The sequence below is a fragment of the Streptomyces sp. NPDC003300 genome (genome assembly GCF_040610915.1).
Lineage (GTDB): Bacteria > Actinomycetota > Actinomycetes > Streptomycetales > Streptomycetaceae > Actinacidiphila.
Map to the genome: position 1 here is coordinate 113294 of NZ_JBEXNE010000011.1, position 114402 is coordinate 227695.

Annotated in this window: 103 protein-coding genes and 1 pseudogene (2 of these 104 only partly in view); 38 read left to right on the forward strand and 66 right to left on the reverse strand. The window is 71.3% G+C overall.

All coding sequences use genetic code 11. The features are described from left to right. Positions 1 to 185: the beginning of a DUF2092 domain-containing protein gene (locus ABZX65_RS18345; protein WP_355340414.1), read on the reverse strand. The gene continues 1057 nt to the left of window position 1, outside the view; only the first 185 of its 1242 coding nucleotides appear in the window; the start codon lies at positions 183 to 185; its stop codon lies off the left edge, out of view. Positions 186 to 559: 374 nt separating this feature from the next. Then, positions 560 to 1579, reverse strand: coding sequence for a polyprenyl synthetase family protein (locus tag ABZX65_RS18350; protein ID WP_355340417.1), 1020 nt, complete (start codon positions 1577 to 1579; stop codon positions 560 to 562). A gap of 546 nt (positions 1580 to 2125) precedes the next feature. Here ABZX65_RS18350 and egtA point away from each other — a divergent pair. The 4 genes and pseudogenes from egtA (at position 2126) to egtD (ending at position 7053) form a co-directional block, all read left to right on the forward strand. After that, positions 2126 to 3400 (forward strand): ergothioneine biosynthesis glutamate--cysteine ligase EgtA, encoded by a 1275-nt coding sequence (gene egtA / locus ABZX65_RS18355; RefSeq protein ID WP_355340420.1) that lies wholly within the window; start codon positions 2126 to 2128, stop codon positions 3398 to 3400. A 336-nt stretch (positions 3401 to 3736) separates the two neighbouring features. Next, a complete protein-coding gene (gene egtB, locus ABZX65_RS18360; protein ID WP_355340719.1) occupies positions 3737 to 5125 on the forward strand; it encodes an ergothioneine biosynthesis protein EgtB in 1389 nt (462 codons plus the stop codon). Beyond that, a pseudogene (egtC, locus tag ABZX65_RS18365) lies at positions 5125 to 5952 on the forward strand (ergothioneine biosynthesis protein EgtC); the annotation flags it as partial. The gene egtB and the pseudogene egtC, both read left to right, overlap by 1 nt. 108 nt (positions 5953 to 6060) lie before the next feature. Further along, positions 6061 to 7053, forward strand: a complete 993-nt coding sequence (egtD, locus tag ABZX65_RS18370; RefSeq protein ID WP_355340722.1) for an L-histidine N(alpha)-methyltransferase — start codon at positions 6061 to 6063, stop codon at positions 7051 to 7053. A 118-nt stretch (positions 7054 to 7171) separates the two neighbouring features. Here the strand turns inward: egtD and nuoN are convergent, their stop codons facing one another. The 14 genes from nuoN to ABZX65_RS18440 are packed head-to-tail and all read right to left on the reverse strand — an operon-like array spanning position 7172 to position 23479. Beyond that, entirely contained in the window at positions 7172 to 8842 is a 1671-nt protein-coding gene (nuoN, locus tag ABZX65_RS18375) for an NADH-quinone oxidoreductase subunit NuoN (protein WP_355340423.1), read from the reverse strand. After that, a complete protein-coding gene (locus ABZX65_RS18380) occupies positions 8839 to 10458 on the reverse strand; it encodes an NADH-quinone oxidoreductase subunit M (RefSeq protein WP_355340426.1) in 1620 nt (539 codons plus the stop codon). Before ABZX65_RS18380 ends, nuoN begins: the two co-directional genes overlap by 4 nt. A 6-nt stretch (positions 10459 to 10464) precedes the next feature. Then, complete coding sequence (gene nuoL / locus ABZX65_RS18385; RefSeq protein WP_355340429.1) at positions 10465 to 12369, reverse strand: NADH-quinone oxidoreductase subunit L; 1905 nt, start codon at positions 12367 to 12369, stop codon at positions 10465 to 10467. A 13-nt stretch (positions 12370 to 12382) separates the two neighbouring features. After that, on the reverse strand, positions 12383 to 12682 hold the full coding sequence (nuoK, locus tag ABZX65_RS18390; RefSeq protein ID WP_355340432.1) for an NADH-quinone oxidoreductase subunit NuoK: 300 nt from the start codon (positions 12680 to 12682) through the stop codon (positions 12383 to 12385). After that, positions 12679 to 13629: an NADH-quinone oxidoreductase subunit J gene (locus tag ABZX65_RS18395; RefSeq protein ID WP_355340435.1), complete on the reverse strand. Its 951-nt coding sequence runs from the start codon at positions 13627 to 13629 to the stop codon at positions 12679 to 12681. Before ABZX65_RS18395 ends, nuoK begins: the two co-directional genes overlap by 4 nt. After that, positions 13626 to 14327, reverse strand: a complete 702-nt coding sequence (gene nuoI / locus ABZX65_RS18400; RefSeq protein ID WP_355340438.1) for an NADH-quinone oxidoreductase subunit NuoI — start codon at positions 14325 to 14327, stop codon at positions 13626 to 13628. Before nuoI ends, ABZX65_RS18395 begins: the two co-directional genes overlap by 4 nt. Beyond that, positions 14320 to 15744 carry an NADH-quinone oxidoreductase subunit NuoH gene (gene nuoH, locus ABZX65_RS18405; protein ID WP_355340441.1) on the reverse strand — a complete coding sequence of 475 codons (1425 nt, stop codon included), beginning with the start codon at positions 15742 to 15744 and terminating at the stop codon, positions 14320 to 14322. Before nuoH ends, nuoI begins: the two co-directional genes overlap by 8 nt. Continuing rightward, positions 15741 to 18239 carry an NADH-quinone oxidoreductase subunit G gene (locus ABZX65_RS18410; RefSeq protein ID WP_355340444.1) on the reverse strand — a complete coding sequence of 833 codons (2499 nt, stop codon included), beginning with the start codon at positions 18237 to 18239 and terminating at the stop codon, positions 15741 to 15743. Before ABZX65_RS18410 ends, nuoH begins: the two co-directional genes overlap by 4 nt. Beyond that, positions 18236 to 19570 (reverse strand): NADH-quinone oxidoreductase subunit NuoF, encoded by a 1335-nt coding sequence (nuoF, locus tag ABZX65_RS18415; protein ID WP_355340447.1) that lies wholly within the window; start codon positions 19568 to 19570, stop codon positions 18236 to 18238. Before nuoF ends, ABZX65_RS18410 begins: the two co-directional genes overlap by 4 nt. After that, positions 19570 to 20457, reverse strand: coding sequence for an NADH-quinone oxidoreductase subunit NuoE (nuoE, locus tag ABZX65_RS18420; protein WP_355340450.1), 888 nt, complete (start codon positions 20455 to 20457; stop codon positions 19570 to 19572). The genes nuoF and nuoE overlap by 1 nt, the downstream gene beginning before the upstream one ends. After that, a complete protein-coding gene (locus tag ABZX65_RS18425) occupies positions 20454 to 21788 on the reverse strand; it encodes an NADH-quinone oxidoreductase subunit D (RefSeq protein WP_355340453.1) in 1335 nt (444 codons plus the stop codon). The genes nuoE and ABZX65_RS18425 overlap by 4 nt, the downstream gene beginning before the upstream one ends. Further along, entirely contained in the window at positions 21788 to 22513 is a 726-nt protein-coding gene (locus ABZX65_RS18430) for an NADH-quinone oxidoreductase subunit C (protein ID WP_355340456.1), read from the reverse strand. Before ABZX65_RS18430 ends, ABZX65_RS18425 begins: the two co-directional genes overlap by 1 nt. Then, a complete protein-coding gene (locus tag ABZX65_RS18435; protein ID WP_355340459.1) occupies positions 22510 to 23064 on the reverse strand; it encodes an NADH-quinone oxidoreductase subunit B family protein in 555 nt (184 codons plus the stop codon). The genes ABZX65_RS18430 and ABZX65_RS18435 overlap by 4 nt, the downstream gene beginning before the upstream one ends. Before the next feature lie 55 nt (positions 23065 to 23119). After that, positions 23120 to 23479 carry an NADH-quinone oxidoreductase subunit A gene (locus tag ABZX65_RS18440; RefSeq protein WP_355340462.1) on the reverse strand — a complete coding sequence of 120 codons (360 nt, stop codon included), beginning with the start codon at positions 23477 to 23479 and terminating at the stop codon, positions 23120 to 23122. Positions 23480 to 24086: 607 nt separating this feature from the next. On the opposite strand from ABZX65_RS18440, the gene ABZX65_RS18445 reads away from it, so the two are divergent. Next, the gene (locus ABZX65_RS18445; protein WP_355340465.1) at positions 24087 to 25091 is read left to right on the forward strand and encodes a C40 family peptidase; all 1005 of its coding nucleotides are present in this window, start codon (positions 24087 to 24089) and stop codon (positions 25089 to 25091) included. A 189-nt stretch (positions 25092 to 25280) separates the two neighbouring features. Here ABZX65_RS18445 and ABZX65_RS18450 read toward each other — a convergent pair whose 3' ends face one another. From ABZX65_RS18450 to ABZX65_RS18500, 11 genes are all read right to left on the reverse strand, one after another. Then, positions 25281 to 26567, reverse strand: a complete 1287-nt coding sequence (locus ABZX65_RS18450; RefSeq protein WP_355340468.1) for a geranylgeranyl reductase family protein — start codon at positions 26565 to 26567, stop codon at positions 25281 to 25283. 179 nt (positions 26568 to 26746) lie between these two features. Continuing rightward, on the reverse strand, positions 26747 to 27457 hold the full coding sequence (locus ABZX65_RS18455) for a demethylmenaquinone methyltransferase (protein ID WP_355340471.1): 711 nt from the start codon (positions 27455 to 27457) through the stop codon (positions 26747 to 26749). Between the two features lie 54 nt (positions 27458 to 27511). Further along, positions 27512 to 28012, reverse strand: coding sequence for a hypothetical protein (locus ABZX65_RS18460; protein WP_355340474.1), 501 nt, complete (start codon positions 28010 to 28012; stop codon positions 27512 to 27514). 53 nt (positions 28013 to 28065) lie between these two features. Beyond that, a complete protein-coding gene (mqnC, locus tag ABZX65_RS18465; RefSeq protein WP_355340477.1) occupies positions 28066 to 29259 on the reverse strand; it encodes a cyclic dehypoxanthinyl futalosine synthase in 1194 nt (397 codons plus the stop codon). A 256-nt stretch (positions 29260 to 29515) separates the two neighbouring features. Beyond that, a complete protein-coding gene (locus tag ABZX65_RS18470; RefSeq protein ID WP_188281644.1) occupies positions 29516 to 29812 on the reverse strand; it encodes a WXG100 family type VII secretion target in 297 nt (98 codons plus the stop codon). Positions 29813 to 29896: 84 nt separating this feature from the next. Then, a complete protein-coding gene (locus tag ABZX65_RS18475; protein WP_355340725.1) occupies positions 29897 to 30550 on the reverse strand; it encodes a hypothetical protein in 654 nt (217 codons plus the stop codon). Positions 30551 to 30603: 53 nt separating this feature from the next. Beyond that, positions 30604 to 30918: a hypothetical protein gene (locus ABZX65_RS18480; RefSeq protein ID WP_355340480.1), complete on the reverse strand. Its 315-nt coding sequence runs from the start codon at positions 30916 to 30918 to the stop codon at positions 30604 to 30606. Between the two features lie 18 nt (positions 30919 to 30936). Beyond that, entirely contained in the window at positions 30937 to 31344 is a 408-nt protein-coding gene (locus ABZX65_RS18485) for a hypothetical protein (protein ID WP_355340483.1), read from the reverse strand. Positions 31345 to 31357: 13 nt separating this feature from the next. Next, positions 31358 to 31672, reverse strand: a complete 315-nt coding sequence (locus tag ABZX65_RS18490) for a hypothetical protein (RefSeq protein WP_355340486.1) — start codon at positions 31670 to 31672, stop codon at positions 31358 to 31360. Positions 31673 to 31682: 10 nt separating this feature from the next. Continuing rightward, positions 31683 to 36284 (reverse strand): RHS repeat-associated core domain-containing protein, encoded by a 4602-nt coding sequence (locus ABZX65_RS18495; RefSeq protein WP_355340489.1) that lies wholly within the window; start codon positions 36282 to 36284, stop codon positions 31683 to 31685. Between the two features lie 104 nt (positions 36285 to 36388). After that, positions 36389 to 37240: a menaquinone biosynthesis protein gene (locus tag ABZX65_RS18500; RefSeq protein WP_355340492.1), complete on the reverse strand. Its 852-nt coding sequence runs from the start codon at positions 37238 to 37240 to the stop codon at positions 36389 to 36391. 409 nt (positions 37241 to 37649) lie between these two features. On the opposite strand from ABZX65_RS18500, the gene ABZX65_RS18505 reads away from it, so the two are divergent. Beyond that, positions 37650 to 37853, forward strand: a complete 204-nt coding sequence (locus ABZX65_RS18505) for a cold-shock protein (protein ID WP_330793863.1) — start codon at positions 37650 to 37652, stop codon at positions 37851 to 37853. A gap of 94 nt (positions 37854 to 37947) precedes the next feature. Here ABZX65_RS18505 and ABZX65_RS18510 read toward each other — a convergent pair whose 3' ends face one another. Together ABZX65_RS18510 and ABZX65_RS18515 are read right to left on the reverse strand one after the other, a co-directional pair. Further along, positions 37948 to 39858, reverse strand: a complete 1911-nt coding sequence (locus ABZX65_RS18510) for an AMP-binding protein (protein ID WP_355340497.1) — start codon at positions 39856 to 39858, stop codon at positions 37948 to 37950. A 94-nt stretch (positions 39859 to 39952) separates the two neighbouring features. Beyond that, complete coding sequence (locus tag ABZX65_RS18515) at positions 39953 to 41233, reverse strand: acetyl-CoA C-acetyltransferase (RefSeq protein WP_355340500.1); 1281 nt, start codon at positions 41231 to 41233, stop codon at positions 39953 to 39955. A gap of 187 nt (positions 41234 to 41420) precedes the next feature. Here ABZX65_RS18515 and ABZX65_RS18520 point away from each other — a divergent pair, with 187 nt between their 5' ends. Together ABZX65_RS18520 and ABZX65_RS18525 are read left to right on the forward strand one after the other, a co-directional pair. Then, positions 41421 to 42695, forward strand: a complete 1275-nt coding sequence (locus tag ABZX65_RS18520) for a 3-oxoacyl-ACP reductase (RefSeq protein WP_355340503.1) — start codon at positions 41421 to 41423, stop codon at positions 42693 to 42695. 11 nt (positions 42696 to 42706) lie between these two features. Then, complete coding sequence (locus ABZX65_RS18525) at positions 42707 to 43525, forward strand: MaoC/PaaZ C-terminal domain-containing protein (protein WP_355340506.1); 819 nt, start codon at positions 42707 to 42709, stop codon at positions 43523 to 43525. A gap of 54 nt (positions 43526 to 43579) precedes the next feature. Here ABZX65_RS18525 and ABZX65_RS18530 read toward each other — a convergent pair whose 3' ends face one another. From ABZX65_RS18530 to ABZX65_RS18555, 6 genes are all read right to left on the reverse strand, one after another. Beyond that, positions 43580 to 44179 carry a TetR/AcrR family transcriptional regulator gene (locus tag ABZX65_RS18530; RefSeq protein ID WP_355340728.1) on the reverse strand — a complete coding sequence of 200 codons (600 nt, stop codon included), beginning with the start codon at positions 44177 to 44179 and terminating at the stop codon, positions 43580 to 43582. 127 nt (positions 44180 to 44306) lie between these two features. After that, positions 44307 to 44633: a DUF4229 domain-containing protein gene (locus tag ABZX65_RS18535; RefSeq protein WP_355340509.1), complete on the reverse strand. Its 327-nt coding sequence runs from the start codon at positions 44631 to 44633 to the stop codon at positions 44307 to 44309. Positions 44634 to 44721: 88 nt separating this feature from the next. Beyond that, on the reverse strand, positions 44722 to 45243 hold the full coding sequence (locus tag ABZX65_RS18540) for a GNAT family N-acetyltransferase (RefSeq protein WP_355340512.1): 522 nt from the start codon (positions 45241 to 45243) through the stop codon (positions 44722 to 44724). A gap of 44 nt (positions 45244 to 45287) precedes the next feature. Further along, positions 45288 to 46451 carry an aminofutalosine synthase MqnE gene (mqnE, locus tag ABZX65_RS18545; RefSeq protein ID WP_355340515.1) on the reverse strand — a complete coding sequence of 388 codons (1164 nt, stop codon included), beginning with the start codon at positions 46449 to 46451 and terminating at the stop codon, positions 45288 to 45290. Between the two features lie 68 nt (positions 46452 to 46519). Continuing rightward, positions 46520 to 46975 carry an Lrp/AsnC family transcriptional regulator gene (locus tag ABZX65_RS18550; RefSeq protein ID WP_188281655.1) on the reverse strand — a complete coding sequence of 152 codons (456 nt, stop codon included), beginning with the start codon at positions 46973 to 46975 and terminating at the stop codon, positions 46520 to 46522. A gap of 151 nt (positions 46976 to 47126) precedes the next feature. Further along, positions 47127 to 47816, reverse strand: coding sequence for a UbiX family flavin prenyltransferase (locus ABZX65_RS18555; RefSeq protein WP_355340518.1), 690 nt, complete (start codon positions 47814 to 47816; stop codon positions 47127 to 47129). Positions 47817 to 48030: 214 nt separating this feature from the next. Between ABZX65_RS18555 and ABZX65_RS18560 the strand changes: the two genes are divergently transcribed. Continuing rightward, entirely contained in the window at positions 48031 to 48564 is a 534-nt protein-coding gene (locus tag ABZX65_RS18560; protein ID WP_355340731.1) for a rhomboid family intramembrane serine protease, read from the forward strand. A gap of 248 nt (positions 48565 to 48812) precedes the next feature. Next, complete coding sequence (locus ABZX65_RS18565) at positions 48813 to 49898, forward strand: hypothetical protein (protein WP_355340521.1); 1086 nt, start codon at positions 48813 to 48815, stop codon at positions 49896 to 49898. 117 nt (positions 49899 to 50015) lie between these two features. Here the strand turns inward: ABZX65_RS18565 and mqnP are convergent, their stop codons facing one another. Both mqnP and ABZX65_RS18575 read right to left on the reverse strand, forming a co-directional pair. After that, positions 50016 to 50933 (reverse strand): menaquinone biosynthesis prenyltransferase MqnP, encoded by a 918-nt coding sequence (gene mqnP, locus ABZX65_RS18570; RefSeq protein ID WP_355340734.1) that lies wholly within the window; start codon positions 50931 to 50933, stop codon positions 50016 to 50018. A gap of 14 nt (positions 50934 to 50947) precedes the next feature. Beyond that, complete coding sequence (locus ABZX65_RS18575; protein WP_355340524.1) at positions 50948 to 52399, reverse strand: menaquinone biosynthesis decarboxylase; 1452 nt, start codon at positions 52397 to 52399, stop codon at positions 50948 to 50950. Between the two features lie 87 nt (positions 52400 to 52486). Here ABZX65_RS18575 and ABZX65_RS18580 point away from each other — a divergent pair, with 87 nt between their 5' ends. Then, the gene (locus tag ABZX65_RS18580; RefSeq protein WP_355340526.1) at positions 52487 to 52930 is read left to right on the forward strand and encodes a PLD nuclease N-terminal domain-containing protein; all 444 of its coding nucleotides are present in this window, start codon (positions 52487 to 52489) and stop codon (positions 52928 to 52930) included. 19 nt (positions 52931 to 52949) lie between these two features. Here ABZX65_RS18580 and ccsB read toward each other — a convergent pair whose 3' ends face one another. From ccsB to hemL, 7 genes are all read right to left on the reverse strand, one after another. Then, on the reverse strand, positions 52950 to 54071 hold the full coding sequence (ccsB, locus tag ABZX65_RS18585; protein ID WP_355340528.1) for a c-type cytochrome biogenesis protein CcsB: 1122 nt from the start codon (positions 54069 to 54071) through the stop codon (positions 52950 to 52952). After that, a complete protein-coding gene (locus ABZX65_RS18590) occupies positions 54068 to 55987 on the reverse strand; it encodes a cytochrome c biogenesis protein ResB (RefSeq protein WP_355340531.1) in 1920 nt (639 codons plus the stop codon). Before ABZX65_RS18590 ends, ccsB begins: the two co-directional genes overlap by 4 nt. 3 nt (positions 55988 to 55990) lie before the next feature. Then, positions 55991 to 56779, reverse strand: coding sequence for a cytochrome c biogenesis protein CcdA (locus ABZX65_RS18595; protein ID WP_355340534.1), 789 nt, complete (start codon positions 56777 to 56779; stop codon positions 55991 to 55993). Between the two features lies 1 nt (position 56780). After that, positions 56781 to 57389, reverse strand: a complete 609-nt coding sequence (locus ABZX65_RS18600) for a TlpA disulfide reductase family protein (protein WP_355340537.1) — start codon at positions 57387 to 57389, stop codon at positions 56781 to 56783. Between the two features lie 83 nt (positions 57390 to 57472). Continuing rightward, positions 57473 to 58810, reverse strand: coding sequence for a hypothetical protein (locus tag ABZX65_RS18605; protein WP_355340540.1), 1338 nt, complete (start codon positions 58808 to 58810; stop codon positions 57473 to 57475). A 198-nt stretch (positions 58811 to 59008) separates the two neighbouring features. Continuing rightward, complete coding sequence (locus ABZX65_RS18610; protein ID WP_355340543.1) at positions 59009 to 59638, reverse strand: histidine phosphatase family protein; 630 nt, start codon at positions 59636 to 59638, stop codon at positions 59009 to 59011. Continuing rightward, positions 59635 to 60942: a glutamate-1-semialdehyde 2,1-aminomutase gene (gene hemL, locus ABZX65_RS18615; RefSeq protein WP_355340546.1), complete on the reverse strand. Its 1308-nt coding sequence runs from the start codon at positions 60940 to 60942 to the stop codon at positions 59635 to 59637. The genes ABZX65_RS18610 and hemL overlap by 4 nt, the downstream gene beginning before the upstream one ends. Before the next feature lie 106 nt (positions 60943 to 61048). On the opposite strand from hemL, the gene ABZX65_RS18620 reads away from it, so the two are divergent. Next, positions 61049 to 61639: a hypothetical protein gene (locus tag ABZX65_RS18620; protein WP_223186742.1), complete on the forward strand. Its 591-nt coding sequence runs from the start codon at positions 61049 to 61051 to the stop codon at positions 61637 to 61639. 209 nt (positions 61640 to 61848) lie between these two features. On the opposite strand, the gene ABZX65_RS18625 is transcribed toward ABZX65_RS18620, so the two are convergent. From ABZX65_RS18625 to ABZX65_RS18640, 4 genes are all read right to left on the reverse strand, one after another. Then, positions 61849 to 62325, reverse strand: a complete 477-nt coding sequence (locus ABZX65_RS18625) for a cupin domain-containing protein (RefSeq protein ID WP_355340549.1) — start codon at positions 62323 to 62325, stop codon at positions 61849 to 61851. Between the two features lie 160 nt (positions 62326 to 62485). Beyond that, positions 62486 to 62839, reverse strand: a complete 354-nt coding sequence (locus tag ABZX65_RS18630) for a DoxX family protein (RefSeq protein ID WP_355340552.1) — start codon at positions 62837 to 62839, stop codon at positions 62486 to 62488. A gap of 46 nt (positions 62840 to 62885) precedes the next feature. Next, a complete protein-coding gene (locus ABZX65_RS18635) occupies positions 62886 to 63419 on the reverse strand; it encodes a hemerythrin domain-containing protein (RefSeq protein WP_355340555.1) in 534 nt (177 codons plus the stop codon). After that, positions 63416 to 64351, reverse strand: a complete 936-nt coding sequence (locus ABZX65_RS18640; protein WP_355340558.1) for an LLM class flavin-dependent oxidoreductase — start codon at positions 64349 to 64351, stop codon at positions 63416 to 63418. The genes ABZX65_RS18635 and ABZX65_RS18640 overlap by 4 nt, the downstream gene beginning before the upstream one ends. Before the next feature lie 142 nt (positions 64352 to 64493). Here ABZX65_RS18640 and ABZX65_RS18645 point away from each other — a divergent pair, with 142 nt between their 5' ends. Beyond that, positions 64494 to 65435, forward strand: a complete 942-nt coding sequence (locus ABZX65_RS18645) for a LysR family transcriptional regulator (protein ID WP_355340561.1) — start codon at positions 64494 to 64496, stop codon at positions 65433 to 65435. A 243-nt stretch (positions 65436 to 65678) separates the two neighbouring features. Here ABZX65_RS18645 and ABZX65_RS18650 read toward each other — a convergent pair whose 3' ends face one another. The 5 genes from ABZX65_RS18650 to ABZX65_RS18670 are packed head-to-tail and all read right to left on the reverse strand — an operon-like array spanning position 65679 to position 71992. Beyond that, positions 65679 to 66713: a methyltransferase gene (locus ABZX65_RS18650; RefSeq protein WP_355340564.1), complete on the reverse strand. Its 1035-nt coding sequence runs from the start codon at positions 66711 to 66713 to the stop codon at positions 65679 to 65681. A gap of 52 nt (positions 66714 to 66765) precedes the next feature. Further along, a complete protein-coding gene (gene pheA, locus ABZX65_RS18655; protein WP_355340566.1) occupies positions 66766 to 67725 on the reverse strand; it encodes a prephenate dehydratase in 960 nt (319 codons plus the stop codon). Between the two features lie 13 nt (positions 67726 to 67738). After that, positions 67739 to 68140, reverse strand: a complete 402-nt coding sequence (locus ABZX65_RS18660; RefSeq protein ID WP_355340569.1) for a nuclear transport factor 2 family protein — start codon at positions 68138 to 68140, stop codon at positions 67739 to 67741. Beyond that, the gene (locus tag ABZX65_RS18665) at positions 68127 to 69086 is read right to left on the reverse strand and encodes an NAD(P)-dependent oxidoreductase (RefSeq protein ID WP_355340572.1); all 960 of its coding nucleotides are present in this window, start codon (positions 69084 to 69086) and stop codon (positions 68127 to 68129) included. The genes ABZX65_RS18660 and ABZX65_RS18665 overlap by 14 nt, the downstream gene beginning before the upstream one ends. Beyond that, positions 69083 to 71992, reverse strand: a complete 2910-nt coding sequence (locus ABZX65_RS18670; protein ID WP_355340575.1) for a non-ribosomal peptide synthetase — start codon at positions 71990 to 71992, stop codon at positions 69083 to 69085. The genes ABZX65_RS18665 and ABZX65_RS18670 overlap by 4 nt, the downstream gene beginning before the upstream one ends. A 559-nt stretch (positions 71993 to 72551) precedes the next feature. On the opposite strand from ABZX65_RS18670, the gene ABZX65_RS18675 reads away from it, so the two are divergent. Beyond that, on the forward strand, positions 72552 to 73322 hold the full coding sequence (locus ABZX65_RS18675; protein WP_355340578.1) for an SDR family oxidoreductase: 771 nt from the start codon (positions 72552 to 72554) through the stop codon (positions 73320 to 73322). Further along, the gene (locus ABZX65_RS18680; RefSeq protein WP_355340581.1) at positions 73319 to 74173 is read left to right on the forward strand and encodes a hypothetical protein; all 855 of its coding nucleotides are present in this window, start codon (positions 73319 to 73321) and stop codon (positions 74171 to 74173) included. The genes ABZX65_RS18675 and ABZX65_RS18680 overlap by 4 nt, the downstream gene beginning before the upstream one ends. On the opposite strand, the gene ABZX65_RS18685 is transcribed toward ABZX65_RS18680, so the two are convergent. After that, complete coding sequence (locus tag ABZX65_RS18685) at positions 74151 to 75092, reverse strand: EamA family transporter (protein WP_355340584.1); 942 nt, start codon at positions 75090 to 75092, stop codon at positions 74151 to 74153. The genes ABZX65_RS18680 and ABZX65_RS18685 overlap by 23 nt on opposite strands. Positions 75093 to 75132: 40 nt before the next feature. On the opposite strand from ABZX65_RS18685, the gene ABZX65_RS18690 reads away from it, so the two are divergent. Further along, positions 75133 to 75663, forward strand: coding sequence for a MarR family transcriptional regulator (locus ABZX65_RS18690; RefSeq protein WP_355340587.1), 531 nt, complete (start codon positions 75133 to 75135; stop codon positions 75661 to 75663). A gap of 21 nt (positions 75664 to 75684) precedes the next feature. Here the strand turns inward: ABZX65_RS18690 and ABZX65_RS18695 are convergent, their stop codons facing one another. Continuing rightward, complete coding sequence (locus ABZX65_RS18695; protein ID WP_355340737.1) at positions 75685 to 76044, reverse strand: nitroreductase/quinone reductase family protein; 360 nt, start codon at positions 76042 to 76044, stop codon at positions 75685 to 75687. Between the two features lie 1065 nt (positions 76045 to 77109). Here ABZX65_RS18695 and ABZX65_RS18700 point away from each other — a divergent pair. Beyond that, entirely contained in the window at positions 77110 to 77904 is a 795-nt protein-coding gene (locus tag ABZX65_RS18700) for an SGNH/GDSL hydrolase family protein (protein ID WP_355340590.1), read from the forward strand. 92 nt (positions 77905 to 77996) lie between these two features. Here ABZX65_RS18700 and ABZX65_RS18705 read toward each other — a convergent pair whose 3' ends face one another. After that, positions 77997 to 78545, reverse strand: a complete 549-nt coding sequence (locus ABZX65_RS18705; protein ID WP_355340593.1) for an isochorismatase family protein — start codon at positions 78543 to 78545, stop codon at positions 77997 to 77999. 310 nt (positions 78546 to 78855) lie between these two features. Here ABZX65_RS18705 and ABZX65_RS18710 point away from each other — a divergent pair, with 310 nt between their 5' ends. Together ABZX65_RS18710 and ABZX65_RS18715 are read left to right on the forward strand one after the other, a co-directional pair. Then, positions 78856 to 80019, forward strand: coding sequence for a 4-hydroxybenzoate 3-monooxygenase (locus tag ABZX65_RS18710; RefSeq protein ID WP_355340740.1), 1164 nt, complete (start codon positions 78856 to 78858; stop codon positions 80017 to 80019). Positions 80020 to 80177: 158 nt separating this feature from the next. Then, positions 80178 to 81908, forward strand: coding sequence for a methyltransferase (locus tag ABZX65_RS18715; protein ID WP_355340596.1), 1731 nt, complete (start codon positions 80178 to 80180; stop codon positions 81906 to 81908). A gap of 113 nt (positions 81909 to 82021) precedes the next feature. Here ABZX65_RS18715 and ABZX65_RS18720 read toward each other — a convergent pair whose 3' ends face one another. Continuing rightward, positions 82022 to 83215 (reverse strand): RtcB family protein, encoded by a 1194-nt coding sequence (locus ABZX65_RS18720; RefSeq protein WP_355340599.1) that lies wholly within the window; start codon positions 83213 to 83215, stop codon positions 82022 to 82024. A 273-nt stretch (positions 83216 to 83488) separates the two neighbouring features. Here ABZX65_RS18720 and ABZX65_RS18725 point away from each other — a divergent pair, with 273 nt between their 5' ends. The 3 genes from ABZX65_RS18725 to ABZX65_RS18735 all read left to right on the forward strand — a co-directional run bounded on the left by ABZX65_RS18725 (position 83489) and on the right by ABZX65_RS18735 (position 86898). Beyond that, on the forward strand, positions 83489 to 84295 hold the full coding sequence (locus ABZX65_RS18725; protein WP_355340601.1) for a hypothetical protein: 807 nt from the start codon (positions 83489 to 83491) through the stop codon (positions 84293 to 84295). 37 nt (positions 84296 to 84332) lie between these two features. After that, entirely contained in the window at positions 84333 to 85040 is a 708-nt protein-coding gene (locus ABZX65_RS18730; protein WP_355340604.1) for a DUF3558 domain-containing protein, read from the forward strand. A 163-nt stretch (positions 85041 to 85203) separates the two neighbouring features. After that, positions 85204 to 86898, forward strand: coding sequence for a DUF2637 domain-containing protein (locus ABZX65_RS18735; RefSeq protein WP_355340607.1), 1695 nt, complete (start codon positions 85204 to 85206; stop codon positions 86896 to 86898). A gap of 97 nt (positions 86899 to 86995) precedes the next feature. Here ABZX65_RS18735 and lysS read toward each other — a convergent pair whose 3' ends face one another. Further along, positions 86996 to 88735, reverse strand: coding sequence for a lysine--tRNA ligase (gene lysS / locus ABZX65_RS18740; protein ID WP_355340610.1), 1740 nt, complete (start codon positions 88733 to 88735; stop codon positions 86996 to 86998). Between the two features lie 226 nt (positions 88736 to 88961). Here lysS and argS point away from each other — a divergent pair, with 226 nt between their 5' ends. Then, complete coding sequence (argS, locus tag ABZX65_RS18745; protein WP_355340613.1) at positions 88962 to 90746, forward strand: arginine--tRNA ligase; 1785 nt, start codon at positions 88962 to 88964, stop codon at positions 90744 to 90746. A gap of 3 nt (positions 90747 to 90749) precedes the next feature. On the opposite strand, the gene ABZX65_RS18750 is transcribed toward argS, so the two are convergent. Both ABZX65_RS18750 and ABZX65_RS18755 read right to left on the reverse strand, forming a co-directional pair. Further along, entirely contained in the window at positions 90750 to 91499 is a 750-nt protein-coding gene (locus tag ABZX65_RS18750; RefSeq protein WP_355340616.1) for a GAF and ANTAR domain-containing protein, read from the reverse strand. 5 nt (positions 91500 to 91504) lie between these two features. Further along, entirely contained in the window at positions 91505 to 92218 is a 714-nt protein-coding gene (locus ABZX65_RS18755) for a GAF and ANTAR domain-containing protein (protein ID WP_355340618.1), read from the reverse strand. A 287-nt stretch (positions 92219 to 92505) separates the two neighbouring features. Between ABZX65_RS18755 and ABZX65_RS18760 the strand changes: the two genes are divergently transcribed. From ABZX65_RS18760 to ABZX65_RS18795, 8 genes are all read left to right on the forward strand, one after another. After that, on the forward strand, positions 92506 to 93216 hold the full coding sequence (locus tag ABZX65_RS18760; RefSeq protein ID WP_355340621.1) for an SDR family oxidoreductase: 711 nt from the start codon (positions 92506 to 92508) through the stop codon (positions 93214 to 93216). After that, entirely contained in the window at positions 93210 to 93713 is a 504-nt protein-coding gene (locus ABZX65_RS18765) for a MarR family transcriptional regulator (RefSeq protein ID WP_355340624.1), read from the forward strand. Before ABZX65_RS18760 ends, ABZX65_RS18765 begins: the two co-directional genes overlap by 7 nt. Positions 93714 to 93780: 67 nt before the next feature. Further along, a complete protein-coding gene (locus tag ABZX65_RS18770) occupies positions 93781 to 94554 on the forward strand; it encodes a DUF899 family protein (RefSeq protein WP_355340627.1) in 774 nt (257 codons plus the stop codon). Positions 94555 to 94663: 109 nt separating this feature from the next. Beyond that, complete coding sequence (locus ABZX65_RS18775) at positions 94664 to 95104, forward strand: MarR family transcriptional regulator (protein ID WP_355340630.1); 441 nt, start codon at positions 94664 to 94666, stop codon at positions 95102 to 95104. A 61-nt stretch (positions 95105 to 95165) separates the two neighbouring features. Further along, entirely contained in the window at positions 95166 to 96887 is a 1722-nt protein-coding gene (locus tag ABZX65_RS18780; RefSeq protein WP_355340633.1) for an MFS transporter, read from the forward strand. Between the two features lie 34 nt (positions 96888 to 96921). Next, entirely contained in the window at positions 96922 to 97500 is a 579-nt protein-coding gene (locus ABZX65_RS18785; protein ID WP_355340636.1) for a YbhB/YbcL family Raf kinase inhibitor-like protein, read from the forward strand. A 179-nt stretch (positions 97501 to 97679) separates the two neighbouring features. Then, positions 97680 to 98420: a chitinase gene (locus ABZX65_RS18790; RefSeq protein ID WP_355340639.1), complete on the forward strand. Its 741-nt coding sequence runs from the start codon at positions 97680 to 97682 to the stop codon at positions 98418 to 98420. Positions 98421 to 99225: 805 nt separating this feature from the next. Beyond that, positions 99226 to 100035, forward strand: a complete 810-nt coding sequence (locus tag ABZX65_RS18795; protein WP_355340642.1) for a DUF4253 domain-containing protein — start codon at positions 99226 to 99228, stop codon at positions 100033 to 100035. 7 nt (positions 100036 to 100042) lie between these two features. On the opposite strand, the gene ABZX65_RS18800 is transcribed toward ABZX65_RS18795, so the two are convergent. Continuing rightward, positions 100043 to 100459 carry an ATP-binding protein gene (locus ABZX65_RS18800; RefSeq protein ID WP_355340645.1) on the reverse strand — a complete coding sequence of 139 codons (417 nt, stop codon included), beginning with the start codon at positions 100457 to 100459 and terminating at the stop codon, positions 100043 to 100045. Positions 100460 to 100573: 114 nt separating this feature from the next. Between ABZX65_RS18800 and ABZX65_RS18805 the strand changes: the two genes are divergently transcribed. The 6 genes from ABZX65_RS18805 to ABZX65_RS18830 all read left to right on the forward strand — a co-directional run bounded on the left by ABZX65_RS18805 (position 100574) and on the right by ABZX65_RS18830 (position 106627). After that, positions 100574 to 101410: a helix-turn-helix transcriptional regulator gene (locus ABZX65_RS18805; RefSeq protein WP_355340648.1), complete on the forward strand. Its 837-nt coding sequence runs from the start codon at positions 100574 to 100576 to the stop codon at positions 101408 to 101410. Then, positions 101410 to 101709 (forward strand): DUF397 domain-containing protein, encoded by a 300-nt coding sequence (locus ABZX65_RS18810; RefSeq protein WP_355340651.1) that lies wholly within the window; start codon positions 101410 to 101412, stop codon positions 101707 to 101709. Before ABZX65_RS18805 ends, ABZX65_RS18810 begins: the two co-directional genes overlap by 1 nt. A gap of 79 nt (positions 101710 to 101788) precedes the next feature. Further along, positions 101789 to 103009: an acyltransferase gene (locus tag ABZX65_RS18815; RefSeq protein ID WP_355340654.1), complete on the forward strand. Its 1221-nt coding sequence runs from the start codon at positions 101789 to 101791 to the stop codon at positions 103007 to 103009. A gap of 136 nt (positions 103010 to 103145) precedes the next feature. Then, a complete protein-coding gene (locus ABZX65_RS18820) occupies positions 103146 to 104345 on the forward strand; it encodes a fatty acid desaturase (RefSeq protein WP_355340656.1) in 1200 nt (399 codons plus the stop codon). Between the two features lie 53 nt (positions 104346 to 104398). After that, positions 104399 to 105658, forward strand: a complete 1260-nt coding sequence (locus tag ABZX65_RS18825; protein WP_355340659.1) for a hypothetical protein — start codon at positions 104399 to 104401, stop codon at positions 105656 to 105658. Positions 105659 to 105730: 72 nt separating this feature from the next. Beyond that, positions 105731 to 106627: a patatin-like phospholipase family protein gene (locus ABZX65_RS18830; protein ID WP_355340662.1), complete on the forward strand. Its 897-nt coding sequence runs from the start codon at positions 105731 to 105733 to the stop codon at positions 106625 to 106627. A 17-nt stretch (positions 106628 to 106644) separates the two neighbouring features. Here the strand turns inward: ABZX65_RS18830 and hemB are convergent, their stop codons facing one another. Together hemB and ABZX65_RS18840 are read right to left on the reverse strand one after the other, a co-directional pair. Then, complete coding sequence (hemB, locus tag ABZX65_RS18835) at positions 106645 to 107631, reverse strand: porphobilinogen synthase (protein ID WP_355340664.1); 987 nt, start codon at positions 107629 to 107631, stop codon at positions 106645 to 106647. Between the two features lie 306 nt (positions 107632 to 107937). Next, a complete protein-coding gene (locus ABZX65_RS18840) occupies positions 107938 to 108087 on the reverse strand; it encodes a hypothetical protein (RefSeq protein ID WP_355340667.1) in 150 nt (49 codons plus the stop codon). A gap of 160 nt (positions 108088 to 108247) precedes the next feature. Here ABZX65_RS18840 and ABZX65_RS18845 point away from each other — a divergent pair, with 160 nt between their 5' ends. Further along, positions 108248 to 110476, forward strand: coding sequence for an AAA family ATPase (locus ABZX65_RS18845; protein WP_355340743.1), 2229 nt, complete (start codon positions 108248 to 108250; stop codon positions 110474 to 110476). A gap of 92 nt (positions 110477 to 110568) precedes the next feature. Here the strand turns inward: ABZX65_RS18845 and ABZX65_RS18850 are convergent, their stop codons facing one another. From ABZX65_RS18850 to ABZX65_RS18860, 3 genes are all read right to left on the reverse strand, one after another. Further along, a complete protein-coding gene (locus tag ABZX65_RS18850) occupies positions 110569 to 112230 on the reverse strand; it encodes a bifunctional uroporphyrinogen-III C-methyltransferase/uroporphyrinogen-III synthase (protein WP_355340670.1) in 1662 nt (553 codons plus the stop codon). Next, entirely contained in the window at positions 112227 to 113219 is a 993-nt protein-coding gene (hemC, locus tag ABZX65_RS18855) for a hydroxymethylbilane synthase (protein WP_355340673.1), read from the reverse strand. The genes ABZX65_RS18850 and hemC overlap by 4 nt, the downstream gene beginning before the upstream one ends. A gap of 345 nt (positions 113220 to 113564) precedes the next feature. Then, positions 113565 to 114402 carry the 3' portion of a glutamyl-tRNA reductase gene (locus ABZX65_RS18860; RefSeq protein WP_355340676.1) on the reverse strand. 518 nt of this gene lie beyond the right edge of the window, so only the last 838 of its 1356 coding nucleotides appear in the window; its start codon lies beyond the right edge, outside the window; it ends in the stop codon at positions 113565 to 113567.

Below are 114402 nucleotides of genomic sequence, written 5' to 3' on the forward strand. Positions count from 1 at the left end.
CCGAGGTCCGTACTGACCTTCACCGAGCCCGACACCGTCTGGGTGTCGGACGCCGCGATCTTCGTGAGCAACTGCTCCGCCGTCAGCGTGGGCAGCGACGGGCTGCCGGTGTCCGCGAGCGCGGGTACGAGGCTGATGGTCGCCGCCGCCACCCCCGCCACCGCGACGGGCACCGCGTACCGCATGGCCTTGCGTCCCCGCCCCCTGCCGGGCTCGTCCGATTCCGGGTGCTCCGGAAACTGTGCCGGTTGGATCCGTGCCATCGCGTCTCTACCTCCGTCGTCGCGGCGGTTCACTGCCTCGCACTCGTCCGCTCCCCGGGCCATTGTCGCCCGGTCCGCCGTGAAGTGGACGTCTCCATCACACCAAAACGGCCAACCCGCCACATCAGCCGACGGATGCAACCCTGTGTACGTCCCCGGGATGACAGACCCCGACGCCGTACTCGGGTCGGCGCAGGGCGCCACCTAGGGGGCGTCGGCGATCCGACCTCACCGGCCGGTGCACGTCGCCGATGCAGCCCGACGCCGGGGCCCGACGCGGGAGCCCGACGCGGGGGCTAGCCCGCCCGGTGCACCACGATGTCGCACAGCGCCGCCAGCGCCAGCTTCGCCGTGCACTCCGGCAGCGGCGCGAGGGCGGCGCGCGCCTCGTCGGCGTACCGGAGGGTGTCGCGGCGGGCCTGTTCGAGCGCGGGGTGGCCGCGCAGGAGGCTCAGGGCCTCGCCGTGCAGGGCGTCGTCGGTGAGGTCGCCGTCGAGGAGCTGGTTGAGGCGGCGGTCGGTGGCCGAGACGCCGCCCGCGGCCTGCTGGTACAGACGGCGTACGTGCAGGATCGGCAGCGTGGCGATGCCCTCGCGCAGGTCGGTGCCCGGGGTCTTGCCGGACTCGTGGCTGTCGCTGGTGATGTCGAGGAGGTCGTCGGCGAGCTGGAAGGCCAGGCCGATCCGCTCGCCGTACTGGGTGAGGGTGTGCACGACCGTCTCGTCCGCGCCGGACATCATCGCGCCGAACCGCCCGGACACGGCCATCAGCGAACTGGTCTTGCCCGCGAGGACGTCCAGGTAGTGGTCGATCGGATCGCGGCCGTCGCGCGGTCCGACCGTCTCCAGGATCTGGCCGGTGACCAGCCGTTCGAAGGACTCCGCCTGGACGCGTACGGCCTCGGGGCCGAGGTCGGCCAGGATGTGCGAGGCGCGGGAGAAGAGGAAGTCGCCGGTCAGGATGGCGACGGAGTTGCCCCAGCGGGCGTTGGCGCTGGGCACGCCGCGGCGCACCTCGGCCTCGTCCATGATGTCGTCGTGGTAGAGCGTGGCCAGGTGGGTCAGCTCGACCACGACGGCCGCGGGGACCACCCGGGGCGCGTGCGGGTCGCCGAACTGGGCCCCGAGCATCACCAGGAGTGGCCGGAAGCGCTTGCCTCCCGCCTTGAGGAGGTGGCGCGCGGCGTCGGTGATGAACGGGACATCACTCTTGGTGGCCTCCAACAGGCCCTCTTCGACGGCCGAGAGACCGGCCTGGACGTCGGCCTCGAGGGCCTCGTCCCACACGCTCAGCCCGAAGGGCCCGACGACGGTCACGAGGGGTACTCCTGTCGCTGATCTGGCTTCTGGCGGGGTCTGAGGGGCGGCACTGTCTACACGGGCAGCGTAGCCGGTCGGCTGTGGATCACCGCCGGGGCATCGCCCTGGAAGCGGGGTCGCGGCGTACCGGAAGCGAGGTTCCGGAATTCCCCCCGGATTCGCCCCGTATTCGCCGCGGCTTCCTCACGGGTTCCCCGCTCCGGCCGCACCGATTCCTCACTCCGGCGGCGCGGCTTCCCCGCTCTGCCCCTCGGCTTTCCCCGTCCCTGCCCCTCGGCTACCCCCGCTCCGGCACTACACCAGGCCGTCTCCGACCGGGCCGGTTATGATCCGTAATGCCGGTTTTAGCGACGTAAAGACCGCCCGGAAGGGATGATGGCCGATTCGGGCGGTTGACCGAAGAACGTTCACCATTACGTAAGACGGTCCCGCAACATGGTCAACTACACTCGCGGCAGCAACAGGTGACATGTCCTCGCTTCGGGGTAGACCCCACGGGTAATCCCCGGGGAAACCCCCCAAGGAAAGAGAGGAGGTGGATCGATGGCAGCCGACCTGCGGGAAGACGAGGCGGAGGCCCACGTGCGCGGGGTCTGCTTCAAAACGGGTCCGCCCGCACGCACCGGTGTGGAATTGGAGTGGCTGGTCCACGACCGCTCCGATCCGCTGTCCCTGATATCCGTCGACCGGCTGGACGCGGCCCTCGCGCCCGTCGAACAGCCGGGCGGGCTGCCCAGCGGCAGCAGGCTCACCCGTGAGCCGGGCGGCCAGGTGGAGCTCAGCTCCCGGCCCGCCGACACCCTCGCCGCCTGCGTCGACTCCATGGCCGCCGATCTCGCGGCACTGCGACAGGCGACCGACGAGGCGGGACTCGTCCTCGTGGGACGCGGGCTCGACCCGTTCCGCGACCCTCCCCGCGTGCTCGACCATCCCCGCTACCGGGCCATGGAGAGCTTCTTCGACCGCGACGGCCCGTGGGGCCGCACGATGATGCGGCGCACCGCCGCCCTTCAGGTGAACCTCGACGCGGGCGACGACTCCGCGGGCACCTCCGGCTACCGCTTCCGCTGGGAGCTGGCGCACCGGATCGGCCCGGTCCTGGTCGCGGCCTTCGCGAATTCGCCGGTCCAGGGCGGTACGCCGACCGGCTGGGTCTCCACCCGGCAGGCGGTCTGGAGCCGGATGGACCCCAGCCGCACCCGGCAGCCGGGGCACGACGAGGACCCCCGTACCGCGTGGACGCGGTACGCCCTCGACGCGCGCCTGCTGTGCGTACGCGAGGGGCCCACCGACAGCAGCGGCGTCTGGGACGCCGCCCAGCCCGACTGGTCGGTGCCGGGCGACCTGACCTTCCGCGCATGGCTGCGGGGCGCGCCGGGCGTGCGGGCGCCGACCGTGGACGACCTCGACTACCACCTCAGCACGCTCTTCCCGCCGGTCCGCCCGCGCGGCTGGCTGGAGCTGCGGATGACCGACGCGCAGGACGGCGACGACTGGATCGTCCCGACCGTGCTGACGGCGACACTGCTGGACGACCCCGTCGCCGCCGAGGCCGCCCACGCGGCCACCGAGCCCCTCTGCGAGGACGGCGATCCGATGCCGTCCGAGGAGATGTGGCGGCGCGCCGCCCGGGTCGGCCCCGCCGACCCCGTCATCGGCGAGGCCGTACGGGCCTGTTTCGACGCCGCGGCCGGTGCGCTGGCGCGTACCGACGCCCCGGCGGCCCTGCGGCTGGCCGTCGCCGACTTCGCCGAGCGCTATCCAGAACGCGGACGATGTCCCGCCCATGACCAGTTGGACGCGCTGCGCCGCGTCTGACCCTCCGGAAGGCATGTCGTGACAAACCCTCGTACCGACGGCCGGAACACGGCCGAAAACAGTGCCTCACCCGGCACTTCCCTCACTTCTGGCGCATCCAGCACTTCGGCCGCTTCCGCCACGCCTGGCTCGGCATCGGGCGCTTCGGGCGCTTCGCGTGCTCCGGGCGGTGCTGACGGGTCCGGTGGGTCCGGGGCTTCCAACGGGTCCGGGGCTTCCGGCGGCTCCGGCGGCTCCGGGACTTCCGGTGGCTCAGGCGGCTCCGGCGGCTCCGGGACTTCCGGCGGCTCAGGCGGCTCCGGCGGCTTTGATGTCAAGGCGCGGGCGCTCGCCGCGCTGGAGACCGCCCGGCGCAGGACCATGGCCCTCACCGACTGCGTGGACGACGCGGATCTGGCCGCGCAGCACTCGCCGCTGATGTCCCCGCTGGTCTGGGACCTGGCGCACATCGGCAACCAGGAAGAGCTGTGGCTGGTCCGTGAGGCCGGCGGCAGGCCGGGCCTGCGGCCCGACCTCGACCAGCTCTACGACGCCTTCCAGCACCCGCGCGCCGACCGTCCCGCGCTGCCGCTGCTCGGCCCCGACGAGGCCAGGGCGTACGTGGCGGAGGTACGCGCCGAGACCGTCGACGTACTGGACGCCGTCGACACCTCGCCCAACGACTCGCCGTCCCTGAAGCGGGAGCGGGCGGAACGGCTGCTCGCGGACGGCTTCGTCTTCGGGATGCTCGCCCAGCACGAGCAGCAGCACGACGAGACGATGCTCGCCACCCATCAGCTCCGCAGCGGCCCGGCCGTCCTGGAGGCCCCCGAGCCTCCGCGGGCGCCCGCGGACGCGGCCGTGCTGCCCGCCGAAGTCCTCGTCCCCGGCGGCCCGTTCACGATGGGCACCAGCACCGAGCCGTGGGCGCTGGACAACGAGCGCCCCCAGCACACCGTGGACGTCGCCGCCTTCTGGCTGGACACCGTGCCGGTCACCAACGGCGACTACCTCGCCTTCATCGCGGCGGGCGGCTACCAGGACGCCCGCTGGTGGACCGAGGAGGGCTGGCGGCACGTCCAGGACGCGGGCCTCGAAGCGCCGCTCTTCTGGTCGTACGACGACGGCGCCTCCGTCTGGACCCGGCGCGTCTTCGGCCGGACCGAGCCCGTACGGGTCAACGAGCCGGTCGTGCACGTGTGTTGGTACGAGGCCGACGCGTACGCCCGCTGGGCCGGGCGGCGGCTGCCGACCGAGGAGGAGTGGGAGAAGGCGGCGCGGCACGACCCGGCGACCGGGCGCTCGCTGCGCTACCCGTGGGGTGACGCCGATCCCGGTCCCGAGCACGCCAATCTCGGCCAGACGCACCTGCGGCCCGCGCCCGCGGGCAGTTACCCGGCCGGTGCGGCGCCCTGCGGCGCGCGTCAACTCCTGGGCGACGTATGGGAGTGGACGTCCTCGGACTTCGCGCCGTACCCGGGCTTCGAGGCGTTCCCGTACAAGGAGTATTCCGACGTCTTCTTCGGTCCCGACTACAAGGTGCTGCGCGGCGGGTCGTTCGGCGCGGACCAGGTGGCGGCGCGCGGGACCTTCCGCAACTGGGACTATCCGATCCGGCGGCAGATCTTCTCCGGGTTCAGGACGGCGCGGGACGCGTCGGGGCCGGGGGCCGGGGCAGGGTCCGGGTCGGCGTCCACGTCTCCGTCCGCGTCCCCGTCCGCGTCCCCGGAAGCCGGGCGCGGCTGATGTGCCGTCATCTCGCGTACGTCGGGCCGCCGTTGACGCTGGCCCGGCTGCTCACCGAGCCGTCGCGCGGACTGTACGAGCAGTCGTGGCAGCCGCGGCTCCAACGGCACGGCACGGTGAACGCGGATGGTTTCGGCGTGGGTTGGTACCCGCTGGAGCCCTCGCCCGAGGAGGGTGACGAGGGCTTCCCGCTCCCCGCCCGTTACCGGCGGGCCGTACCCGTCTGGTCGGACGCCAACTTCACCGAGCTGGCCCGGACGATCCGGGCCGGCGCCGTCCTGGCGGCGGTACGGTCCGCGACCGCGGGCACCACGCAGGACGAGTCGGCCGCCGCGCCCTTCCGCGACGGCCGCTGGCTGTTCAGCCACAACGGCGCCGTCGCCGACTGGGAGCGGCTGCCGACCGATCTGACCTCCGCCGAGCTGCTGGGCCTCGCGTCCCACAGCGACTCGGCGCTGTTGTGGGCGCTGCTCACCCGGCGGCTGCGGCAGGGCCAGCCGCCGGGCGGGGCGCTCGCCTCCGTCGTACGTGAGGTCGCCGCCGCCCGGCCGACCGCGCGGCTCAATCTGCTGCTCACGGACGGCCGGACGATCGCGGCCACGGCGTACGGGGACACGCTGTGGTTCCGTACCGGCCGCGATGTGCCGGGGTCCGCGGAGTCCGCGGAGTCGGCGGGGGCCGTGGCGTCCGGGGGAGCCGTGGCCTCCGGGGGGTCCGTGGCGTCCGGGAGGTCCGTGCTCGTCGCCTCGGAGCCGGACGACGCTCCGGGCGACTGGCACGAAGTCCCGGACCGGTCGCTGCTGTTGGCGACCACCGAGGGCGTACGGATCATCCCGCTGCGCCCGCCGACCCCTGTCCGTACCGACCGCGAGGACGCCCGGGGCAAGGACCGCACACGCGAGGACCCGCACCCGCACCTTATGGAGGAGAGCAGCATGGACGAGAGCCGCACGGGTGGCAGCCGCTTCACCCTCGACGACCGGCTGCCCGCCGACTACTTCACGACCTCACTGCGCGCCGACGTGCTCGGCGGGCTCACCACCGCGCCGCGCACCCTGCCGCCCAAGTGGTTCTACGACAAGCGCGGCAGCGACCTCTTCGAGCAGATCACGCGGCTGCCGGAGTACTACCCGACCCGCGCCGAGCAGGAGATCCTGACCCGCAGGGCCCCCGAGATCGCGCAGCTCACCCGGGCCGCGACCCTGATCGAGCTGGGCTCGGGCTCCTCCCGCAAGACGCGGCTGCTGCTCGACGCGCTGACCTCGGGCGGCACGCTGTCGCGCTACGCGCCGCTGGACGTCAGCGCGTCCGCGCTCGAAGAGGCCGGTGAGGCGATCGTCCGCGACTACCCGGGGCTGCGCGTCGCCGCGACCGTCGCCGACTTCGAGAGCGGTCTCGCGCTGTCCGACGAGCCGGGCCCGCGCCTGCTGGCCTTCCTCGGCAGCACCATCGGCAACTTCGACGCGGCCCAGCGCCGCGCCTTCTACCGGACGCTGTCCCTCTCCCTCACCAGCGACGACGTCCTGCTCCTCGGCGCCGACCTGGTCAAGGACCCGGACGTCCTGATCCGCGCCTACGACGACTCGCAGGGCATCACCGCCGAGTTCAACAAGAACGTCCTGCACGTGCTCAACCGCGAACTCGGCGCCGACTTCGACCCCGACGCCTTCGACCACGTCGCCCTGTGGAACACCGACCACGAGCGGATCGAGATGCACCTGCGCTCCCGTACCGCCCAGACCGTCAAGATCCCCGACCTCGACCTCACCACCGGCTTCACCCCCGGCGAGCACCTGCGCACCGAGATCTCCTGCAAATTCCGCCGCGACTCCCTCACGGCCGAACTCCACGAAGGCGGCTTCACCGTCCGCCACTGGTGGACCGACCCCCAGTCCCGCTTCGCCCTCCTCCTCGCCGTCCCCAACTGACCCCGCCCCGTCCCCCGGGGCAACGGCCGGCGGCCGGGGGCCCTCACGCCCCCCACGCGGCGCGCCCCCGGGGCCCCTTGAGGGGGCACCCGGGGGCGCGGCGGCGGCGAGGAGACGGTCAGCGGACGAACACGCCCGCCTTGTCGGCGAGATCCAGGAAGTACTGGGGGGCCAGACCCAGCACGATCGTGACGGCAACCCCTATGGCGATGGCGGTGGACGTCAGCGGGCTCGGCACCGCGACGGACGGACCGTCCGCCTTCGGCTCGCTGAAGAACATCAGCACGATCACGCGGATGTAGAAGAAGGCCGCGATGGCCGACGAGATGACACCGACGATGACCAGCGGCATCGCACCGCCCTGCGCCGCGGCCTTGAACACCGCGAACTTCCCCGCGAAACCGGACGTCAGCGGGATGCCCGCGAAGGCCAGCAGGAACACGGCGAAGACGGCCGCGACCAGCGGCGAGCGCCGCCCGAGACCGGCCCACCGCGACAGGTGCGTGGCCTCGCCGCCCGCGTCGCGCACCAGCGTGACGACGGCGAAGGCGCCGAGGGTCACGAAGGAGTACGCGGCGAGGTAGAACAGGACGGAGGAGACGCCCTCCTTGTCGGTGGCGATCACGCCCGCCAGGATGAACCCGGCGTGGGCGACCGAGGAGTAGGCCAGCAGCCGCTTCACATCGGTCTGGGTGACGGCGATGATCGCGCCCGCCAGCATCGTGAGGATGGCGACGCCCCACATGACGGGCCGCCAGTCCCAGCGCAGTCCGGGCAGGACGACGTACAGCAGCCGCAGCAGCGCGCCGAAGGCGGCGACCTTGGTGGCGGCGGCCATGAAACCGGTGACCGGGGTCGGCGCGCCCTGGTAGACGTCCGGGGTCCACATGTGGAACGGGACGGCGCCGACCTTGAAGAGCAGGCCGACCGCGACCATCGCGAAGCCGATCAGGAGCAGCGCGTCGTTGCCGGTGCTGTTGGCGAGCGCCGGGGTCATCGGGGCGGTGCCGTCGATGACCGAGGCGATGCCGCCGTAGGTGACCGTGCCCGAGTAGCCGTAGAGCAGGGCGATCCCGAAGAGCAGGAAGGCCGAGGAGAAGGCGCCGAGCAGGAAGTACTTGACGGCGGCTTCCTGCGACAGCAGGCGGTTGCGGCGGGCCAGCGCGCACAGGATGTACAGCGGCAGCGAGAAGACCTCGAGGGCGACGAAGAGCGTCAGCAGGTCGTTCGCCGCCGGGAAGACCAGCATGCCGCCGACCGCGAAGAGCAGCAGCGGGAAGACCTCGGTGGTGGTGAAACCGGCCTTGACCGCGGCCTTCTCCTGCTCGCCGCCGGGGACGGCGGAGCCCTGGGCCGCGAAGGAGTCGACGTTGTTGCCGTGCGCCTTCGGGTCCAGGCGCCGTTCGGCGAAGGTGAAGACGGCCACGATCGCCACCAGCAGGATCGTGCCCTGGAGGAAGAGCGCGGGACCGTCCACGGCGACCGCGCCCATCGCGGCGACATGCGCCTTCGTGGTGCCGTACCCCTTCTCGGCGAGCGCGACCACGGCGGCGAAGGCCGCCGCGAGACCGACCACGGCGAGGACGAGCTGCGCGGTGTAACGGGAGCGGCGCGGCAGGAACGCCTCGAGGAGGATGCCCACCATCGCCACGCCGAAGACGATCAGCACCGGCGAGAGCTGGGCGTACTCGATGTCCGGCTTCGGGATCTTGTCGGCGACCGGAGCGGCCGTCGTCCACAAGCTGTGGACGGCGCCCACACCTACGGCTCCCTTGTCTGCTGCGCTCACTTCTTCGCCTCCAGCGCGGGCTTGGGATCGGTCTTGTGCACGTCGGAGAGCGTGTGCTTGACCGACGGGTTGAGGATGTCGGTCACCGGTTTCGGGTACACGCCCAGGAAGAGCAGCAGCGCGATCAGCGGTGCCACGACGACCAGTTCACGTACCTTCAGGTCGGACATGCCCTCGATCCCGGCCTTGACCGGGCCGGTCATCGTGCGCTGGTAGAGCACCAGCACGTACAGCGCGGCGAGCACGATGCCCAGCGTGGCGATGATGCCGAGCACCGGGTAGCGGCTGAACGTGCCGACCAGTACGAGGAATTCGCTGACGAAGGGCGCCAGGCCCGGCAGCGACAAGGTGGCGAGGCCGCCGATCAGGAAGGTGCCCGCCAGTACCGGCGCCACCTTCTGCACACCGCCGAAGTCGGCGATGAGCCGCGAGCCGCGCCGGGTGATCAGGAAGCCCGCGACCAGCATCAGCGCGGCCGTCGAGATGCCGTGGTTGACCATGTACAGCGCGGCGCCGCTCTGCCCCTGGGTGGTCATCGCGAAGATGCCCAGGATGATGAAGCCGAAGTGCGAGATCGAGGCGTACGCGATCAGCCGCTTGATGTCCCGCTGGCCGACGGCGAGCAGCGCGCCGTAGATGATGCCGATCACGGCCAGGACCAGGATCACCGGGGTCGCCCACTTGGACGCCTCGGGGAAGAGCTGGAGGCAGTAGCGCAGCATCGCGAAGGTGCCGACCTTGTCGACGACCGCGGTGATCAGTACGGCGACCGGCGCGGTGGACTCGCCCATCGCGTTCGGCAGCCAGGTGTGCAGCGGCCACAGCGGCGCCTTCACCGCGAAGGCGAAGAAGAAGCCGAGGAACAGCCAGCGCTCGGTGGACGTCTCGATGTGCAGCTTCCCGGAACCGCGCGCGGCCAGGATCTCCTGGAGCGAGAAGGTGCCGGTGCCGAGCTGCTTGGCGGTGACCGCGTACAGGCCGATCACCGCGGCGAGCATGATCAGGCCGCCCGCCAGGTTGTACAGCAGGAACTTGACCGCCGCGTACGACCGCTGCCGTGCCGCCTCTTCCTCACCGGCCGCGTGCGCCCGGTCGCCGAAGCCGCCGATGAGGAAGTACATCGGGATGAGCATGGCTTCGAAGAAGATGTAGAAGAGGAAGACGTCGGTGGCCTCGAAGGAGAGCACCACCATGGCCTCGACCAGCAGGATCAGCGCGAAGAAGCCCTGCGTGGGACGCCACTTGAGGTGGGGGTTGCCCGCGGCGGAGCCGCTGGGAGCCGCGGTCTCCAGAGGCTCGGCGTCGTGCCAGCCGGCCAGCATCACGAAGGGGATCAGCAGCGCGGTCAGGGCGATCAGGGCGACGGCGATGCCGTCCACGCCGAGGTCGTAGCGGAGCCCGAAGTTCTTGATCCAGGCGTGCGACTCGGTGAGCTGATAGCGGTCGCCGCCCGGATCGAAGCGGACCAGCGCGGCGATGGCCAGACCGAGCGTGCCCAGCGAGAAGACCAGCGCCGTGTACTTGGCGGCGGTCCTCTTCGCCGCGGGCACGGCCGCGGTGACGACAGCGCCTACCGCGGGCAGCGCGGCGGTGACCGTGAGGAGGGGAAAGGACATGAGCTATCAGACCGCCCTCATGAGAAGAGTCGCGGCGACCAGCACCGCGGAGCCGCCGAGCATCGAGACGGCGTACGACCGTACGTAGCCGTTCTGGAGCTTGCGGAGGCGGCCGGAGAGGCCGCCGACCGAGGCGGCCGTGCCGTTGACGACGCCGTCGACCAGGGAGTGGTCGAGGTAGACCAGCGAGCGGGTGAGGTGCTCGCCGCCGCGGACGAGGACGACGTGGTTGAAGTCGTCCTGGAGCAGGTCGCGGCGGGCCGCCCGGGTCAGCAGCGAGCCGCGCGGCGCGACGGCGGGGACGGACCTGCGGCCGTACAGCATCCAGGCGATGCCGACGCCGATGACCAGCGCCACCATCGTGCCGCCGGTGACGGTGCCCGCGCTGATCGGCGAGTCGCCCTCGGCGTGCCCGGTGACCGGCTCCAGCCACTTCACGAAGGAGGAGTTGATGCTGAACAGGCCACCGGCCAGGACCGAGCCGAAGGCCAGGATGATCATCGGGATGGTCATCGACTTGGGCGACTCGTGCGGGTGCGGCTCGTGGCCCTCGGCGTCCGGCACCCAGCGCTTCTCGCCGAAGAAGGTCATCAGCATCACGCGCGTCATGTAGAAGGCGGTGATCGCGGCGCCCAGCAGGGCGCAGCAGCCGAGAATCCAGCCCTCGGCGCCGCCCTTGGCGAAGGCCGCCTCGATGATCTTGTCCTTGGAGAAGAAGCCGGACAGGCCGGGGAAGCCGATGATCGCCAGGTAGCCGAGACCGAAGGTGACGAAGGTGACCGGCATGTACGTGCGCAGGCCGCCGTAACGGCGCATGTCGACCTCGTCGTTCATGCCGTGCATGACCGAACCGGCGCCCAGGAACAGCCCGGCCTTGAAGAAGCCGTGCGTGACCAGGTGCATGATCGCGAAGACGTAGCCGATCGGGCCGAGCCCGGCCGCCATGATCATGTAGCCGATCTGCGACATCGTCGATCCGGCGAGCGCCTTCTTGATGTCGTCCTTCGCGCAACCGACGATCGCACCGAACAGCAGCGTGACCGCGCCGACGGTGACGACGGCGGTCTGCGCGTCGGGCGCCGCGTTGAAGATCGCGCCGGAGCGGGTGATCAGGTAGACGCCCGCGGTCACCATGGTCGCGGCGTGGATCAGGGCCGAGACCGGGGTCGGGCCCTCCATCGCGTCGCCGAGCCAGGACTGGAGCGGCACCTGGGCCGACTTGCCGCACGCGGCCAGCAGCAGCATGAAGCCGATGCCGGTGATCGTGGCGTGCTGCGTGGTCGAGGCGTCGGCGGCCCGCGGCAGGATGTCCGCGAAGGCGAACGAGCCGAAGGTGGTGAACATCAGCATGATGGCCACCGACAGGCCGATGTCGCCGACCCGGTTGACCAGGAACGCCTTCTTCGCCGCGGTCGCCGCGCTCGGCTTGTGCTGCCAGAAGCCGATCAGCAGGTACGAGGCGAGGCCGACGCCCTCCCAACCGGCGTACAGCAGGAAGTAGTTGTCGGCCAGCACCAGCAGCAGCATCGCCGCGAGGAACAGGTTGAGGTAGCCGAAGAAGCGGCGGCGGCGCTCGTCGTGCTCCATGTAGCCGATCGAGTAGATGTGGATCAGCGTGCCCACACCGGTGATCAGCAGCACGAACGTCATCGACAACTGGTCGAGCTGGAAGCCGACATCGGCGCGGAAACCGCCGACCGGCACCCAGGTGAACAGGTGCGAGTGCAGGCCACGCGCGTCGGCGTCCTTGCCCAGCATGTTGGCGAACAGCACCACGCCGAGCGCGAACGACGCCAGGGCGAGCAGCGTGCCGAGCAGGTGGCCGAAGCGGTCGAGCCGCCGGCCTCCGGTCAGCAGGATGCCCGCGCCCAGCAGCGGCGCCGCGACGAGCAGTCCGATCAGGTTCTCCACTGTCGCAGCCCCTCTACAGCTTCATGAGATTGGCGTCGTCGACCGAAGCCGAGTGGCGGGAGCGGAAGATCGACACGATGATCGCCAGGCCGACCACGACTTCCGCGGCGGCGACCACCATCGTGAAGAACGCGATCACCTGGCCGTCGAGGTTGCCGTGCAGCCGCGAGAAGGTGACGAACGCCAGGTTGCAGGCGTTCAGCATCAGCTCGATGCACATGAAGACCACGATCGCGTTGCGCCGGATCAGTACGCCCGCCGCGCCGATGGTGAACAGCAGCGCCGACAGGTACAGGTAGTTGGCCGGATTCACTTGGCACCCTCCTCGGCCCGGTCGGAAGCCCGGTCGGCCTCTCGTGCGGCTTCCCGGTCGGCCTCGCGTACGGTCTCGCGCTCGGCCCGTTCGGCCTTGCGCTCCACCGCCGTACGCTCCGGCTCGCGCTCCAGGTACTCCTCGGTGCGCTGGTCCAGCTCGGCGAGCCGGTGCAGGGCGTCGGCGGACACGTCACGGATCTGGCCGCGGGCCCGCAGCGTGGCGCTGACCGACAGCTCCGAGATGGAACCGTCGGGCAGCAGCGCGGGGATGTCCACCGCGTTGTGCCGGGCGTAGGTGCCGGGCGCGGGCAGCGGGGTGACCTGTACGCCGCCGCGCACGCGCGCCTCGGACAGCTCGCGCTGGGTGCGCCGCTCCTCGGTGCGCTCGCGGTGCGTGAGCACCATCGCGCCGATGGCCGCGGTGATCAGCAGCGCGCCGGTGATCTCGAAGGACCACACGTACTTGGTGAAGATCAGCCGGGCCAGACCGGGCACGTTGCCCGCGGAGTTGGCCTGGCCGACACCGGCGAAGGTGTCGAGCGAGGCGTTGCCGATCCCGGCGATCAGCAGGATGCCGAAGCCGAGACCGCAGGCCGCGGCCATCCAGCGCTGGCCCTTGAGCGTCTCCTTCAGCGAGTCGGCGGCGGTGATGCCGACCAGCATGACGACGAAGAGGAAGAGCATCATGATCGCGCCGGTGTAGACGACGATCTGCACGACGCCCAGGAAGTACGCGCCCTGCGCCAGGTAGAAGATCGCGAGCACGATCATCGTCCCGGCCAGCGACAGCGCGCTGTGCACGGACTTCTTCATCAGGACGGTGCCGAGCGCGCCGAGCACGGCGACCGTGCCCAGAATCCAGAACTGGACGGCCTCACCGGTGGAGGTCTGCGACGCGGCGGCGGCGAGCTGGGAGGCGGCGAGCTGGGAGGTCGCGGCGATCATGCCTCGTCCCCCGTTCCCGCGGGCGTGCCGCCGCCGGGGGCGGGCGCGACCGCGGCGCCCTCGGCGTCGGTCCTGGTGAAGCCCGTCTCGGGCGCGTCGGGCGCGTCCGCCGCGGTGGCGCCGTCGGTCCGCACCGTCTCGTCCGGCTTCTCGCCCTTGGAGACCGCGACCTGCCGTACGGTGCCGGGCGCGGCCTCGGTGACCGCGCCGCGGTAGTAGTCGCCCTCGTCCATGCCGGGGAAGATCGAGTGCGGCGAGTCGACCATGCCCTCCTCGAGCCCGGACAGGAGCTGTTCCTTGGTGAAGATCAGCGACTCGCGGGTCCGGTCGGCCAGTTCGTACTCGTTGGTCATCGTCAGCGCGCGCGTCGGGCACGCCTCGATGCACAGGCCGCACAGGATGCAGCGGGCGTAGTTGATCTGGTAGACGCGGCCGTAGCGCTCACCGGGTGAGTAGCGCTCCTCCTCGGTGTTGTCCGCGCCCTCCACGTAGATGGCGTCCGCCGGGCAGGCCCACGCGCACAGCTCGCAGCCGACGCACTTCTCCAGGCCGTCCGGGTGCCGGTTGAGCTGGTGGCGGCCGTGGAAACGCGGGGCGGTGGGCTTCTTGTACTCGGGGTACTGCTCGGTCAGCCGCTTCTTGAACATGGCCTTGAAGGTCACGCCGAAGCCTGCGACCGGGCCGAGGAACTCAGGCATCGCCGTCCTCCTTCTTCTCCTGCTCGGGGGCATCCTGGACGTCCGGTTCCGCCGCGCCGGACACGCCGGACGCGCTGGCGGCACCCACGAGTTGGGGCTGTGCCGCCCGGCTGGGGCGCCGCGGCACCCGCTCCGCCTCCTGACCCGGCAGCGGCGGTACGGGATAGCCGCCCGCCATCGGGTCGAAGCGGTCCGGTGGCGCGAGCGCGCCGCCGCCGCGGACGGCGGCCTTCTTCTCCTCGCGGTCCCTGAAGACGTCCGCGATGAGCGAGATCAGCAGCAGCGCGATCACCACACCGCCGATGTACAGGACGATCTTCGTGAAGTCGTAGTCCTCGTTGCGCATCGCGCGGACCGCGGCGACCAGCATCAGCCAGACCATGGAGACCGGGATGAGGACCTTCCAGCCCAGCTTCATGAACTGGTCGTAGCGGACCCGGGGCAGGGTGCCGCGCAGCCAGATGAAGAAGAACAGCAGCAACTGGACCTTGACGATGAACCAGAGCATCGGCCACCAGCCGTGGTTCGCGCCGATCCAGACCGTGCTGATCGGCCAGGGGGCGCGCCAGCCGCCGAGGAAGAGCGTCGTCGCGACCGCGGAGACCGTCACCATGTTCACGTACTCGGCGAGCATGAACAGCGCGAACTTGATCGAGCTGTACTCGGTGTTGAAGCCGCCGACCAGGTCGCCCTCGGACTCCGGCATGTCGAACGGCGCGCGGTTGGTCTCGCCGACCATCGCGATGATGTAGATGATCAGCGAGACGGGCAGCAGGATCGCGTACCAGCGGTCGTGCTGCGCCTCGACGATCGTCGACGTCGACATGGAGCCGGAGTAGAGGAAGACCGCCGCGAAGGACAGGCCCATCGCGATCTCGTACGAGATCATCTGCGCGGACGCGCGCAGGCCGCCGAGCAGCGGGTACGTCGATCCGGACGACCAGCCCGCCAGGACGATGCCGTAGATGCCGACCGACGCGGTGGCCAGGATGAACAGCAGGCCGATCGGGAGGTCGGTGAGCTGGAGCGCGGTGCGCTGGCCGAAGATCGACACCTCGTTGTCGGCCGGGCCGAAGGGGATCACCGCGAACGCCATGAAGGCCGGGATGGCCGCCACGACGGGCGCGAGGATGAACACCACCTTGTCGGCCCGCTTGACGACGATGTCCTCCTTCAGCATCAGCTTGATGCCGTCGGCGAGGGACTGGAGCATGCCCCAGGGGCCGTGCCGGTTCGGGCCGATGCGCAACTGCATCCACGCGACGACCTTGCGCTCCCACACGATGGCGACGAGCACGGTCAGCATCGCGAAGGCGAAGCAGAAGACCGCCTTGAGGATGATCAGCCACCAGATGTCGTTGCCGAACCAGGAGAGATTCTCCGTGGTGGCGGCGAGCTGGGTCAGTGGCGCGCTCATCGGGTGCCCTCCTCTTGCGTGACCGCGGCGGCGCTGCCGACGGAGACGACCTGGCCCGTACGGGCACCGGTGTCGGAGGCGACGCCGTTCCCCGCGGAGTTCAGCGGCAGCCACACCACCCGGTCGGGCATCGCGGTGACGACCAGCGGCAGCGTGACCGCGCCCGCGGGCCCGGTCACCGTCAGCGGGTCGCCGTCGGTGACACCGGCCTCGGCGGCGGTGGCGGCCGACAGCCGGGCGACGGCCGCGTGCCGGGTGCCGGCCAGCGCGTCGTCCCCGTCCTGGAGGCGGCCCTGGTCGAGCAGCAGCCGGTGTCCGGCCAGCAGCGCCTGGCCCGCCTCGGGGCGGGGCAGCGATCCGGCGGACTCCAGCGGCGAGCTGCCCCAGGGGCCGTCCCACCCGGCGAGCCGGTCGAGTTCGGAGCGCGCGCCCCGCACGTCGGCCAGGCCGAGCCGGACGTCGAGCGCGTCGGCCAGCATCGTCAGGACGCGGGCGTCCGGGAGCTGGTGCCGGTTGGTGGCCTGGTCGGGCTTGATGGCCGCGTCGAACATCCGGGCCCTGCCCTCCCAGTTGAGGAAGGTGCCGGTCTTCTCGGCGACCGCGGCGACCGGGAGGACGACGTCGGCGCGGTCGGTGACCTCGCTGGGCCGCTGCTCCAGGCTGACCAGGAAGCCGACCGCGTCCAGCGCCTCGCGGGCGCGGGCCGGGTCCGGCAGGTCCGCGACCTCGACGCCGCCGACGACCAGGGCCGCCAGCTCGCCCGCGGCGGCGGCCTCGACGATCTGGCCGGTGTCGCGGCCGAAGCGGTGCGGCAGCTCCGGCAGACCCCACACCGAGGCGACCTCGGCGCGGGCCCGCGGGTCGGTGACCGGACGGCCGCCGGGCAGCAGTCCGGGCAGCGCGCCCGCCTCGACGGCGCCGCGCTCACCGGCCCTGCGCGGAATCCACGCCAGCGCGGCGCCGGTGGCCGTGGCCAGCCGGACCACGGCGGTCAGCCCGCCGGGCACGGCGGCCAGCCGCTCGCCGACCAGGATGACGGCGCCCGCGGCGCGCAGCGCCTCGGCCGCGGCCTGCCCGGTCTCGTCCAGGCCGACACCGCCCGCGAGCGCGTCCAGCCACTCGGGTTCCGTGCCGGGGGCGGCGGGCAGCAGGACGCCGCCCGCCTTCTCCAGGCCGCGGGTGGCGTGCGTGGCCAGGGCGTACGTCTGCTGCTTGCGCTTGCGGTGCGCCTTGCGGAGCCGCAGGAAGACCCCGGGGGCCTCCTCCTCGGCCTCGAGTCCCGCCAGCAGTACGGCCGGTGCCTTCTCCAGCGCCGTGTACGTGATGCCGGTGCCCGACAGGTCGAGGCCGCGCCCGGCGACCGTGGCGGCCAGGAAGTCGGCCTCCTCGGCGGAGTGCGCGCGGGCCCTGAAGTCCACGTCGTTGGTGCCGAGCACGACGCGGGCGAACTTGGCGTACGCGTACGCGTCCTCGACGGTGACGCGTCCGCCGGGCAGCACCGCGGCGCGGCCGTGCGCCGCGCTGAGCCCGGCCGCGGCGGCGGCCAGCGCCTCGGGCCAGGACGCGGGGACGAGTTCGCCCTCGGCGTTGCGGACCAGGGGGTGGCTCAGCCGGTCGGGGCGCTGCGCGTAGCGGAAGCCGAAGCGGCCCTTGTCGCAGATCCACTCCTCGTTGACCTGCGGGTCGTCGGCCGCCAGCCGCCGCATGACCTTGCCGCGGCGGTGGTCGGTACGGGTCGCGCAGCCGCCCGCGCAGTGCTCGCACACAGACGGCGACGACACGAGGTCGAACGGCCGGGAGCGGAAGCGGTACGCGGCCGAGGTGAGCGCGCCGACCGGGCAGATCTGGATGGTGTTGCCGGAGAAGTACGACTCGAAGGGGTCGCCGACCCCGGTGCCGATCTGCTGGAGCGCGCCGCGTTCCAGCATCTCGATCATCGGGTCGCCCGCCACCTGGTTGCTGAACCGGGTGCAGCGCGCGCACAGCACGCACCGCTCGCGGTCCAGCAGCACCTGGGTGGAGATCGGCACCGGCTTCTCGTACGTCCGCTTCTTGCCCTCGAAGCGCGAGTCGGTGTCGCCGACCTGCATCGCCTGGTTCTGCAAGGGGCATTCGCCGCCCTTGTCGCAGACCGGGCAGTCCAGCGGGTGGTTGATCAGCAGCAGCTCCATCACGCCGCGCTGCGCCTTCTCGGCGACCGGCGACGAGAGCTGCGTCTTGACGACCATCCCGTCGGTACAGGTGATCGTGCAGGACGCGACCGGCTTGCGCTGGCCCTCGACCTCGACGATGCACTGGCGGCAGGCCCCGGCCGGGTCGAGCAGCGGGTGGTCGCAGAACCGGGGGATCTCGATGCCGAGCAGTTCCGCGGCCCGGATGACCAGCGTCCCCTTGGGGACGGACACCGCGATGCCGTCGATCTGCACGGAGATGAGATCTTCCGGCGGCACCGCCGCCTGACCCCCTCCGGAGGGTGCGTTGGTAGTGACGGTCACGCGTGGGCCTCCGTACGGGACTTGTCGGCCCAGGCGGTGGAGCGGGCCGGGTCGAAGGGGCAGCCCTTGCGCTCGATGTGCTCCTCGTACTCCGCGCGGAAGTGCTTCAGAGAGGAGAAGATCGGGGCGGCGGCGCCGTCGCCGAGCGCGCAGAAGGACTTGCCGTTGATGTTGTCGGCGATGTCGTTGAGCTTGTCCAGGTCCTCGGGCCGGCCCTTGCCCGCCTCGATGTCACGCAGCAACTGGACGAGCCAGTACGTGCCTTCGCGGCACGGCGTGCACTTTCCGCAGGACTCGTGGGCGTAGAACTCGGTCCAGCGGGTGACGGCCCGCACCACGCAGGTCGTCTCGTCGAAGCACTGGAGCGCCTTGGTGCCGAGCATCGATCCGGCGGCGCCGACGCCCTCGTAGTCCAGCGCGACGTCCAGGTGCTCGTCGGTGAACATCGGGGTCGAGGAGCCGCCGGGCGTCCAGAACTTGAGCCGGTGTCCCGGCCGCATGCCGCCGCCGAGGTCGAGGAGCTGCCGCAGCGTGATGCCGAGCGGCGCCTCGTACTGCCCGGGTTTGGCGACGTGCCCGGAGAGCGAGTACAGCGTGAAGCCGGGGGACTTCTCGCTGCCCATCGCCTTGAACCAGTCCTTGCCGCGCTGCATGATCGCGGGAACCGAGGCGATCGACTCCACGTTGTTCACCACGGTGGGACAGGCGTACAGGCCCTCCACGGCGGGGAAGGGCGGGCGGAGCCTGGGCTGGCCGCGACGGCCCTCCAGGGAGTCCAGCAGCGCCGTCTCCTCACCGCAGATGTACGCGCCCGCGCCGGCGTGGACGGTCAACTCCAGGTCGAATCCGCTGCCTTGGATGTCACGGCCGAGGTAACCGGCCGCGTACGCCTCGCGCACCGCCTCGTGCAGCCTGCGCAGCACGGGGACCGTCTCGCCGCGCAGGTAGATGAAGGCGTGGCTGGAGCGGATCGCGTAACACGCGATGATCATGCCCTCGATGAGGGAGTGCGGGTTCGCGAAGAGCAGCGGGATGTCCTTGCAGGTGCCCGGCTCCGACTCGTCCGCGTTGACCACGAGGTAGTGCGGCTTGCCGTCGCCCTGCGGGATGAACTGCCACTTCATGCCGGTCGGGAAGCCCGCGCCGCCACGGCCGCGCAGTCCCGAGTCCTTCACGTACGCGATCACGTCGTCCGGCGCCATCGCGAGCGCCTTGTCCAGGCCCTGGTAGCCGTCGTGCCTGCGGTAGGTGGCCAGGGTCCAGGACTCCGGCTCGTCCCAGAAGGCCGACAGCACGGGGGCGAGCAGCTTCTCCGCCGAGTCCACGGTCATCACTCGCCCTCCTCCTGCCTGGCGTTGTCGGCCACCGGGTCCGCGGCGTTGGCCGGGTCGGACTCGGCGGTCTTGTTGGGCGCGTCGTGCGAGCTGGCGTGCTGGGCGGGCGACGGGGTGTCCCGCGGCCCGGCCGGTGTGTCACGCGGCGAGTCGGCGCGCTGGGTGACGACCCGCGAGGGGGTCTCGCCCTTGTGCAGCCGCAGACCGGTGAGGGACGCGGGGCCCGCGCCGCCGCTGGCCTCGACCGCGCCGGGGCGCTCGTCGGGGAAACCGGCCAGGATGCGGGCGGTCTCCTTGTACGTGCACAGGGGCGCGCCGCGGGTCGGCCGGACCTCGCGTCCGGCGATCAGGTCGTCCACGAGCTGCTTGGCCGACTCCGGCGTCTGGTTGTCGAAGAACTCCCAGTTGATCATCACGACGGGCGCGAAGTCGCAGGCCGCGTTGCACTCGATGTGCTCCAGCGTGACCTTGCCGTCCTCGGTCGTCTCGTCGTTGCCGACGCCGAGGTGCTGCTTCAGCTCGTCGAAGATCGCGTCGCCGCCCATGACCGCGCACAGCGTGTTGGTGCACACGCCGACCTGGTAGTCGCCGGACGGCTTGCGCCGGTACATCGTGTAGAAGGTCGCCACCGCGGTGACCTCGGCGGTGGTCAGGTCGAGCACCTCGGCGCAGAACCGGATGCCGGTCCTGGTGACGTACCCCTCCTCGGACTGCACGAGGTGCAGCAGCGGCAGCAGGGCGCTGCGCGATCCGGGGTAGCGGGCGATCACTTCCTTGGCGTCGGCCTCCAGCCGGGCGCGCACATCGGCCGGGAAGTCCGGGGCGGGCATCTGCGGGATGCCCAGGGACACTCCCCCGGTGGCACCCATGGCCACGTCTGTCATCGGTCGACGCCTCCCATCACGGGGTCGATGGACGCCACCGCGACGATGACGTCGGCGACCTGGCCGCCCTCGCACATCGCCGCCATGGACTGGAGATTGGTGAAGGACGGGTCGCGGAAGTGCACCCGGAACGGGCGGGTGCCGCCGTCGCTGACCGCGTGCACCCCCAGCTCGCCCTTGGCCGACTCGATCGCCGCGTAGGACTGTCCTGCCGGGACCCGGAAGCCCTCGGTCACCAGCTTGAAGTGGTGGATCAGGGCCTCCATCGAGGTGCCCATGATCTTCTTGATGTGGTCGAGCGAGTTGCCGAGGCCGTCGGGGCCGAGCGCGAGCTGCGCGGGCCAGGCGATCTTCTTGTCCTCGACCATCACCGGGCCCGGCGCGAGCCGGTCGAGCACCTGCTCGACGATCCGCAGGCTCTGGTGCATCTCCTCCAGGCGGACCCGGAAGCGGCCGTAGGAGTCGCAGGTGTCGGCGGTCGGCACCTCGAAGTCGTAGTTCTCGTAACCGCAGTACGGGTCGGACTTGCGCAGGTCGTGCGGGAGTCCGGCGGCGCGCAGGATCGGTCCCGTGGCGCCGAGCGCCATGCACCCGGCGAGGTCCAGGTAACCGACGTCCACCATGCGGCCCTTGAAGATCGGGTTGCCGGTGGCGAGCTTGTCGTACTCGGGCAGATTCTTGCGGAATGTCTTCACGAACTCGCGGACGAGGTCGATCGCGCCGGGCGGCAGGTCCTGCGCGAGGCCGCCGACGCGGACGTACGCGTGGTTCATCCGCAGGCCGGTGATCAGCTCGAAGATGTCGAGGATGTACTCGCGGTCGCGGAACCCGTAGATCATGATCGTGGTCGCGCCCAGCTCCATGCCGCCGGTGGCGATGCAGACCAGGTGGGACGCGATCCGGTTGAGCTCCATCATGAGCACGCGGATGTCGGTGGCGCGCTGCGGCACCTGCTCGGTGATGCCGAGCAGCTTCTCGACGGCCAGGCAGTACGCCGTCTCGTTGAACAGCGGCGTCAGGTAGTCCATGCGCGTCACGAAGGTGGACCCCTGGGTCCACGTCCGGAACTCCATGTTCTTCTCGATGCCGGTGTGCAGGTAGCCGATGCCCGACCTGGCCTCGGTGACCGTCTCGCCGTCGATCTCCAGCATCAGCCGGAGCACACCGTGGGTGGACGGGTGCTGCGGGCCCATGTTGACGATGATGCGCTCGTCGTCGGCCTTGCTGACGGTCTCGGCCAGCTCGTCCCAGTCACCGCCGGTGACGGTGAAGACCCGGCCTTCGGTGGTCTCCCGCTCGTCGGCCTGCTGCGGGGCGTGGTGAGTACTCATTAGCTGTACGACCTCCGCTGGTCGGGAGCCGGGATCTGGGCACCCTTGTACTCGACGGGGATGCCGCCGAGCGGGTAGTCCTTGCGCTGCGGGTGACCGGGCCAGTCGTCCGGCATCATGATCCGGGTGAGCGCCGGGTGGCCGTCGAAGACGATGCCGAAGAAGTCGTACGTCTCGCGCTCGTGCCAGTCGTTGGTCGGGTAGACCGAGACCAGCGACGGGATGTGCGGGTCGGCGTCGGGGGCGCTGACCTCCAGCCGGATCAGCCGCGCGTGGGTGATCGAGCGCAGGTGGTAGACGGCGTGCAGCTCGCGGCCCTCGTCGCCGAGGTAGTGCACGCCGCTGACGCCGAGGCACAGCTCGAAGCGGAGCGCCGGGTCGTCGCGGAGCGTCCTGGCGACGGTGACCAGGTGTTCGCGGGCGATGTGGAAGGTCAGCTCGCCGCGGTCCACGACGGTCTTCTCGATCGCCTCGGCCGGGGGCAGGCCCTGCTCCTCCAACGCGCCTTCCAGCTCGTCGGCGATCTCGTCGAAGACGCCGTCGGGTCCGCCGTAGGGCCTGTTGCTCGCGCCGGGCAGCCGGACGGTACGGACCAGGCCGCCGTAACCGCTGGTGTCGCCGCCGTTGTTGGCACCGAACATGCCCTTGCGGACGCCGATGACCTCACCGGCGTCGGCGCGCTGTCCCGGCAGGTTCTCCGGGGTCTCGGGAGTGTTGCTGGTCACCGCAGCAGGCCCTTCATCTCGATCGTCGGGAGCGCCTTGCGGGCCGCTTCCTCCGCCTCGCGGGCCGCCTCTTCGCGGTTCACGCCGAGCTTGGAGTGCTGGATCTTCTCGTGCAGCTTGAGGATCGCGTCCAGCAGCATCTCGGGGCGCGGCGGGCAGCCGGGCAGGTAGATGTCGACCGGCACGACGTGGTCGACGCCCTGCACGATCGCGTAGTTGTTGAACATCCCGCCGCTGGAGGCGCAGACACCCATCGAGATGACCCACTTGGGGTTCGGCATCTGGTCGTAGACCTGGCGCAGCACCGGGGCCATCTTCTGGCTCACCCGGCCGGCCACGATCATCAGGTCGGCCTGGCGCGGCGAGCCGCGGAAGACCTCCATGCCGAACCTGGCCATGTCGTAGCGCCCGGCGCCCGCGGTCATCATCTCGATGGCGCAGCAGGCCAGGCCGAAGGTGGCCGGGAAGACCGACGCCTTACGTACCCAGCCCGCGGCGGTCTCCACGGTCGTGAGCAGGAATCCGCTCGGCAGTTTCTCTTCGATACCCATGCGTTGGCTCCTGGTCCCCTTCTGTCCCCTGGTCCCCTGGTCCTCTCGGCGTTCCCTAGTCCCACTCCAGGCCGCCGCGCCGCCACACGTACGCGTAGGCGACGAAGACGGTGAGCACGAAGAGGAGCATCTCCACCAGGCCGAACATCCCCAGCCGGTCGAAGGTGACGGCCCAGGGATAGAGGAAGACGATCTCGATGTCGAAGACGATGAAGAGCATCGCCGTCAGGTAGTACTTGATCGGGAAGCGTCCCCCGCCGACCGGCTGCGGGGTGGGCTCGATGCCGCACTCATACGCTTCCAGTTTGGCCCTGTTGTACCGTTTTGGCCCGATGATCGAGGCCATGAAAACGGAGAAGATCGCGAAGCCGGCCGCAAGGCCTCCCAGCACGAGGATGGGCGCGTAGGCATTCACCGTCCCCCGCTCCTTCCTTTTCAGTCGCCAGTGACTGCGTGGGTGTCCCCCCGCCGAGGTGGGCGGAGGAGCCGGCCCTTGCCCATGGTCCGCGTCACCGAAACGACGAAGATCGCTTCTATGTGAGGCAGTTCACAAGCCTGAGCCGCCTGCATCCTATGCCTGCCGGTCTGTGATCTGCGACACGGGGTACGCCAAGACCTTTGTGATCTCCACCACCTGACGAACGATCATGAAGTCGGATGAGCGGTGATCATGGTGCGGAACGGCCGCAAAGGATCACTTCACGTCACAAGCGGAAGCGTTGTCGCTGGTCAGAGCGGTGCGCGCATTATCAAGGCGCGCTCGGCAGAGGCAAATTGGCGCTGGACGACTCCACGTGATAGCGCGCGGCGGTCGAGCGGCGACGGCCCCGGAGCCCGGCATTCACACGTGATTCACCCGCGTGAAAGCGCGCACGAGCGCATAGGTGACCGCTTATCCGAAACCGGGCGAAAGTGCTCGCGCACCAAGATCACAAACGGGGCATTTGAGCCGTGAGCACGTCAACTGTGTCGCATCCCACCTTTGTTGAACGGAACCAAGCATTCCTGATAGCCAGGACCGCATGTCCCCGAACCAGATACGGACCTCCGCGTCCGACCGGACCTCCGCGTCCGGCTCGCATCCGACCGAATCGCATACCGGCCGCCGACGGCACGCCGCCCCCGGCCGCCCCAACTGGGTACGCAGGGCAGGACTCGTCGGCGGCGTCGTCAGCGCGATCGCTCTCGGCGGCTCCGCCGCCCCGGCCCTGGCCGACAACACCGACTCCACCCCCGCGCACGGCACTCCGGCCCTCACGCCGTCCGATCTCGCGAACGCCGCCGAGGCGGCCGCCCAGGCGTCCACGCTGACCACCGAGGTGACCGCGGCGCAGGCCGCGCAGGCGATCGACCAGGCCGCCATCGCGATGCAGCTCCAGGCCGCCAAGGACGCCTCCGTGGCCGAGGCCGCCAAGGAGGCCGCCGCCACGAAGAAGAGCGCCGACGCCAAGGCCGCCGCGAAGGCGAAGGCCGAGGCCGAGGCGAAGGCCGCCGAGGCCGCCAAGGAGCGCGCCGCCACCCAGGCCGCCTCCCGCTCGGCCGAGCGCACCGCGCTGGCCACACCGACCGCGTCGGCCAACTCGTCCGATTCTTCTGATTCTTCTGGTTCGTCCGGTTCATCCGACTCCGGTACGACCACCTCGACGGCCAGCCCGTCCGCCACCACGGCGACCGGCAGCGTCGCGAAGCTGATCAGCTTCCTGAAGTCGCAGATCGGCAAGCCGTACGTGTACGGCGCCGCCGGTCCCGACTCGTACGACTGCTCCGGCCTCACCCAGGTCGCCTACGCCACCGTCGGCGTCGACCTGCCGCGCACCTCCCAGGAGCAGTCCAACGTCGGCACCCCCGTCTCGGTCAGCAATGTGCAGGCCGGCGACATCATCTTCTGGGGCGGCCAGGGCAGCGCCTACCACGTCGGCGTCTACATCGGCGACGGCCAGTACCTGGACGCGGCCAACCCCTCGACCCCCGTGGCCATTCACCAGATGGCCGACTACATGCCGGACTGGGCGGTTCGGGTCCTCTGACCCGTTTCCCCCTTTTCATACGCTTGGCACCATAAGACCGCCGTGACCCCCTCACCGGGACGTCACGGCGGTCCGCTGCCCGTTGTGCGCCGATGCGCGGGCGGGGAAGGGTCGGGGGTATGACCGACGCAGACACCCGCACGCCGGACGGTCGGACGTACCGGCGGGCGGGTCAGGACGCGGAGAGCGTCACGCGCTCGGCGTGATCTTGGTCAGGCCGTTGATCACGCGGTCCATCGCGTCACCGCCGGTCGGGTCGGTGAGGTTGGCGAGCAGCTTGAGGCAGAAGCGCATCAGCATCGGGTGGGTGAGACCGCGCTGCGTGGCGATCTGGAGCACCTTCGGGTTGCCGATGAGCTTCACGAAGGCGCGGCCCAGCGTGTAGTAACCGCCGTAGGTGTCCTGGAGGATGCGCGGGTAGTTCTGCAGGGCCAGCTCGCGCTGGGCGGAGGTGGCGCGGGCGTGCGCCTGGGTGATGACGTCGGCGGCGATCTGGCCGGACTCCATCGCGTAGGCGATGCCCTCGCCGTTGAACGGGTTGACCAGGCCGCCCGCGTCGCCCACCAGGACCAGGCCCTTGGTGTAGTGCGGCTTGCGGTTGAAGGCCATCGGGAGCGCGGCGCCGCGGATCGGCTGCGTCATGTTGTCCGGGGTGTAGCCCCACTCCTCCGGCATCGAGGCGCACCACGCCTTGAGCACCTCGCGCCAGTCCAGCTCGCGGTACGCGGAGGAGGAGTTGAGGATGCCGAGACCGACGTTCGACGTGCCGTCACCGAGGCCGAACACCCAGCCGTAACCGGGCAGTTGCCGGTCCTGCGGACCGCGCCGGTCCCACAGTTCGAGCCACGACTCCAGGTAGTCGTCCTCGTGCCGCGGCGAGGTGAAGTACGTGCGGACCGCGACGCCCATCGGCCGGTCCTCGCGGCGGTGCAGGCCCATCGCCAGGGACAGCCGGGTGGAGTTGCCGTCGGCGGCGACCACCAGCGGCGCGTGGAAGGTCACCGGCCGCTTCTCCTCGCCGAGTTTGGCCTCGACGCCGGTGATCCGCCCGGTGCGCGCGTCGGTGATCGGGGCGCCGACGTTGCACCGCTCGTACAGCGTCGCGCCCGCCTTCACCGCCTGCTGGGCGAGGATGTCGTCGAAGTCGTCGCGCTTGCGGACCAGTCCGTAGTTCGGGTACGCGGCCAGCTCGGGCCAGTCCATCTGGAGACGCACGCCGCCGCTGATGATGCGCAGGCCCTTGTTGCGCAGCCAGCCCGCCTCCTGCGAGATGTCGATTCCCATCGACACGAGCTGCTTGGTGGCGCGCGGTGTCAGGCCGTCGCCGCACACCTTCTCGCGCGGGAACGCGGTCTTCTCCAGCAGCAGGACGTTCAGTCCCGACTTGGCCAGGTAGTACGCGGTCGTCGAACCGGCGGGCCCGGCGCCGACGACGATCACATCGGCGCTGCGCTCGGACAGGGCGGTGTCGGTCACGGTGGGCTCTCCCGTTTCGGCGAGTGTCGGTGTCGGCGACGGTCGTTATCGGCCGGGCGCTGCTCGGCCGAGAGCTGCCCGGCCGGTACCGAGTCTATGAGGCCCGGCGACGGGACACAGCGGGGCCCGCCTGAACCGCGGTTCGCGGCAGCGCGGCGCGTTGACGCGAGCGCGCGGTCCTACGCGGAGGGAGCCGTCGACGGAGCCGTCGCCCGGTGCAGGGCGACGATGCCCCCGGTGAGATTGCGCCAGGCCACCGCGTTCCAACCGGCCTCCTGGAGCCGGGTGGCGAGCCCCTTCTGGTCGGGCCAGGCGCGGATGGACTCGGCGAGGTAGACGTACGCGTCGGGATTGCTGCTGACGGCCGTCGCGACCGGCGGCAGCGCCCGCATCAGGTACTCGGTGTAGACGGTCCTGAACGGCCGGTACGTGGGGTGGCTGAACTCACAGATGACCAGCCGTCCCCCGGGCTTGGCCACCCGCCGCATCTCGCGCAGCGCGGCGGCGGTGTCGTGGACGTTGCGCAGCGCGAAGGAGATGGTGACCGCGTCGAAGACGCCGTCCGCGAACGGCAGCCGGGTCGCGTCCCCCGCCGTCAGCGCCAGCTCCGGGTGCCGCTTCTTGCCCTCGCGCAGCATCCCGATCGAGAAGTCGCACGGCACGACGTCCGCTCCCGCGGCGGCGAAGCGCAGCGAGGACGTGCCCGTCCCCGCCCCCAGGTCCAGCACCCGCTCGCCCGGTCCCACCTCCAGGGCCTGCGCGACGGCCTTCCGCCACAGCCGCGTCTGGCCGAGCGACAGCACGTCGTTCGTCACGTCGTACTTGGCCGCCACGTCATCGAACATGGCGGCGACTTCGTGCGGTTGCTTGTCCAGCGATGCTCGCGTCACGCCCCCACCCTATTCGCATCGCGCGCCGCCAAGGCCGCTGCCCCGTCGGGGGACCTACGCGCGGCGGTGGACGAGGCGGCCCGCCAGGACGGTGGCGACGCAGGAGCCGTCGGTGGCGAGGACGGCGAGGTCGGCCCGGCCGCCGGGGGCGAGGCCGGGCGAGGTGGTGCCGGGCCAGAGCCGGAGCAGGCCGGTGCGGTCGACGGCGGAGCGGACGGCGGCGTCGGTGAGGTCGTCCACCACCCCGGTCACGCCCCGGGAGAGGAGCTCGTGGATGCCGCGCCGCACCGACTCGGCACGGTCGTGCGGCCGGTCGGGGTCCTGCGGGTCCTCGTGGTAGGTCTCTTCGAGGAAGACGCGCACGCCGTCGGCGACGAGTCCGGGGCCGATGGTGCCGCGCCAGCGCCGTACCCGGGCGTCCGGGTGCGCGGCGGCGACCTCGTCCATCGGCCCGACGGCGACGACCCGGCCGCCGTCGACGAGGACGGCGCCGTCCGGGACGGCCTCGCCGCCCGCGGTGAGCCGGAGCAGCGGGGCGACGTGAAGGGTCAGCATGGGTCCATGATCCAGCACGCCGGGCCTCCGGGGGCAGTCCGCCCCCGGTCGCCTCAGCGCGAGGCGTCCAGCAGCTTCAGCTCCGGGTGCGCCGTACCGCCCTCGATCGCCGTGGACGACAGGTGCGAGACGACGTGGTCGTTGACCGGGTCGTTCGCCGGGTCGTCGTGGATGACCAGGTGCTCGTACGTGGTGGCGCGCTGCGCCGGGACGCGGCCCGCGGACCGGATGAGGTGGATCAGCTCCATCCGGTTGGAGCGGTGCTTGGCGCCGGCCGACGACACCACGTTCTCCTCCAGCATCACCGAGCCGAGGTCGTCGGCGCCGTAGTGCAGCGAGAGCTGGCCGACCTCCTTGCCGGTGGTGAGCCAGGACCCCTGGATGTGCGCCACGTTGTCGAGGAAGAGCCGCGCGATGGCGATCATCCGCAGGTACTCGAAGAGGGTCGCCTGCGTCTGCCCCTTCAGGTGGTTGTTCTCCGGCTGATAGGTGTACGGGATGAAGGCCCGGAAGCCGCCGGTACGGTCCTGCACGTCGCGGATCATCCGCAGGTGCTCGATCCGCTCGGCGTTGGTCTCACCGGTGCCCATCAGCATGGTGGAGGTGGACTCGACGCCCAGGTTGTGGGCGGTCTCCATGATCTCCAGCCAGCGCTCGCCGGACTCCTTCAGCGGCGCGATGGCCTTGCGCGGCCGGGCGGGCAGCAGCTCGGCCCCGGCGCCCGCGAAGGAGTCCAGGCCCGCCGCGTGGATCCGGCGGATCGCCTCCTCGGCGCTGACCCCGGAGATCCTCGCCATGTGCTCGACCTCGGACGCGCCGAGGGAGTGGATGACGAGCTGCGGGTACGCGGCCTTGATCGCGGAGAAGTGCTCCTCGTAGTACTCGACCCCGTAGTCCGGGTGGTGGCCGCCCTGGAACATGATCTGGGTGCCGCCCAGCTCCACGGTCTCCGCGCAGCGCCGCAGGATGTCGTCGAGCCCGCGCGACCAGCCCTTGTCGGTGTCCTTGGGGGCCGCGTAGAAGGCGCAGAACTTGCACGCCGTCACGCAGACGTTCGTGTAGTTGATGTTCCGCTCGATGATGTACGTCGCGATGTGCTCGGTGCCCGCGTACCGGCGGCGGCGTACGGCGTCGGCGGCCGAGCCCAGCGCGTGCAGGGGCGCCGAGCGGTAGAGGTCCAGCGCCTCCTCCGGCGTGATCCGGCCACCGGCGGCGGCACGGTCGAGGACGGCTGCGGTATCGCTCACCGGGAGGTCCTTTCGGAGGAGTGCGGACGTGGAGTGCGGACGGACCAGCCCAGCGTACGCCAGCGTCCCGGACGACCCACGGCCCCCACGGACGGGTGTGCCGGACGTACGGGGGTGCCGGACACGCGGGGCTGCCGAACGTACGGGTGCGCCGGACACGCGGGTGGGCCGGACGCGCGTGTGCGCCGCGGCGGATCATGTCGCCGCGGCGCACACGCCGGGTCTCGCGGGTCGTGCCGGACGGTCGGGGGGACCGTCAGCCGTTCAGACCCTTGGCGAGCTGCTCGTCCGCCTGCTGGAACGCGTCGGCCGCGCTCTCCAGGAACTTGCCCATGCCGTCCAGACCCTCGATGGTCTTGGTGGCACCGGTGTTGAACTCGCTGTAGGACTGGTCGAACTGCTTCGAGGAACGGTCCGTGACGTAGCCGCCGTTGACGAGATCCTGAACGAACTTGTGCAGCGTGTTCAGCTTCTCGGTGATCTCGTGCTGACCGGTGCGCAGCTTGGTGGCCGCATCCCGCATGTCCTGGTACGTAACGTTGACATTAGCCATAGCGGCTTACCTCTCGTCGAACGTGCCGCAGGGCCGACCCCCGTGGCTCCTGATCGCAGATTTGTCTGATGGTCTGCTGATGCCTCAACTTACAGGGGAGGACGTGAGGGGTGCAGCCCCTGGTTCCCGGTACCGAAACGTCGACGTGACGGCGTCGAAGATGTCGAAGAACGAGTCCGCCAGGTCGAGTACGGCGCTGCTGCCCGCCACGAGCGCGACCTTGTCGGAGTGCCCCGGCAGCGGGATGAACGTCTGCATCAGCACGGTCCGCACCGTCCGCGAGTCGCCCGGCACGGTGACGTCCTCGATGCCGTACGTCCGCGCCGCCAGGCCCGTCTCCGGGATGTCGACGGTGGTCACCTTGCGCCACGGGTCGCCGTCCTTGGCCGCCTCCCGCGCACGCAGCCCGGCCACGATCGACGCCGGGTCCGCAGCCAGCAGTTCACCCTCCGGCGTCCGCGCGCCGATCAGCGAGACCGTCACCGACGCGGTGAGCGGCAGCGCGCCGAAGTTCTGCGCCATGCAGCCGACGTACACCGCGCCGCTCTCGTACGCGTCCCGCGCCGCCTTGCGCAGGAACCGCGCCAGCACGTCGCGGTGTTCGGCCAGCGCCGGATTCTCCTTGACGCGCTGCGCGATGGTGCGGCGCACGCTCTCGTCGCGGGTCGCCGGGTGCAGGTCGAACTCCCACCACGTCATGGGCACCGTGAGGGAGAAGCCCTCCCGGTCGACGGGCATCACCCGTACGGGCCGCGGCTGTCCGCTGTCGTCGGCGTCCGCGCCGGGGGTCGTCACTTGCCGTCTCCCTTGGCGGACTTGGCGAGTTGGTCCGCGAGGTCCTTGTCCGCCTTCTTGATCTCGCGCACCGCGGTGTCGGCCATCTTCGACAGCCCCTCCAACTGGCTGTCGATCTCCTTGCGGCCGTCCTTCCAATTGTGCTCGAAGCTGTCGAGTGCCCCCGACACCTTGTCCGAGCCCAGCTTGGCCTCGTACGAGTTGAAGAGTTTCCGCGTCCCGTTCATGGTCGTCCGCACGGAGTCCAACGTCCGCGCGAAGTCCTCAAGTCCGGTCAGATCGACCGCGAGCCGATCCGGAGCCCCACCCATCCGATCCCCCTCCCCACGTCAGGTCGTCCGCTCCAACAATCCCACTGTTCCGCCGCCGGGCGGCGCGGCCGTGACCCGCAGCAGGTCGTCCTCGGGGTCGAGGACGAAGCCCGCCGACGTCAGCACGGCCGCGAGCGCCGGGCTCATGGCCTGCTCGATCTCTCCGAAGCGCTGCATCGTGCCCGCGGCCTCGTCCCGCGCCGCGACCGCCCGGTCCGCGGCCACGGCGAGGCTGGGGTGCGGGCGCCAGGACACGACGACGCCGGGGTCGTCGTCGTCCAGCGCGTCGATCTCCACCTGCGCCCCCCGCGCCACCAGCCGGTGCCCCCCGGCCGCGACCGGCAGCCCGGCCAGCTCCAACTCGTCCCGCACCTGCGCGGCGAGCCGCCGCATGGCCGCCATCGTCTGGTCACTGGGACCCCGCACGCCCACCCGCGAGTCAGTCGGCATGGCGGGGCCAGGCCGGGGAGTCGCGGGGCGGGGCGGGGCGGACGTGCCAGTGGGTGCGGTCCGCTTCCGGTTCCCAGTACGGCACATCGCCCTCGTAGTACAGGCCGTAGGCCCAGTGCTCGGGGTCCTCGTGGCCGAGGAGGTCGGGGCCTGTCGCCAGGTCCTGCCCGCCCCACGCCTGGTTGACGCGGGCCACCGCCTCGGCGCGCGACAGGCCGAACAGGCCGACCAGCTCGTCGGTGATGTCCCGCAGGGACTCCAGCGCCTCGGGAGACGTCGGCATGATGAACTCGTCCTCGGACACAGCGCCTCCCTCAGCGCACCAGTGAACGGGTGAACAGGTCAGCCGCCTTCGAGCCGAAGACAGCGATCTGATGCCCGTCGAAGACCCCCGCCGCGCCCTTCCGGAACGCCTTGAGGTTCAACAGCATGGGCCCTTCGACCAGTTCGTAATTGTGCATGGCCCCGCCCATACGGTTGTGCCGGATGAAGTTGGCCAGCTCGTCGCTCGTACCGTTGAAGACCTTACTTCTCAGGGCCTCCAGCTCACTCTTGGGCACCTTGAAGTGCACCACTTCGGGGACGTCGCCGGAGCGCCCGGCCAGGATGCGCGACCACTTCTGCGCCTGTTCGAGGTCGTTGGTGACATAGAAGCCGCCCTTGCCGAAGTCCATCGCACGGGTGCTGAACGTGGTGTCCACGCCGTTGGCGAGGATGCCTCGCAGACCGCCGCCGGTGGTGCCGTGGTAGAGGTCGACCAGGCACTTGCCCTTGAGGCCGCGGGGGTCGGACCAGTTCAGCGGATTGAGGACGTAGGCGTAGGGGTCGGTGCCCGCGTCCAGGCCCAGCGGGTCCGGGCTGAGATAGCGGGCCGTCTCGGGGTCGTAGTAGCGCTCGTAGTTGTAGTGGAGCCCGCTCTCCGCGTCGTAGTACTGCCCGGGGAAGCGCAGCGGGCAGTCCGCGGCGTCGTCACGGCCGCCGTCCCCGCCGCCCCACAGGGCCGGACCCGGCCGCCGCCACACCACGACACCGTAGAGATCGACCATCTCGGTCGGCGTGCCGATGAGGTCGGTGACGATGGCGTGGAAGCGCTCGTCGACCTCCCCCGGCGACAGCTCCGCGCTCCCGGCCGGCCGCTCGGAGTCCGTCGTCCGGACCGTCTGGGCGATCGGGACGTCGTCGTCACCGTAGTCCCAGGTCACGGTGGTCCCGTCGGAAGTCCGCTCCGCCAGGCGGGTGCCGTCCCAGGTGAAGTCGGTGTGCCGGTCGGCGTCCCCGGCGTCCGACACGCGCGTCTTCGCGATCCGGCGGCCGAGCGGGTCGTAGCGGTACCGCCAGGTCTCGCCGTCCGGCGTACGCAGTTCCGTGAGCCGGTCCGCCGCGTCCCATGAGTAGTGCCAGGTCCGCCGGCCGCCGGACAGCAGCCTGCGCACGCGCTGGACGATCCGGCCCTGCGCGTCGTGGACGAAGGTGCTCCGCCCCACCGACCGGACCCGGGGCCCGGCGTCGTACGTGTGCGCCGCCTCGTCGTCCCGGCTCGCGCCGACCCTGGACGAGCCGAGAGCGCCGCGGGCGTCGTACGCGTACGACTCGCTCCAGTCGGCCCCCGTCACGGCGGTCACCCGTCGACGGCTGTCGAGCCCGAACCGGACCGCGGCGCCGTCGAAGTCCGTCACGCCTTCCAGATAACCGTCGATCGTGTGCTCGTACGTCCGGGTCGTCGGCCGGCCGTCGGCGCCGCGGGTGACGCTCAGCGCGGTGGCCCGCGCCTCGTCCCGCCAGTCCCAGGTCAGGGTCAGGTCCGCGCCGATCCGGCGGACCGACTCGCGACCGGCGGTGTCGTAGCCGATGTCCACGGTCTGACCGCCGACCTCCCGGCGCGTCGGCCGGTTCCCCGCGCCGTAGGTCCAGGTGCTGACCGCCCCCGCGGGCGTACGGCGCCGCGTGCGTCGGCCCAGCGCGTCGAACCACGATCTGAGCTCGCGCCCGTTGACCCGTTCGGCCAGGACCCGTCCAGCCGGGTCGAGTTCGAAGGACACGTCCGCGGCGGCCCCGACGGCCCGGGTCATGCGGCCGAGCACGTCGTACTGGAACTCGGTACGTTCGGCGTCCGCCGTCTGCTCCACGACATTGCCCAGGACATCGCGCCGGAAGGCGATGGACTGTCCCGCCCCGTTGACCCGCTCCGTCAACTGCCCCGCTTCGTCGTAGCGGTAGGTGAGTGACCGCCCGGCGAAGTCCGTCTCGGCCGTCAGCCGTCCGGCCGCGTCGTAGGTGTAACTCCACCGGTCGCCACCCGGATCGACGACGGAGGTGAGCCGCAGTTCGGAGTCGTACGTGAACTCGTAGCGGGAGCCGTCGGGTTCGGTACGTGCCGTGCACAGGTCGAAGTGCGTGTTCTCGTACCGGGTGACGCCACCGGTCGCCGACCGGTGCTCCGCCAGGCTGCCCTCGACGTCGTACGTCCACTCGTCCACGGCGCCGTCCGGTGTCACCCGCCGGGCCAGCCCTCCCTCCGGCGTCCACGCCAACCGCGTGACCGCGCCCGTCGCGTCGCGTCTGAAGGTCACCCGCCCGAACGCGTCCCGTTCGACCTCGGTCACCGCGCCGGTCCCGTCCGTCACGGTCAGCGGAAGTCCCGCCGCGTCGTTGACGACGGTCTGCTGCACCGTGCCCAGCCCGTCGATCACGGCTTCGAGCGCCCCGCGCGCGTCGTAGCGGAACCGCGTCGTCACACCCAGCGGGTCGGTGGCGGACACCTGGTTCCCGAACTCGTCGTACGTGAAGCGCGCCGTCGACCCGTCGGCGTGGGTGACCAGGACCGGCCGTCCGAACGCGCCGTATTCGACCTGCGTGGTGGCCCCGTCGGGGCGTGCGGTGAGGGTGACGTTCCCGGCCTCGTCGTAGCGGAACCGGGTGGTCCGGCCGAGTTCGTCGGTGCGGCTCAGCAGGCGTTCCCCGACACCCGGCGCCGGGTCCCAGTCGAAGGAGGAGGTGTGTCCGAGCGGATCGGTGATGCCGGTCAGCTGGAACGCCTCGTTGAAACGGTATTCCGTCGCCTCGCCCAGCGAGTTGGTGGCGACCGTCCGGCCCTCCTGCGGCGCGTACGCGTAGGAGTAGTCGAGGATCCCCTCCGAGCCGTGGGCGCGGACGCAGCGCCCGCCGGCGTCGTACTCGTAGGTGTACGTGGTCTCCCGGCCGTCCCGCCAGCCGGTGACACGGCGCTGGTCGTCGTAATACAGCGAGAACTCGCCGCCGTTGGCGTCCACCGTCCGGTTCAGATTGCCGCGGTCGTCGTACCCGTACGTGACCAGGCTCGGCTCGCGCGTGTCGCTCAGCAGCCGCATCGCCGTGATCCGGCCGTCCCGTGTCTCCACGCCGATCCGGTAGCCGCCGGAGCTTTCCACGGTGAGCGGGACACCGCCCGGTGTGTAGGTGACGTCGACGGTGTTCCCGTTGCGGTCCACGGTGCGGCGCAGCAGCAGTTCCGCGGCTCCCTTGCGCGGGAAGAAGTGGTGCGTGGTCCCCGACTCCGGCAGGTGGACGGTCATCCCGTCGGCCGGGTCCCCGTTCCACCGCAGCGGCCAGAGCGGCCCCACCACCGGAAGAACGTCGGTGTCGGGCTGCGGGACCGGGTAATGGGTGACGGTCCCGTCCTCCTTGATGAACCGCACCCCCTCGTCGTCGAGGATCAGCCGCATGTCGAGCACCGACGACCAGGACGGGCCGAGCCAGCGACCGCCCCGGAAGGTCGACCGGTGGTGCCGTTCCACCACGACCGGCAGAATCCCCGGCAGCTTGAAGTCCGTTGCCGACATGACCACTTGCCCGGTGGCCACGTCCACGGGGTCGCCGCACGTGATGAGCTTCTGGAACTCGCGGCCCATCTCCCGCAGACCGGTCACGCCCTTGCGGACGCTGTTCGCGATGTTCTCCAGCGCCCGACCCGACTTCAGCAGCGCCGGGAGTTCGCGGGCCATCTTCAACAGGCCGCCGGCGGTGGTGAGGCCCTTGAACATCGGGATGCAGTCCAGCGCCGCGAACAGCACATCCCACAAACTGGCCTGGCCCTTGAGGTACTTCATGACGGTGTCGGCCAGGACCAGGACGGCGGCGGCCAGGACCAGCCACGCCAGCGGGCCGCCGATGATCAGCACGACGATGCCCAGCACCGCGACGATCACCTTGCAGACCGCGATGATGTCGTCCCAGTGGTCCGCGACCCAGTCGACCGCCTTCTCCCACCAGTGCTTGTTCCTGATCCCCGCATCCGACGCCTCATGCAGCGCGTGCTGCGCCGTCGACGCCGCGTCGTCCCTGAGCTGGGCCGCGTCGGCGGCCAGTTGCTTGGCCGCGTCCAGCTTGGCCTGCGCGCTGTGGACGGCGGTGGAGGCGGTGGTGTGGGCGCTGTTAGCGTCCGTGGCATTACGGGCCGCCGCCCGCACCTCCTCCGCCGACGGCGGCGGCACGTCCGGCTTCGGGTCCTCCTGGTAGGACTTCGACTTGTCCTGCGCCCGCTTCACCCACGCATCAGCGTTCGTCAACTGGCTTTGCGCGGTGTCCAGCTCCTGCCGGGCGGTGCGCCCCTGCGCCAGCGCCCGGTCCGCGTCACCCTGCGCCGTCTCCAGCTTCGGCCAGTAATCATCCAGAGCCCCCGACGCCAGACGATAGGACCGCTCCAGCTTGTCCAGCTCACCCGGCAGATCCCCGAACTGCCGCCGGTACGCGTCCCCCGACAGCCCCGCCCACTCCTGCACCACGGAGTCACCGCTCAGACCCCGCACCGACCGCAGCGCCGAGGCGACATCATCGGCGAAATCCCCCAGCTTCCGCGCGAGTTCCTTCACCTCGAACGGATCACCCGGCACCGGATCCCGGTCCAGATCCAGCACATCCCAATCCGTCGGACGAGCCATCGCCAGACACCCCCGCCCCCGTACGACAACCTCGACTCAACGCATCATGCCCACTGGGACGGTGCGCGCAAGGGGGCCGGTTCCCGGGGGCCCGGGGAGCGGGGTCAGATGAGGTCGACCTTGGCGCTGGGCGGGAAGCCGACGCGGCGGGCGAATTCGGCGATGCCGGTGAGCTGGTCGCGGCCGAGGGAGAAGTCGAGGGTGGTGAAGTAGCGGCGGAGCAGGTCCTGGTCGAAGGACTCCCAGCGGGCGGCCTGTTCCGCGACCTTCTCGACCTCTTCGAGGGAGAGGTCGCGGGAGGCGAGGAAGGCGCGGTGGACGTCGCGGACGGTGTCGGGGCGGGCGGTGAAGTAGTCGCGGCGGGCGGCCCAGATGGCGAAGACGAAGGGCAGTCCCGTCCAGTCCTTCCACATCTGGCCGAGGTCGTGGACCTCAAGGCCGAGGCGGGGCGCGTCGTGGAGGGAGGCGCGCAGGGCGGCGTCGCCGATGAGGACGGCGGCCTGGGCCTCCTGCATCATCAGCGAGAGGTCGGGCGGGCAGCGGTAGTAGTCGGGCGTGACGCCGTACCGCTCGGTGAGCAGGAGTTCGGCGAGGCGGACCGAGGTGCGGCTGGTGGAGCCGAGGGCGACGCGCTGGCCGTCGAGGCGGTCGAGCGGGAGCTGGCTGACGATCACGCAGGACATGACGGGGCCGTCGCAGCCGACCGCGATGTCCGGGAGGGCGACGAGCTGGTCGGCGTGCTTCAGGTACTCCATGAGGGTGACCGGGCCGATGTCGAGGTCGCCCTCGACGAGCTGGGCGCTCAGCTTCTCCGGGGTGTCCTTGGTCAGCTCCAGGTCGAGCAGCGCGCCCGTTCTGGCCAGGCCCCAGTAGAGGGGGACGCAGTTGAGGAACTGGATGTGGCCGACCCGGGGGCGGGTCCGGCCGCTTTCGGCGTCACGCTCAGAAGTGTCCACCTGTCGGACGCTACTCCTGGGTCGGGGCCGTACCGCGCCGGGGGGCTTCGGGGTGTCCTCGCGGTGACGGTCGCGGGACGCCCGCGCCGACCGCCCCGAAGCGGTCGGCGAACCGTCCCGCGCCGACCGCCCCGAGACGGTCGGCGAACCGCCGTGGGACCGCCGTACGGGCCGCCCTCGGCCCTCCCCCGGCACCCCCTCCGCGACCCCTTCCACGGGCTCGAAAAGACCGATCTTGAGACCCTTCCCCGGCCTCGACCCTGCGTGCTACGCTCATCGCAAGTTGCAGTTTGGTTTCCCTTGCAGTACAGAGCCTGCGGAGCATGTAACCCGCAGGCTTTTGTAGTTTTCAGACTTCGCAGTTGCAGGTTCTGGAGCAGGGCAACCCTTTGGGCCCAAGGAGGGCTTTATGGCTACCGGAACCGTGAAGTGGTTCAACGCTGAAAAGGGCTTCGGCTTCATCGCCCAGGACGGCGGCGGCCCGGATGTCTTCGTTCACTACTCCGCGATCAACGCCTCCGGCTTCCGCTCCCTCGAGGAGAACCAGCCGGTGACTTTCGACGTCACGCAGGGCCCGAAGGGTCCTCAGGCGGAGAACGTCACCCCCAGCTAGTCCTTGGACTAGCTCAAGGGTAGAGATCACATCGCCCGAACCTGCAGTACCAAGGGGCCCCGCACTTCCGTGCGGGGCCCCTGCCTTTTACGGGTCAGCGAGGCCGCTTCCGGTACAGCTCCTCGATCTCCTCCGCGAAGTCCCGCGCCACCTTTGAACGCTTCAACTTCATCGACGGCGTGAGATGTCCGCCCTCTTCGGTGAATTCCACCGGAAGCACCCGGAATTTCCGGATCGACTCGGCTTGTGACACCGAGGAGTTCGCGTCGTCCACCGCCTTCTGGAGTTCCGCCAGCAGCTCCGGATCGTCGACGAGCTGGGCGGGCCGCAGCCCCTCCTTGTGGTGCATCCGCTGCCAGTGCCCGAGGCCGTCCGCCTCCAGGGTCAGCAGCGCCGCCACGAAGGACCGGTTGTCGCCGACGACCATGCACTGGCCGACCAGCGGATGCGCCCGCAGCCGGTCCTCCAGCGGCGCCGGGGCGACGTTCTTGCCGCCCGCCGTGATGAGGATCTCCTTCTTCCGGCCGGTGATCGTCAGATAACCGGCCTCGTCCAGCGCCCCGATGTCCCCGGTCGGGAACCAGCCGCCCCCGGAGTCCTGTCCGGGAGCTGCCACGGCCGCCCCGGGTGCGCCGCCGGGCGCGTTCCAGTACCCGGCGAAGATCTGGCCGCCGCGCAGCAGCACCTCGCCGTCCGGCGCGATCCGTACCGCCGTGCCGGGCAGCGGCCAGCCGACCGTGCCGAGCCGGGGGCGCAACGGCGGGGTCACGGTGGCCGCCGCGGTCGTCTCCGTCAGGCCGTACCCCTCGAAGACCATCACGCCCGCGCCCGCGTAGAAGGCGGCGAGCCGCTTGCCCAGCGGTGAGCCGCCGCAGATCGCGTACCGCACCTTGCCGCCGAGCGCGGCGCGTATCCGCCGGTAGACCAGCGGGTCGTACAGCGCGTGCGCCAGCCGCAGTCCGAGCGAGGGTCCGCCGCCCGCACCGGCCTGCCGGGCGACGACGGCCTCCCCGTACCGCTGCGCGATCCCGGCGGCCCGGTCGAAGGACGCCGCCCGGCCGATCTTCTCCGCGGTGGCGCGGCCGGTGTTGTAGACCTTCTCCAGGACGTACGGGATCGCCAGCAGGAACGTCGGACGGAACCCGGCCAGGTCGGCGAGCAGGTCCTCGGTCGCGATGCTCGGCGCGTGCCCGAGGCGTACCCGGGCGCGCAGGCAGCCGATCGCGACCATCCGCCCGAAGACGTGCGAGAGCGGCAGGAACAGCAGCGTCGAGGCGGGCTCCTCGCTCACCGAGGTGAACACCGGGTGCAGCAGCTCGATCGCGTTGTCGACCTCGGCGAAGAAGTTGCCGTGCGTCAGGACGCAGCCCTTCGGGCGGCCGGTGGTGCCCGAGGTGTAGATCAGCGTCGCCACCGACCCGGGCGTCAGGGTCGCCCGCCGCCCCTCCACCAACGCGTCCGGCAGCGTCCGGCCCTCCGCCGTGAGCTGTGCCAGCCCGCCCGCGTCGAGCTGCCACAGATGCAGCAGGTCCGGCAGCCCGCGCCGCTCCCCGCTCACCAGGCGGCTCTGCTCCACGTTCTCCACGACGCACGCCGCCGCGCCCGAGTCCGCCAGGATCCACGCCGTCTGGGACGCGGACGACGTCGGGTAGATCGGCACCGTGATCAGGCCCGCCGCCCAGGCCGCGAAGTCCGTCAGCGTCCACTCGTACGTCGTCCGCGCCATGATCGCCAGCCGGTCGCCCGGCTTCAGCCCCGCCGCGATCAGGCCCTTCGCGACGGCCACCACCTGGTCCCTGAACTCCCGTGCCGTGACGTCGTGCCACTGGGCCCGGACGTCCTTCCTGCTCAGCACGGGGTCGTTCGGGGCCTCCGCCGCGTTCGTGAACGGGATGTCGGCCAGGCTTCCCTTCTGCGGCGGCGGTACGAGGGGCGGGACCCCGGCCTGGACGACTCGGTCGCCGTCCTTGAGGGTTTCGGGTTCCCCGCTGGTACGTGTCGGCATGCTGCGGCTCCAGACGTGGTGAGGGTTTCCCCCTGCCGGGGGGGTGAGCAAGGCGCTGTGCCGGCGGAACCGTCTTTCGTCAGCGGACCGCGGGTCAGGGGCGCTCCAGGACGGCCGTCACGCCCTGGCCGCCGGCGGCGCAGACGGAGATGAGGCCGCGGCCCGTCCCCCCGCGCTCCGCGAGGAGCCCGGCGAGGGTGGCGACGATCCGGGCGCCGGTGGCGGCGAAGGGGTGCCCGGTGGCGAGGGAGGACCCGGCGACGTTGAGGCGGGCGCGGTCGACGGCGCCGAGGGGGCCGTCGAGTCCGAGCCGCTCCGCGCAGTAGTCCTTGTCCTCCCAGGCGGCGAGCGTGGCGAGGACCTGGGAGGCGAACGCCTCGTGGATCTCGTAGAAGTCGAAGTCGGCGAGGCCGAGCCCGGCGCGGGCGAGCATGCGGGGCACGGCGTAGGCGGGGGCCATCAGCAGCCCCTCCTCGCCGCCCACGTAATCGACGGCCGCGGTCTCGTACGCGGTGAGGTAGGCGAGCGGTTCGAGCCCGCGCTCGCGCGCCCACTCCTCGGTGGCGAGCAGGACGACGGCCGCGCCGTCGGTGAGGGGCGTGGAGTTGCCCGCGGTCATGGTGCCGTCCGGGCCGCCGTACACCGGGCGGAGCCCGGCCAGTTTCTCGACGGTGGAGTCGGGCCTGAGGTTCTGGTCGCGGTCCAGGCCGCGGTACGGGGTGACGTACGGGTCGAGGAAGCCGCGGTCGTACGCGGCGGCGAGGTTGCGGTGGCTGGCGGCGGCCAGTTCGTCCTGCGCCTGGCGGGTGATGCCCCAGCGCTCGGCGGTGAGCGCGGCGTGGTCGCCCATGGACAGGCCGGTGCGGGGTTCGGCGTTGCGCGGGACGTCGGGCGCGAGGTGCCGGGGCCGTACGGCGGTCAGCGCGCGGGCCCTGGCGCCGGCGGACTTGGCGCGGCGGGCGGCGAGCAGGATGCGGCGCAGGCCGTCGTTGACGCCGAGCGGCGCGTCGCTGGTGGTGTCGGCGCCGCCCGCGATGCCGGAGTCGACGACGCCGAGGGCGATCTTGGCCGCGACCGCGAAGACGGCCTGGAGGCCGGTGCCGCACGCCTGCTGGATGTCGTACGCGGGGGTCGTCGGGTCGAGGACGCTGCCGAGCACGGTCTCGCGCGCGAGGTTGAAGTCGCGGCTGTGCTTGAGGACGGCGCCCGCGGCGAACTCGCCGACGCGTTGGCCGCGCAGGCCGGTGCGGTCGGCGAGGCCGTCGAGGGCGGCCGTGAGCATGTCCTGGTTGGAGGCGGTGGCGTACGGGCCGTCTGAGCGCGCGAAGGGGACGCGGTTGCCCGCGACGACGGCGACACGGCGGAGGGTCTGCATGCGATCTCCCAGGGCTCCCCGAGGGCGGCTCGGGGCTCTTTGCCGAAGCCCCGGGCTCCTTGCCGGAACCCAGGGCTCTGTGCTGGACCTCAGAACTCTGTGCTGGACCTCAGAACTCTTTGCTGGAACGGTGACTCACCAGTAGCCTTACCGCCGGTAAACTTACTCCAGAGTAAGGAGAAGGCCAATGGCCGATCGCTACCTTCGTCTGACCGGCACGGCCCCCGGCCGCTTCCTCACCCGCCGCCTCGGCCTGCCCCAGCCGACCCCGCTGCTGCGCTGGTCCGCCGAGCACCCCCGACTCGACGGTCCCGTGCTGCGGTTGACGGCGGGCGAGGCCGTACCCGCTCCGGCTCCCGCGTCCGCCGCTCCGTACGCCGCCGTCGTCCTCGACGCCACCGGGATCGCCGAGCCGGCCGGGCTCGGCGCCGTGCACGCCGCCCTGCACCCGCTCGTACGGTCGCTCGCCGCCTGCGGTCGGATCGTCGTACTCGGCGCGCGTATCGACCCCGCCGACCCGCACCAGGCCGCCGCCCAGCAGGCGCTCGAAGGCTTCACCCGCTCCCTCGGCAAGGAGGTCGGCCGGGGCAGGACCGTACAGCTCGTACGACTGGCGCCCGGGGCCGACGCCGAGGCCGCGCTGGGGTTCCTGCTGTCGCCGAAGTCGGCGTACGTCAGCGGGCAGGTCATCGAGGTCGGCCCGGCGGTGTCCGGGACGCAGGCTGCCGCGCGCGAGGGCGCGCGCGTCGCGCTCGTCACCGGCGCGGCCCGCGGCATCGGGGAACAGGTCGCCGCGACGCTGGCCAGGGACGGCGCGCACGTCGTCTGCCTCGACGTGCCGCAGGCCGCGGACGCGCTGGCCGCCGTCGCCGCCCGGCTCGGCGGCAGCGCGCTGCCGCTGGACATCACGGCGCCGGACGCGGGCGAACGGATCGCCGCCGCGGCCCCCGACGGCCTCGACGTACTCGTCCACAACGCGGGCATCACCCGTGACCGCAAGCTCGCCAACATGGCCGCCGACCGCTGGGACCCGGTCCTGGACGTCAACCTCGGCAGCGTGCTGCGCACCACCGACCATCTGCTGAAGTCCGGCGCCCTCAACGCCCACGGCCGGATCGTGGCCACCGCCTCCATCAGCGGCATCGCGGGCAACGCGGGCCAGACCAACTACGCCGCGTCCAAGGCGGGCGTCATCGGCTTCGTCCGCGCCCTGGCCGCCGTCCCCGAGGTGCGCGAGCGCGGCATCACCGTCAACGCCGTCGCCCCCGGCTTCATCGAGACGCGGATGACCGCCGCCGTTCCCCTCGTCATCCGCGAGGCGGGCCGCCGGATGAACTCCCTCGGCCAGGGCGGCCTTCCCGTCGACGTCGCCGAGACCGTCGCCTGGCTCTCGGCCGCGGCCTCCGGGGGGATCACCGGGCAGGTCGTCCGCGTCTGCGGGCAGTCCCTGCTGGGGGCCTGACCATGGCCCTCATGCTGACCCTCGGCCGGGGCGTGGTGACCGGCATCGGCAAACGGCCCTCCGCGACCGCCCCCGTGCCGCCGGTGCGGCTCACCGCCCCTGCCGTACGCGTCGACCCGGCGCGGCTCGCCGCCTACGCCTCGGTCTGCGGCTTCCCCGCCTCCGGCGCGGGCCCGCTCCCGCTCACGTACCCGCACGTCCTCGGCTTTCCGCTGGCCGCGCGGATCATGGCCTCCCGCGCCTTTCCGCTGCCGATGCTGGGCCTCGTCCACACCTCGATCTCGCTGGTCTCCCGCGCGCCGCTGACCGCCGCCGACCGGCCCGACATCACGGCCTACGCGGCCGGGCTGCGCGGGCACCGGCGGGGTACGGAGGTGGAGCTGGTGACGGAGGCGCGGGTGGACGGGGAGGTGGTGTGGGAGGACCGCAGCACGTATCTGGCCCGGCATGGGGGCGGGGCGGGGGGCGGCTCGGCTTCTGGGGGTGTTGGCGGGGGCGGGGGCGGCGACCGGGCGCCGTTGCCCGTGGTGGGCGAGTGGCGGTTGGCCGCCGATCTCGGGCGGCGGCATGCCAGGGTGTCGCGGGACTACAACCCGATTCACCTTTATCCGGTGACGGCGCGGATGCTGGGGTTTCCGCGGGCTATCGCGCATGGCATGTGGACGGTTGCGCGGTGTGCTGCCGAGGTTCCGGAGGCGGGGGGGCTTGAGGCCGTCTTTCACGCTCCGGTGCTCTTGCCGGGGACTGTCACGTACGGGGCTGCCGCCGGGGCCTTCGAGGTCCGCTCGCCCGGGCGTCTCCATCTCACCGGGGTCGTCTCCGGCCCGTAGGTTCGTTGTCTTTGTCTTGCCCTACGGGCCGGGCGGGGCGGGCAAGACAGAGCCCTACGGGCCGGGAACCCAACGCCGCCCAGCCATGAGGTTGGACAGCCCGGCCCACGCGAAATTCATCAGCGTGGCGGCGGACTCCTTGCCCGAGGCGCCCCCCCGATGCGCCGCCCCCCACCCCGCCAACGACTCGGCCGCGCCGACCAGCGCGTGCGCCAGACCCGCGACCTCCCGGTCGGCAAGAGCCTCGTCACAGGACGCCCCACCGTCCCGCGCCGCGGCAGCGATCAGCTCGGTGACGAAGGCGACGATCTCCGCCCGCATCACGGCCACTTCGGCCGCGAAGGGCTCACCGACCGTACGGGCCTGGCTGTAGAGGACGGTCCAGCCGTCCGGATGGGCCTCGGTGTGCTCGAAGAAGCCGAGCAGCCCGCTCCAGAGCTGCCGGTCGGCCGCGGCGCCGGGCTCCACGGCGGCGCGCACGGCCGCCTTCAGCGCCTCGGCCTCGCGGCGGATGCAGGCCGTGAAGAGGTCGTCCTTGGAGTTGAGGTAGAGGTACACGAGCGGCTTGCTGACCCCGGCCGCCTCGGCGATCTCGTCCATGGACGCGGCGCGGTACCCGCGCCGCGCGAAGGTCGCCACCGCCGCGTCCAGCATCTGCTGCTCGCGTACGGCTCGCGGCACTCTCTTGCCCCGCACAGCCACCGGCCCCACCTCTCCCCTTGCGACTCCCCCCGGGGGGACACCCCGAGGGCCACCCCGGGGCAAGCCTAAGGGGCAGGCGTCAGGCGGTGTGCGGCTCGGCGTCGCGCGCGGTCTCGCGGGCGGAGTCTCGCGCGGCGTCGTCCGCCTCGTCCTCCATGGTGATGTTCGCGGCGAGGTTCAGCCGCGTGCGCTCCACCCGGTCGGACACCTGACGGGCCGCCTGCTCGCGGGCTCCGCGCAGGAGCACCCAGCTCAGGGGCGCCGACACGATCAGCGCGAGCAGGACCACCCACAGGTAGTTCGAGTCCCCCAGCCCCGCTGGCAGGACATGCAGCCGGACCAGCCCCCAGATGACGCCGAAGGAGGCGACCATGAGGCCGAAGCGCAGTGCGGTGTAACGGAACATGCCTTCAGTGAAGCACGCCGCCTCCGCGCCGGAGGAAGAGGGTGTGCGACCCGGAGCACCGGCCGCCCCTCGGAGCGTCGCGCCGACGTCACAGCGTCAGGAGCATCACGATGTCGTCGCGGTCGTCACCGGGGGCGACCCGGATGGCGGCCGGAATGCGGCCGACCTCCTTGTAGCCGCAGGCGGCGTAGAAGAGGTCGACGCCGGTGCCGCCGCGGCAGGTGAGGCGGACGGCCTCGATGCCGTGGAAGCCGCGGGCCGCTTCCTCGACGGCGGCCATGAGCGTACGGCCGTGGCCGCGGCCCTGGTGGGAGGGGTGGACCATGAGCGTGTAGAGCCAGATCCAGTGCGTCATGAGCCGGTGGCTGTTGTACGCGAGGAAGGCGGTGGCGGCGACGCGCCCGTCCTCGTCGCGGCCGACGAGCAGGCGGCGTTCGCCGGAGCGGACGGCGGCCAGTGACCGGTCCATGTCGGGACGGACGTCGTCCGGGGTGACGGGAGGCACGAAACCGACGGCACCCCCCGCGTTGGACACATCGGTCCACAGGGCGAGGATGCCGTCGGTCAGTTCGTCGTCAATGAGCGGATCAAGCTCACAGGTAAGACCCATAAGGGAAGCTTACCCATTACCAATGGGGAGCGCTGTCACCGGCGTCACACCCGCATCGGCTGCGGCGACTCCCGGCGCGACTCGTCGGGGCCCGGGTACTCCCGGATGATCTCGTAACGGGTGTTCCGCTCGACCGGCCGGAACCCCGCGTCGCGGATGAGGTCCAGGATGTCGTCCCGCGTGAGCTTGTTGGGCGTGCCGTAGTCGTCGGCGTCGTGCGTGATCTTGTACTCGACGACCGAGCCGTCCATGTCGTCCGCGCCGTGGTTGAGGGCGAGCTGCGCGGTGGACAGGCCGTGCATGACCCAGAAGACCTTGACGTGCGGCACGTTGTCGAAGAGCAGCCGGGAGACCGCGAAGGTCTTGAGCGCTTCCGCGCCGGAGGCCATCGTCGTACGGGCCTGGAGGGTGTTGCGGACCTTGCCGTCCTTCATGTCCACGAAGTCGTGCTGGTAGCGCAGCGGGATGAAGACCTGGAAGCCGCCGGTCTCGTCCTGGAGTTCACGCAGCCGCAGGACGTGGTCGACGCGGTGCTTCGGCTCCTCGATGTGGCCGTAGAGCATGGTCGAGGGGGTCTTGAGGCCCTTGGAGTGCGCGAGGCGGTGGATCCGGGACCAGTCCTCCCAGTGGGTGCGGTGGTCCACGATGTGCTGCCGGATCTCCCAGTCGAAGATCTCGGCGCCGCCGCCGGTCAGCGACTCCAGGCCCGCCTCGATGAGCTCGTCCAGGATGTCGGAGGCCGACATGCCGGAGATCGTCTCGAAGTGGTGGATCTCCGTGGCGGTGAACGCCTTGAGCGACACCTGCGGCAGCGCTTCCTTGAGCGCCTTCAGCGAGCGCGGGTAGTAGCGCCACGGCAGCGACGGGTGCAGGCCGTTGACGATGTGCAGCTCGGTGAGGTTGTCGCCCTCCATCGCCTTGGCGAGCTTGACCGCCTCCTCGATCCGCATCGTGTACGCGTCCTTCTCCCCCGGCTTGCGCTGGAAGGAGCAGTACGCGCACGACGCGGTGCACACGTTCGTCATGTTGAGGTGCCGGTTGACGTTGAAGTGGACGACGTCACCGTTCTTCCGCGTGCGCACGTGGTGGGCGAGGCCGCCCAGCCACGCGAGGTCGTCGGACGCGTAGAGCGCGATGCCGTCCTCGCGGGTCAGCCGCTCACCGGCGTAGACCTTCTCCTCCAGCTCGCGCTTGAGCCCAGCGTCCATCTGCTCCTCCTACCAAGTCGACCTCACCGAGGCTACTCCCCCGGCCATCGGCCGGGAGGCACCCCCGTTCACGCCTCTTCGGGAAGCGCCCCGACGCGGTTCTCCCACTTGGTGGACAGCACGATCGTGGTACGCGTCCTGGCCACACCCTTGGTGCCGGACAGCCGCCGGATGGTGCGCTCCAGGCCGTCGACGTCGCCGACCCTGACCTTGAGCATGTACGAGTCGTCGCCCGCGATGAACCAGCAGTCCTCGATCTCGTCCAGGTCGCGCAGCCGGGTGGCGACCTCTTCGTGGTCGGCGGCGTCACTCAACTGGAGGCCGACGAGCGCGGTCACGCCGAGGCCGAGCGCGGTGGGCGCGACGGTGGCGCGGTAGCCGGTGATCACCCCGGCCTGTTCGAGGCGATTGATGCGGTCGGTGACGCTCGGACCGGAGAGACCCACGAGTCGGCCCAGCTCCGCGTACGACGCCCGGCCGTTCTCGCGCAACGCCTGGATGAGCTGCCTGTCCACCGCGTCCATCAGAATGGACCCTCCCGTTCGTGCCGCGACTGCGCTGTCCGGACAAGAATCTAAGGCATCAACGGGTGTGCGCCCTGCGCATCTGCTCTTCCGATGCCCGAATCACCCAGGTCCGGACCATCCGGCCCGCAGGAATCGCGCGCCGCGCGGCTCAGCCGCCCGATCCCTCGCCCAGGCCCCCGCCCAGCTCGCCGCGCCAGCGGCGGTACAGCTTGTGCGGCACCCCCGCCGCGTCCAGCGCCCGCCCCGCCACGAAGTCCACCAGGTCCTGGATGTGCGTGGCGCCCGCGTAGAAGGCGGGCGAGGCCGGGAGCACCACGGCGCCCGCGTCGTCCAGCGCCACCAGGTGACGGAGCGTCTGGCCGCCGAGCGGCGTCTCGCGGACGGCGACCACCAGCGGGCGGCGCTCCTTGAGCGTGACGCTCGCCGCGCGCTGGAGCAGGTCCTTGGACAGACCGAGCGCCACCCCGGCCACGCACGCGGTGCTCGCGGGCACGATCAGCATCCCCTTGGCCGGGTACGAGCCGGAGGAGGGACCGGCCGCCAGGTCGCCCGCGGGCCAGTACCGTACGGCCGACAGGTCCGCGAGGCCGGTGTCACGGGTGATGTCGGTGGTGCCGTCGGCGCCGCGGGCCAGCCAGCGGGCCAGGTCCTCGCGCCAGTGCGCGTCCCTGAACGGCTCGCCGGTCTCGTCCAGCAGCGTCAGCCGGGCGGCCCGGCTGACCACCAGGTCCACCGCCTCGCCCGCCGACAGCAGCGCGCGCAGCACGGCCGCGGCGTACGGCGTCCCGGAGGCCCCGGACACGCCCACCACCCACGGCCTGCGCTCGGTGTCGTCCATACGGTCGACCCTAACGACCCCGCGATCGACCCGCGCGAGCGGGAACCCGGGAGGCGTGCGCGGACGTTGTGCACACGGGAGAGCACTGGACCTGAGGGGGGCTTCGGTGACGTACGGACAGACCGCGGGACGATCAGCCGGTACGGGAGGGCGCGCCGACTCGCTGCTCGCACCGCTGCGCGCGGGCGGCCGGGTGACGGCCGCCGGCGTCCTCATGCTGGGCTGGGTCGGGCTGCTGTGGGTGATCGAGGCGGTCGACGTGATCGCCGGGCACCGTCTCGACTCGCTCGGCATCGTGCCCCGCAAGCCGGCCGAGCTGATCGACGTCGTCCCGTCCGCCTTCATCCACTTCGGCTTCGGGCACGTGGCCTCCAACAGCCTGCCGCTGCTCGTCCTGGGCTTCATCGCCGCGCTGCGCGGCATCGGCCGCTATCTGGCCGTCGCCTTCACCGTCATCGTGATCGGCGGCCTCGGCGTGTGGCTGATAGCCCCGGCCCACACCAACACCGCGGGCGCCTCCGGGCTGGTCTTCGGGCTGTTCAGCTATCTGCTGGTGCGCGGCTTCGTGGACCGCAGGGCGCTGGACATCGTGGTCGGCGTCGTCGTCGGCGCGGTCTACGGCTCCATCCTGTGGGGGGTGCTGCCGACCGCGAGCGGAGTCTCCTGGCAGGGGCACCTGTTCGGGCTGATCGGCGGCGTGGTGGCCGCGTTCCTGTTCCGCGAACGGACGGTGGCCGTCACGGCGTGACGGCCACGGCACGACGGCCGCGTCGGGACGGGACGGTGTCACGCCGTCAGTCCGCGTCACCGGGTCACCGCTACACCGGGTCACCGCGACACCCGCGACCCCGTGACCGTGATCACGCACTGAAGTGCGCCGATCCCCCGCCAACAGCCCTGTGCCGGGCGGAAACTCCCGCGAGTCACAGCCTCCGCACAGTTATCCTTCTAGTCATACTTTCTTCCGTCACGTCCAAGGAGTCCGTCATCATCACCATGCGCAAGGGCCTTGCCGCCGCCGGAGTCGTGGCCATGATCGCCGCCGGTTCCGCAGCCTGCGGGACGGCCGCGGCCTCCAGCCCGGACACGAAGGTCAAGAACGCTTTCGAGAAGCTCAACGGCGAGAAGTCGCTGACCCTCGGGGTGCGCTTCGACGCCTCGGCGGACCAGATCTACACCGCGCTCCAGGGTGAGGAGGACTTCACCAAGGAGACGGCCAAGACGCTGGCCGACCTGCGGGTCGCGGTCGCCCTCAGCGCCGACAAGGCGTTCAAGGACCTCAAGGACGGCGACAAGAGCTCCTTCGCCTTCCAGCTCGGCGCCGACGGCTCCGGCAAGAAGAGCCTGGTCGACGTCCGGGCCGTGAACGACAAGGTGTACCTGCGCCTGGACCTCAAGGGCTTCGAGACGCTGATCGGCTCCTCCAGCAAGGACGCGGCGCAGCTCAACGAATTCCTCGGCATGGCCGACGAACTGCCCGCCTCGCTCGCCTCGGTGAAGTCCGCCCTCAAGGGCGACTGGATCAGCCTGGACCTGAAGTCCTTCGAGTCCTTCGCCAAGTCCATGTCCAAGGACGGCGACTCGCCGCTCGGCGCGCTCCCCGACACCAGCAAGGGCCTGGACGCCAAGACGCAGCAGCAGGTCGTGGACGCGCTGCGCAAGGCGCTGGTGAACAACGCCAAGTTCAAGGAGCTGGGCAACCACGACGGCGCCGACCACGTCGAGGTCACCGTGCCCGCGCGGCAGGTCGCCAAGGAGCTGGAAGGCAGCCTCGGTTCGCTGACCAAGCAGATCCCCGACTTCAAGCCGTCGGACCTGGAGAAGGTGCCGAACAAGACGGTGGCCGTGGACGTCGCCGTCAAGGGCGGCAAGCTCGCCGGGATCAGCCTGGACGTCGCCCAGTTCGACACCAAGGCCAAGGGCAAGCTGCCCCTGGTGGTCGACGTCAACGGCGGCGCCGACCCGGTCGGCGCCCCCTCCGGCGCCAAGGTCCTCAACCCGCAGGACCTGATGGGCCTGTTCATGTTCGCCTTCGGCCACGACGACGACAGCTCGGCGGACGACTCCGGCCTGGAGTCGTAAGCACCCGCGCGGGGCCGTAGGCACGGGCCCCGAGCCGTGAGCACCGGCGCGGGGCCGTACGACCTACGGCCCCGCGCATCGCCTCGCGTGCGCGGCCCGGTCACCAGGACGGCGGTTCTACAGACCGAGGCCGCGCACGCTCAGGTCGAGCAGCGCGCACACGAAGAGCGCGATCCCGATGAAACCGTTCACCTGGAAGAACGCCCGGTTGAGGCGGCTCAGGTCGTGCGGCCGGACGATCGAGTGCTCGTAGAGGAACGCCGCGCCGACGACCGCCAGGCCGATCCACCAGAAGACGCCCGCGTGGGTGGCGAGTCCGTACCAGACCAGCAGGCCCGTGGTCACGGCGTGGCAGACGCGCGCGCCGTACAGCGCGGCCGGGATGCCGAAGCGGGCGGGGACGGACTTCACGCCCTCGGCGCGGTCGGCCGCCACGTCCTGGCAGCCGAAGATCAGGTCGAAGCCGCCGATCCAGACACCCACCGCGAGCCCCAGGATCACCGCGTCCCACGACCAGGCGCCGGTCACCGCGAGCCAGGCGCCGATCGGGCCCATCGCCTGCGCGACGCCCAGGATGGCGTGCGGGAAGTTGGTGAACCGTTTCCCGTACGGGTAGACCACCATCGGCACCACCGCGATCGGCGCGAGCGCCAGGCACAGCGGGTTGAGCAGCGCGGCGGCGCCGAGGAAGACCGCGACGGCGATCAGCGCGCCGGTCCACGCGGACCGTACGGAGACCGCGCCGGTGACCAGTTCGCGCCCGGCGGTCCGCGGATTGCGCGCGTCGATCTCGCGGTCGATGATCCGGTTGCACGCCATGGCGAAGGTCCGCAGGCCCACCATCGCGACGGTGACCAGCAGCAGCTCCAGCCAGTGCACCGAGCCGTCGTCGAGGAACATCGCGGTCAGCGCCGCGGTGTAGGCGAAGGGCAGCGCGAAGACCGAGTGCTCGATCATCACCAGCCGCAGGAACGCCCGCACCGGTTCGCCGCCGCTCGCGCGGGGAGGCCCGGCCTTCGCGCTGCCTCCGTCCAGGATCGCCTCGCCGCTCACAGCCCGTACTCCTTCCAACGCTTGGTCACCCGTTCCGCGGTCTCCGGGTCGGAGAGCACCATTTCCGGCCAGCCGCCGTCGCGGGTGTAGCCCTCCTCCGGCAGCTTACGGGTCGCGTCGATGCCCGCCTTGCCGCCCCAGAACTGCTGGTACGAGGAGTGGTCGAGGTGGTCGACCGGGCCCTCGACGACGGTGAGGTCACGGGCGTAGTCGGTGTTGCCGAGCGCCCGCCAGGCGACTTCGTGCAGGTCGTGGACGTCACAGTCGGCGTCCACGACGATCACGAGCTTGGTGAGGGACATCATGTGCGCGCCCCACACGGCGTGCATCGTCTTCTGCGCGTGCTTCGGGTACTTCTTGTCGATCGAGACGATCGCGCAGTTGTGGAAGCCGCCCGCCTCCGGCAGGTGGTAGTCCACGATGTCCGGAATGATGACCTTCAACAGCGGCAGGAAGAACCGCTCGGTGGCGCGGCCCAGCGGTCCGTCCTCGGTCGGCGGGCGGCCGACGACGATGGACTGGAACAGCGGGCGCTTGCGCATCGTGACGCAGTCGACGGTCAGCGCGGGGAACGGTTCCTGCGGGGTGTAGAAGCCGGTGTGGTCGCCGAACGGCCCCTCCGGCAGCGTCTTCCCCGGCTCCAGCCAGCCCTCCAGCACGACCTCGGCGTGCGCGGGCACCTGGAGCGGCACCGTCTTGCAGTCGACCATCTCCACCCGCTTGTTCTGCACGAAGCCCGCGAACAGGTACTCGTCGATGTCGCCGGGGAGCGGCGCGGTGGAGGCGTACGTGACGGCGGGCGGGCAGCCGAAGGCGATGGCGACCGGGAGGCGTTCGCCGCGGCGCTGGGCGACCTGGTAGTGGTTGCGGCTGTCCTTGTGGATCTGCCAGTGCATGCCGATGGTGCGCCGGTCGTGCCGCTGGAGCCGGTAGAGGCCGAGATTGCGGACCCCGGACTCGGGGTCCTTGGTGTGCGTCAGGCCGAGGTTGAAGAAGGAGCCGCCGTCCTGCGGCCAGGTGAACAGGGCGGGCAGCGCGTCGAGGTCGACGTCGTCGCCGGTGAGGACGACTTCCTGTACGGGCCCGTCCTTGATCTTCTTCGGCGGCACGTGCGTCATCCCGGCGAGCTTGCCGAACGCCTCCCGCATCCCGACGAAGCCCTGCGGCAGTTCCGGCTTGAGCAGCCCGGCGATCTTGTCGCTGATGTCGGAGTACGCGCTCAGGCCGAGCGCCTTGAGCAGCCGCCGGTCGGTGCCGTACACGTTCATCGCCAGCGGGGCGACCGAGCCGCGGACGTTCTCGAAGAGCAGCGCGGGGCCGCCCGCCTTGTTGACCCGGTCGGTGATCTCGCCGACCTCCAGATACGGGTCGACCTCGGCCTTGATCCGCCGGAGGTCGCCGTCCTTCTCCAGGGCCCGCAGGAACGAGCGGAGATCGTCGTAAGCCATGGGCCCCAGTCTTCCATCCCGCTCCGGCGTCGGACGCGCCGCCTCGTTAGGCTGGGCGTCCTGAGCAATGTTCCGTGGGGGGCCTCTGTGCTGAAGTACCTGCCGTACCTGATGGTGATCGCGCTGTGGATCTACGCCTTCGTGGACTGCCTCGGCACTCCCGAGCGGGAGGTGCGCGGGCTGCCGAAGCTGGTGTGGGTGCTGATCATCCTGTTCTTCGGCGAGGTGCTGATCGGACCGGTGGCCTGGCTGCTGATCGGCCGGCGGCGCGGCCCGGTCCGGGTGCGCACCTCCGAGGGCGCGACACCCTCGGAGTGGCACCGGGACCACGAAGGGACCCGCGGGCGGCACGAGGACCCGCGCGAGGTCGACGAGCCGCGGCCGCGTACCCGCCAGGTGTGGGTCGCCCCGGACGACAATCCGGAGTTCCTGCGCTCGCTCAGCGAACTGAACAAGCAGAACAGGGAAGGCAAGGACGGCGGCGCGGCCCCGTCCGAGGGCGACCAGGAGGACCCCGCGGGCGACCGGTGAGGAATCCGGCCCCGGGGGATCAGACCCCGGCGTACGAGTGCTTGCCGGTGACGAAGATGTTCACGCCGTAGTAGTTGAACAGGAAGCACGCGAAGGCGATCAGCGCCAGATACGCGGCCTTGCGGCCCTTCCACCCGGCGGTGGCGCGCGCGTGCAGGTAGCAGGCGTACGCGACCCAGGTGATGAACGCCCAGGTCTCCTTCGGGTCCCAGCCCCAGTAGCGGCCCCAGGCGGCCTGCGCCCAGATCGCGCCCGCGATGATGGTGAACGTCCACAGCGGGAAGACCAGCGCGTTCATGCGGTACGCGAACTTGTCGAGGCTCGCCGCCGCGGGCAGCCGGGACATGACGTCGGCCCAGCGGCTGTTCTGCGTGCGGTTGGCGGCCAGCGCCGTCTCGTAGCGGTCGCGGAACAGGTAGAGCAGCGTGCCGACCGCGGCGAGGTAGAAGATCGCGCCGGAGATGATCGCGCACGACACGTGGATCCACAGCCAGTACGAGTGCAGCGCGGGCACGAGCTGGTCGCTGGAGGTGTAGAGCACCGACAGGGCCAGGCCCAGGTCGAGCAGGACCGTCGTGGTGAGGAACAGACCGATCCAGCGGACGTTCTTCTTCAGCACGAGCAGCAGCAGGTACGCGCCGACGGCGACCATGCCGAAGGTGGTGGAGAACTCGTACATGTTGCCCCACGGGGGGCGCTGTACGGAGATGGCGCGGAAGAGGACGCCGCCGAAGTGCAGCAGCCAGGCGAGGGCCGTGAAGGCCACCGCGATCCGGCCGTAGAGGTCGCCCTTCTCGTCGTCGCCCGCGGCGCCGGGGCCGTCGGCGATGCCGCGGTCGCTGGCGGAGGCGCGGGTGATGACCTTGGGGACGATGCTCGGGCGCGGGCGCTCCAGGGTGGTGGTGGCGCCGCCGCGCTGGGCGACCTTGACGGTGACCGCGGGGGCCGCCGCCTTGGCCGCCTCGGCCTCGCGCGTCTCCGCGGCGAGGGCCGCGGACTGCACGGCGACCTTGCTGCGGCTGCCGAAGACCCACTCCGCGAGGTGCGCGAGGAAGGCCAGCGCGTACACGAACATCGCCGAGCGGATCAGGTAGTTGCTGTAGTTCGCGAAGTTCTCGTTGACCGCGGACGCGATATTCACGCGCGGGCTCCTTCGTCGTCTGTCCGGGGGGTTGACTCTACGGGGACCGGATTGTCCGGTTGGCCGGTGCCCTCGCCGGGGCTCTCGACCGTGTTCTCAGCGTTCTCAGCGTTCGCTGCGTTATCGGCGTTCTCGGCCTTCCCGGCCGTCTCGGCGTTCCCGGCGGAACTCCCGACCGGGTCCTCGTCCTCGTCCTCGTCCTCGTCCGGGAGGGCCGGGGCCTCCGGCTGGAGCTGGAGCGCGATGTCGCCGATCTCCTCGGCGATCCGCACCGACTCGCTGCGGCCGAGGCCGCCCATCTCGACCACGGTGGTGCCGTCGGGGCCGGGCACGGCGCGCACCCAGATCCTGCGGCGCTGGATGAACAGCGAGCCCATCAGGCCGAGGATCGCGGCGACACCGCTGATCAGCGCGGTCTCGTTGCCCGACTGGTGGGAGACCTGGAAACTGGCCCAGGTCTTGACCCCGGTGAAGGTGAGGCTGCCCGCGCCGTCCGGCAGGGTGATGGCCTCGCCGGGCTTGAGCGCGACGGCGTTGATGCCGGGCGTCGAGGTCTCCAGCTTGAACTGCTTCATCTTCGTCGTGTCGAGCTGGTAGACGTTCTTGGAGACGCCCCCGTCGATGCCGAGGTCGCCGTGGTAGGCGTTGAGGAACAGCAGCGGGCTCTCCAGGCCGGGGAAGAACGAGCGCGGGCCCTGGCCCGCGTCACCGGTCGGCGTGAAGTAGCCGGTGAAGGCGAGCTGCTGCGGCTTGCCGTCCTTGCCGACCGCGTCGGGCACCTTGATCGTGCCGGTGGACGTGATGTTGCTGTCCTGCGGCAGGAACGGCACCGGGCCCCGGAAGGCCACATTGCCCTTGGCGTCCTTGACGGTGACGATCGGCGCGTAGCCGTGGCCGATCAGATAGACCTTCTCGCCGCCGATGCTCAGCGGGTGGTTGGTGTCGATCGTGCCCTTGACGGGCTTGCCGTCGGCGCCGTCCCAGTAGTGGATGTTGGCCTTGAAGACCCGCGGGCTGCCGATGTCGGGCCCGCTGGTCTCGTACGCGGAGTCGAAGCTGTCGAGCTTGAAGCCGAACGGCTTGAGGTCGTCCGCGGTGTAGAGGGTGGACGGCGAGAAGTCGTCGTACTGCGTGAGGTTGTTGGTGAAGCCGTCGCCCTCGACGATCAGCTTGCCGCCCTCGGCCTTGTTCAGCGAGGTGACGGCGAAGGAGATCAGCAGGCCGAAGAGCGCGATGTGGAAGAGCAGATTGCCGGTCTCGCGCAGGTAGCCCTTCTCCGCGGCGACCGAACCGCCGCCGCCCTTGCCGTCCTTGCCGGTGCCGTCGCTCAGCGCGGTACGGAACCGGCGTCCGCGCAGCGCCTGGTGCGCGGCGTGCAGCACCTGCTCGGGCCCGGCGTCGGTGCGCCAGGTCGAGTACGCGGGCAGCCGCGTGAGGTGGCGCGGCGCGGCCGGCGGCCTGGCCCGGAGCTGGCCGACGAACTGCCAGGTGCGCGGGACGATGCAGCCCGCGAGGGAGACGAACAGCAGGATGTAGATCGCCGCGAACCACGGCGAGCTGTAGACGTGGAACATCCCGAGCCGGTCGTACAGCGGGCTGATGCCGGGGTGGGTCTTCTTGAACGCCTCGACCTTGAGCGCGTCGGAGTGCTGCGGGATCAGCGAGCCGGGGATGGCGGCCAGCGACAGCAGGAAGAGCAGGACCAGGGCGATCCGCATCGAGGTGAGCTGGCGCCACATCCAGCGCAGCAGGGCGAGGGTGCCGATCGCGGGCGCGCTGCGCAGGGTGTCGACGGGCTGGGTGCTGAGCTGCGCGCCCGCGGCGCCCAGCCCGTCGCGCTCCTGGGGCGCTTCGCCGCCCGTGCCCTTGTCGTTGCCCTCGCGCGGCTCGCGCTCGGTTTTCTCCGTGACGCTCATGGGTCAGACCCCTGGGGTGAAGCTGCTCGACCAGATCTGCATCTGGTAGGTGATGTGGTCCCAGACGCCGGTGACGAGGAGGACGCCGACCGCGACGAGCATCGCGCCGCCGGCGCGCATCACCCACACGTAGTGGCGTTTGACCCACGCGAACGCGCCGAGCGTACGACGGAAAGCTATGGCGGCCACGATGAACGGCACACCGAGGCCCGCGCAGTAGAACGCCATCAGCAGCGCCCCGCGGCCCGCGCTGGCGTCGTTGAAGGCCAGCGCGTTGACGGCGCCGAGAGTGGGGCCGACGCAGGGCGCCCAGCCGAGGCCGAAGAGCAGACCGAGCACCGGCGCCCCGGCCAGGCCCAGCGCGGGCCGGTAGTGGAAGCGGAATTCGCGCTGGGTCAGGCCGCCGACGATGCCCATGAAGGCCAGGCCGAGAACGATGGTGAGGCCGCCGAAGATCTTGGAGAGGATCTGCCGGTGCACGAGCAGTTGCGCGCCGAAGTTGCCGAACAGGGCGCCGCCGGAGACGAACAGGGCGCTGAAGCCGAGCACGAACAGCGACGAGCCCAGCAGCATCCGGCCCCGCTTGGCCTCGGCGAGGTCGGTGCCGGTGACGCCGGTCACGTACGACAGATAGCCGGGGACCAGCGGCAGGACGCAGGGCGAGAAGAAGGAGATCAGCCCGGCGAACATGGCGATCGGGATGGCGGCCAGCAGCGCCCCGGTGAGCACCGTCTGGTTGGGGTCGGTCGCGGCGCTCAGGGTGACGACCGCGGCGGCGGCGCTTGCCTGCACGTCACTTCTCCGCGATGAGCGGGTCGATGATCTGGTGCAGGTCCTCGACGCTGAGCGGCTTCAGCGCGCGGACGGCGAGCTTGCCCTGCCGGTCGATGACGAGGGTGGCGGGCAGGCTCTGCGGGTTGAGGCTGCCCTTGGGGAAGCGCAGGATCAGCGAGCCGTAGGGGTCGTACAGGCTGGGGTACGGGATCTCGAAGCGCTTGTCGAAGCGTTCGGCGTTGGAGACGTCCAGGTCCCGGGTGTTGATGCCGAGGAACTGCACGCCCTTGTCCTTGTCGGCGTTGGCGACCTCGGCGAGGTTCGGCGCCTCCGCGCGGCAGGGCGCGCACCACGAGCCCCAGATGTTGACGACGACGACCTTGCCCTTGTACGCGGCCAGGCTGTCCGTGCCGCCGGTGACCGTCTTGCCCGAGATGTCGGGGGCGGGTTTGCGGTCGGCGGCCTTGAGGACGTTGATCTCGCCGGTGCCGCCCATGAAGTTGGTGTTGTCGGTCCCCGAGGTCGAGGTCGACGAGCAGGCGGCCGTCGTCATCGCGAGCGCGGCGGCCCCGACGAGTGCCGCGGCACTGCGGGGAAAGCGGCGTCGGAGGGCGCGCGTAGGACTCATGTGAAAAGTTTCGCATGGGCCTTCGCGCGATCTTCCACGCCCCCGACGCCAACCCCAAAAACGGCAATTGCCCCAAGTAAGGATCAGGTAGTCGCGGTTCCGGCGCCGACCGGCGCCTTGCCCGAGCTGCTGGTCCCGCCGCTGCTCACGGCGGGGGCGGCGAGGAATTCCCGCCAGCCGCCGGCGGGCGACTGCCCGACCTCCAGCGTCCTGAGCTTGTCCAGGACGGCCGGGTCCTGCGCGTCCAGCCAGTCCACGTACTGCCGGAAGGACACCATGCGGATGTCGCCGTTGTTCGCCTTGTCGCGGGCCGCGGCGACGTGCTTGAACGCTTCTTCAACGGCGTCCATGTAGATCCCGCCGTTCCACTGCTCGAAGTGGTTGCCGATGTAGAACGGCGCGCGGTTGGTCGAGTACGCCCGCTCGAAGCCCGCGATGTACGAGGCGGTGGCCTGCCGGCGCCAGCCCGGGTAGTTGGCCGGGTCGGACTTGGTGGCCGCGTGCGACTGGTTGGCGAGCATGTTGTAGTCCATGGACAGCACCTCGAAGGAGTGTCCGGGGAACGGGATGAGCTGGAGCGGCAGGTCCCACAGGCCGCCGCGCTTGGAGGGCCACACCTGGTTGCCGCCCGGCGAGCTGGCGTCGTACCGCCAGCCGAGCGCCTTCGCGGTCGGCAGCAGATTGTCCTGGCCGAGCAGGCACGGGGTCCGGCCGCCGACCAGCTCCTTCTCGTAGTCGAAGGGCAGCGGGTCCTGGTCGTGCCAGCCCGTGCTGGTCTTCCAGCTCTTCACGAACGACTTGGCCTGGTCGATCTCGCTCTTCCAGTCGGTCGACGTCCAGCGGCCGACGGTGCCGCTGCCGCCGCAGAAGTGACCGTTGAAGTGCGTGCCGATCTCGTGGCCGTCCAGCCACGCCTGCCGGATGTTGTCCAGCGTCATCCGGACGTGCTGGTCGGTGAGGTAGCCGATGTCCGAGGCGCCCTGCCGGTTGTTCGGCGGCGCGTACTGGAGCTTCTTGCCCTCCGGCAGCAGGTAGAGCCCGGACAGGAAGAAGGTCATGGACGCGCCGTGGTTCTCGGCGAGCTTGCGGAAGCGGGGGAAGAGGCCGTTGCCGACCTCGCCCGCGCCGTCCCAGGAGAAGATCACGAACTGCGGCGGCGCCTGGCCGGGCTCCAGCCGCTCGGGCCTGGGCTGGTTGGGCTGCGTCCCGGTGTACGCCGTCGATCCGTCGCCGATGAGGGTCACGGTCTTCTTCGGGGCCTGGCGGCCGCTCGCCCCCGACTTCTCGCCGGTCTTGCTCGCCACCGGCGTCGCTCCGCCGCCGCTCACCCCCTTCCCCGTGCCGCAGCCGGCGACGCCGAGCCCGGCCGCCGCCGCCCCAGCGCTAGTGGTCAACAGGGTCCTGCGGCTCATGGCGCACATCGTGGAACGGTCCCGTCTCTCGGCTTCTCCGGCCTGACGGCCGAGTGGGCAGAAAAGTGGTCACCCACCATGACGTTCACAAGTTCCTCGCGGTTACGCGGCATGCGGCAAAACTTGCCGAGGTTCCCTCGGGTGGCTCCGGTTCTTCACTCGCCCAGTGGACGGGTGCGCCCCGGCCGGGGCGCGGGGCGGCGAGTCCTAGAGAAGCCGGGCGGGGACCAGGTCCCGCGCGGGCTCGCTGTAGCCGACGGAGACGATGCGGTCGCCGTCGTAGGTGAAGGAGGTCAGGGACGCCAGCGTGCACTGACGGCGGCGCGGGTCGTGCCACAGGCGGCGCCGCTCGGCGTAGCTGCGGGCGATCCAGATGGGGAGCTGGTGGGAGACGCAGACGGCCTCGTGCCCACGGGCGGCGTCGCGGGCGGCGGCCAGCGCGGCCGTCATCCGGACGACCTGGTCGACGTACGGCTCGCCCCAGCTCGGCCGGAAGGGATTGGTGAGGTACTTCCAGTTCGCGGGCTTGCGCAGCGCCCCGTCGCCGACGCCGAAGGTCTTCCCCGCGAAGACGTTCGCCGCCTCGATCAGCCGCTCGTCGGTGCCGACCTCCAGCTCGTGGGCGGCGGCGATGGGCGCGGCGGTCTCCTGGGCGCGCTCCAGCGGGGAGGCCACGACGTAGGTGATGTCGCGCGAGGCCAGGTGCTCGGCGACCCGGTCGGCCATCTTGCGGCCCAGCTCGGACAGGTGGAAGCCGGGGGCGCGCCCGTACAGGATGCCGTCGGGGTTGTGCACCTCGCCGTGCCGCATCACGTGGACAACGGTCATCTCGCTCATGCGTGGGCCTCCGCGGCGGCGCGTGCGGCGGCGGGCAGCGCGGCGGCGATCCGCTCCACGGCCCGCTCGTCGTGGGTGGTCGACACGAACCAGGACTCGAAGGCGGACGGCGGCAGATAGACGCCCTGCGCCAGCATCGAGTGGAAGAAGCCGGTGAAGCGGAATGCCTCCTGCTTCTTCGCGTCCTCGAAGTCACGGACCTCGTCGTCCGTGAAGAAGACGGAGAACATGCTGCCCGCGGTCTGCACGCGGTGCGCGACCCCCTCCTTGCTCAGCGCGGCACTGACCAGCTCCCGGATCTCCACCGACACCGCGTCGACGCGCGCGTACGCGGCCTCGTCGAGCAGCCTGAGCTGCGCGAGGCCCGCGGCGGTCGCGACCGGGTTCCCGGAGAGCGTGCCCGCCTGGTAGACGGGGCCCGCGGGCGCGAGGCGGCTCATCACGTCGGCCCGGCCGCCGAAGGCCGCGGCGGGGAAACCGCCGCCCATGACCTTGCCGAAGGTCATCAGGTCGGGGCGCACCCCGTCGAGCCCGTACCAGCCGGAGCGGCTGACGCGGAAGCCGGTCATCACCTCGTCGGAGATGTAGAGCGCGCCGTCGTCGGCGCAGAGCTGCTTGAGTCCGGCGTTGAAGCCGGGCAGCGGCGGGACGACGCCCATGTTGCCGGGCGACGCCTCGGTGATCACGCAGGCGATCTCGCCGGGGTGCGCGGCGAAGGCGGCGCGTACGGCGTCCAGGTCGTTGTACGGCAGCACGATGGTGTCCCCGGCCTGCGCGCCGGTCACGCCGGGGGTGTCGGGCAGGCCGAAGGTGGCCACGCCCGATCCCGCGGCGGCCAGCAGCGCGTCCACATGGCCGTGGTAGCAGCCCGCGAATTTGACGATCTTCGCCCGGCCGGTGAAGCCGCGCGCGAGCCGGATCGCCGACATCGTGGCCTCGGTGCCGGACGACACCAGCCGTACCTGCTCCAGCGGTTCGACCCGCGCGACCATCTCCTCGCCGAGCGCGACCTCGCCCTCACCGGGTGTGCCGAAGGACGTACCGCGCGTGACCGCTGCCTGGACGGCGGCGATCACCTCGGGGTGCGCGTGGCCGAGAATCATCGGTCCCCACGAGCAGACGAGGTCGACGTACTCGCGGCCGTCGGCGTCGGTGAGATAGGGGCCCGTGCCGGACACCATGAACCGGGGCGTGCCGCCCACGGCGCGGAAGGCCCGCACCGGGGAGTTCACACCGCCTGGTGTCACGGCCGCCGCGCGGTCGAAGAGTTCCTGGGACACTGGTGCTTCGTACGGATAGCTCACACGCACATGCTCTCAAATGCCTGGCGTTGCGCGGCAACGTCTCAACCCTGCATCTGAGACGATGATCGGGTTGCGTGGTTGGGTCTGCGGATGGTCGGGTAGTGGAATGCAGCAGCGCGGTGGCGGACCGGGTGAAGGACCGGGCGAGCACGAGCCCGAACGCGCCCGTCCCACCGGCAGGCGACGCCGTCCCGCGAACCCCGCCGACCGTGTACCGGAAAACCGTTCAACCGCGAGCGAGGGCAGGAGCAGGGGTGGCCGAGTGGGGGTGACCTACAAGTATTTCGGTGCGCCCGACGGCGCCACCGCCGCACGCGTCCCGATCTCCATGCGCCCCGAGGAACTCGGCGGCGACGAACTCGGCCACGGCATGTACACCAAGGTCAAGCCGGAGACGATGGCCGCGATGGTCCTCACCGGCATCGAGGGCATACCCCCCGCCAAGGTCCCGCCGCTCGAACTGGTGGTGCTGCACCCGGACTACGCGGTGGTACGGCTGCCGCACTCGGTCGTCGAGCCGCTGCGCACCGCCAACGAGGAATCGCTGGGCGCCGCCGCCTTCATATGGTCCACCGTGCCGGACCGACGCGGTCCGAGAGACGCGTTCGTGATCTACCAGATGCTCCATGAATGGCAGGATTTCGCCCGCCGCTGCGAGGAGTCCGGTCACCAGCTCTACTGTCTCGTCTGGCCCTGACCGGCCGCCCCTTCCTCTCGCGTCTTCCTCGTTCTTCCCCGCCTTCGCGGACCTACGCCGCACACTCGCGCCCGACTCCGCGCCACCGCGCGCCTTCTCCGGGCCGCCCGGATTGCGCGTTTCCGGCCAACTGGTGACTGGCGGATCACCGCAACGGCTTGCATGCGCCAAATACCCCCCGCAATACGGGATATCGCACCCTCAAGCGCTCAATTTCCCGCGCGCGCCGCCGACTCCTCGTACAGCTCGATGTCGGCCAGGCCCGAGCCGGGCGTCACCAGACAGCTCACGAGAACCTCGTGCTTCTGCGCGGGCTCGGCGCACTGCCAGGTGCCCGCGGGGACGAGCATCTGGAGATGGGTGACGGGATAGTCATGTCCCGGTCCCAGCAAGGTCGTTGAAGCCTCCGCCGAGCCGTTCTCCACCGGGGCCCCGCCGGTGCCGCCCTGGCGCAGCCGGAGCTGGCCGCCGCGCCGCCACAGCCACAGCTCGTCCGAGCTCACCCGGTGCCAGGACGACCGCTCCCCCGGGCTGAGCAGGTAGTGGATCAGTACGGCGGTCGGCCGGACACCGTCGAGACCCGGCACGGGCACCTCGACCGGTGAGGTGTAGACCCGGCCGTACCAGCCGCCTCCGGGATGGGGCTCAAGGCTCAGTTCATGCGCGGTACGCGGACGTAGACCCATATGACACCTCCTGCGCCACTACGGCTGCGCCCGCGGAGGCGGACGCCGTACCGTCGCGGCGACCGTACCCCGCGGGGGCGGCGGCACCGTAATCAGGCCGTCTTCAGCGTCTTGATCACGCCGTGTTCGGTCACGCCGTGTTCGGTCACGCCGTCTCGGGTCACGCCGTCTTGAGGCGGAGGATCAGGGTGATCACCGACAGCACCGCGAGGAAGGCGGGGAAGGCGGCGACCTGTGCCGGGTCGTGGACCTTGAGGTGGGTGCCGGTGGCGCCGATCAGCAGCAGGACGGCGCCGGCCGCGGCGGCGACGCCGAGCGGGGCCCAGGCCAGACCGATCAACAGGCCACCGCAGGCGGCGATTTCGAGCAGGCCGATGGCTCGGGAGAGGGACAGGGACAGGCCCAGGTGCTCCGCGGTCTCGGCGGCCTTCGGGTGGTTGATCACCTTGAAGGTGCCGAGCGCGGCGAAGACCAGCGCCAGGACGAGGGACAGCACGACGGTGACGGCGAACATCGGGGCTCCGGGGTGAGGGGAAGGCTTACGGGGACGCGTACGGCCGTCAGATCCAGCTCGACAGCCGGCCGAGCTGGGGGATGATGTGCGCTTCCTCGAGGTCCAGGTGGGCCGCGAGGTGGTCGGCGAGCGCCTGCACGGCGTCCTGCGCCGTGGCCCAGTCGGCGTCGGGCAGCGCGCCGACCGACGTGATCATCGCGTCGAGCAGCGAGCCGAGCGCCAGGTGGTCCGCGGTGAGCCTGTCGACCACCGGGCGCAGCTCGGGGGCGATGCGCAGCACGGCGGGGAAGATCCGGAAGTCCTCGATGGAGTGGTGCGCGTGCACCGTCTGGCAGTACATGTCGCAGAACGACTTGAGCTGCCAGGCTGCCTGACGCAGCGTCAAGTCGTCCATGCGGGCGTGGACTTCGCCGAGCGCGGCCGGGTCCTTCGCGGCGAGCAGCCGCAGGGCCTGGCCGAGCGAGTCCAGGTCGCGGCGCAGGGCGGCGTGCGCGCCGAGCAGCGTACTGACCATGGCGCGGCCCGCGGGCGTGGTGGCCGTACCGCCGCCGCCCGTACCCGGGGTCTGGGGCGTGCTCATCGGTTCGCGCCTTCCTTGCTCACCGCTTCGCGGACCGCCGGGACGACCTCGGCGTGGAAGGTCTCGATCTGCCGGGCGTGGTCGGCCATCGGGGTCAGGACGAAGGCGCTGACGCCGCCGTCGAGGACCAGTTCGGTGAGCCGTTCCGTCCACGCGGCGCTGCCCTCGTTGAAGGGCGCGCCGCCGTTTCCGTCGATCCGGCCGATGATGTTGTAGAGCCGCCGGACGTCGGACGGGGCGCGGCCCGCGGCCGAAGCGGCCTCGTCCATGCGGTGGTTGAGCGCGATGACCGCGGCCGGGTCGAGGTAGGGGAAGCTCGGCAGCCAGCCGTCGCCGAGGCGCGCGGTGACCTCCAGCATCCGGGGCCGGTACGCGCCGAGCCAGATGCCGATCGGGTGCGCGGGCGCGGGTCCGGGGACGACGCCCTCCAGCCGGTAGTGCTCGCCCTCGTACGCGGCGGGGGCGTCCCCGGCCGCCCACACCCGGCGGATGACCGCGACGGCCTCCTCCAGGGCGTCGATGGCGACCTTGGGCGAGCGGCGCGGGCCGCCCATGCCGCCTCCGCCGTGGTCGGCCGCGGCTCCGGCGCCGAGGCCGAGTTCCACCCGGCCGCCGCTGATCAGGTCGAGCGAGGCGGCGGCCTTGGCGAGCATGGCCGGGGGGCGCAGCGGGAGATTCGCCACGTCGGGGAAGAGCCGGATGCGCTCGGTGCGGGCGGCGAGCACGGACAGCAGCGTCCACGCCTCCAGGGCGGCGCCCATGTAGGGGTGGTCCATGAGGCCGAGTAATTCGAAGCCGCGGCGGTCGGCGAGTTCGGCGAGCCGGATCAGCTCGTCGATCCGGGCGGCCTCCGGGTTCAGCGCGATGCCGAATTCCAGCGGATGGACGCGCTCGGCGGTCGTCGGGGCGGGTGCGGTCACGGGCTCGGACATGAGTGGTCTCTCCGGGGGTTCGGCGTGAAGTCGTTGTCATTAAAGCCGTCGGCCGCGGGCCCCCGCTGTACCGTTGGCGTGACGGTAATTGACGCTGGGCGTCAGGAAAACTGACGGTGCCACGGGGCGGGGGGACTGCGGCGTGCTGGACGTACGGAAACTGCTGCTGCTGCGCGAGGTGGAGGCCCGGGGCTCGATCGCCGGGGCCGCGCAGGCGCTCAACTACACGCGGTCGGCGGTCTCCCAGCACCTGTCGGCGCTCGAAGCGGAGACCGGGGTGCCGCTGCTCGACCGGACGAACGGCAAGGCGACGCTGACCGCCGTCGGCCGGTTGCTGGTCAGGCACGGCGAGGACATCCTGTCCCAACTGGAGACCGCTGAATCGGAGTTGCTGGAATTCAGCGGACAGGTCTACGGCGACCTGCGGGTCGGGATGCCCTTCCACGAGGGCCCGGCGCTGCTCGTGCCGGTGCTGGCCGGGCTGCGGCGCGACCATCCCAACCTCCGGATCACCTTGCACGACGTCCGCAGGAGCGAGGCCCGGCAGGCCGTGCGGCTCAATCAGCTCGACCTGGTCGTCGCCTCCCGCTACGACCAGATCCCCGAGCCGGACGTGCCGGGGCTGACCGAGGAGCCGGTCGCGGGCGACCGCATCCGGCTCGCGGTGCCGCCGGGCCACCCGCTCGCGGAACAGGGCGGGGCCGGGAAGCCTCTGCCGCTGGCCGACTTCGCCCGTGACCCCTGGATCTACGACGAGGGCTCGGCGCTCGGCCGGCTGACCCTGCACGCCTGCCACGGCGCCGGGTTCGCCCCGGACGCCGTGGCCGAGACCGACGACATGCAGGCCGTCCTCGGCCTGGTCTCCCACGGCTGGGGCGTCGCCCTCGTCCCCGACCTGGTCCCCGACCGCCCCGGCTTCCCCGTCGTCCGCGTCACCCCCGCCGCCCTCACCCTCACCCGCCACGTCACCCTCGTGGCCCGCACCGGCACGATCGCCTGCCCCTCGATCTCCGCCGTGCTCACTGCCGTGAGGTCCCTGGTCAACACCCGCCCCCCGACCCCCGCAGCCCCCACCCCCCACTGACCGCCGCACCGGCCGACGAGACCGCGCCCGGCACCTCGACGCCCCCCGCAGGCCGCACGTGCCCGGCCCGGTCAGCCGTCCGCCCCGAGTCCGGACAGGCCAGGACAGGCATCGAGGCCGGCGCCTCAGCGCACCCGCGCGGGCGGCGCGGCCCGCAGGGGCCCGCTGAGGCCGGTCGCGCGGCGCGCGCGGCGCGGGGGCCGATTGGGCTGCGGGCCGGACGGCGCACGCCCGCCCGGAGGGCTATTTGCGGCCGGTTACCAGGGCGACCGGGCCGTCGAGGGGTTGGGCGGAGCAGGAGGTGAAGCCGGTTTCCTCCAGCCAGCGGACGCAGTCGGCGCCGGTGTAGTCGAAGCCGCCGGGGCTTTCGAGGAGCATGTGGAGGCTGGTGAGGAGGCCGAAGGCGTTGACGCGGCGGTCGTCGTCGATCATCGACTCGTAGACGACGACGGAGCCGCCGTCCGGCAGGGCCTCGTACGCCTTCTTCAGGAGCATCCGCTTGGTGTCGAGGTCCCAGTCGTGCAGGACGCGGCCGAAGACGACGACGTCGGCGGTGGGCAGGGCGTCGGTGAGGAAGCTGCCGGGCTCGAACCGGAGCCGGTCGCCGAGCCCGGCGCGCCGTACCGTCTCGTGGAAGGTGGGCGCGACGGCCGGGAGGTCGAAACCGGTGCCGCGCAGGTGCGGGTGCGCGGTCAGTACGGTGTTGAGCAGGATGCCCTCGGAGCAGCCGATGTCGACGACGGTCGTGACGTCCGCCCAGGCGAAGGCGGCGGCCAGCGCCTGCGAGGCGGCGAGCGAACCGCCGGTCATCGCCTTCTGGAAGCGGCTGGTCAACTCCGGGTCGGCGTACAGGACATCGAAGGGATTGCCGTCCGCTCCCCCCACGTTGTTCTGCGGCTCACCGGTCCGCAGCGCCTCGGTCAAGTGCCCCCAGGACTGGTACCACTGCTCCTGCGCCATCTCCAACAGGCCCCCGATGTACGTGTCCTGGGCGCGGTCGAGGAAGGCCGCCGTGTCGGGCGTGTTCGCGTACACCCCGTCCGTCCGCTCCAGCAGGCCGAGCGCGACCTGGCTGTCGAAGAAGTCGCGGGCGCCGCGCGGGTGCAGACCGAGGCGGGCGGCGAGCGCGGACGCGTCGGCCGGGCCGTGGGCGGCGAGGTCCGAGTACACCCCCAGCTCCACGGCGGTCAGCAGCACCTTGGACTGCCAGAATCCGAGGCCGAGTTGGACCAGCCGGTCCTGGGGGTTGCCGACGGGCGGGCGGGACGCAGTGCTCACGGCGTGTCCTTCCTGGGGTGGGGTACGGGCGCAGGCGGGTGGGTCACAGGGGTCACAGCACGACGGCGGGGAAGGGCGGTGACGGCAGCGGCACCCGGCGCCTGAAGGCCGTGGCAGCCGTAACGGCGGTGGCGCGAGCCCCCGCGCGCGGATAGCTCCCGAGGAAGCTGGCCCGCGCCCCGACGTCGGAGAGCGAGGCGACGGCGTGGCGGACCCGCTGGTCGTCGATGTGGCCCTCGACGTCCACGAAGAAGCGGTAGTCGCCCAGGCGCAGCCCGGTCGGCCACGCCTGGACCCACGCGAGGCTGACGCGTCCCGCCGTGAAGACGGACAGGATTCCGGGCAGCGCGGCCGGTGTGCCGTCGCCTGCCGACACCAGCAGGGACGTACGGTCCCGGCCGGTGCGGGCGGGCGGCACCCCGGCGCGGCGGACCATGACGAAGCGGGTCACGGCGTTCTCGCGCTCGCCGATGTCGGTGGCGAGCACGCGCAGCCCGTACCGCTCGGCGACGGCGGGCGCCGCGACGGCCGCGTCGCGCGGGTCGCCGGACCGGGCCAGGTCGCGGGCGGCGCCCGCCGTCGAAGCGGCGGCCTCCGTCACGGCGTTCGGGAGCCTCAGGCCGAGCCAGCGCCCGCACTGGGCGAGCGCGTGCGGGTGGCTGCGGACCCGCTCGACGCCGTCGAGAGTGGCGCCGGGCAGGCCCAACAGCGCGAAGCTGACGCGCAGTTCGGTCTCGCCGACGATGTGCAGGTCGTCGGTGGCGGCGAAGCCGTCGAGGGTGGCGGGCACCACGCCCTTCAGGGAGTTCTCCACCGGCACCATCGCGGCGGCGCAGTGGCCGCGCCGTACGGCCTCCAGGGCGTCGGCGACGGTCGGATACGGCTCGCACACCGGCCCCGACCCCGACCCCGACCCCGGCCCCGGCCCCGGTCCCGGCACCCGCGTGCCGAGCGCGGAGCGCAGCGCCGCCTCCGTGAAGGTGCCCTCGGGCCCCAGATAGGCGTACCTCATGAGGGCCGCTCCCTCAGCTCTCGATGAGGCGGTGGAAGAGGACGGTGTCGAAGATGTCCTCCATGGCGGTGGCCCGGCCGTCGCGCATCGTCCAGGAGTGGACGAACTGAAGGGTCTCGGTGTGCCCGGTCAGCGAGGTGACCTGCCGGATGCCGAAGACCACGATCCGGTCGCCGGACTCGATGAACTCCAGCGGCTCCAGGCGCATTCCGCCCAGCACGGTGGGGACGTGGGCGAGGAACTCCTTCACGCCCGCGTGCCCCTTCTTCGTACCGCCGAGCCCGTAGGTGTCCATCCCGTCCGGGTGCACCCAGTCGACGTCCGGGTGCAGGATCGCGAGCAGCCCTTCGACGTCGCGTTCCGCGAAGGCGCGGTAAGCGGCCCGGACCGCCTCGGAGTTGCTACGCCCGGACACCGGCGCCCACCTCCCCGGCGCTGTGCTCGCGCAGGTGCCCGGGGTACATCGCGGCCAGGGTGCGGCGGATGCCGTCGCGCCAGCCGACCTCGCAGGGGCCGGTCAGCTCGCGGCGCAGCGCCGGGTCGAACTGGTAGGTCTCGCGGGTGACTTCGGACGGCACGAGCGTGGCGGTGACCCCGGTCAGCTCCTCCAGGTACCGCACGCAGTCGGTGATGCCGACCGCTTCGTCGCCGCCCCAGTTGACGAGCGTGGTGGGGACGGCGGCGGCCTCCCACAGGCGCGGGACCTGGCGGACGAGGTCGTCGGTGTAGAGGAGCGAGCACCAGTTCTGGCCCTCGACGGGCACGGGGATCGGCTCGCCGGCCAGCATCCGCTTGAAGTAGAGCATCGGGACGCCGCCGTAACCGCCGGGCCCGTAGGCGATGTTGAGCCGCGCGATGGTGGTCGGCAGGCCGAGCACCTGGCCGAAGGCGCGGACGGTGCCCTCGGCGGCGATCTTCCCTACCGGGTACGCGGGCAGCCAGTCGGCCTTGCCGTCCACGGGGTCGGTCTCGGTGTAGCGGTGGTCGAGGGTCTGGCGGGCGTAGAGCGCGCCGGTGGACACGTACAGGAAGGCGTCGGCGCTGCGGCAGTGGGTCATCAGCCGCCCGGCGGCGATGGAGTTGACGGCGACGGCCGCGTTGAAGTCGCCGTCCTCGCCACGCCGGACGGCGGAGTGGACGACGTGGGTGAAGTCGTCGGGGAGGCCCTTGAGGGTGTCGGGGCCGAGGTCGTCCATGTCCCAGCGGAAGGTGGTGATGCCGCTCGCGGTGAGTTCGGCGGCGACGCCGGGGGTCCCGAAGCGGCCGAGACACCAGACGTCGTTGTCGGCGGCGAGCGCTTCGGCGACGGGCCTGGCGACCTGCCCCGTGCCGCCGGTGACCAGGATCTTCTTGCCCTTCACGCTGTCACGTCCCCGGTGTCGGTGTCGGTGTCGGTGTCGGTGTCGGTTTCCGCGTCCGCGTATGCGTCTGCGTCTGCGTCTGCGTCACCCATGGCGCGGTCCAACTCCGTGCGCAGGATGGCCTGGAAGGCGGCGACGTGCTGCGGGCCCATCAGCGTGTAGTGCTCGCCCGGTACGTCGATGTAGTCGTTGGGCCCGGTGGTGTAGTCGTCCCAGCGGCGCAGTTCGTTCTCCAGCCAGTCCTGCTTGGTGCCGCGCAGCGGGACGGCGTAGAAGACCTTCATCGAGCGGACGGTGCCGCTCGGCTGGTAACCGCGGCCCAGGTCCGTGAGGCCGTCGGCGAGTTCGGCCCAGGCGGCGAACTTCTCCGCCGTCAGGTCGAGTTCGGCGAGCCGGTCGGCGGGGGCGATGTCGATGAAGTGCTGGAGCTGCCGTTCGCGGGGCAGCCCGCGCAGGGTGCCGGGGATCTCCAGCGACTGCTTCTTGTTGATCAGGGCCAGGAAGAAGGCGAGGTTGGCGGCGGTCTCGACGAAGTCCAGTTCCTCCATGCGGTACTTGATGTGCGGCGGGAGGTTGAAGCTGCCGACGAAGTCGACGCGTTCGCCCCGCGCCTCAAGGACCTTGGCGATCTCGAAGGCCACCGCGCCGCCGTAGGAGTAGCCCGCGACCGCGTACGGCCCGTGCGGCTGCTTGGCGCGGATCGCGTCCACGTAGGCGGCGACCATCTCCGCGAAGGTGGCGAAGGGCTTCTCGCCGCGGTTGAAGCCGCGGGCGCGCAGCGCGTAGAAGGGCCGGTCGGCCACGAAGTACTTGGCGAGGTTGACGAAGACGAGGACTTCGCCGACGCCGGGGTGCACGCAGAACAGCGGGGTCTTGCCGCCGCTGAGCTGCATGGGGACGATCGGGTCGTACGGCCGCTCGCCGGTCGTGGTGTCCCCGGCGGCGAGGTCGGCGGTGATCCGGGCGGCCAGGTCGCGGACGGTGGGGGCGGTCAGCACGGTGATGATCTGGAGGTCGGCGACGCCGAGGCGCCGGGCGACACTGAGCCGCAGCCGCAGGATGTCGAGCGAGGTGCCGCCGAGGTCGAAGAAGCTGGCGGTGGCGCTGATCCGGTCGGCGGTGGTGTCGAACATCTCGGCGTAGATCGCGGCCAGTTGCCACTCGGTCTCGCCCTCGGGCGCGGTGTAGCCGCCGAGTTGACGCGAGGTCAGTTCCTGTACGGCCGCGGTGGCGGCGGCGAAGTCGCCGTTCTCCAGGCGCTTGCGCAGCAGGGAGCGCTGGATCTTGCCGAGGCTGGTCTTGGGGAAGGCGCTCTCGGGCAGCGGCAGCAGCAGCGCGGGGCGGAAGCCCCAGTGCATGACGACGGTGGAGCGGACGGCGGTGAGCAGCCGGAAGAGTCCGGCTTCGTCGGCCGCGGGGATCTCGGGGTGGAAGGCGACGACGAGCTGTTCGGTGTCGGCGCCGGGCACGCGCGTGGGGAAGGCGGCGACGAACGAGCGGGCGACGCCGTCCAGTTGCTCCAGGGCGGTCTCGATGTCGTGGCTGTAGTAGTTGACGCCGTTGACGATGACGCTGTCCTTGCTGCGGCCCACCAGGGTGAGCCGTCCGCCGTCGATCCGGCCGAGGTCGCCGCTGCGGAACCAGCCGTCGGCGGTGAACGCGTCGGCGGTGGCCTGGCCGTTGTTGTAGTAGCCGCCGGTGATCATCGGCCCGCGGAGCTGGAGTTCACCGACCTGCCCCTCCGCCAGCGGCCGGTGGGTCTCCTCGTCCGCCACCCGGATGGCCAGGCCCTCCACGGGCAGCCCGAGGTTGGCGAACTCCTGCCCGGCGTCCAGCTCGGGGAAGCCGGTGGAGTAGACGCTGCCCGCGCACGTCTCGGTCATCCCGAAGGCGGGCCACAGCGCGAAGGACGACAGGCCGTACGGGGCCAGTTCGTCGAGGAAGGTACGGCCGGTGGCGCACACGATGGCCTCGCCGCCGCTGATGATGTGGCGCAGGCGGGACAGGTCGAGCGGTTCGCCGCCGCTCGCGCCCTCGGTGACCGAGGACGCCCCGCTCACGGCCGCGTTGACCAGGCCCAGCAGGAAGTTGGGCGTGAAGGTCATGGTGACCCGGTGGCGGGAGAGCAGCCGCAGGAAGTCCAGCGGCTCCTTGAGCACCACCTGCGGCTCGACGTGGAGTTGGAGCGCCCCCGCGTACAGCGGCAGCAGGTGGCACTCCAGCAGCGCCGCGACATGGTCGAAGGACACCCAGTTCAGCGAGGTGTCGGCGGGGGTGAGGCGGTGGAAGCCGTTCTTGCCCGCCATCGACGCCAGCAGGTTGGCGTGGGTGAGCATCACGGCCTTGGAGTTGCCGGTCGAGCCCGAGGTCAGCACCAGCAGCGCCAGCTCACCGGGCTCCGCGTCGTACAGCTCCGCGGCGGGCTCGTGCCCGCGCAGCCCTTCCAGCGGTACGGCCGACAGGCCCGGCACGCGCGGGAGTTCGGCGGCCAGCGCCTCGTCGGCGATCAGCAGCGGCTTGTCGAGCAACTGGTCGACGTGCGCCAGTTGGGCCGCCCAGCGCTCCGGGTCGCCGCGCAGCGGCACCAGCGGGCAGGGCACGAGGCCGCCCAGCAGGCAGGCCCAGAAGACGGTGAGGAATTCGTGCGGGCGCTCCACCAGCAGCGCGACCTTGTCGCCCGCGCGCAGCCCGTGTGCGCGCAGTCCGGTGAGCGTCCGGCGCGCGTCGTCCACTAATTGCGGGTAGGTCTGGAGCCGGGTGGATTCACCGGCCATTCCGTGACAGTAGCGGATGCCCGAGTCCTGGTGCTTTTCCGCGGCGCGCAGCAGCAGGTGCGCGATATTGCGGACGTTCTCGTCGGCGGCGGGATTTTCCGAAGCCTCGCGTAATCGCGGCGCATTGGACATGACTGTGCCGGGTCCTTTCGTCGCACTGTCCGGTTCACCAAGGGAATCCGTGTCAGCAAGCAAGCCTCTGAGCAGCACAGTTGACCGGCGAAGGCGTGACGCCGACACCGTACCGATGTAGCACAGGGGTAACGAAGGAGGTACCTCAGGCAAACTGCCGGAAACACTCGACATTGAGAGAACCGGCCAGCGCGGATTATTTCCGGAAACGCTGGGTGAGGTCGATGGTTGAACTTTAGGAGGTCGCTCACCGCGCATTCAAGGCGGCCAGGACGACATGGCTCAAAGCAGCCTGACGCGACCGCCGCGCAGCATGAATTCCGCAGTTGGCGGCGCTCCACGTGAGATGAGCCACAACGCGGCGGCGCTGGCCGAAAACACGTGACGTACCCGCCCGACCGCACAGCGCCACCCGCCGACCCGCGCCGCCCGGTACCGGACAACCGGCCGCTTATGCTGCTGCTGCCCAGGGAAAACACCCAGCAGGGCTCTGGCCACAGCAGAGCCCGGGGCCCCGGAGCAGAACCGAGCAGGCACCGTCCGTGGAAGGCAGCACCACATGAGCCCCCGTACCGCAGTGGTCACCGGCGCGAGCAGCGGCATCGGAGCCGCCACCGCGCGCAAGCTCGCCGAGGCGGGCTTCCATGTCGTGCTCACCGCGCGCCGCGCGGACCGGCTGGAAGCGCTGGCCAAGGAACTGACGGAGCAGGGGAGTTCGGCGTCCGTGTACGGGCTGGACGTCACCGACCGGGCGGCCGTGGACGCGTTCGCGGCGGGTCTGGACCAGTACCCGCCGGTGCACGTCCTGGTGAACAACGCGGGCGGCGCCGTCGGCACCGAGCCGGTGGCCACCGCGGACCCGGCCGACTGGCGGGCGATGTTCGAGGTCAACGTGCTGGGCGTGCTCAACGTGACGCAGGCGCTGCTGCCCGCGCTGACCGCCTCCGGCGACGGCACCGTCGTCGTGCTGTCCTCGACCGCGGGCCTGGCCACGTACGAGGGCGGCGGCGGTTACGTGGCCGCCAAGCACGGCGCGCATGTGATCGCCGAGACGCTGCGCCTGGAGCTGAACGGCAAGCCGGTGCGCGTCATCGAGATCGCGCCCGGCATGGTGCGTACCGACGAGTTCGCCCTGACCCGCTTCCGCGGTGACGCCGACCGCGCCGCCGCCGTCTACGCGGGCGTCGCCGAGCCGCTGACCGCCGACGACGTGGCCGACACCGTCTCCTGGGCGGTGACCCGGCCCGCGCACGTGAACGTCGACCTCCTGGTGCTGCGCCCGCGCGCGCAGGCCAGCAACTACAAGGTGCACCGCGAGGAGCCGCAGTGATATCCGAGCCGGAGCTGACGGGCGGCGGACCCCACGAGCGCGGCGAGCCGGACTACGGGGTGCTCGGCACGCCCGACGCCGCCGATACGGCCGACGGTCCCGGCGCCTCGGGCCGCACGGCCGACCTCGTCGTGGACTTCGAGGGCGGCCCGCCCCCGCCTCCGGCCGCCGCCTCCCGCGTACGACCGCCGTGGGTGTGGGTGCTCGGCGCGGCCGTCGTCACCTCCGCGCTGTGGGCGGGCGGCCTGTTCGTGTACGACCGGGGCCACAGCGACCTGCCGGACCTGCACGGTTACCACATCGCCGACAGCCCCTGCGAGGGCCCGACCCTCCAGCCGCTGACCGCCGCCGTCCGGGCCAACAGCCCGGGGAAGCTCTCGGTGGAGACGCCCGAGACGTCGTCGCCCGCGATGCAGCACCTCGGCCCCGCCCTCGACCAGGTCGCCTGCGACTTCTCCACCCAGGCGCCGTACGCGCGGGGCGCCACGATGTCCTACATCGTCGCCGTCGCCGTCGACCTGCACAAAAAGACCGATCCCCGCGTCGAGTTCGAGGACCAGGTGCGGATGATGACCGGCAGCCTCCAGGCCGCGAGCGAGGTCTCGTCGGTGCCGGGACTCGGCGACCAGGCGTACTTCCTCACGCGCAGCGACGAGGGCCAGGAGCTGAAGATCCTGCACGGCGGCGCGGTCATCTCGCTCACCCTCAACGCCTACAGCGACGTCAACGTCTCCGAGGACACCATCAACGGCCTCGACGGGGGCGGCTATCCGCTCTCCCCCGACCTCGTCCAGTACCAGCCCGCGCTGATCGAGACGGCGCGGAACATCATGGGCGTGCTCCGGAAGTAGCCGCGGGCCGCGTGTCGCCCTCATGACGTTGCCTGCGGGCACGGCGTACGCGGCGCGCGAGCCGTACCGCCCGCGCCGTCACCGGCTGCCCGATCAGGACACCGGCCAGGACGAGCGCCAGGCCGCCCCACTGCTGCGCGCCCAGCGTCTCGGCCGCGACCAGCGTCCCGAGCAGGACGCCGGTGACCGGGTTGAGCAGGCCGATCAGCCCGACCCCGGCCGCCGTGAGGTGCCGCAGCCCGGTGAACCAGGCGGCGAAGGCGACGGCCGTACCGACCGTGGTGACGTAGCCGAAGCCCAGCAGCGCGCGGCCGTCCAGGGCGGGCGGCGCGCCCTCAACCGCGGCGGCGACCGGCAGCAGGACGAGCGCGCCCGCGACGAGCTGCCAGGCCGTGGAGGACAGGACGTCCACGGCGCCGCCCCAGCGCTTGGCCAGGATGTAGCCGATCGAGGACATGGTCATGGCGGCGACGGACGCGAGCAGGCCGAGCGGGTCGATGCCGTCCGAGCCGTCGAGCACCATCAGGCACACGCCCGCGATGCCGACGCAGGCGCCGAGCAGCGGCAGCGCGCGCGGGCGCTCGGACAGCAGCGGCCAGGCGAGCAGCGTCATCACGACGGGCGAGGTGGCCATGACGGTGGACGCGACGCTGGTCGGCAGGAGCTGCGCGGCGACGTACACGAGCGCGAAGAACGCGCCCATGTTGAGCGTGCCGAGCACCAGCGACTTCCACCACCACGCGCCGCGCGGCGCCCGCCTGCGGACCGCCAGCAGGAGCAGCCCGGCGGGCAGGGCGCGCAGCACCGCGCCGTACAGCGGGTAGTCGGCGGGCAGTGCCTCGCGGGTGACGTAGTACGTCGTGCCCCAGGCGACCGGGGCGACGGCGGTGACGAGGGACCACCGCACATTAGCTTCCATGGAAGCTAATGTAGCTTCCTCGGAAGGTATTGTGGAGGGCATGAGCGCACGCAGATCGCTGGATTCGCCCGAACCGCTCGATCACGTCGCCCGGATCCAGCGGGAGTGGGCCCGCGAACGGCCGGACGTGGACGTACGGCCGCAGGGCGTCATCGGCCGGCTGCACCGGCTCGCGGGCCGCCTCACCGAGGAGCTGTGCGTCGTCTACCGCGAACACGGCCTCGGCGAGGGCGACTTCGACGTCCTGGCCGCGCTGCGCCGCGCGGGCGCCCCCTTCGAGCGGGCGCCCTCGGAGCTGGCCGAGCACACCATGGTCACGACCGGCGCGATGACCAAACGGATCGACCGCCTGGAGCGCGCGGGTCTGGCGACCCGGCGCCCCAGCGAACTCGACGGCCGGGGCCGGGTGGTCGCGCTCACCGCGCACGGCCGCGAGGTCATCGACCGCGCCTTCACGGCCCACATGGCCAATGAGCGCCGCCTGCTGGGCGCCCTGACCGGCGACGAGGCCGCCCAGCTCGAAGTCCTGCTGACGAAGTGGCTGGCGCGGGTCGAACCGCCCGGCGAGTGACCCGGCCGGTCCGTGGCGGACTCAGTCCTCCGGGTCGAGGTCGACGCGCATCGTGAGCAGGTTGGTCCCGAACGCCCGGACCGCCGCGCTGTTGAACTTCGGCAGCCGCTTCAGCCGCTCACGCGGGTCGTCGTCGTCCACGAGGGTGGCCGTACCGGCGTGCCACTTGCCCTTGATCTGTACGCGGACGCGCGGGTCCGCCTCGATGTTCCGCACGTACTGCGACTGCCGGCCGAATTCGCTGACCCACCAGAAGGTGGTCCCCTCCAGCGCACCCCCCACCGGCGTCCGCCGCGGCTTCCCGCTGACCCGCCCGGTCGTCTCCACCACCGCCGCCCCCGGCGTGAACGCCGCCGTCCGCCGCGCCACCGGATTCACCACCCACCGCTGCCCCCAGACCACCAGCCCACGACCCGCCACACCCACCACTCCCTCATCCACCCGCACCAACCCAACACCCCCACTTCTACCCCCCACCCACCTTCGGCGGGCACCCCCGGCCGGGGCGGGATCGCACAGCGCGGGCACGGGCCCCCGCCCGACGAGCCACCGCCAGCACCTCGGCAGCCCCCGCTTTCGGCGGGCACCCCCGGCCGGGGCGGGATCGCGCAAGGCGGGCGCGGGCACCCCGCCCGACGAGCCACCGCCGACCCCTCGGCACCCCCCCCCGCCTCCGGCGAACACCCCACACGCGGCAGCGGGTTCACACCCGCCCGGCGCGGGCCCGCCCAGCGGAAGCCCGCCGCCCCGTCGACAACCCGCCGCCTTCGGCGGACGCGCCCGGCCGGGGCGGGGTTGCACAGGGTGGACACGGGCCCCGCGCCCGACGAGCCACCGCCAGCCCCTCGACAGCCCCCGCTTTCGGCGGACGCACCCGGCCGGGGCGGGATCGCGCAAGGCGGGCGCGGGCGGCCCCGCCCGACGAGCCACCGCCGACCCCTCGACACCCCGCGCCTCCGGCGAACACCCCACGCGCGGCAGCGGGTTCGCACCCGCCGGGCGCGGGCCCGCTCGGCGGAAGGCCGCCGACCCTTCGGCAACCCCCCGCCTCCGGCGGGCACCCCCGGCCGGGGCGGGGTTGCACAGGGTGGACACGGAACCGTCGCCGGATGGCGGGATGGTGCTGATGTGGTGTGGGTTGACGTGAGCATGTTTGGCGGAGCCAATTCATTGGGGATGATTCCCGCGGCGTTCTTCGCGCGTAGATCCTTACGACAGCAGGGCCGTTGACGCTGGAGCCGCTTGATGCCACACCTTGTGCAGCCAGAGATCAGAGCGTTACCCCGTCCCCCCACTCACCCCCACACCCCCCACCCTCACCCCCCACCGTCACCGCCATCGCGGTCTACCGCTCAGAGCCATCTTGACATGCCCACCTCAGCGCACCCCGGCGCAACTCGTTGCTGAAGTGATCGCTGAAGCGATCGTCCCGCCGATGGAGGTTCCGTGAACCGCACCAAGTCCCTCTCCATGCTGGCCACGTTGGTCATGGGCGCCGCCCTGGCCCTCGTGGGCGTCAGCCCGGCCCACGCCGCAGGCCCCGCCTATGTCGCCCTGGGCGACTCGTACTCGGCCGGAAACGGCGCGGGAAACTACGACAGCGCCAGCGGCGACTGTCACCGCAGCTTCAGCGCCTACCCGTACCTGTGGAAGAACGCGCACGCCCCGTCCTCCTTCGCCGACACCGCCTGTTCCGGCGCGGTGACCTCGGACGTGCTGAACAACCAGCTCGGCCCCCTCAACTCCTCCACCGGCCTGGTCACCATCACCATCGGCGGCAATGACGCGGGCTTCTCCGACGTCATGACCGCCTGCGTGACCGGCTCCGACAGCGACTGCGTCAACCGGGTGAACACGGCGGAGAACTTCGTCAGGAACACGCTGCCCGCCCGTCTCGACGCGGTCTACAACGCGATCCACGCCAAGGCCCCCTCGGCGCACGTCGTCGTCCTGGGCTACCCCGACATGTACACCCTCAACACCTTCTGCGTCGGCCTCAGCGCCACCAAGCACGCCAAGATCGACGAGGCCGCCGACGTGCTCGACACCACCACCGCGGCCCGCGCCGCCGCGCACGGCTTCTCCTTCGGCGACGTCCGCTCGACGTTCAAGGGCCACGAGCTGTGCTCGGGCGACGCCTACCTCCACTCGCTGGTCATCTCGCCGAGCTGGGAGTCGTACCACCCGACCGCGACCGGCCACTCCAGCGGCTACCTGCCGGTGCTCAACGCCAACGACTGACGCCCGCCCCGACCCGCCCGAAGGCCCCCCGCCCGCTCAACCCCCCACCGGGCAGGGGGCCTTCGCGTACGCACGTCGCGGCGGCGGCGGCCTCAGAATTCGACGTCCTTCGTCGCGACCGTCCCCGCCGTGCGGCCGGGGGCCGCCTGGAAGCTCCAGTAGAGATTGGTGTGGGCGATCACCTGGGCCGGGGGCGGCGCGCCCCACTCGGTCAGATCCTCCGTCGTGTGGGCGTCCCCGACCAGCGTCGTGTCGTATCCCCGCACGAACGCGCCGTGCAGCGTGGAGCGGACGCACGCGTCGGTCTGGCCGCCGACGACGATCAGGCGCCCGACGCCGAAACCGGCCAGGACCTCCTCCAGGTCGGTGTCCTCGAAGGAGTCGCCGTACACCTTGTCGATGTGCGGCTCGGCGTCGTCCGCGCCCAGTTCCGGCGCGATCCGCCACGGCTCGCTGCCCTTCGTCCGGTCTTCGCCGGAGTCCTGGACCCAGACCACCGGGGCCTGTTTCTCCCGCGCCCGCGCGACCAGCGCGGCGATGTTGGCGACCACCGCGTCCCGTTCATGGCAGCCGTCGAGCACGCCCACCTGCGAGTCCACCACGAGGAGTGCGGTGTGCGGCCGGTTCTTGAGAGTGGTCATGGTCTTTCCCCCTTGCTCACGCGCCGTTCTGCTCACGCCCTGCGTCGCACAGAGCGTCACGTCCTGCGTCACGTCCTGCGTCCCGTCCTGCGTCCCGTCCGGCGTCACGCTCCGTGTCGGTCTCCGCCACCGTAACCCCCGCCACTGACAACGGGCCCGAGGATCTCTTTGCCGTATCGAGCCGCGCATTCAGGTGATTCCGGTACGAAGGGCGATTTTCAGCCACCTAGTATCTGGTTCCGTGACAGACGGGAAGAGCCGGCGGCGACCGGCCGACCACACCAGCGGGGCGGGCGGCAGCGCGACCGACGTGGTCGTCCTCGGGGCCGGTCCCGCCGGGCTCGTGCTCGGCAACATCCTTGTGGACCGGGGGATCGACTGCGTCGTGCTGGAACGGGCCGGGGCCGCGCGGGTGCGGACCCGTGCGCGCGCCGGATTCCTGGCGGCCAACACCGTACGGATTCTCGAACGGCACGGCCTCGCCGAGGGGTTGCGGCGGCGCGGGCAGCCCCACAGCACCTGCGAGTTCCGTACCGAGGACGGCCGGTTCCGGCTGGACTACGGCGCGCTCGGACAGTGCGAACCGCACACCGTCTACCCCCAACAGGACCTGGTGAGCGACCTGTTGACCCGGTTCCAGGAACGCGGCGGGCAGATTCGTTTCGGCACCGAGGCCGTGGCCGTACGCGACGCCGACGGCGAGCGGCCCGAGGTCGTCGTGCGCGAGGCCGACGGACGGCCGGGCCTGTGGCGGGCGCGGTACGTGGCCGGTTGCGACGGGCGGCACGGCGCCGCCCGGCGTTCGCTGCCGCCCGGCGCCGTCCGCCACCACCGCGATCACGGCGTGACCTGGCTCGGTCTGCTCGCCGAGGCGCCGCCCAGCCTGGACGCGGTCGGATACGCGGTGCACGAGCGCGGGTTCGCCGGGCACATGGCCAGGACCAGCGAGGTCACCCGCTACTACCTCCAGTACGAGCGCGGCGCCCCGGCCGACGCGTGGCCGGCGGAGCGGATCTGGGACGAGCTGGAACTGCGCATGCGGGCACGGGAGTTCGGGCCGCTGCGGCGCGGCCGGTTCGTCCAGCGGTCCGTCGTCGACCTGGAGTCCGACGTGCTCGAACCCCTGCGCCACGGCGCGCTGTTCCTCGTCGGCGACGCCGCCGGTCTGATCAGCCCGTCCGCCGCGAAGGGCGCCAATCTGGCCGTACTCGAAGCGGCGGTCCTGGCCGACGCCCTGGCCGCCGATCTCACGGCCGGGGACCCGCGCGGCCTCGACGCCTACTCGGCGCGCTGCCTGACGCACATCTGGCGGGCGCAGGAGTTCTCGCACTGGATGATCGGGCTGCTGCACGGCCCGACCGGCGCGGACGGCGAGTCGCTGTTCCACAACTCCCTGCGCCGCGCCCGCCTCGCCTCACTGCGCACGTCGCGCAGCCAGCAGGACTGGTTCGCCGAGCACTACGTCGGCGTCTAGCCGTTCCGGCCCGCCGCCCCAACCACCCGCCCGCACAACGCCGTTCACGCACGCCCGTACGTGCGGCCGTATCCCGCACCGCCGCATCCCCGCACCCGTCTCGCGTACACCCGTACGCGGACGACCGAACCCCGGAACGAATGAGGGTCCCCCCGCACATGATCACGGCACTGTCGGGCGAGACGTCCGACGCGTCCCGCCTGCGCGCGACGGTCGACTTCGTCAGAGAGCAGGACACCGCCACGCTGCTCCGGCTCCTGCTTCCCGGGCTCGACGGCCCGGAGTTGCGGGCGCTGGCGGAGCGCTGCGCCTTCTCGCACGCGGCGCTGCTCGTCTTCCCGTCCGGCCGGGCGGAGTTGGAGGCCACGCTCGCCGACTGCGGGCTGGTGGCGGACGCGCCGCCGACGCCGAGCGTCGTCGTACGCGAGCGGCTGGCCGTACGGCACAAGCGGCGCGCGGCGGAGCTGGACGTCGCGATTCTGCGGCCTGCGGTGGAGTGCCGGGACGGGGTACGGCGGACGGTCGAGGTGTTCGCGCTGACCGTGCCACCGGGCTCCGGCCTCGGCGAGGTCGCGGCGTACGAGCGGGAGCGGCAGCACGAGACGCATGTCGCCTTCGAGGTCGAGGCACCGGACCCGCTGGTGCTGCGCGGTCTGTGCGCGGCCTTCGGGCAGTACGGCGCGACGCCCGACGGCGGCGGCTACAACCCGCACGAGAACGGCACGGTGTTCTACTTCGCCGCGCCCGCCGAGGCCAAGGCCGGTTACGGGCGGGTGGAGTTGTACGTGCCGGGCGACCACCGCGACCTGCTCGACGCGCACTTGGAGGCGCATCGGGCGCGGCAGCCCGCCGAGACCTTGCTGCGGCTGCTGACCGGGGCGTGGACGACGCAGGCGCTGGCCGCGTTCGCGCGGCTGGAGGTGGCGGACGCGATGGACGGGGAGCGGGGCGTCGGCCTGACCGAACTGGCCCACACGGTCGGCGCGTTGGCACCCAACCTGGCCACCTTGCTGCGGTACCTCACCATGCTCGGCGTGGTGAGCGAGGACCGCGACGGCTTCCGGCTCACGGACACCGGCGGGCTGCTGCGGGCGGACGCCGAGGGGTCGATGCGGTCGCTGGCGCTGATGTACGGGGGGCCGTTCTACGCGTCCTTCGCCGGGCTCGACCACACCGTGCGCACCGGACAGGTCGCCTTCGAACGGCACTTCGGCGAGAACCACTTCGAGCACTTCGCCCGCGATCCCGAACTCGCCGGGCTGTTCGACCAGTCGATGGCCGCCGGCGCCCGGATGTTCGCCCCGCTGCCCGACCACCCGGTCCTCGTCGCGGCGGCCGGAGGGGCGGCCGGAAGGGCGGCCGAAGGAGCGGCGGCCGAAGGAGCCGAAGGAGCCACCGTGGTCGACATCGCGGGCGGCAACGGCGAACTGCTCGGCCGAATCCTTTCCGCACACCCCCGCCTGCGCGGTGTCCTGCTGGAGCGCCCGCACACCGTCGAGACCGCCCGCCGCCTGCTCGGCGCGGCCGGTCACACCGGGCGGTGCGCCTTCCTCCCGGGCTCCTTCGCCGACGTGCCCGCGGGCGGCGACGTCTACATTCTGTCCCGCGTCCTGCACGACTGGGACGACGACCGCTGCCGCGAGATCCTGCGGCACTGCGCCCGCGCGATGTCCCCGGCCGCCGAACTGCTCGTCGTGGAACGCGTCTTGCCCGACGACGGCTCGGCCTCCCTGGCCACCGCCTGGGACCTGCACATGATGTGCAACGTCGGCGGTCGCGAACGCCGCGCCGACCACTACGCCCGGCTGTTCGCCGACGCGGGCCTCACCCTTGTCGGCCGCTCGCCCCTCCCCCTGGACGGCACCGTCCTGCACGTCCGCAGGGCCTGAGCCGTGCCCCCGCACACGAAGCCGAAGCCGAAGCCGTAGCCATAGCCGCAGCCGAAGCCGTAGGAAGGAACCCGCCACGGGCGCACGGCTCCAGGAGCCGTGCGCCCGACGCGTCAGCCCTTGACGCAGACGACCTGCTTCAGCTTGGCCACCACCTCGACCAGGTCGCGCTGCTGGTCGATGACCTGGTCGATGGGCTTGTAGGCGGCCGGGATCTCATCGACGACGCCGGAGTCCTTGCGGCACTCGACGCCGCGGGTCTGGTCCTCCAGATCGCGGGTGGTGAAGCGGCGCTTGGCCGCGTTCCGGCTCATGCGGCGGCCGGCGCCGTGGGAGGCGGAGTTGAACGCGGCGGAGTTGCCGAGGCCGCGGACGATGTAGGAACCGGTCCCCATGGAGCCGGGGATGATGCCGTGGTCGCCGGAGCCCGCGCGGATGGCGCCCTTGCGGGTGACCAGGAGGTCCATGCCGTCGTAGCGCTCCTCCGAGACGTAGTTGTGGTGGCAGGAGATGACCTCGTCGAAGGTCGGCCGGGCCTTCTTGAACTCCTTGCGGATGACGTCCTGGAGGAGCGCCATCATGATGGCGCGGTTCTTCTTGGCGTACTCCTGCGCCCAGAACAGGTCGTTGCGGTACGCGGCCATCTGCGGGGTGTCCGACACGAAGACCGCGAGGTCGCGGTCGACCAGGCCCTGGTTGTGCGGGAGCTTCTGCGCCTGGCCGATGTGGAACTCGGCCAGCTCCTTGCCGATGTTGCGGGAGCCGGAGTGCAGCATCAGCCATACGGCGCCGGACTCGTCGAGGCAGACCTCCACGAAGTGGTTGCCGCCGCCGAGCGTGCCCATCTGCTTGGTCGCGCGGTCGGCGCGGAACCTCACGGCCTCCGCGAGCCCGTCGAAACGGTCCCAGAAGGAGTCCCAGCCGGAGGTCGCCATGCCGTGGAAGCGGCCGGGCGCGACCGGGTCGTCGTGCATGCCGCGTCCGACCGGAATCGCCTGCTCCACCTGGGAGCGCAGCCGGGAGAGGTCGCCGGGCAGGTCGTTCGCCGTCAGGGAGGTCTTGACCGCGCTCATACCGCACCCGATGTCGACGCCGACCGCCGCGGGGCAGACCGCGCCGTGCATCGCGATGACGGAACCGACCGTGGCGCCCTTGCCGTAGTGGACGTCCGGCATGACGGCCAGGCCCTTGATCCACGGCAGCGAGGAGACATTGCGGAGCTGCTGCATCGCGACGTCCTCGACCGTGGTCGGGTCCGTCCACATCCGGATCGGCACCCGGACACCCGGCACCTCGGTATAAGACATGACAATCCCCCGTAAACGGCAAAATCAAGGATGCCTCACGCGATAAAACCGCCCCAAGAGGTGGTTTGGGTGAAGCTTGCGGTAGACATTGTGTCCACGGCGCACCCGCTCACGCCAAAGGTTTAGCGCGCGGGAGCGGCAGAACCTGAGGGGAAGGGGGCCCGCCCAGTGCGGTCCACGCGAAGTGTCCCGGCGGCGCGAGGTGCCCAGGCGACGCGACGTGCTCCGGCGGGACGCGGCCTCCCGGCCGCCGTCGGCACGGCAGTGACCGCGGTGGCGCTGGCCCTGGCCACGCTCGGCGCGTGCACCGGCGGCGGGGACTCGGCGGGTTCCGCCTCGGACCAGAAGGCGCAGCTCGCGGGCGGCGGCAGTGCGAGCACGGTCTCGCCCGCGCCGCCCGGCAAGTACCAGACGCTGCCCGCCCCCTGCACGGCCGTCGGCCAGGAGCTGCTCAAGTCCCTGGTCCCCGCCGTCCCCGATGTCGCGGGCTCGGAGTCGCTCACGTACGACACGGACCGCCGGGTCGGCTGCTCCTGGCGCGGCACCCGGGCCGACGGCACGTCGAACACCCTGAAGATCGACCTCGAACGCGTCGTGTCGTACGACCCGGCCGTCAGCGACGAGGTCCAGGCCGACCTCGACTTCTCCAACGAGGCGGCCGACGCCTCGATCCCGCCGCTGTCGTCCTCCGCCACCCCGAGCGGCCAGCAGACGACCGCCACGCCGACCGGCGGTACGACGAACGGCAACAATTCCACCACCGGCAGCGGTACGAACGGCGGCAACGGTACGAGCACGGGGTCGGCGACGAGTTCCGGCACGGCCGGTGGCGGCGGCACCGACCTCCTCCCCCGCCGCCTCACCGATGTGGGAAACGCCGCATTTATCAATGACGTCCTCAAGCCCCACGCACAGCCTCCCCGCCGCGACGTGACACTGGTTTTCCGCACCGCCAACGTCCTGGTGACCGTCACTTACGCGGAGTCGTCACCCCGTGGCAGTACGCCACCGGACAGCGCTGACCTGCAAAAAGGCGCCCAGCAGGTCGCGGAGCAGCTCCTGAGGAAAGTCAAGGACTGACCGGGGGCCGACAGCGCGGCCCTTTAGGGTGACCCCCATGGAACGTCGACACACCGCCTCCCGCCTCGCTCTGCTGCTCGCCTGTGCGGCCGTCCCCGCGATGGCTCTCGCGGGATGCTCGTCCGGTTCGGGATCATCCGACGCGAAGTCCTCGGCCTCCTCCTCCACGGGTTCCGGCCCGTCCGGCGGCTCGGCCACCCCGACCCTCGCGCCCGCGAAGTTCGCCGCGCTCCCGGCGTCCTGCAAGGCGATCACGCAGGCCACCGTGAACGCGCTGGTGCCGAAGGCCAAGACGCCCGGCGGCACCCCGGTGAAGTCCGACGACATCACCTCGCGCGCCGGCTGCTCCTGGACGGGCAACGGAAAGGACGGCTACCAGTACCGCTGGCTGTCGGTCACCCTTCAGCGCTTCACGTCCTCCACCGCGCTCGGCACGGCCGAGGACCAGGCGAAGAAGCGGTACACCGAGCAGGTCGGCACGTTGAACCAGGTCCCCGGCGCGGCCTCCGCCACCCTCACCGGCCTCGGCGACCAGGCGGCCTCGGTGGTCAGCAAGGCCACCGTCGCGAAGGTCACCTCGCAGAACGACTCGGTGGTCGTCCGCAGCGGCAATGTCGTGGTCCTGGTGGAGTTCAACGGCGCGGGCCTCGAAGGCAAGAAGAACCCGTCGGCCGGCGACGTACAGAGCGGTGCGCAACGGGCGGCGAAGGAGGCCGTCGCGGCGGTCGCGGCGGCGAACGCGTAACAACTCCCGCTCCCCTCGCCCCGGTATTCGCGCGTTTGTACGGCGTTCGTTCGTCAACGCCGCGCCTCTCCTTCTCACCCGTATGGCAGTCTGGGGCCCGCCGGAGCCGGTACGGCTCCGGTCCGCCAGTGAGGCTGGAGCCAAGGGGTAGGAGGGGTCGCGGGTGGCCGCGATACGTTTGACCCGGACGCACCGCATATTGATCGGCGTGGTCGTCACCGGAGCGGTGGTGATCGCGGGGATCGGCTTCGCCGGTTCGTACGCGGCCGTGCGCTCGCTCGCCCTGGACAAGGGCTTCGGCTGGTTCGCGAACGTCTTCCCGATCGGCGTGGACGCGGGCATCGTCGTCCTGCTCGCGCTCGACCTGCTGCTGACCTGGCTGCGCATCCCGTTCCCGCTGCTGCGGCAGACCGCGTGGCTGCTGACGGCCGCGACGATCGCCTTCAACGGCGCCGCCGCCTGGCCCGACCCGCTCGGCGTCGGCATGCACGCGATCATCCCGGTGCTGTTCGTGGTCTCGGTGGAGGCCGCCCGGCACGCGATCGGGCGGATCGCCGACATCACCGCCGACAAGCACATGGAGTCGGTGCGCATCACGCGCTGGATCCTCGCCCCCATCCCCACCTTCCGGCTGTGGCGCCGGATGAAGCTGTGGGAACTGCGGTCGTACGAGGAAACGATCCGGCGCGAGCAGGACCGCCTGGTCTACCGGGCGCGGCTGCGGGCGCGGTACGGCGTGGCGTGGCGTCGCAAGGCCCCGGTCGAGGCGATCATGCCGCTGCGGCTGGCGAAGTACGGGGTGCCGCTGGCGGAGACGGCCGACGCCGGACTCGAAGCGGCGGGCATCGAGATCACGCGCCCCGCCAAGGAGTTGACGGCCGGGCCCGACTCGGCCGCGCCGATCGCGGCGGAGGCCGCGGAGCCGGTGACGGCGGCGCCGTCGAAGGCCGCCGCGAACGGGACGGTCAACGGGGCGGTGAGCGGAGCCGTGAACGGGGCGGTGAACGGCCATGTGAACGGCCACGCCCTCCCGAACGGCGTTCCCGACCTCGCGGCCGAGGCGGCCGCGGCCCTCGCGGAGGCGGCCCGGCAGCAGCAAAGCGCCCAGCAGAACGGACTCGCGGGCGGACAACCGGGCGGACAGCAGGCGGGGCAGCAGGACGGGCGCCAGTTCCAGCCGCAGTCGGAGTTCGAGCACCAACAGGCGTACGAGCAGCGGCAGTTCGAGCAGTTCCAGCAGTATCAGCAGTACAACCAGCAGCCGTACCCGCAGGAGTGGCCCCAGCAGGACACGCCGGGCGCGCACGACAGCCCGTGGTTCGCCGCCGCCCAGCTCCAGGCCCAGCGCGAGCAGCAGGCGTTCATGGCGCAGCAGATGCAACAGGCCCAGCAGCAGGGGCAGCAGGGCCAACAGGGCCAACAGATCCAGCAGCAGCCGGAGCCGGAGCAGCCGCAGATCATGGTCCCGGCCGGCCCCAACCGGTCGCGCCCGCTGGGCGGTTCCGGACTGAACGGCAGCGCCGCCGCCGCGCAGCAGCGCTTCCAGCAGGGCCCCGAGCCGCAGTACGCCGCTCCGGAGCCGGAAGCGGTGCCCGCACCCGAGCCGGAGCAGCCTCCGGCGCCGGAATTCGTCTCGGGCCTCGAATTCCCCGACGGCATCTCGCAGGACGAGGCGTTCTTCGGCGCCTACCGCCGCTACGTCCGCGAATTCGGCACCTTCCCCAACGCCCGGCAGTTCGCCCGCTACCTCTCCGACATGTACACCGGTACGCCGCCGGAGGAGCGCGAGCTGGTCCCGTCCCTGCGCGACCTGCGCTACCGCTTCCAGTCCGAGTCGGACACCGAGCACATCCCGTAGACCGGGGGCCGTGAACCACAGGCCGCAGGCCGGGGGCCACGCATACGACGGGGGCGGAACCGCGGTCGCGGTCCCGCCCCCGATGCCGTACGAGCCCTTACGCGCCCGCGCCCTCGCCCGCGCCCAGCAGCGTGCGGACGCGGTCGGCGCCCACCGCGAGGAGCAGCGTCGGAAGGCGCGGACCTGTGTCGCGGCCGACCAGCAGCTCGTAGAGCAGGGCGAAGAACGACCGCTGGGCGACCTTCAGCTCAGGAGTCGGCTTGGCGTCCGGCTCAAGACCGGCCAGCACCTTGGGCACGGCGTAGACGAGGGTCGTCAGACCGTCCAGCGACCAGTGCGAGTCGAGGCCGTCCACCAGGAGCTTGAGCCCGGCGCGCTCGCTGTCGCCGAGGGCGGCGAGGCGGGCGGTGTCAGGCTCGGCGCGCACCACGGTGCGCTGCTCGGCGGGCACCTGGGTGGTGATCCAGGACTCGGCGCGGTCGAGCCGGGGCCGCACCTCGTCCAGCGAGCCGATCGGCCGGTCCGGGTCCAGCTCGGTCAGGATGCGCAGCGTCTGGGCCTCGGCGCCCGCGGTGATGTCGGCGACGGACGCCAGCGTGCGGTACGGCAACGGCCGCGCGGTACGCGGCAGCTCACCGGCGGCGGTGCGGGCGGCCCTGCTGTGCGCGGCGACGTCGGCCGGGAGCGCGGTGCCCTCGGCGACCTTCCGCTCCAGCGCGTCCCACTCGTCGTAGAGCCGCTGGATCTCCTGGTCGAAGGCGATCTTGAAGGACTGGTTGGGGCGGCGGCGGGCGTAGAGCCAGCGCAGGATCTGCGGCTCCATGATCCGCAGCGCGTCGGCGGGGACGGGCACACCGCCCTTGGACGACGACATCTTGGCCATGCCGGAGATGCCGACGAAGGCGTACATCGGGCCGATCGGCTGCTTCCCGCCGAAGATCGGGCCGACGATCTGCCCGCCGACCTGGAACGACGAGCCCGGCGAGGAGTGGTCGACGCCCGACGGCTCGAAGATCACGCCCTCGTACGCCCAGCGCATCGGCCAGTCGACCTTCCACACCAGCTTGCCGCGGTCGAACTCCTCCAGCCGGACCGTCTCCCCGTGCCCGCAGGCGCAGGTGTACGTCAGCTCGGTCGTCTCGTCGTCGTACGCGGTGACCGTGGTGAGGTCCTTGCCGCAGACCGCGCAGTACGGCTTGTACGGGAAGTAGCCCACGCCGGAGCCGCTGCCGTCGTCCTCGCCCGCCGCGCCCGAGCCCTCGGCGGCCTCCAGCTCGGCCGCGTCCACCGGCTTCTGCGACTGCTGCTTGGCCGGGGCCTTCTTCGTCCGGTACTGGTCGAGGATCGCGTCGATGTCGGCGCGGTGCCGCACCGCGTGCAGGATCTGCGCGCGGTAGGCGCCCGCCTGATACTGGGCGGTCTGGCTGATGCCGTCGTACTCCACGCCCAGCTCGGCCAGCGACGCGGCCATCTGCGCCTTGAAGTGCTCCGCCCAGTTCGGATACGAGGACCCGGCGGGCGCGGGCACCGAGGTCAGCGGCTTGCCGATGTGCTCGGCCCACGACTCGTCGACCCCGGGGATGCCGACCGGGACCTTGCGGTACCGGTCGTAGTCGTCCCAGGAGATCAGGTGCCTGACCTCGTGCCCGCGCCTGCGCACCTCGTCGGCGACCAGGTGCGGGGTCATGACCTCGCGCAGATTCCCGAGGTGGATCGGGCCCGAGGGGCTGAGCCCGGACGCGACGACAACGGGTTTCCCGGGTGCGCGGCGCTCCGACTCGGCGATGACGTCGTCCGCGAAACGGGAGACCCAGTCGGCCTCGTTGCTCTCAGCCACGGTCCTCTTCTTCCTGAGGGTTCGATGGGGGTGTTCCGACGGCTCCGATTCTCCCAGACATCCGGCCCCCGATCGCCAGCGGATAACCCGGCCTGTGGATAACTCGCCCGCTCCGTCCCCACCTGTGGATAACCGGCTCGGCCCATCGGGGCTCGCGTGGGACACTGGGACCTCGCCTCACCGCGAGGCGAAGTCCGCTATCCACGACACACGGAACGGCACACCCATGGCCTCGGTCACCTCCCTGTCCGCTTCACTCCAGCAGCGTGTCTCGGCCGCCCTCGCGGCCGCCGTGCCGTCGGCCGACGGTGCCGACCCGCTGCTGCGCCGAAGCGACCGGGCCGACTTCCAGGCCAACGGCGTGCTGGGCCTCGCCAAGAAGGCGAAGGCCAATCCCCGGGAGCTGGCCGCCGCCGTGCTGGCCGGGCTGCCCGCGGACGGCCCCGACGGCCTGATCGGCGAGATCGAGGTGTCAGGACCCGGCTTCCTCAACATCTCGGTCACGGACACCGCGATCACCGCCAACCTCGCGCTGCGGGCAGCGGACGACCGGCTCGGCGTACCCCTGGCCGAGCACCCCGGCACCACCGTCATCGACTACGCGCAGCCGAATGTCGCCAAGGAGATGCACGTCGGGCACCTGCGGTCCTCCGTCATCGGCGACGCGATCGTGCGGATTCTGCGGTTCAGCGGCGAGACGGTGATCCCGCGGCACCACATCGGCGACTGGGGCACCCAGTTCGGCATGCTCGTCCAGTACCTGATGGAGCACCCGGACGAGCTGGAGAGCACACAGACCACCGCGGACTCCGCGGTGGCCGGTGAGGCGTCGATGTCCCGGCTCGACCGGCTCTACAAGTCGTCGCGGACGCTCTTCGACTCCGACGAGGCGTTCAAGGACCGGTCCCGCAAGCGGCTGGTCGAGCTCCAGTCGGGCGACGCGGAGACGCTGAAGATCTGGCAGTGGCTGGTCGACGAGTCGCTGATCTACTTCCACTCCGTCTACGACAAGCTCGACATCGCGATCCAGGACGAGGACATCGTCGGCGAGTCCGGGTACAACGACATGCTGGTGGAGACCAGCGACCTGCTGGAGAAGTCCGGTGTCGCGGTCCGGTCCGACGGCGCGCTGTGCGTGTTCTTCGACGACATCAAGGGCAAGGACGGCGAGCCGGTCCCGCTCATCGTCCGCAAGTCCGACGGCGGCTTCGGCTACCCGGCCACCGACCTGTCGGCGGTGCGGGACCGGACGCAGAATCTGCACGCCACCACCTTGCTGTACGTGGTGGACGCCCGGCAGGCGCTGCACTTCCGGATGGTCTTCGAGACCGCCCGGCGGGCGGGCTGGCTGACCGACGAGGTCACCGTCAAGCACATCCCGTTCGGCACGGTGCTCGGCAAGGACGGCAAGCCGTTCAAGACCCGGGCGGGCGAGAGCGTCAAGCTGGAGGACCTGCTGGACGAGGCGGTGGAGCGGGCGACGGCCGTCGTCAAGGAGAAGGACACCAAGGGCGAGCTGTCGGACGCGGAGGTCGCCGAGCGCGGCACCGAGGTCGGCATCGGCGCGGTGAAGTACGCGGACCTGTCCACGTCCCTGGGCCGGGACTACGTCTTCGACCTGGACCGGATGGTGTCGCTCAACGGCGACACGAGCGTGTACATCCAGTACGCGTACGCCCGGATCCAGTCGATCATCCGGCGCTCGGGCGACGCGCGGCCCGCGGCCCACCCCGAGCTGCCGCTGGCACCCGCCGAGCGCGCGCTGGGGCTGCTGCTCGACGAGTTCGGCGAGGCGCTGGCCTCGACGGCGGAGACGTACGAGCCGCACAAGCTCGCCGCGTATCTCTTCTCGGTGGCCTCGGCGTTCGCGACGTTCTACGAGCAGTGCCCGGTCCTCAAGGCGGACAGCCCCGCCGTGGTGGAGAACCGGCTCTTCCTCTGCGACGTCACCGCCCGCACCCTGCGGCAGGGTCTGACGCTGCTCGGTATCCGTACCCCCGAGCGCCTCTAGGAGCTAGGACCCCTCGGGCCCCTCCGGCTCGCGGAAGATCGCCGCTGTGTCGAAGTCCCCCTGGACGACGTCGTAGGCGAGCGCCGCGAGCCGCAGGTGGTGCGCGCGGGCGTAGCGGCGGAAGGCGCCGAAGGCGTCGTCCACCGACAGACCCCAGCGCTCGGCGAGCACGCCCTTGGCCTGCTCGATCACGATCCGGTTGGTCAGCGCGGTCTGGAGCTGCACGCGCTCGACCTGGCTGCGCTCCAGGGTCCGCTGCTGGAGGATCGCGATCGTGGCGATGTCCGCGAGCGCCTGCGCCAGCAGCCGGTCCTCCTCGCTGATCGGCGTCGACTCGCGCTGGAAGAGGCTGAGCGCGCCCACCACCCGCTGCCGCAGCCGCATCGGGAAGGCGTGGGTGCGGACGAATCCGGCCTCGGTGGCCCGCGTGGTGAAGTGCGGCCAGCGGGTCCGGGTGATCGGCGCGGTCAGGTCCACGTCGATGCGGGCGTCGCCGGTGCGGAAGCACTCCACGCACGGGCCCTGGTCGTGCTGGGACGCGAAGAGTTCCAGCAGCCGGGTGCTCTCGTCGGACGCGGCCAGCGGGTGCAGCGTGCCGTGCTCGTCCACGAGCAGGATGCCGACCGTCGCGATGTCCAGCAGTTCCGCGCAGCGCTGGGCGAGCCGCTGGAGGAAGTCGATGATGTCGAAGTCGTCGGTGAGCGAGTCGGCGACCTCCACGAAGACTTCGGTGAGGCGTTGCACACGCGTCATGGGGATCAGTCCTTGTCTGCTGCGGTGGAGGGGAGGGTGCCGTCGCCGTTGACATCGAGGCGCAGCCGTCTGGCCACCACATCATGCGCCACGACGCGGATGGGCCGCCCGCTCCGGAAGGCGTGCGCCCGCAGCCGCAGGAGCGCGTCCGCGAGCGGGAGGCCGAGTTGCACGCTCGCCATGCCCGCCGCCTGGTGGACGACGGCGCTGTACAGCGTGCCGGGCAGTTCGGCGCCGCCCTCGTCCCCCAGGTAGCGGGCGGCCAGCGCGTCGGCGAGGACGAGGGCGTCGCCGGTCTGTTCGGTGCCGAGCGCCCCGGCCGTGGCGCGTACGGCGGTCAGCACGCCGATCCGGATGGCGCCGAGCGCGATCGGGAAGCAGAACACCGCGCGGACCGGCAGCCGTTCGGCCTCCGGCACCAGCGCGGGCCAGCGGTCGGCGCGCACGCGGCGCAGGTCGGGTGCCAGGACGGCGTGGCCGGTACGTACGGCGTCGGCGGCCGGGCCCTCGCCGACGGTGTACTGCAAGTCCTCGAAGGCACGGCTCAACGGGCCGGAGCACCAGAGCACTTCGGCCGCCTCCCGGCTCCCCGGGGTCTTCCCCGGCGAGGTATCCCCCGCCAGAGCCGTCGACACGCCGTCCACCCCGAGCGCCACGGCCGCGAGACGCGCCCGCTGCGGCCACTCGCCCCGGCGCAGCGACACCAGTGCTTCCGCCATCGCGTCACTGATCACGGCTCAGCGCCCAACACCCTTTGTCCTGCGGCTGATCTGTCCGAGCGGCCACCCGCATGGCGTCCCCTCAGCCGGGTGTTGTACGGACGACGGACGCCGTGCGCCCGCCGACCTTATCCCCTGCGTGCGCGATCGCCCCGTTTTCCGGAGGTTACGGGCGCACGCCACGTTGACGGTGTACGTCGTCGGGGCCGCGCGCCCCGCGAAACCCCCGGCTCGGGGAGTCCCGGCTCCGTTTGACGCGGGTAGTTATACGACCCACAATCATTGTTATGACTACAACCAATTCGGCATCCGGCAAGCGCGTCCTGCTCATCGGCGCCTCCCGCGGCCTCGGCCTCGCCCTCGCGCGGGAGTGGCAGCGCGAGGGGTGGCACGTCGTCGCGACCGTGCGCGGCACCCGGCGGACGGAGCTGCACGACCTCGCCGAGGCGCACCCGGACAGCGTCGAGATCGAGACGGTGGACGTCACGGTTCCCGAGCAGGTCACGGCGGTGCGCGAGCGGCTGGAGGGGCGCGTCTTCGACCTCCTCTTCGTGAACGCGGGCGTCACGAACGAGCCCGAGGGGACGGTGGCGGAGACGTCGACCGAGGAATTCGTGCGGGTCATGGTGACCAACGCGCTGAGCCCGCTGCGGGTCGTCGAAACGCTCTCGGACCTCGTGACCGGGACCGGCACCATCGGGGTCATGTCCTCGGGCCAGGGCAGCGTGGCCAACAACGAGCGCGGCGGGCACGAGGTGTACCGGGGCAGCAAGGCCGCGCTGAACACCTTCATGCGCAGCTACGCGGCGCGGCACGAGGGCGAGTCCCGGCCGCTGGTGCTGATGGCGCCCGGCTGGGTACGGATCGGCGTCGGCGGACCCGGCGGGCGGCTGACCGTCGAGGAGAGCATTCCGAACGTCGTCAGGACGCTCGACTCCCTCCGGGACAGCCCCGGCCTGCACTACGTCGACTACCTCGGCAACACCGTCGCATGGTGACCCCGCCCCCGGACCCGGCCCCGACATCGGCCACGGACCCGGACGCGGAACCCGCCGCCCCCTCCGCCGAGACGGTCTGGGCCCTCATGCACGGCTTCGTCGAGGCCCACAACCGCCACGGCGAGCTGGCCGAAGCCCTCGGCTTCCGGCTCGGCGCCGGACGCGGCAAGGCCCTCTTCCTCCTGCGCGACGCGCCCCTGACCCTCACCCAACTCGCCGCGTCCATCGGCGCCGACGCCCCCTACACCACCCTCATCGTCGACAAACTCGAATCCCACGGCCTGGTCGAACGCCTCCCCCACCCCGCCGACCGCCGCCGCAAGCTCGTCACCCTCACCCCGGCGGGCCACGACGCCATCGCCACCGCCGACGCGATCCTCCACCGCCCCCCGCCGGCCCTCTCCGCCCTCTCCCGGAAAGACCTCGCCCACCTCACCGCCCTCCTGACCCGCCTCACCTCCGCGATGAGTTCCGGGCCCGCCCCGAGTCTCCTGTAGTGACCGCCGCCGGAAATCCGGCGCCGGACACGGCCGAGAACACTCACGACAGAGCGCGGAGGACATCGTGGCGAGCACCCAGGGCGAAGCGGGCGGCGGACGGCCGCCGGTGGTGGACATGGAGACGTGGCAGGCGGCGCGGGACGAGCTGCTGGTCAGGGAGAAGGCCCATACGCGCGAGGGGGACGCCATCGCGGCGGCGCGGCGCCGGTTGCCGATGGTGGAGTTCGACGGGTCGGTGGAGGTGACGGGCGCGCAGGGCCCGGTGCCGTTCAGGGACCTGTTCCAGGGGCGCAACGAGCTGCTGGTCTACAAGCACATGTGGCACGACGGGGCGCCCCACCAGGGCCAGTGCGAGGGGTGCACGGTCACGGCGTGGCACATGAAGGACGCCGCGTATCTGAACGCGCGCGGCATCTCGTGGGCCGTGCTGACGACGGGACGATGGGAGGAGGTCCCGCCGTTCGTGGAGTTCATGGGCTACACCGAGCCCTGGTACTCGGTGCGCGACGTGGCCGCGCCGGTCGGCGGGGCGATGGGCCACCTCACCTCCTACCTGCGCGACGGCGACCGTACGTTCCTCACGTACGACACGACGGGCCGCGGCACCGAGGCGGCCAGCGGGAGCTTCGCGCTGCTGGACATGACGCCGTACGGGCGGCGCGAGGCGTGGCAGGACACGCCGGAGGGCTGGCCCGAGGGGAACGGTCCGTGCTGGTACTGGCGCGCGGACGTGGACGGGAACGCGACCTGGGGCCCGACCGGCCGGCCCGTACCGCAGTGGACGCGTCCCGGCGTGACCGCCGAGCAGACCCTGGGCCGCGGCGGCGAACACCACTGATGCGCCGCGGACGCCGTTGACGCGCCCGCCCGCACGCCACCCCGCCCCCGCCCCCCACTTCCGTGAGACGAAAAACAGATAAGGCAGGTTGATAAGGTAGCCTTAGCATATGAACGAGGATCTGGACCCCGCAGCCGTCGCCGCCTCCCTCCTGACCGGCGTCGGCGCACTGGTGCGCCGCGCCCGGCAGGTGCCCACCGGCGGGGGCCTCACCATGCCCGAGCGGACGGCGTTGTCGCTCCTGAACCGCTCGGGCCCCACGACCTCCTCCGCCCTGGCCCGGCAGGTGCAGATCACCGCCCAGGCCATGGGCACCACCCTCGCCGGACTGCGGGACCGCGGCCTGGTCGACCGCGGCCAGGACCCGGACGACGGCAGGCGCGTGGTGCTGACGGTGACCGAGGCGGGCCGGCGGGCACTGGAGGACAAGCGCAACGCGCGCACCGAGCAGATCACCCGGGCCCTGACCAGCGGCGCGTTCACCCCGGCCGAACTGGAACAGCTCGCGGCGGCGGCCCCTCTGCTCGACCGGCTGGCCCAAGCCGTCTGACGCGACGGACCCCGCCCGAGGACCCGTCGGGAAGCCCCCGGACGCGACAGGAAGCGAGCCGATGTCCCATCCCTCCCAGGCGCTGGGCGACCGGTACAAGTGGACGGCGCTGACCAACACCACCGCCGCCGTCTTCATGTCCGCGCTCGACGGCTCGATCGTCCTGATCGCGCTCCCCGCCATCTTCCGCGGCATCCACCTGGACCCGCTCGCGCCGGGCAACATCGCGTACCTGCTGTGGATGATCATGGGGTACCGGCTGGTCCAGGCCGTCCTCGTCGTCACCGTCGGCCGCCTCGGCGACATGTACGGCCGGGTCCGTATCTACAACTCCGGTTTCGCCGTCTTCACCTTCGCCTCGATCCTGCTCTCCTTCGACCCGTACGACGGCGGCCACGGCGCGATGTGGCTGATCGGCTGGCGGGTGCTGCAAGCCGTGGGCGGCTCGATGCTGACGGCCAACTCCGCCGCGATCCTGGTCGACGCCTTCCCCAAGGAGCAGCGCGGCTTCGCGCTCGGGATCAACCAGGTCGCGGCCCTGGCCGGGATGTTCATCGGCCTGGTCGCGGGCGGCCTGCTCGCCGCGTGGGACTGGCGCGCGGTGTTCTGGGTGAACGTGCCGGTCGGCGTCTTCTTCACCCTGTGGGCGTACCGCACCCTGCGCGACACCGGAAAGCGCGGCGGCGGCCGTGTCGACTGGTGGGGCAACATCACCTTCGCGGTGGGCCTGAGCGCGGTGCTGATCGCGGTCACCTTCGGCCTCCAGCCCTACGGCGGCCACACCATGGGCTGGACGAATCCGCTGGTCGTCGCCCTGGTCGTCGGCGGCCTCGCCCTGCTGGCGGCGTTCGTCGTCATCGAGAGACGCGCCACCTCGCCGATGATCCAACTGGGGCTGTTCCGGCTGCGGGCCTTCACCTTCGGCAATCTGGCGGGCCTGGCCATCTCGATCGGCCGCGGCGGCATGCAGTTCGTGCTGATCATCTGGCTCCAGGGCATCTGGCTGCCGCTGCACGGCTACGACTACAGCGACACACCCCTGTGGGCGGGCATCTTCATGCTGCCGCTGACCGCCGGTTTCCTCGCCGCGGGCCCGGTCTCCGGCTATCTGTCGGACCGGATCGGCTCCCGCGGCCTGGCCACCGGCGGCGCGCTGCTGTTCGGCGCCAGCTTCCTCGGCCTGATGCTCCTGCCGATCGACTTCAGCTACTGGATCTTCGCGCTGCTGATCGCGCTCAACGGGATCGCGAGCGGCATGTTCGCCTCCCCCAACTCCTCCTCGATCATGGGCAGCGTGCCGGACGAGCTGCGCGGGGTCGCGTCCGGCATGCGGGCGACCTTCCAGAATTCGGGCACCGCCGTGTCCATCGGCGTCTTCTTCTCCCTGATGATCGCCGGACTGGCCAGCAGCCTCCCGCACACCCTCACCAGCGGCCTGCGGCAGCAGGGCGTACCGGCGCACGTCGCGGCCCAGGTCGGCGGCCTGCCCCCGGTCTCGTCCCTGTTCGCCGCGCAGCTCGGCGTCAACCCGGTGCAGCACCTGCTCGAACCCACCGGCACCCTGGCACGTCTGACGGCGGCGCAGCGGCAGACGCTGACCGGACACGAGTTCTTCCCCGACCTGATCTCGGGGCCCTTCCACTCCGGCCTGGTCATCGTGTTCGCCTTCGGCGCCGTCCTCGCCTTCCTCGCCGCCGTCGCCTCGATGCTGCGCGGCGCCAACCCCGCCGCTCCCGGCCGCGAGCGCCGGAAGCGCGAGCACCAGCCGTCCACGGCTCCCTGACGCCGCCGACGGCCCCTCACCCCAGGAGAGACACATGCCCCTGCTCGGCCGACTCCTCAGCAACCGCAAGTCGGGCGACGCCCACGCGGCGTGGCACCTGCCCAACCTCCAGGGCCCCGACCTGCTGACCCTCACCAGCGAGGACTTCACGGACGGCGGCCCCCTGCCGCTGGAGCAGTGCGCGAAGAACGTCGGCGGCGCCGACCTCTCCCCGCGCCTGGCGTGGACCCCGCTCCCGGACGGCACCGCCCAACTCCTGCTGTCCGTCGAGGACATCGACGTCCCCATGTCCAAGCCCGCCGTGCACTGCCTCGCCCTCATCGACCCGGCGACGGCCGGCCGCCTGGACACCGGCGCCCTGTCCGCGCGCCAACCCGCCCCGGGCGTACGGGTGCTGCGGTCGACCATCGGCCGCGGCTACCACGGTCCCGCGCCGATCAAGGGCCACGGCCCGCACCGCTACGTCTTCCAGCTCTTCGCCCTCGCCGCCCCCGTGACCGACGGCGCCCCGACCACGAAGGACCTGACCCGCGCGCGCCCTCGTACCGTCCTGCCCGCCGTCGCCTCCCCCGTCCTCGCCCGCGGCCGGCTGACCGGGGTGTACGAGCGCTGACCCCGGCCGGCCGCGGCCTTGTGATCCACACTCTTGACGGCATATCGGCGCGTCATATGCGCATTTCGGGCGAACGGCTGTAATTCTGGCGGCCGTTGCGTCGCTCTCCGTCTCCCCCCGCCCGGACCGTCCCGTCCGGGCGGCGAGCGACGCGTGCCCGCCTCACCCAAGGAGCGCAGATGTCCCTGTCCCGTGCCGTGTCCCGCACCCGGTCCCGCCTTCTGGCGGTGCTCAGCGCCGCCGCCGTCGCGAGCGGGCTCGCGGTCGCCGTTCCGGCGGCGCCCGCCGCGGCGGCCGGTTCGTTCGTCGTCAGCGAGGCCCAGTTCGGCCAGATGTTCCCGGCGCGGAACTCCTTCTACACCTACCAGGGCCTGGTCCGCGCGCTGGACGCCTACCCCGGCTTCGCCCGCTCCGGCGACGGCTCGTCTCGCAAGCGCGAGGCGGCGGCCTTCCTGGCCAACGTGAGCCACGAGACCGGCGGCCTGCGGTACGTGGTCGAGCAGAACACCGCCAACTACTCCCACTACTGCGACCGCGGCCAGCCCTACGGCTGCCCGGCCGGCACCGCCGCCTACTACGGGCGCGGCCCTCTCCAGTTGAGCTGGAACTTCAACTACAAGGCCGCCGGTGACGCCCTCGGCATCGACCTGCTGCACAACCCGTCCCTGGTGCAGCGCGACGCCGCCGTGTCCTGGAAGACCGGGCTGTGGTTCTGGAACACCCAGAGCGGCGCCGGAAGGATGACCCCGCACAACGCGATGGTCAACGGCAAGGGCTTCGGTGAGACCATCCGCAGCATCAACGGCGACCTCGAATGCAACGGCAAGAATCCGGACGAGCGCAACGACCGCATCAACCTCTACAAGAATTTCACCCGTCTCCTCGGCACCGACGTCGGCGGCGGCAACCTCTCCTGCTGACCCCCTTGCCGGGGCGGCTGGCCGGTCTTTTGAGGCGCGCGCCTCTGTGCAGTTCTTTCCGCCAGGACGGCCGGCCGATCTTTTCAGGGGCGCGCCCCTCGGCGGTTCCCCTGCCAGGACGGCTGGCCGGTCTTTTCAGGGGCGCGGGGAACTGCGCGACCAGCCCCCACCGGGCTGTCAGCCCGAAAACAACAGCGTCTGCCCCGCTGGGGCCGGTTCTCAAAGGCGCACCACCGCGCGGGCTGAGCGCGCAGTTCCCCGCGCCCCCGGTGGGCAACCTCCTGCGCAAGGGGAGGGCACAGGGGCCGCGCCCCTAAAAGCATGGCCCTGCGCAAGGGCACCGTGGGGCTACTTGGGGGAAAGGTGGCATATGCGCGTAGGGGAGGAGGCCGGGGTGGTAGGGATCAGGCGTCCCTGTCCCCCAGGTCAACAGGAGTTTGAGCATGCGGAAGTTGCTCGGTCGGACGGCTGCGATCACGGCGCTGGCAATACTTTTGCTCGCCTCTGTGTCAGGCCCGGCCTCGGCCGCCGGACCCGCACGACAGGGGCGGCCCTCGGCGATGGCCGACGAGTGCTACCGGCACCACGGCGTCTGGTACTGCGCGGACGGCTGGGACTGGTATCCCGACCGCCACAGCACGGGCCCGGTCCTCTGACGAGGCCCCGCGGAGCCGGGCCGGGGCCCGGCGCCTGACCGCCGGGAAAGCCCGGCCCGCAGGGCCGCACCGTACGTCCCGGATCCCGTCCCCACGGTCCGGGACGCACGGCTGTCCGGCTGTCAGTGGTCGCCCCTAGAGTCGGGCGCATGGCGATGCTTCCTAACCCCCTGCCGCGACTCGCGGAGTTGGACCTGCGGCTGCCCGCGGGCACATTGGTCGACACGACGTTCGAGGGCCGCTGGCACGAGCCGCTGCTGTGGATGGCGGACGGCCCCGCGGCGGACGGCGCGTGGGCGAGCCTGCTGCCCGCGCGGGCGGCGGGCCTGCAACCGCTGCTGATAGAGGCGAGCGCGCCGTACTCGAAAGGCCCGGTGGACTGGCAGTTGATGCCCGACCACGCGTCGTACGCCGGGGACCACGACGCCGAGGAAGTGCTCGCCGAGTTCTGGGCGGCCCTGATCGAGGAGGACGCCGAGGACGTCGAGGAGGACGACGTCCTCGCGCCGTACGGCGCGGCGTGGCCGGGCCTGGCCCCCGCCGCGAAGGCCGTGGACGACCCCGACGACCTGGCCGCCGAGGTCACCGCCGACATGGTCGGCTCCGGCTGGCTGGAGAATCCGCGCGCGGCCCTGGTCCACGCCCGCCGCAGCGCCGACATACCCGCAGCGATCGGCTGGAGCGGCCCGCTCAACTACGAGAGCGACCCCGCCCGTCTGTGCGCCGTGCTCCGCTCGTGGGAGGACCGGTTCGGCATACGCGTCATCGCCCTCGCCTTCGACCGCCTCACCGTCTCCGTCGCCGCGCCCCCGAGCACCCAGGAAGAAGCCGAGGCCGTCGCCGCCGAGCACTACGCCTTCTGCCCGGACAACATCGACCAGGGCACCTACGAGACGCTGCGCGAGTACGCGGAGAAGGCCGTCCTCGACGTCCACACGTGGTCCTTCTGGTGGGACTGACGCCCGGTCAGCGGGCGGCGAACTCGCACCACACGATCTTGCCGGGGTTCCGCTCCCCCACGTCCCACTTGTCGGCCAGCGCGTCGACCAGGACGAGCCCGCGCCCGGACTCCTCCTGATCGCGCTCACGCCCCGGCCGGTCGGCCAGGTGCGGACGGCCGCCGCCGCTGTCGTGCACCTCGACCCGCAAGGTGGTGCCGAGGTCGCGGCGCAGCAGTAAGAGGAAGCCGCGCCCCGGGGGCACGCCGTGCAGCAGCGCGTTGGTCGCCAACTCGCTCACACACAGGAGGACTTCGTCCTCCCGGCTCTCGAACCCCCACGCGGTGAGGGCTTCCCGCGCGAACTCCCGCGCGGCGGGGACCGAGCGCCGTTCCCGACGGTAGAACCGCTCCCGGCGGTCCAGGTGCTGGACGTCTTCGTTCATGAAGCTCAGCGTCGCGCAGCGTGTTCGGGGTGTACTAGACCTGTTACTCGTACATGTCGCGTGTACGGGTAACGGCCGATACGGGTCGGGTGGAAGTGGGGTAGTTACGGTCGTATGCCACCACGCAAACGGCAGCAGTCGCCGAAGCAGAAGAAGAACAAGTCCGCGTTCCAGTCCGTGGGCGCACTCTTAGCCCTGTTCCGCATCGCGGCGGGTTACACGCAGGCGGAGTTGGCCACGCTCATCATCGTCAGCGAGAGCAAGCTCGCGTCAATAGAGCAGGGACGGCGTCCGCTCGTGCCCACCCTGGCCCAAGAGCTGGATCGCCTCCTCGAAACGAAGGGCGCCTTGGAGGTCGCGGTGGCGCACCTCCCAGAGGTAGACGTGTTCCCGGAGTGGGCAGCCGAGTACATGGACTACGAGCGCGAGGCGGTGACCCTGTGTTTCTACGCGAACCAGGTACTGCCCGGACTCCTCCAGACCGAGGAATACGCCCGAGCGGTTTTCCGCAGCCGAGTTCCCGTACTCGGTGAGGACGAGATCGAGTTGCAGGTAGCAGGTCGCGTGGACCGGCAGGACATCCTCCAGCGCAAGGACCCGCCGTCCGCGAGCTTCATCATCTGGGAGCCCGTCCTGCATGACCGGCTTGGCGGCGACGAGGTCTACCGGAACCAACTCCGGCATCTACGCGACTCAGCGGACATTCCAGGCGTCGCCCTCCAGATCATGCCGCTCGGCCGAACCACGCACGCCTCCCTCGACGGCCCATTCGTCCTGATCGAGACGCCACACCACGAGCACCTCGCCTACGCTGAAACCCAGCGCGGCAGCCAGCTCGTTCACGACCCAAACGAGGTCAGCATCCTGGCTCGCAAATATGCGATGCTGCGTACTCAGGCCCTCAACTCCGAGGAAACGAAGGGCCTGTTGGACCGGCTGCTAGGAGAGTAATGAGCGCCCCACTGAAGTGGTTCAAGTCCAGCTACAGCGGAAGTGACGGCGGGAACTGCGTCGAGATCGCCTACGCGTGGCGTAAGTCCAGCTACAGCGGAAGTGAAGGCGGCGAGTGCATCGAGGTCGCGGCTCACCCGGCCGCCGTGCACGTGCGGGACTCCAAGGACCCCCAGGGTCCGAGCCTCACGTTCACCCCGGCCGCATGGGCGGCCTTCGCCACCTTCGCCGCGACCGCCACCGCCACCGCCACGGCGGCGCCGGGTTCCGATATGACCGATAAAACGCCACTTCTTTAGGACATTCCTAAAAATTACCCGGGGGTAAGGTGGGCGGAATCCCCAATTCGCCTCAGTTCACCTCTAGGACACCCCACCTATGAGCACCGTTGTTCGCGGAGATGCCGCCCCCACCGGCTCCGCGCCGCTGCCCGACCTCGCACCGGTCCCTGAGCCCGCCGCCGGAGGCAAGGCCGGGAGCGGGGCACCGCAGCCGAAGAAGCGGCTGTACGTGCTGGACGGTCTGCGGCTGATAGCCGCGCTCATGGTGGTCGCCTACCACTACATGGGCTTCGACGACTGGTTCGAGTCCCCGTGGGGGAAATCCTCGCGCGCGGTCTTCCCCGGCGTCCACGAGGTGGCCGGGTACGGATGGCTGGGCGTCGAGCTGTTCTTCCTGATCAGCGGGTTCGTCATCTGCATGTCGTGCTGGGGGCGGACGCCGAAGCAGTTCGCCGTGTCGCGGTTCGTCCGGCTCTATCCGGCGTACTGGTTCGCCATCGCGGTGACCACGACGGTGCTGGTGACGCGGCCGGGGGGAACGACCCTTGCCGCGAGCGACGTGCTGACGAATGTCACGATGTTCCAGGAGCTGCTGGGCGCGCAGGACGTGGACGGCGTGTACTGGTCGCTCTGGGTGGAGCTGCGGTTCTACCTGCTGTTCATGGTCGTGGCGATGATGGGGCTGACCTACAGGCGAGTGGTCACCTTCTGCATCGTCTGGCTGCTGCTGGCCGGAATCGCGCCGCAGTCGGGGATCGATCTGCTGCAGTTGATGATCGTTCCCCAGTACGCGGCCTTCTTCGTCAGCGGCATCGTGATCTACCTGATGCACCGGGTGGGGCCCACGCCCATACTGTGGCTGCTGCTGGGGGCGTCCTGGCTGATGGCACAGAACCAGCTCACGGATCTGGTGGCCAGCGCCGAGGCGTCCACCCACACCAATCTGTCGTGGTGGTGGTCGCTGGCCGTCGTGAGCATCTTCTACGGTCTCGTCCTGGGCGCCGCGCTCGGGAAGCTGAACTTCTTCAACTGGCGCTGGCTGACGGTCGCCGGTGCCATGACGTATCCGTTGTATCTGCTGCACGAAGACATCGGGTGGGAGATCATCCGGCACACGCACGGGGTGCTCCCGGCCCGCATCCTGGTTCCGGCGCTGGTCGCCGTGATGCTGCTGGCGGCCTGGCTCGTCCACACATACGTGGAGACGCCCCTGGCCAAGGCGCTGAAGAACTGGCTGCTGCCCAAGAAGCCGGCCAAACCGGCCAAGCCGGTCCCCGCGCCGACAACCGGGCCCGACTCGGAAGCGACCGCCGGGTAGCACCAGAAAACCCACCGGACTCGGGCGTATCTCCGCGTATCGCCTTGGACGAAACCGCGCACCGCCGGTTACCGGCGGTGCTACGGTCTGCCAATCGTCCGCCGCTTTCGGGGCGTACAGGCACCGGAGAGCACCAATGCAGAGCCGTATCTCCTCAGGTCCATTAGCCTCCACTCCCCCGCTCGAATCGGGCCCGCCTGCGTCCGATCACCTTCTGCGCGGATTTCGGCAGTCGGAGTTATCCCGAAGGGCCAGACCGCCCGCTTCCCGTTATGCCGTGGACTTCGCGGTACGGGTCGCGCTCATGTCCGCCGGATACGTTCTGGTACTCGCCTTCGCACGGTCGCCGTTCGTCTCGCCCGGCGGTATCGCGTGGTTCGGCGGAATCACGCTTTTCGCACTGGCGTCCGTTTCCATGGTCGGGTCCTGGTTCCACGACGCGGTGCACGGAAATGTGCGCGGCGGCCGGTGGAGGTCGGAAGCCGTACTGCGTGCGGGGTCGGCGGCGATCGGCCTCGGGCCGCGCTGGTGGTTTCACAAGCACGTGCGGTTGCACCACCGGTACGTGGGAAATCCGGCGTTCGACCCGGACATCCAGTTCAGCTGGTTCGGGCGGGTGACCGCCGAGCAGCCGTGGCACGCCCTGCACCGCGCGCAGCACCTCTACATGTGGCTGCTGCTGCCGTTCTCCACGCTGAACATGCTCAAGCCGAGCGAGCTGTGGACGACACGGCAGGCGGTCGTCCGGCGGGTGGTCGGGCCCCGGGGGCGCGGCTGGCCGTGGTTTCTGCTGGCCGACAAGTACCTGCCGCACGCCGTTGTCTGGATTCCGGTCTTCCTGGTGCTGCCGACGCGCCGGGCACTGCTGACGTATCTGCTGTTCCACTTGATATCCGGGACCTTCGTCTCGCTGATCACCCAGGTGCAGCACAATACGGATCTGGCCGAATACGGTCCTTCCGTCGACGGAACGGAATCGCTTTCCGCTCAGCTCTCCCGGTCCACCGACGTGGGCGGCGGCCGGGGATTCTGGTACTGGCTCAGCGGCGGCACGACGTATCACTGCGTCCATCACCTCGCGCCCACGCTGACCTTTCCCGAACTCCCGGCGGCGACGGAACGGCTCGTCGCCCTGCTCGCCGGAACCGAAATGGCAGTACGGACGCATCCGTCGATGTGGGCGGCCGTGAAATCGCACGGCCGGCTCATCCGGGCGCTTTCCGTGCCGGAGAGCGGCACGGGACAGAGCGGCACGGGACAGAACTGCGCGGGAAAGAACTCCGCAGGACAGAACCCGGCACCGCAGGACACCGCTGGACACGGGGGGAAACTGTGACCGCACCGACCACCGGACCGATTCCCGCGCCGACCGCCGGGGGCGCCGGAGGCGTGGGGGGGCCGACCCCGGTCCCGCCCCCTGGCCCGCCTCCCACGCCCGTCCCGATCACCTCCGAAGCGCTGAACATCAAGCCCTTCCTCGTCGAGCCGATCCTCGTCTCGCGGCTGCTGAAGAAGCGGTCCGTGACGCCGGGCCCCGCCGGCAGCCCCGAGGACGAGCGGTCGCCGTACGTCGTCGCGATCTGGGCGGTGCTCCTCGCCTGCCTGCTCGTGTCCTGGTCGGCGCTGATCATGAACTCGTTCTACCGGCCGCACTGGGACCTCAGCGTGCTCTCGGACGTGTGGTCGTTCCTGTCGCGGCGCGAGAGCGCGGACCCGGACGCGAACGCCGTACCGTTCCTGCGCGACTACCCCTCCTGCATCCTGACCTTCTCGATCGCCTGGTCCGTCCCGCTGGTCTACGGCATCTTCCGCAGCCTCCAGACCCTCCACGAGAGCCTGGACAAGTCCGGCTGCATCCGCTGCGACGACCAGGCGCGCGCCCACCTGAAGTCGGCCGTGGACGACCTCAACGCCAAATACGCCAAGCACGGCAAATACTCCTGGCTGGTGCTGCTCGGCATCGTCGCCGTCGTCACCGGCATCAACCTCCGCCTCCAGGGCCACCTCTTCCACTTCCTGGGCTCCGACGCGCTGTACGACCAGTGGTGGGGGCGGGCCGCGCCGGTCACCTTCGGCGGCGTGGTGTGGATCTTCATGGGCACGGTCGGGATGTACATGGCGTACGCGGAGGGCGTCGTCGGCATCCACTACGTCAAATTCCTCAAGCAGTTGAAGAACGAGTACAAATTCGGCACCAACCCGCTCAACCCCGACAACTTCTACGGCTGGGCGAAGCTGCGGCAGGCGGTGTCCAACCTCCAGGGGGGACTCACCTGCACCTTCGCGACGTCCTTCGCCATGTTCTTCTTCCTCCAGCCGGCCATCGGCACCTATCCGACGCTGTTGTGCCTGGCGGCTTTCGTGGGCATGGTGCTCTATGTGTTCATCGGCTCGATGACGCACATCAGGCGGCAGGTGCGGGTCGACCGCAAGGAGCAGATCGACCAGATCATCGCCGCCATGCCGGACCCCGACTCGACCGATCCGTCCGCCGGGGTGCGCTACCTGGTGGCGCTGCAACGCCTGCGCGACGTACAGAAGTTGCCGTCCATGCCGATCCGAAACGGCCTGCTGTTCGCGGGCGCGTTGTCCGTCCTCGCGCCGACGGTCGCCATCGCCGTCCAGGTCATCAAGCTCATCAAGCCGTAGCCGTAGCCGTAGCCGCTGGCCGTGGTCGCCATCCCCGCGATCACCGTACTCACCGTAGTCAAGGAGCCCCCGATGCTTTCGGTCGCTGTTCAAGGTGGCGCGATGCGGTCCATCTACGCGCTGGGGGTCGTCCGCGGCATGGTCGACCTCGGCATCCACAGCAAGGTGGGTTCCGTGCACTCCTCCAGCGCCGGGTGCGTGGCCGGGGCGGTGCTCGCCGGGCAGGCGCGGGCCGACGACGCGCCGGACCTCACCGGGCTGGTGAAGACGTTCCTGGACGACCTCAGCGGCCGGAACTTCATCGACAGCAGGCGCGTGACGAAGATGGTCGACGTCGACCTGCTCGTCTCCGTCATCCGCGAGCAGACCGGGCTCTCGGTGGCCAGCCTGACCAAGCACGCGCTGACCTTCGAGGTCGCCGTCACCAACGCGGTCACGTCCATCGCCGAGTACTTCGACCTCGGCCGGTGCACCTCGGACGCCGAACTCTTCGAGGTGCTGCGGGCCACCATGGCCATCCCGGTGCTCTACCACCGGCGGGTCCGGCTGCGGTCCCAGACGTACGTGGACGGCGGCATCTCCGACCCGCTGCCGCTGCTGCGCGCGCTGGCGCGCAATCCGAGCGCCGTCATCGCCGTCTCCACGGTCGGCGCGGGCTCGCTCGGCCACCACCTCAGCGGCAAGGAGGCGCTGGTCATCCGTACCGCGCCCGGCATATCCGCCCCGGTGCGCGGCCTGATGCTCGCCTACAACCCGCTGGCGCGGGTCTCCGAACAGATCATGGTCCAGGGCTCGTTCGGGTCCGTCCCGATCCACCGCGTCACCCCGTCCGACCCGGACGTCCTGACCAGCCGGACGGAGACCGACCGCAAACGGCTGCTGCGGGCCGAGGAGTTGGGGTACGCCGACGCCCTGGCGGCGCTGTCCGACTGCGAGTTCGAGGACTTCTCGGAGGCAGGGGCGGGCTAGGGCCTGTCCGGCGGGCCCTAGAGCCGCTGGGCGGCCTCGGTCGCCCAGTACGTGAGGATCATGTTCGCGCCCGCCCGGCGGATGGACGTCAGCGTCTCCATGATCGCGCGGTCGCGGTCGATCCAGCCGTTCGCGGCGGCGGCCTCGACCATCGCGTACTCACCGGAGATCTGGTACGCGGCGACGGGCACGTTCACCTCGTCGGCGACGCGGCGCAGCACGTCCAGGTAGGGCAGCGCGGGCTTGACCATGACCATGTCGGCGCCCTCCTCCAGGTCCAGCGCCAGCTCGCGCATCGCCTCACGGAGGTTGGCCGGGTCCTGCTGATACGTCTTGCGGTCGCCCTTGAGCGAGGAGTTGACGGCCTCGCGGAAGGGGCCGTAGAAGGCGGAGGCGTACTTCGCGGTGTACGCGAGGATCGCCACGTCCTGCTTGCCGATCTCGTCCAACGCGTCGCGTACGACGCCGACCTGACCGTCCATCATGCCGGAGGGGCCGACCACGTGGACGCCCGCGTCGGCCTGGACCTGGGCCATCTCGGCGTAGCGCTCCAGCGTGGCGTCGTTGTCGACGCGGCCCTCGGCGTCGAGCACGCCGCAGTGACCGTGGTCGGTGTACTCGTCCAGACACAGGTCGGACATCACCACGAGCGCGTCGCCGACCTCGGACACGACGTCGCGGATGCCGAGTTGGAGGATGCCGTCGGGCTCGGTGCCCTGGCTGCCGACCGCGTCCTTCACCTCGGGCACACCGAAGAGCATGATGCCGCCTACCCCGGCCGCCGCCGCTTCCGCCGCCGCCTTGCGCAGCGAGTCGCGGGTGTGCTGGACGACGCCGGGCATGGAGGAGATCTCCTGCGGCGCGCTGATGCCCTCGCGGACGAACATCGGCAGGATCAGCTCCGCCGGGGACAGCCGGGTCTCGGCGACCATGCGGCGCATCGCCGGGGTCGTCCGCAGACGTCGCGGGCGCGCGCCCGGAAACTCGCCGTACCGGCTGCTCATGGCTGCGCCGCCTTCCCGTGGGTCCGAACCCGTGGAGATCGAGGCACCCTCACGATCGAGGGCTCTCTCCCACGGTACGCCCGCTCCCGGTGTGCTTTTCCCGACGCCCAGTCGGCTCCGCAAAGGCCCGCGGCAATGCGGAGGAGAAGAAGATCCGTTCGCTTCCGCGCCGCGCAATTCGTCGGCCGCCGCCGTATCCGCGGAAAGGCGCCCACCGGAAATTCGGGCGTTGCCGACGGGCCATCGGCGTCGCGGCCCAGGGGGTGTCGCGGCCTGGTGAATGCGCCTTGCCGATGCGGGCCGGGCTCACCCGGAGAAGAAGCGCGCCTCCGGGCAGCGGTGCGAGGGGCGGTCGTAGCCGGGCGAGGCGAGGTCGTCGTAGAGCGTGGTGCCCATCGAGCGCGGGTCGCCCGCGCCGGGCGAGCAGAGGACGACCGGGTACGGGCCGCGGGGCACGAGAAATCCCCGGTGGGCAATTGCCGACCGGGGATCGCCACGCGTATATTGGTTTCTTCTGCGCGCATTCAGCGCACATAGGAAAGGCCCCGATCACGGGGCCAACAAGAACAACCATATCCGACGGGGAGCCGTTTTGTCAAATCGGGAAAGCGTCGAATTGCGGGAAGAGCAGGAATTCATCGACCGCGTCCACGCGCGGGTCGACGCGCTGCGCGGTGTCGCGGCGCAGGGCGTCGAGGACGCGCTGACGCCGGTCGGCACCGGCCTCCAGGCGCGGCTCGAACGCGACATCCGGGTCGCGGAGCGCTCCGGCCTGCTCGCGGCGCTGAACGCGGTCGACGGTTCGCTGTGCTTCGGCCGCGTCGACCGCTCCGACGGCGCCACGCACCACATCGGCCGGATCGGCATCCGCGAGGACGACGCCGACCGTACGCCGCTGCTCATCGACTGGCGCGCGCCCGTCGCCCGCCCCTTCTACCTCGCCACCGGGCACACCCCGATGGGCCTGCGGCGCCGCCGCCACATCGCCAGCGAGGGCCGCACCGTCACCGAGCTGCACGACGAGATCCTGGACCTGGCCGACGGCGAACGCACCGGCTTCGAGGACCCCAACGGCGACAGCGTGCTGCTCGCGGCGCTCAACTCCGCGCGCACCGGCCGGATGGGCGACATCGTGCGGACCATCCAGGCCGAGCAGGACACCATCATCCGCGCCCCGCACCGGGGCGTCCTGGTCGTGGAGGGCGGCCCCGGCACCGGCAAGACCGCCGTCGCCCTGCACCGGGCCGCCTTCCTGCTGTACGAGCAGCGCGAACTGCTCTCCAAGCGCGCGGTGTTGATCGTCGGCCCCAATCCGGCGTTCCTGCGCTACATCGAAGAGGTGCTGCCCGCGCTCGGCGAGACCGGCGTCCTGCTCGCCACCCAGGCCGAGCTCTTCCCCGGCGTCCACGCCACCGGCACCGACACGCCGCGCGCCGCCGCCGTCAAGGGCGGCGAGGAGATGGCCGAAGCGCTGGCGACGGCCGTCCGCGACCGGCAGCAACTGCCCGAGCCCGGCGCCCCGTTGATCATCCGGCACGACGACGGCGACCTCATCCTCGACTGGGAGATCGCGTACGAGGCCCGGCAGGCGGCCCGCGACACACTGCTGCCGCACAACCTCGGCCGCCCGCACTTCGTCTTCCGCGTGATCGACGCGCTGACCGCTCAGCTCGCCGAGCGGATCGGCGCCGACCCGTACGGCGGGCCCAACTTCCTCGGGCCCGACGACATCGCGCTGCTCGGCCGGGCCATCGCGGCGAGCAAGGAGGTCCACGCCGCCGTCGACGAGTTGTGGCCGCCGCTGACCCCCGAGGCGTTCCTGGCCGACTATCTGGCCGCGCCGGTGTACCTGCCCGCCGAGGACGCCGACGCGATCCGGCGCCCGCGCCCCGACAACCCCCTCGACGCCCCGTGGACGCCCGCGGACGTCCCCCTGCTGGACGAGGCCGCCGAACTCCTCGGCGTGGACGACAGCGCCCGGCTGGCGGCCGAGGAGGCCGTACGGCAGGAGCGGATCGCCTACGCGCAGGGCGTGCTGGAGCTGTCGCGGGGCTCGGAGTCGTACGAGTTCGAGGACGAGGAGTCCGAGGTCCTGGCCGCGCACGACATCATCGACGCCGAGCGGATGGCGGAGCGGCACGAGGAGGACGACCACCGCAGCGCGGCCGAACGCGCCGCCGCCGACCGCACCTGGGCGTTCGGGCACATCATCGTGGACGAGGCGCAGGACCTGTCGCCGATGGCGTGGCGGCTGCTGATGCGCCGCACCCCGACGCGTTCGCTGACGCTGGTCGGCGACCCGGCGCAGACGTCGGAGGCGGCGGGCGTCGGCTCGTGGGAGAACATCCTGCGGCCGTACGTCGGGGACCGCTTCGAGCACGTCACGCTGAAGGTCAACTACCGTACGCCCGCCGAGATCATGGAGCTGGCGGCCAGGGTCGTACGGGCGCAGGACCCGCGGTACGTCCTGCCGGTGTCGGTGCGGTCGACCGGCGAGCGGCCGTGGACGCGGGACGCGGGCGGGGACCTGGCGGGGACGGTCGCCAAGGCCGCCGCGGAGCTGACGCCGCTGCCGGGGCAGGGCCGCCTGGCGGTGATCGCGCCGCGCGAGCTGCACGAGGAGATCGCCGCCGCGCTGGACGGTGTCACGGCGGGCGAAGCGCCCGACCTGACCCGGCCGTTGGTGCTGCTGGCCCCGCGCCAGGCCAAGGGCCTGGAGTTCGACCATGTGCTGGTCGTGGAGCCCGCCCGGTTCGGATCGAGCGACCTGTATGTGGCGCTCACCCGCGCCACGCAGCGCCTGGGCGTCGTCCACCGGGAGCAACTGCCCCCGGCGCTGCGGTAGTCGTGGGCCCGTGCGGCCCACCAGGTCCTCGACGCGGGCCCTGGGTCCGGGCCCTGGGTCTGGGCTCTGGACGCGGGCCTCAGATCCGGGCCCTAGACGCGGGCCCTTCTGCGCGAGCCGGGACGGCGCTCGCTGGGACGGGTCACCGGGTCGCCCGCCTCCTCGGCCGCGACCCGGCGGGCCGTACCGAAGTCGGCGAGGGCCTGCGCGAGGGCGAGCACGGACGGCTCGGGCGACATGACGTCCACCCGCAGCCCGTGCTCCTCCGCCGTCTTGGCGGTGGCGGGCCCGATGCAGGCGATCACGGTGACATTGTGCGGCTTGCCCGCGATGCCGACGAGATTGCGCACGGTCGAGGACGAGGTGAACAGCACCGCGTCGAATCCGCCGCCCTTGATGGCCTCACGGGTGTCGGCGGGCGGCGGCGAGGCGCGCACGGTCCGGTAGGCCGTCACGTCGTCCACCTCCCAGCCCAGCTCGACCAGTCCGGCCACCAGCGTCTCGGTGGCGATGTCGGCGCGCGGCAGGAAGACGCGGTCGATCGGGTCGAAGACCGGGTCGTACGGCGGCCAGTCCTCCAGCAGCCCGGCCGCGGACTGCTCGCCGCTGGGCACCAGGTCCGGCTTGACGCCGAACTCCACCAGCGACTGGGCGGTCTGCTCGCCGACCGCGGCGACCTTGATACCGGCGAAGGCCCGCGCGTCGAGCCCGTACTCCTCGAACTTCTCGCGCACCGCCTTGACGGCGTTCACCGACGTGAAGGCGATCCACTCGTAGCGTCCGGTGACCAGGCCCTTGACGGCCCGCTCCATCTGCTGCGGGGTGCGCGGCGGTTCGACCGCGATGGTCGGCACCTCGTGCGGCACGGCGCCGTACGAGCGGAGTTGGTCGGACAGCGACGCCGCCTGCTCCTTCGTGCGCGGCACCAGGACCCGCCAGCCGAACAGCGGCTTGGTCTCGAACCACGACAAGTGCTGGCGCTGGGCGGTGCGTTCGCCGACGACGGCTATCGCGGCGATCGGTCCCTCGGGCGTCGGCAACGCCTTGGTCGCCTTCAGCTCCGCGGCGATGGTGGCCAGCGTCGCGGTCCAGGTGCGCTGCCGGGTGGTGGTCCCGGCGACGGTCACCGACAGCGGGGTGTCGGGCTTGCGTCCGGCGGCGATGAGTTCCGCGGTGGCGATCGCGACGGTCTGGAGCGTGGTGGAGACCACCAGCGTCGCGTCGCTCGCGCCCACCTCGTTCCAACAGCGGTCGCCGGCGGTGGCCGCGTCCACGAAGCGCACGTCACTGCTCAAGTGCACGCCCGCGTAGGCGGGTACGCCGACGGCGGCGGCCACGCCGGGCACGACCTCGAAGGGGATGCCCGCGTGGGCACAGGCCAGCATCTCCTCGGCCGCGGACGAGTCGAGGCCGGGGTCGCCCGCGACCGCACGGACGACCCGCTTTCCGGTCCGCGCGGACGCCATGACAAGCTGGGTGGCAGCAGCCGAGACAGCGGAGATGTCCAACACCTCGCCGTCTGCGGCGGGTTGGGCCGTGCCCACGTCCGCGCGGGCGTGCGTGCGGACCACGTCGAGCACCGGCGCGTCGCCGACCAGCAGGTCGGCACGGGCCAGCGCCTCCACAGCGCGCAAGGTCAGCAGCCCGGGGTCTCCGGGCCCGGCACCGAGGAAGGTGACGTGGCCGGAAGAAGGTCGGTTGGAACCGGCGGTCCCGGCGGTGTTCGTCGTTGCAGCGACGGCGGCGGGGTTCAAAGTGCGCGCTCCCCCATAAGACCGGCCGCACCCTTGGCGAGCATCTCGACGGCCAACTCGCGCCCGAGGGCACGCGCTTCGTCGTCGGACGCCGGTACGGGGCCGGTGATGGACATCTGCACCAGTGAGGCGCCGTCGGTCGTGCCGACGACACCGCGCAGGCGCAGCTCGGTAGTCTGCCCGTCGGCCACGAGGTCGGCGAGCGCGCCCACAGGGGCGGAGCAGCCGGCTTCGAGGGCGGCGAGCAGGGATCGCTCGGCGGTCACGGCGACCCGGGTGAACGGGTCGTCGAGCTCGGCGAGCTGTGCGGCCAACTCCTGGTTGGAGGCGGCGCATTCGACCGCCAACGCTCCCTGGCCGGGAGCGGGCAGTACGGCGTCGGCAGCGATCAGCTCGCTCGCCTCCGCGAGCCTGCCGATACGGTTCAGCCCGGCGGCGGCCAGTACGACCGCGTCGAGCGTGCCGGAAGTAACGTACCCGATGCGGGTGTCAACATTGCCACGGATCGGCACCGTCTCCACGGCCCTGCCGTGTGACCGTGCCCACGCGTTGAGCTGCGCCATCCGTCGCGGGGAGCCCGTGCCGACCCGCGCTCCGTCGGGCAGCGTCTCGAACGTCAGGCCGTCGCGGGCCACGAGTGCGTCCCGCGGGTCCTCCCGTACCGGGATCGCCGCGAGCGTCAGGCCGTCCGCCGCCGCGGTGGGCAGGTCTTTGAGGCTGTGCACCGCGAAGTCGATCTCGCCGGCCAGGAGGGCGTCCCTCAGGGCCGACACGAAGACGCCGGTGCCGCCGATCTGGGCCAGATTCTCGCGCGAGACGTCGCCGTACGTGGTGATCTCGACCAACTCGACCGGGCGGCCGGTCAGTTCCGTCACCTGGGCGGCGACCATGCCCGACTGCGCCATCGCCAGCTTGCTCCGCCGGGTCCCCAGCCGAAGGGGCTGCGCCCCGTGCGAGGAGGGTGCCCCCTCGACGGCTTCCTCGCGCACGGAGGGTGCCCCCTCGGGGGCGTGGGGCACCGCGGCCTCAGCCGCGGCGGCGCCGCTCGTCTGCGCCGGGTCCAGCGGGGCACTGCCGGTTGTTCCCGGACCACCGGCCGTCACCGGCCGGCCGCGCAGTTCCCCGCGCCCCTGCGGGGCACGTCCAGCCGCGTCCGGCACCGCCTCAGACACCTCGCGCCCACCCGGCGGCAGCCGCACATCAGACACAGGCCCGCGCCCCTGCGGGGCACGTCCAGCCGCGTCCGGCACCGCCTCAGACACCTCGCGCCCACCCGGCGGCAGCCCCAGATCAGACACAGCCCCGGGCTCGTGCGGGGCACCCGTCTCGTTCATTCAGCGGCCTCGATTCGGTTCTGGGACGCCCAGGGTGGTGCGGGTCGGCGCGGAGCGGACGGCGGCTACGGCCTGCGGGTCGAGGTCGAAGAGCTCGCGCAGGGCGTCGGCGTAGCCCGCGCCGCCCGGTTCGCCCGCGAGCTGCTTGACCCGCACGGTGGGCGCGTGCAGGAGCTTGTCGACGACGCGGCGCACCGTCTGGGTGATCTCGGCGCGCTGCTTGTCGTCCAGATCGGGCAGCCTACCTTCGAGGCGGGAAAGTTCACCCGCCACGACGTCGGCGGCCATGGCGCGCAGCGCCACCACGGTGGGCGTGATGCGAGCGGCACGCTGAGCCGCGCCGAAGGCGGCGACCTCTTCGGAGACGATGCCGCGCACGGCGTCGACGTCGGCGGCCATGGGCGCGTCGGCGGACGCGGCGGCCAGCGACTCTATGTCGACCAGGTGCACGCCGAGCAGGGCGTGCGCGGCCGAGTCGATGTCGCGCGGCATGGCGAGGTCAAGCACGGCGAGGTCGGTGCCCGCCGGGCGCTCGGCGAGGGCGGCGCGCAGGTCGTCCGCGCTCAGCACCAGGCCGGTCGCGCCGGTGCAGGACACCACGACGTCGGCGGTGCGCAGCGCGGCGGACACCTCGGACATGGTGATCGCGCGGCTGTCGAGAGCGCCGTTGTCGGAGGCCAGGGTCGCCGCGAGGCGCTCGGCCCGGTCGACCGTGCGGTTGGCGATGGCCAGCTCGCGCACACCCGCGCGCGCGAGCGTGGCGGCGGCCAGGGAGGACATGGAGCCCGCGCCGACGACGAGGGCGCGGCGGCCGGCGAGCGGTCCCGTCGTCACGGCG

Bases quoted from the DNA above. Each gene is read 5' to 3' on its own strand.
- egtA (WP_355340420.1), top strand. From the start codon at position 2,126: ATGGCAGCCGACCTGCGGGAAGACGAGGCGGAGGCCCACGTGCGCGGG.
- egtD (WP_355340722.1), top strand. From the start codon at position 6,061: ATGGACGAGAGCCGCACGGGTGGCAGCCGCTTCACCCTCGACGACCGG.
- ABZX65_RS18380 (WP_355340426.1), bottom strand. From the start codon at position 10,458: ATGTCCTTTCCCCTCCTCACGGTCACCGCCGCGCTGCCCGCGGTAGGC.
- ABZX65_RS18395 (WP_355340435.1), bottom strand. From the start codon at position 13,629: ATGATCGCCGCGACCTCCCAGCTCGCCGCCTCCCAGCTCGCCGCCGCC.
- nuoI (WP_355340438.1), bottom strand. From the start codon at position 14,327: ATGCCTGAGTTCCTCGGCCCGGTCGCAGGCTTCGGCGTGACCTTCAAG.
- nuoH (WP_355340441.1), bottom strand. From the start codon at position 15,744: ATGAGCGCGCCACTGACCCAGCTCGCCGCCACCACGGAGAATCTCTCC.
- nuoF (WP_355340447.1), bottom strand. From the start codon at position 19,570: ATGACCGTGGACTCGGCGGAGAAGCTGCTCGCCCCCGTGCTGTCGGCC.
- nuoE (WP_355340450.1), bottom strand. From the start codon at position 20,457: ATGACAGACGTGGCCATGGGTGCCACCGGGGGAGTGTCCCTGGGCATC.
- ABZX65_RS18425 (WP_355340453.1), bottom strand. From the start codon at position 21,788: ATGAGTACTCACCACGCCCCGCAGCAGGCCGACGAGCGGGAGACCACC.
- ABZX65_RS18435 (WP_355340459.1), bottom strand. From the start codon at position 23,064: ATGGGTATCGAAGAGAAACTGCCGAGCGGATTCCTGCTCACGACCGTG.
- ABZX65_RS18445 (WP_355340465.1), top strand. From the start codon at position 24,087: ATGTCCCCGAACCAGATACGGACCTCCGCGTCCGACCGGACCTCCGCG.
- ABZX65_RS18460 (WP_355340474.1), bottom strand. From the start codon at position 28,012: ATGCTGACCCTTCACGTCGCCCCGCTGCTCCGGCTCACCGCGGGCGGC.
- ABZX65_RS18470 (WP_188281644.1), bottom strand. From the start codon at position 29,812: ATGGCTAATGTCAACGTTACGTACCAGGACATGCGGGATGCGGCCACC.
- ABZX65_RS18475 (WP_355340725.1), bottom strand. From the start codon at position 30,550: ATGCCCGTCGACCGGGAGGGCTTCTCCCTCACGGTGCCCATGACGTGG.
- ABZX65_RS18480 (WP_355340480.1), bottom strand. From the start codon at position 30,918: ATGGGTGGGGCTCCGGATCGGCTCGCGGTCGATCTGACCGGACTTGAG.
- ABZX65_RS18495 (WP_355340489.1), bottom strand. From the start codon at position 36,284: ATGGCTCGTCCGACGGATTGGGATGTGCTGGATCTGGACCGGGATCCG.
- ABZX65_RS18505 (WP_330793863.1), top strand. From the start codon at position 37,650: ATGGCTACCGGAACCGTGAAGTGGTTCAACGCTGAAAAGGGCTTCGGC.
- ABZX65_RS18510 (WP_355340497.1), bottom strand. From the start codon at position 39,858: ATGCCGACACGTACCAGCGGGGAACCCGAAACCCTCAAGGACGGCGAC.
- ABZX65_RS18515 (WP_355340500.1), bottom strand. From the start codon at position 41,233: ATGCAGACCCTCCGCCGTGTCGCCGTCGTCGCGGGCAACCGCGTCCCC.
- ABZX65_RS18520 (WP_355340503.1), top strand. From the start codon at position 41,421: ATGGCCGATCGCTACCTTCGTCTGACCGGCACGGCCCCCGGCCGCTTC.
- ABZX65_RS18525 (WP_355340506.1), top strand. From the start codon at position 42,707: ATGCTGACCCTCGGCCGGGGCGTGGTGACCGGCATCGGCAAACGGCCC.
- ABZX65_RS18530 (WP_355340728.1), bottom strand. From the start codon at position 44,179: ATGCTGGACGCGGCGGTGGCGACCTTCGCGCGGCGCGGGTACCGCGCC.
- ABZX65_RS18535 (WP_355340509.1), bottom strand. From the start codon at position 44,633: ATGTTCCGTTACACCGCACTGCGCTTCGGCCTCATGGTCGCCTCCTTC.
- ABZX65_RS18540 (WP_355340512.1), bottom strand. From the start codon at position 45,243: ATGGGTCTTACCTGTGAGCTTGATCCGCTCATTGACGACGAACTGACC.
- mqnE (WP_355340515.1), bottom strand. From the start codon at position 46,451: ATGGACGCTGGGCTCAAGCGCGAGCTGGAGGAGAAGGTCTACGCCGGT.
- ABZX65_RS18550 (WP_188281655.1), bottom strand. From the start codon at position 46,975: ATGGACGCGGTGGACAGGCAGCTCATCCAGGCGTTGCGCGAGAACGGC.
- ABZX65_RS18555 (WP_355340518.1), bottom strand. From the start codon at position 47,816: ATGGACGACACCGAGCGCAGGCCGTGGGTGGTGGGCGTGTCCGGGGCC.
- ABZX65_RS18560 (WP_355340731.1), top strand. From the start codon at position 48,031: ATGCTGGGCTGGGTCGGGCTGCTGTGGGTGATCGAGGCGGTCGACGTG.
- ABZX65_RS18565 (WP_355340521.1), top strand. From the start codon at position 48,813: ATGCGCAAGGGCCTTGCCGCCGCCGGAGTCGTGGCCATGATCGCCGCC.
- ABZX65_RS18575 (WP_355340524.1), bottom strand. From the start codon at position 52,399: ATGGCTTACGACGATCTCCGCTCGTTCCTGCGGGCCCTGGAGAAGGAC.
- ABZX65_RS18590 (WP_355340531.1), bottom strand. From the start codon at position 55,987: ATGAGCGTCACGGAGAAAACCGAGCGCGAGCCGCGCGAGGGCAACGAC.
- ABZX65_RS18600 (WP_355340537.1), bottom strand. From the start codon at position 57,389: ATGAGTCCTACGCGCGCCCTCCGACGCCGCTTTCCCCGCAGTGCCGCG.
- ABZX65_RS18605 (WP_355340540.1), bottom strand. From the start codon at position 58,810: ATGTGCGCCATGAGCCGCAGGACCCTGTTGACCACTAGCGCTGGGGCG.
- ABZX65_RS18610 (WP_355340543.1), bottom strand. From the start codon at position 59,638: ATGAGCGAGATGACCGTTGTCCACGTGATGCGGCACGGCGAGGTGCAC.
- ABZX65_RS18620 (WP_223186742.1), top strand. From the start codon at position 61,049: ATGCAGCAGCGCGGTGGCGGACCGGGTGAAGGACCGGGCGAGCACGAG.
- ABZX65_RS18625 (WP_355340549.1), bottom strand. From the start codon at position 62,325: ATGGGTCTACGTCCGCGTACCGCGCATGAACTGAGCCTTGAGCCCCAT.
- ABZX65_RS18630 (WP_355340552.1), bottom strand. From the start codon at position 62,839: ATGTTCGCCGTCACCGTCGTGCTGTCCCTCGTCCTGGCGCTGGTCTTC.
- ABZX65_RS18635 (WP_355340555.1), bottom strand. From the start codon at position 63,419: ATGAGCACGCCCCAGACCCCGGGTACGGGCGGCGGCGGTACGGCCACC.
- ABZX65_RS18640 (WP_355340558.1), bottom strand. From the start codon at position 64,351: ATGTCCGAGCCCGTGACCGCACCCGCCCCGACGACCGCCGAGCGCGTC.
- pheA (WP_355340566.1), bottom strand. From the start codon at position 67,725: ATGAGGTACGCCTATCTGGGGCCCGAGGGCACCTTCACGGAGGCGGCG.
- ABZX65_RS18670 (WP_355340575.1), bottom strand. From the start codon at position 71,992: ATGTCCAATGCGCCGCGATTACGCGAGGCTTCGGAAAATCCCGCCGCC.
- ABZX65_RS18675 (WP_355340578.1), top strand. From the start codon at position 72,552: ATGAGCCCCCGTACCGCAGTGGTCACCGGCGCGAGCAGCGGCATCGGA.
- ABZX65_RS18685 (WP_355340584.1), bottom strand. From the start codon at position 75,092: ATGGAAGCTAATGTGCGGTGGTCCCTCGTCACCGCCGTCGCCCCGGTC.
- ABZX65_RS18690 (WP_355340587.1), top strand. From the start codon at position 75,133: ATGAGCGCACGCAGATCGCTGGATTCGCCCGAACCGCTCGATCACGTC.
- ABZX65_RS18705 (WP_355340593.1), bottom strand. From the start codon at position 78,545: ATGACCACTCTCAAGAACCGGCCGCACACCGCACTCCTCGTGGTGGAC.
- ABZX65_RS18715 (WP_355340596.1), top strand. From the start codon at position 80,178: ATGATCACGGCACTGTCGGGCGAGACGTCCGACGCGTCCCGCCTGCGC.
- ABZX65_RS18720 (WP_355340599.1), bottom strand. From the start codon at position 83,215: ATGTCTTATACCGAGGTGCCGGGTGTCCGGGTGCCGATCCGGATGTGG.
- ABZX65_RS18730 (WP_355340604.1), top strand. From the start codon at position 84,333: ATGGAACGTCGACACACCGCCTCCCGCCTCGCTCTGCTGCTCGCCTGT.
- argS (WP_355340613.1), top strand. From the start codon at position 88,962: ATGGCCTCGGTCACCTCCCTGTCCGCTTCACTCCAGCAGCGTGTCTCG.
- ABZX65_RS18750 (WP_355340616.1), bottom strand. From the start codon at position 91,499: ATGACGCGTGTGCAACGCCTCACCGAAGTCTTCGTGGAGGTCGCCGAC.
- ABZX65_RS18755 (WP_355340618.1), bottom strand. From the start codon at position 92,218: ATGGCGGAAGCACTGGTGTCGCTGCGCCGGGGCGAGTGGCCGCAGCGG.
- ABZX65_RS18760 (WP_355340621.1), top strand. From the start codon at position 92,506: ATGACTACAACCAATTCGGCATCCGGCAAGCGCGTCCTGCTCATCGGC.
- ABZX65_RS18765 (WP_355340624.1), top strand. From the start codon at position 93,210: ATGGTGACCCCGCCCCCGGACCCGGCCCCGACATCGGCCACGGACCCG.
- ABZX65_RS18775 (WP_355340630.1), top strand. From the start codon at position 94,664: ATGAACGAGGATCTGGACCCCGCAGCCGTCGCCGCCTCCCTCCTGACC.
- ABZX65_RS18780 (WP_355340633.1), top strand. From the start codon at position 95,166: ATGTCCCATCCCTCCCAGGCGCTGGGCGACCGGTACAAGTGGACGGCG.
- ABZX65_RS18785 (WP_355340636.1), top strand. From the start codon at position 96,922: ATGCCCCTGCTCGGCCGACTCCTCAGCAACCGCAAGTCGGGCGACGCC.
- ABZX65_RS18790 (WP_355340639.1), top strand. From the start codon at position 97,680: ATGTCCCTGTCCCGTGCCGTGTCCCGCACCCGGTCCCGCCTTCTGGCG.
- ABZX65_RS18795 (WP_355340642.1), top strand. From the start codon at position 99,226: ATGGCGATGCTTCCTAACCCCCTGCCGCGACTCGCGGAGTTGGACCTG.
- ABZX65_RS18800 (WP_355340645.1), bottom strand. From the start codon at position 100,459: ATGAACGAAGACGTCCAGCACCTGGACCGCCGGGAGCGGTTCTACCGT.
- ABZX65_RS18805 (WP_355340648.1), top strand. From the start codon at position 100,574: ATGCCACCACGCAAACGGCAGCAGTCGCCGAAGCAGAAGAAGAACAAG.
- ABZX65_RS18810 (WP_355340651.1), top strand. From the start codon at position 101,410: ATGAGCGCCCCACTGAAGTGGTTCAAGTCCAGCTACAGCGGAAGTGAC.
- ABZX65_RS18815 (WP_355340654.1), top strand. From the start codon at position 101,789: ATGAGCACCGTTGTTCGCGGAGATGCCGCCCCCACCGGCTCCGCGCCG.
- ABZX65_RS18820 (WP_355340656.1), top strand. From the start codon at position 103,146: ATGCAGAGCCGTATCTCCTCAGGTCCATTAGCCTCCACTCCCCCGCTC.
- ABZX65_RS18830 (WP_355340662.1), top strand. From the start codon at position 105,731: ATGCTTTCGGTCGCTGTTCAAGGTGGCGCGATGCGGTCCATCTACGCG.
- hemB (WP_355340664.1), bottom strand. From the start codon at position 107,631: ATGAGCAGCCGGTACGGCGAGTTTCCGGGCGCGCGCCCGCGACGTCTG.